Raw genomic sequence first — 112,798 nt, forward strand, 5'->3', positions numbered from 1 at the left:
GGCACTGCCGCTCACGGTCAGGCCGCCATCGGCATTGGCCACGACATTCACGCTCGGTGCCTCCGGAGCCGTGGTGTCGCTGTAGTTCTCGGTCACCGAGGCGCCGGTGTTGCCGGCTTCGTCGGTGGCGTTGACGCTGACTTCGCCGGTGGGTTGGTTCTCCGGCGAGGTGATGCTGAAGCTGCCGTCTTCACCCACGACAACGGAACCGGTGCTGCCATCGGGATAGGTGACGGTGACGGTGCTGCCCGGCTCGGCGGTGCCGCCGACAGTCAGGCTGCCGTCTTCGTTGGTAACGATCGGGCCCAGCACCGGTGCGTCAGGCGCGGTGCTGTCGGTGAAGGTATCGGTGGATGCGGGGCCGGTATTGCCGTCCAGGTCGGTGGCCGCCGCGCTGACGTCACCATTGGGTTGCGGACGAGCGGAAGTCACCGAGAAGGCCCCAGCCGCGTCAGCGACCGTGGTGCCCGTGGAGCCGTCCGGGAAAGTCACCGTGACGGTGCAGCCAGGCTCGGCAGTGCCGCAAACGGTGACAGAGCCATCGTCCAGCGTAACCAGCGGATCGAGCAGCGGCGCGTCCGGCGGGGTGCTATCGACGTATGCCAGGCTGCCGGGCTCACCGGTATTGCCATAGACGTCGGTGGCGGTGGCACTGACTTCGCCACTGGCCTGCGGCACATGGGTGGTGATGCTGTACTGGCCGTTGCCGTCCGCCATGACATTGCCCACCGAGCCATCCGGGAAGGTAACGGTGACGATGCTGCCGACCTCGGCACTGCCACTGATGGTGAGGCCGCCGTCGGCATTTTCCGTGACGCCGATACTCGGTGCCGCGGGCGGCGTGACATCGACGTAAGGCAACTGGGTGCCCGGGCTGGTGTTGCCGGCCTCATCGGTAGCACTGGCGGTCAGGCTGCCCGAGGGCTGGTCGGGCGGCGATGTCAGGCTGTAGCCGCCATCCTCGCCGACGACGACGCTGCCGGTGCTGCCATCGGGATAGGTGACGGTCACGGTGCTGCCGGGCTCGGCGCTGCCGCTCACGGTCACACTGCCGTCGGCATTGGTGATCACTTCAGTGCTGGGGGCGCTCGGCGCCGTGGTGTCGGTGTAGTTGACGTGGGCGTCGCTGCTGTTGCCCTTGCCATCCTCGACGTGGATATCCACGCCACCACTGGTCTGCGGCGCGGAAGTGGAAGCCTGGTAGTGTCCGTCGGCATCGGCTACCACCGTGGTGCTGGAGCCATCCGGGAAGGTTACGGTTACGCTCGCACCGGGACTGGTGGAGCCACTGACAACCAGACCACCGGCCTCGCCTGCCTGCAGGTCTGCAGTGGGAGCCTTGAGCCCGCTGCCACCGTGATGGCCACCACCGCCGCCACCACTGGACGCAGCAACGCCGCCGGCAACCAGCGCCAGACCGCCCAATACCCAAGGCAGCGCACCCTGGTCGCCGCCCTCGGTCACCAGCAGCGACTCGACCGAGTCGACCTCGCTGTAGCTGGCGAAGGCGGAGCCCTCTTGATTGACCTCGGCGACCCAGTAGTGGCCGTCACCGCTGTCGAGCAGCAGATCGCTGTTCGGCTGACCGGGAGCCCCGAAGAACCCGTGGATAACGATGGTTTCGCCATCCAGGGTCTTGATCACCAGGGCGTTACCCTCGCGGGTCATGCTGACGACCTGCTCCTTGCTCAAGGCCAGCTTCACGACCGAAGGCGCGCGGAGAGTCAGGTCAGCCTGATTGACCTGAGTGGTCGCGTGGGTAGCCTTGTCGATTACAACGATTGTTTTAGCCATGATGGGCCTCGGAACTCGGCAGTCGTGGGAATGCCAGCGGTGGCTCCGCGGCCATTCCCGGTCACAAGGGCGCCCGCAAGCCGACAGGCTTGCAGGCCTTCTTCAACCACGGGGCTCGGTGACGCATCGCAGCGACCGGCAAGCGAAAGCCGGCGGGGGAAGGAAAGCGATTGATTATTGGAATTGGACGTCGAGGAACCGAAGGTGCTGCCGGCCAGCCTGCAGGGCGGCGTCACGGAGCAACCCGTGGATACTGGTCGAAGTATCCGTAGCAGCGATCTTCGCTGACATCAGATGATTCCTAATCCCTAGGCACCCGGCGTAGCCTCCGCAAAGGTGCTGGGCGATACCTGCGTCGGGCATTGCACCCGACCATCGAGGACATTCAGGAGGATGACCTGCGAACTTTAAGTCGCCCCGTGCCGGCACTAGCGCCCTTCCTCGCCAACGGCTCGACTCCCACTGCCAGAAAAGAAAAACCCCGCTCGGGGCGGGGTTTCTGACGGGCGCAGGTCAGTCCTTGCGCTGCGGCGACAGCAGCTCGATCTTGTAGCCGTCCGGGTCTTCGACGAAGGCCAGAATGCTGGAGCCATGCTTCATCGGACCCGGCTCGCGGGTGATCTTGCCGCCGCGCGAGCGGATATCCTCGCAGGCCTTGTAGACATCAGCCACTTCCAGGGCGATGTGGCCATAGCCGGTGCCCAGCTCATACTTGTCCACGCCCCAGTTATAGGTCAGCTCGATGACGCTGTTGTCGTCCTCGTTACCGTAGCCGACGAAGGCCAGGGTGAACTGGCCGTCCGGGTAATCCTTGCGGCGCAGCAGGGTCATGCCCAGGACTTCGGTATAGAAGGCGATGGATTTATCCATGTCGCCGACGCGCAGCATGGTGTGCAGCAGTCTCATCGGTTCTTTCCTCATCAGGTGCCCGGAGTGCGGGCTCATAAACACAAACCCCGGCTCGTGGCCGGGGTCTGCTTGTCACGGGAGACGCCAGCTTATCAGAACAGCTTGCGGCCCTTGTTCGCGGCAATACGCATGCGCAGCGCGTTGAGCTTGATGAAGCCCGCGGCATCGGCCTGGTTGTAGGCGCCGCCGTCTTCCTCGAAGGTCGCGATGTTGGCATCGAACAGCGAGTCGTCGGACTTGCGGCCAACCACGATGACGTTGCCCTTGTACAGCTTCAGGCGCACGACGCCGTTCACATGTTCCTGGGAGGCATCGATCATCTGCTGGAGCATCTCGCGCTCCGGGCTCCACCAGTAGCCGGTGTAGATCAGCTTGGCGTAGCGCGGCATCAGCTCGTCCTTCAGGTGAGCGACTTCGCGGTCCAGGGTGATCGACTCGATGGCACGGTGCGCCTTGAGCATGATGGTGCCGCCGGGGGTCTCGTAGCAGCCGCGGGACTTCATGCCGACGTAGCGGTTCTCGACGATGTCGAGACGGCCGATGCCGTTGGCGCCGCCGATGCGGTTCAGCTCGGTGAGTACCTGCGCCGGGCTCATGTCCTTGCCGTCGATGGCAACGATGTCGCCCTTGCGGTAGGTCAGCTCGATGTAGGTAGCGGTGTCGGGGGCCTTCTCCGGGGAGACGGTCCACTTCCACATGTCCTCTTCGTGCTCGGTCCAGGTGTCTTCCAGCACGCCGCCTTCATAGGAGATGTGCAGCAGGTTGGCATCCATGGAGTAAGGCGATTTCTTCTTGCCGTGGCGCTCGATCGGGATGTTGTGGGTTTCGGCGTAGTCCATCAGCTTCTCGCGGGACAGCAGGTCCCACTCGCGCCAGGGAGCGATGACCTTGACGCCCGGCTTCAGCGCGTAGGCGCCCAGCTCGAAGCGAACCTGGTCGTTGCCCTTGCCGGTGGCGCCATGGGAGATGGCGTCAGCGCCGGTGGCGTTGGCGATCTCGATCAGGCGCTTGGCGATCAGCGGACGAGCGATGGACGTACCCAGCAGGTACTCGCCTTCGTAGACGGTGTTGGCACGGAACATCGGGTAGACGAAGTCGCGGACGAACTCTTCTCGCAGGTCCTCGATGAAGATCTCTTTCACGCCCATCTGCTTGGCCTTGGCGCGGGCCGGCTCGACCTCCTCGCCCTGCCCCAGGTCAGCGGTAAAGGTCACTACTTCGCAGTTATAGGTATCCTGCAGCCACTTCAGAATCACGGAGGTGTCCAGGCCACCGGAATACGCCAGGACTACCTTCTTCACGTCCGCCATGCCACTCAACTCCACGGGGGTTGTCACGAAAGGGACCGATTCTACTGCCCGCCCAGGATAATTTACAGAGGGGCGACAGCTTTTGACGACAAAGCGACAAATACTATCGTCGGTGCGACCCGCCGCCGCAGGTTCAACCCTTGGGTGCGGCGGGGGACGTGGCGGCGTTCGCGGCCGGCGTCGAGGGCGCGCCTTGGGTCGGGGCATTGGCAGCCGGCGCGGGCGTGGAGGGAGCGGATGCGGCAGGCGCCACGGGCGCCTCGGCGGGTGCGCCCGGAGCGTCTTCGGTTACCGCTTCGCGGGACAGATTGACCGTCACCCGGCGGTTCTTCGCGCGGTTGGCAGCGGAATTGTTCTTAACCAATGGATAGCGCTCGCCGTAGAAACGCACGGTGATCTGCGACTCGGCTACGCCGTTGGCCTTGAGGTAGTCCATCACCGCGATGGCGCGACGGCGCGACGCCTCGCGATTGGCCAGGCGGTTGCCGCTGTTGTCGGAATGCCCGTCCAGTTCGATGCGATTCACCGTCGGGTCAGCCTTCATATACTGCAGGATGATGTCCAGCTTGGCGCGCCCCAGCGGGTCGACCTCGGTGCCACCGTCCGGGAAGCCCACCTGGCTCTGGCGCACCTGGTCGAAATTGACCGGGAGCATCTTCGTCGAACATTCCTGGAACTGCGCATAGCCATCGGCGAAACGCGCGGGCAGCAAGCGCACCAGCAGATTCTCACCCGTACGGGTGCGATGACGGACTTCCGGGGTACGCCCTTCGAGCAATCCGCCGAGCAGGCGTCCGGCCTGTTGCTGGGTGCTGTTGAAGGGCACCTCCCCCGAACCCACGCTCACCGAGCCCAGGTTCAGGTCGCCCTGCCCTGGCCGCCACGGCGGCGCGGCGGCCAGCAGCGTTGCCGAGCCCGTGCCGAGCCAGCCCTGCTGGGATTTGAGGCGGAAGGTCGGTTGCTCCCCAGCGCGCCAGACGAATTCGCCCACGCCGAAGCCCCCCACGCTCTGCGACAACCGGCACTCGAACTGATCGCCCGCCACCGTCCACTGGGCGCTTTCCAGGCGCGGCTGGAACGTCAGCCCCCAGGCCGGCAGGCTGGCGCAAAGTGTGAGCAGGAGAAGGGAGGGCTGGCGCACGGTGGCATCCACACAGGCAAATGGGCGTCCCAGATTCTATCGGTCAGCCTCGGCAAAACTTGATAGCGAGTGCCGGCGGCGGCCTTTTCCGGTAGCATTTCACCCTCTTCCCGCTGCAACCGCACCCCTGGAATCCGCATGTCCGACCGCCTGACACTCCTGCGCCCCGACGACTGGCACATCCACCTGCGCGACGGCGCCGCACTCGCGCAAACCGTCGGCGATGCCGCCCGCACCTTCGGCCGCGCCATCATCATGCCGAACCTGGTCCCGCCGGTACGCAACGCCGCCGAAGCCGACGCCTACCGCCAGCGCATTCTGGCCGCCCGCCCGGCCGGCAGCCGCTTCGAGCCGCTGATGGTGCTCTACCTCACCGACCGCACCAGCGCCGAGGAAGTCCGCGCCGCCAAGGCCTCGGGCTTCGTACACGCCGCCAAGCTCTATCCGGCCGGCGCCACCACCAACTCCGATTCCGGTGTGACCAGCGTCGACAACATCTTCCATGTCCTCGAAGCCATGGCCGAAGTCGGCCTGCCGCTGCTGGTACACGGTGAAGTGACCCGCGCGGACGTCGACGTATTCGACCGCGAGAAACGCTTCATCGACGAACACCTGACCCGCGTGGTCGAGCGCTTCCCGACTCTCAAGGTAGTCTTCGAGCACATCACCACCGGCGATGCCGCCGCCTTCGTCATGGCCGCCCCGGCCAACGTCGGCGCCACCATCACCGCGCACCACCTGCTGTACAACCGCAACCACATGCTGGTTGGCGGCATCCGCCCGCACTTCTATTGCCTGCCGATCCTCAAGCGCAACACCCACCAGGAAGCCCTGCTGGATGCGGCCACCAGTGGCAGCCCGAAGTTCTTCCTCGGCACCGACTCGGCCCCCCACGCGCGCCACGCCAAGGAAGCCGCCTGTGGTTGCGCCGGCTGCTACACCGCCTACGCCGCCATCGAGCTGTACGCGGAAGCCTTCGAGCAACGCAATGCGCTGGACAAGCTGGAGGGCTTCGCCAGCCTGCACGGCCCGGACTTCTACGGCCTGCCGCGCAACAGCGACCGCATCACCCTGGTGCGTGAAGAATGGGAAGCGCCGGCGGCCCTGCCGTTCGGCGACTTCGATGTAGTCCCGCTGCGTGCCGGCGAGAAACTGCGCTGGCGCCTGCTGGAGACCGTGGCATGAGTGACGAGAACGAAATCTTCGAAGAAGAACTCGACGGTTCTTTCCCACCAGGTCCGCGCCACCCGATGGCACGTCGCTTCCGCGGCTACCTGCCGGTCGTGGTGGACGTCGAGACCGGCGGCTTCAACGCCGCCACCGACGCCCTGCTGGAAATCGCCGCCGTCACCATCGGCATGGACGAAAGCGGCTACCTGTTCCCCGAGCACACCTACTTCTTCCGTGTGGAGCCCTTCGAAGGCGCCAACATCGAGCAGGCCGCGCTGGAGTTCACCGGCATCAAGCTGGACCACCCGCTGCGCATGGCCGTGCCGGAAGAACAGGCTCTGACCGAGATCTTCCGTGGCATCCGCAAGTCGCTGAAATCCAACGGCTGCAAGCGGGCGATCCTGGTCGGCCACAACAGCAGCTTCGACCTGGGCTTCCTCAACGCAGCGGTGAACCGCAGCGGCGTGAAGCGCAACCCATTCCATCCCTTCTCCAGCTTCGACACTGCGACCCTCGCAGGCCTCGCCTACGGCCAGACCGTCCTGGCGAAAGCCTGCCAGACCGCCGGCATCGAGTTCGACAACCGCGAAGCGCACTCGGCGCGCTACGACACCGAGAAGACCGCCGAGCTGTTCTGCGGCATCGTCAACCGCTGGAAGGAGTTCGGTGGCTGGATGGAAGACGATCACTGATCGGCTTCAACGCTCCATGAAAAAGCCCCGCACTGGCGGGGCTTTTTCATGGAGCCTGCATCAGCACCCCGCCTTACCTGCAGGAGCGAGCTTGCTCTCGCGAACCCCAGCGCCTTCGGATGCCTGACAGGCGGGATTGGCGCCATAGCTGCCCCTGTTCGCGAGCAAGCTCGCTCCTGCAAAAAACATATCGCTCCCGGTGCCTATGCGCGCAGCCCGCAATCCACGCGGGTTAGACGCTAAGTCATTGAACCCAATGACCATTTGTCAGACATCCCGGATGCGTACTCGAGAACTTTTGACAATCATTCTCATTATTATTAGTATCGCTTCCAACAACCCCACAGCGACTGTAGTGCAACCATGTACGTCTGCCTCTGCCAAGGTGTCACCGATACTCAGATCCGCGATGCGATCTACGATGGTGCTTGCAACTATCGCGAGGTGCGCGAGTGCACCGGCGTCGGCACCCAATGCGGAAAGTGCGCGTGCCTGGCCAAACAGGTCGTTCGCGATACGCTCGGCGAACTTCAAAGCGTCCAGAGCATGAACTACAACCTGGCCTACGCGGCGAGCTGAAAGATACCGCTGATCCGTTCAGCAGGAATTCCGAAGAAACCGGGCACTGGCCCGGTTTTTTTATGTCTGAAATTCAGGGATTTAGCGCCGGGATGCGGAATGAAAACATTCGCATTCATATTCCTTTTTATAACAAATTCAAGCACTTATGTTTGACATATGGTTATAAGGGGGCGAGAATTTCAATCTCTCCCACTCCACACGGCAGGACCCCGGCATGAAAGGCGACAAGAAAGTCATCCAGCATCTGAACAAGATCCTCGGCAACGAGCTGATCGCCATCAACCAGTACTTCCTGCACTCGCGCATGTGGAACGACTGGGGCCTGAAGCGCCTCGGCGCGCACGAGTACCACGAGTCCATCGATGAGATGAAGCACGCCGACAAGCTCATCGAACGCATCCTGTTCCTCGAAGGCCTGCCCAACCTGCAGGACCTGGGCAAGCTGCTGATCGGCGAGAACACCCAGGAAATGCTGCAGTGCGACCTGAACCTGGAGCTCAAGGCCACCAAGGACCTGCGCGACGCCATCGTGCATTGCGAAAGCGTGCATGACTACGTCAGCCGCGACCTGCTCAAGGACATCCTCGAGTCCGAGGAAGAGCACATCGACTACCTGGAAACCCAGCTCGGCCTGATCCAGAAAGTCGGTCTGGAAAACTACCTGCAGTCGCACATGCACGAAGACGACTGATCAGGAACAAGGCACCGGCGCGGTTGTGGACGCCGGTGCCCTTCCCTTCTAGCCGTTCGCCTTCGGCGGACGCCGCACCAGCCCGGCCTTGAATACCAGGCCAGCGCACAGCCCGATCACCACCAGCAGCGACAGGCGCAGCCCCACGTGCTCGGCGAGGAAGCCGATCAACGGCGGGCCCAGCAACAAGCCGCCATAGCCGAACGACGCCACTGCGGCCACGCCGCGCGAAGGCTCGACCCCCGGCCGGTTGCCTGCCGCGCCGATCAGGATCGGCACCACCACCGACAACCCCGCGCCCACGAGGGCGAAACCGGCAATCGCGCCGGAAATCCACGGGCTGAACAGCGCCAGCAGCATCCCCGCGATGGCCAGTAGCGCCAGGTTGCGTACCAGCGCCTCGTCGGCGAAGCGCACGCGCAGGCGGTCACCGAACAGACGCCCCAGCACCATGGTCGCGGAGAACGCCGCGAAGCCCAGTGCTGCCACTCGCTCCGACGCTCCCATGACCTGGTGCAGCAACAGGGCGCCCCAGTCGGCGACCGCGCCTTCGGAAACGAACGCGCACAGCGTCAGCACCCCAAGACCTATCAGTGCCGGTGGCGGCAGGCGCCAGCCACGTTGGGCTGGCGCCTCCTCCTCCGTGGGCTCCGGGCGCCCTTCGAACAGATGACGGGCGAAGAACGGCAGGATCGCCACCGCGATGACTGCCAGCAGGGTGAAGTGCCAGACAGGCGCCATGCCGGCAAAGATCGCCGCGCCGATGGCGCCGGTGAGTCCGCCCAGGCTGTACATGCCATGCAGGCTGGAGATGCACGGCCGGCCGAGGCGCCGCTCCACTTCCACCGCCTGGGTGTTCATGGCCACGTCCATGGTGGCGAAGGTCAGGCCAACCAGCAGCAGCCCCGCTGCCAGGTACCAGACGTTAGGCGCCAGCCCGAGCAATGGGAAGCAAGCCATCAGCGCCAACCCGGAAACCACCGTGATCGCCCGGCTGCCATAACGCCGTACCAATGCCCCGGCGAAAACGAATGCCAGCAGCGCGCCCACTCCGGCGCCCAGCAACGCCTGGCCCAGTTGCTGCTCGTCCACGCCGGTCATGTTCTTCAGCGCCGGCACCCGGCCCATCAGGCTGCCATGCACCATGCCGCCCATGGCGAAGCAATAGCCACACGCCCAGCGTGCGGCGTTGGCCCGTGATTGTTCACTCATCCTTTATCTCTTCCCAAAAACAAAGCCCCGCCAAGGCGGGGCTTTGTGCGACAGCACGAAAGACTCAGGCGTTGGCCTTGCCTACGGCGTCCTTGATCAGCGGTTGCAGCTCACCCTTTTCGAACATCTCGGCCAGGATGTCGCTGCCACCGACCAGCTCGCCACCGACCCACAGTTGCGGGAAGGTCGGCCAGTTGGCGTACTTGGGCAGGTTGGCGCGGATTTCCGGATTCTGCAGGATGTCGACGTAGGCGAACTTCTCGCCACAAGCCATCAGGACCTGGGCGGCGCGGGACGAGAAACCGCACTGCGGAGCATTCGGCGAACCCTTCATGTACAGCAGGACAGGGTTGTTGGCGATCTGCTCTTTGATGGTATCGATGATATCCATGAACTTCCTCGGCTGAACTATCAGATACTGATCCGGCAGCCGCCTCCTCGGATGGCGATGGCCGGCACGGTACCGCGCATTGTACTGCAAAGCCGAGCGCTACGCTCGGCTTTGCAGATGCCTTGCGACAGCCTGTCAGGCCGCCTCGACCTCCACTGGCACACCGTTCAGCGCGGTGTTTCCGGAGAGCGCATCCAGATGTCGCTCGTCGGTGAGGTCATTGGCACTGGCGCCGCCCTGCTCGCGAGCAATCGACAGCTGCACGCCCGGCCGTGCGTGCCCCCAGCCGTGGGGCAGGCTGACGACCCCGGCCATGACTTCGTCGCTGGCCGCCACCTCGATCTCGATACTGCCGACCCGCGAGCGCACACGTACCTTCTGCCCGTCCACCAGCCCGCGCGAGGCGAGGTCCTGCGGGTGCATGAGCAGTTGGTGCCGCGGCTTGCCCTTCACCAGGCGGTGATAGTTGTGCATCCAGGAGTTGTTGCTGCGCACATGGCGGCGACCGATCAGCAGCAGCTGGTCAATGGCCGGCGACTGGGTATCGGCGAAGCGACGCAGGTCATTGAGGAAGATTTCCGGCGCCGCCTCGATGCTGCGGCTGGCCGTCTTCAGCCGCGGCGCCAGGTTCGGCTGCAACGGCCCCAGGTCCAGCCCATGGGGGTGTTCGCGCAGCCGCGCCAGGTTGAGCTTGTGCTCGCTGGCATCGCCATAAGGGCCGAAGCGCAGGCCCATCTCGATCATCTGTTCCGGCGCCATAGTCGGTTTCAGCTCGGTGCCGCTGCGTGCCGCATAAGCCTTGGCCAGACCGACGAAGATTTCCCAGTCGTGCAATGCGCCCTCGGGTTTCGGCAGGATCGCCTCGTTGAAGCGGGTGACATTGCGCACCGCGAAGACATTGAAGGTGGTGTCGTAATGATCGTGCTCCAGTGGCGCGGTGGGCGGCAGGATCAGGTCGGCGTAGCGCGTGGTTTCGTTGATATAGAGGTCCACGCTGAGCATGAACTCCAGGCCGTCCAGCGCCTGTTCCAGGCGTCGGCCATTGGGCGTGGACAGCACCGGGTTGCCCGCCACTGTCACCAGCGCACGCACCTGCCCTTCGCCTTCGGTGAGCATCTCTTCGGCCAGCGCTGCCACCGGCAATTCGCCGCCATATTCCGGCAGGCCGGACACACGGCTCTGCCAGCGGTTGAACGCGCCACCCGCCGTGGTCGCCACCAGGTCCACCGCCGGCGTGGTGCACAGGGTCCCGCCGACGCGGTCGAGGTTGCCGGTGACCAGGTTGATCAATTGCACCAACCACTGACAGAGGCTTCCGAAAACCTGGGTGGAAACGCCCATACGCCCGTAGCAGACGGCCTTGTCGGCGGCGGCGAAATCCCGCGCCAACTGGCGGATGGCGTCGGCCGGCACGCCGCAGCGAACGGCCATGGATTCGACCTTGAAGGGCGCCAGCGCCTCACGCACCGCGCCCAGGCCGTTGACCGGCAACGAGGATTCGCGGGTCAGACCTTCGCTGAGCAGCGTGTCGAGGATGCCCAGCAACAGCGCGGCATCTTCGCCGGGGCGCACGAACAGGTGCTGGTCCGCAATCGCCGCCGTCTCGGTGCGACGCGGGTCGACCACCACCAGCTTGCCGCCGCGCGCCTTCACGGCCTTCAGACGTTTCTCCACGTCCGGCACGGTCATGATGCTGCCGTTGGACGCCAGCGGGTTGCCGCCCAGGATCAGCATGAAGTCGGTGTGGTCGATGTCCGGAATCGGGATCAGCAGGCCATGGCCGAACATCTGCTGGCTGACCAGATGATGCGGCAGTTGGTCCACCGAGGTCGCCGAGTAGCGGTTGCGGGTCTTCAACTGGCCGAGGAAATAGTTGCTGTGGGTCATCAACCCGTAGTTGTGCACGCTCGGATTGCCCTGGTACACCGCCACGGCGTTGCTACCGTGGCGCTCGCGGATTTCCGCCAGGCGCGTGGCCACCAGCTCGAAGGCCTCGTCCCAGCCGATCGGCTGCCACTCGTTGCCGACACGGCGCACCGGCTGGCGCAGGCGGTCCGGGTCGTTCTGGATATCCTGCAGCGCCACCGCCTTGGGGCAGATGTGGCCACGGCTGAAGCTGTCCTGGGCGTCACCCTTGATGGACAGAATGCGCTCGTCCTCGGTCTCGATGGTCAGGCCGCAGATGGCCTCGCACAGATGGCACGCACGGTGGTGGAGGGTCTTGCTCATGGCTCGCCTCGTTATTGTTGTCGCCGGCGCTCATGGAGCCGGTCGCGGGGTCGCAAGCACTATGAATCCAGTCCCGGCGAAGCACCACCAGCTTCCGTCGGGTGAATTGCGCGGCATCAGGAACGACCATGGTCAAGCCCCGCCCGACGGGCCTTCCGGGTGAAACTTGCGTAGATCCGTCATTTCCTTATAGGATCGCGCCTTCCCCCATTTTCCGCTCCATGCGGTCCCGCCGCAGGTTCAGCCCGTTTTTTCTCACGAAAGCCGGTCGGTACCTCGGCCTGATTCTGAGAATAAGTAGTAGGTACGAACCATGAGCGCACGTCACTTCCTCTCGATGCTGGATTACACGACCGACGAACTGCTCGGTCTGATCCGCCGTGCCACCGAGCTGAAGGACCTGCGCGACCGAGGTGTGCTCTACGAACCGCTGAAGAACCGCGTGCTGGGCATGATCTTCGAGAAGGCCTCGACCCGGACGCGAATCTCCTTCGAAGCCGGGATGATCCAGCTCGGCGGCCAGGCCATCTTCCTCTCCCCGCGCGATACCCAGCTGGGCCGTGGCGAGCCGATCGCCGACGCCGCGCGGGTGATGTCGCGGATGGTCGATGCCGTGATGATCCGCACCTTCGCCCACAGCAACCTGATCGAGTTCGCCGAGAACTCCCGCGTGCCGGTGATCAACGGCCTGTCGGACGACCTGCATCCGTGCCAGTTGCTGGCCGACATGCAGACCTTCCATGAGCACCGCGGCAGCATCGCCGGCAAGACCGTGGCCTGGATCGGCGACGGCAACAACATGTGCAACAGCTACATCGAGGCGGCGATCCGCTTCGACTTCCAACTGAATGTGGCCTGCCCGGAAGGCTACGAGCCCAACGCTGCTCTGATGGAGCAGGCCGGCGAGCGCGTGAAGATCTTCCGTGACCCGCGCGAAGCGGTCGCCGGCGCACATCTGGTGAGCACCGACGTCTGGGCTTCCATGGGCCAGGAGGACGAAGCAACCGCGCGCCTGCGCCTGTTCCAGCCATATCAGGTAACACGTGCGCTGCTCGATGGCGCGGCGGCGGATGTACTATTCATGCACTGCCTGCCGGCCCACCGTGGCGAAGAGATCAGCGAAGACCTGCTGGACGACGCGCGCTCCGTGGCCTGGGACCAGGCGGAAAACCGTCTCCACGCCCAGAAAGCCCTGCTCGAACTGCTGGTCGAGCACGCGCATTACGCCTGAGCCCTCCTGTTTCGAGCCCGATGACCAAACCGCTGCTGCTCACCCTCGACGACCTTTCCTGTGGCTATGAACAGCAGCGTGTGGTGCAAGGCGTCAGACTGCACCTGAACGCCGGCGACATCGGCTGCCTGCTCGGCCCCTCGGGCTGCGGCAAGACCACCACCCTGCGCGCCATCGCCGGTTTCGAGCCGGTGCAGGGCGGGCGTATCGAACTGGGCGGCGAAGTGATTTCCCGCCCCGGCTTCACCCTGTCGCCGGAGAAGCGCCGGATCGGCATGGTATTCCAGGACTACGCGCTGTTCCCGCACCTGTCGGTGGCGGATAACGTCGCCTTCGGCATCCGCAAGCACCCCGAGCGCGAGCGCATCGTCGGTGAGCTGCTGGAGCTGGTGAAGCTCGACGGCCTCGGCCAGCGTTTCCCCCATGAGCTTTCCGGCGGCCAACAACAGCGCGTGGCCCTGGCCCGTGCACTGGCCCCGCAGCCGCAACTGCTGCTGCTCGACGAACCCTTCTCCAATCTCGACGTGGAGCTGCGCCGCCAGCTCAGCCATGAGGTGCGCGACATCCTCAAGGCGCGTGGCACCAGTGCGATTCTGGTCACCCACGACCAGGAAGAAGCCTTCGCCGTCAGCGATCATGTCGGTGTGTTCCGCAACGGCCTGCTGGAGCAGTGGGATACGCCATTCAATCTCTACCACGAGCCGCAGACGCCCTTCGTCGCCAGCTTCGTCGGCCAGGGCTATTTCATTCGTGGACAGATGTGCGGGACCGATGCGGTGCAGACCGAGCTGGGCCTGCTGCGCGGCAACCGCGCCTACTGCCTGCCCGACGGCTGCGCGGTGGATGTATTGCTGCGCCCGGATGACCTGGTGCCGGCCGCCGATGGCGCGCTGAAGGCGCGCATCGTCGGCAAGTCGTTCCTCGGTGCGGCTACCCTGTATCGCCTGCAATTGCCCACCGGCACCCAGCTGGAATCGCTGTTCCCCAGCCATGCCGACCACCAGCCGGGCGATGAAGTGGGCATCGGCGTCGCCGCCGAGCATCTGGTGCTGTTCCCGGCGCAGGGCAGCGTGGCGCTCTAGGCGAGCGCCTTCTCCAGTTCAGGCAACAACTCGAACAGGTCGCCCTGCAAGCCATAGTCGGCGATCTCGAAGATCGGCGCGTCCGGATCGAGATTGATCGCCGCGATGACCTTGGCGTCCTTCATGCCCGCCACGTGCTGCACGGCCCCTGAGATCCCCACGGCGAGATAAAGCTCCGGCGCGACGATGCGCCCGGACTGGCCAATCTGCAATTCCGCCGGGGCAAAGCCGGCATCTACCGCTGCCAGTGACGCACCCACGGCGCCGTGCAGCCGGTCCGCCAGCGGATAGAGCGCGGCGAAGCCTTCTTCGGTTTGCAGCCCACGCCCGCCGGCGACTATGACCTTCGCCGACTCCAGCGCAGGGCGCTCGAAGTCCGGGTGTTCCTCGCCCTGCCACTGCGACAGACCGAGATCGCCCGCACCGCCGATACGCTCCAGTTCGGCATTGCCGCCGGCCAGTGCCAGCGGATCGAAAGCGGTTGGGCGAATGCCCAGCACGATCGATGGCCCCTCGCAGCGCACCGTGGCGATGGCATTGCCGGCGTAGATCGGGCGCTGGAAGGTCTGTTCGTCGATGACGGCGATGACGTCGGAGACCGCGTCCACATCCAGCAAGGCTGCGATGCGCGGCAGGCAATCGCGGCCCACGGCGGTGGCCGGCGCGAGGATGTGGCGGTAACGCGGAGCCAGTTGCACCACCAGTGCCGAGAGGTTTTCCGCCAGCAGGTGGTCGTAGGCGGGATCGCCTGCCAGCAGGACGCGATCAACGCCCTCGACACCACAAGCCTGCGTCGCCAGTTCCTCGAGGCCACTGCCCGCAAGCAGCAGATGAACTTCGCCGCCGATCTGCCGGGCGGCGGCCAGAGCGTTCAGGGTAGCGGGCGCCAGGACGGCGGAGTCGTCGGTAACGTGATAGTCAGCGATGAGCAGAAGGGCCATGGGCCTGCCTCCAGGTCGGTGAGCCGCGCCGAACGGGCGCGGTTTCCAGTGAAGGCCAGCCTACGCCGGGGAGCGCAAAGCCCCCCGGTCACAGATCAAACAACCAGCAGACGACCGCTGGCGACCAGACGTGCGTAGCCGGCGATGCTGACGCGCTCGCCTTCCAGGCGGCACCACAGCTCGCCGCCGCGTGCGGAGGCCTGGAAGGCGCGCATCTGCAGCTTGTTCAGGCGACGCGACCAGTAGGGGATTAGCACGCAGTGGGCGGCGCCGGTCACCGGGTCCTCGTTGAGGCCGATGGCCGGGGCGAAGAAGCGCGAAACGAAGTCATAGCCGTCGCTGCGCGCGGTGACGATCACACCCAGGTACGGCAGGCGCGCGAGAGCAGCGAAATCGGGCTGGCAGTCGCGCACCGCCTGTTCCGACTCCAGCAGCACCAGCAGGTGGTTGGCGGTGTTCAGTGCGTCCACCACGTCGACGCCCAGCGCATTCTGCAACTCCACCGTAGAGCCGGATTCGCTCGGCGGCTGCGCCGGGAAGTTCAGTGCCAGCCGGCCTTCCTCACGAGTCACACGCAGCGGACCGGACAGGGAGTTCAGCTCCAGCACTTCGCCCGGCTCGTCGAACACTTCGAACAGCACGTGGGCGCTGGCCAGGGTGGCGTGGCCGCACAGCGGCACCTCGGCGGTCGGGGTGAACCAGCGGATGCGCCAGCCGGCCGGCTCCCTCACCAGGAAGGCGGTCTCAGACAGGTTGTGCTCGGCGGCGATCTGCTGCATCAGTTCGTCGCTCAACCAGGCATCGAGGCGGTACACCATGGCCGGGTTGCCGGCGAACGGGCGATCAGTGAAAGCGTCTACCTGGTGAAAATCGAGCAGCATGGCAGTCTCCTGAAAAGTGATGTCCGAGCATGACAGAAGCCGATGAACGACGAACCGTACAGAAGCGAGCAGACAGTCGTTCGCTCAACCCCGACCGATGGGGGCGAAGGCCGCCGATGTCAGCCCGGCCAGCGTCTCGGCGCTCAACTCCACTTCCAGCCCACGGCGGCCGGCGCTGACGTGGATGGTGGGGAACCCCCGGGCGGATTCGTCGATGAAGGTGCGCAAGCGTTTCTTCTGCCCCAGAGGGCTGATGCCGCCGACCAGGTAGCCGGTGGCGCGTTGCGCGGCGTTCGGGTCGGCCATGTCGGCCTTCTTCACGCCCGCCGCATGGGCCAGCGCCTTGAGATCCAACGTGCCCACCACGGGCACCACCGCCACCAGCAACTCGCCCTTCTCGCTGGCCGCCAGCAGGGTCTTGAACACCCGCGCAGGGTCGAGGTTGAGTTTCTCGGCGGCCTCCAGGCCATAGGATGGCGCCTTCGGGTCGTGCTCATAGCTCAGCACGTGGTGTTCGGCGCGGTTCTTCTTCAGCAGGTCGATGGCGGGGGTCATGATCGGCGGGCTTCTCGCAAGCGGCTTTCCAGCGCATAACAGTAAGCCAAGGCGTGCTGCACTGCACGGTGTTCGCTTCACCGGCGCGGACGAATCCCGTATGGTCTGCGCCATTCACCTTCCGGCCCGCGTGGCCGGGACTGCCGAACGGAATCCGCACAAGGCCGCCGCCATGACGAACCTTACGAACAAGAAATACGTCGTCGCCCTCGACCAGGGCACCACCAGCTCGCGCGCCATCATCTTCGACCATGACGCCAACGTGGTCAGCGTGGCCCAGCGCGAGTTCGCGCAGATCTACCCGCAGCCGGGCTGGGTCGAGCACGACCCGATGGAAATCTGGGCGACCCAGAGCTCGACCCTGGTCGAGGCGCTCGCCCAGGCCAACATCAGCGTTGCCGAGGTGGCGGCCATCGGCATCACCAACCAGCGCGAAACCACCCTGGTGTGGGACAAGGCCAGCGGCCGGCCGATCCACAATGCCATCGTCTGGCAATGCCGGCGCAGCGCGGCCATCTGCGAGCAGCTCAAGCGCGATGGCCTGGAACAGCACATCCGCGATACCACGGGGCTGGTCATCGACCCCTACTTCTCCGGCACCAAGCTCAAGTGGATCCTCGACAACGTCGAAGGCGCCCGGGAACGTGCGCAGCGCGGCGAGTTGCTGTTCGGCACCATCGACAGCTGGCTGATCTGGAAGCTCACCGAAGGCGAGGTGCACGTCACCGACTACACCAATGCCTCGCGCACCCTGATGTTCGATATCCACACGCTTGACTGGGACGAGCGCCTGCTCGCCGCGCTGGATGTGCCGCGCGCCATGCTGCCGCAGGTACGCGCATCTTCCGAAGTCTACGGCCACGCCAAGGTCGGCGGCCTCGGGGTGCACCGCACGCCCATCGCCGGGATCGCCGGCGACCAGCAGGCCGCACTGTTCGGCCAGATGTGCGTGGAACCGGGTCAGGCGAAGAACACCTACGGCACCGGCTGCTTCCTGTTGATGAACACCGGCGACAAGGCGGTGAAGTCCACCCACGGCCTGCTCACCACCATCGCCTGCGGCCCGCGTGGCGAAGTCGCCTATGCGCTGGAGGGCGCAGTGTTCAACGGCGGCTCTACCGTGCAGTGGCTGCGCGACGAACTGAAGGTGATCAACGATGCCCACGACTCCGAGTACTTCGCCACCAAGGTGAAGGACAGCAACGGCGTCTACCTGGTCCCCGCCTTCACCGGCCTCGGCGCGCCCTACTGGGACCCGTATGCCCGCGGCGCCCTGTTCGGCCTGACCCGCGGAGTGAAGGCCGATCACCTGATCCGCGCCACCCTGGAATCCATCGCCTACCAGACCCGCGACGTGCTCGACGCCATGCAGCAGGACGCCGGCGAACCGCTGCGCGCGCTGCGCGTGGACGGTGGCGCGGTAGCCAACAACTTCCTCATGCAGTTCCAGGCCGACATCCTCGGCACTCCGGTGGAGCGCCCACAGATGCGCGAGACCACCGCCCTCGGCGCCGCCGTGCTGGCGGGCCTGGCCTGTGGCTTCTGGGGCGACCTCGCAGAGCTGAAGAGCAAGGCAGTGATCGAGCGGGTATTCCAGCCGGCCTGCGACGAAGCCGAGCGCGCGCGGCTATACAAGGGCTGGCAAAAAGCCGTCGAACGCACCCGTGGCTGGGCAGCGGAAGACTGATTGCTCTGCTGTAGGACCGAGGGGGACGCCCAGTCCTTGTTCGCGAACCGCTTGATTCCACAGAACCCGGCGGGGTCCGTGAGCAATAACGATGGCGTCCCCCTCGCTCCTACAAGTCCATGACAGCGTCGGCTCAGTGCGGCATCCTTGCCCTCCCGGCCCGTCCGCACGAGCGAACCGCATGAACCTGCCACCCCGCCAGCAGAACATCCTCGACCTGGTCCGCGAACGCGGCTACCTGAGCATCGAAGAGCTCGCCCAGCAGTTCGCCGTCACGCCGCAGACCATCCGCCGCGACATCAACCAACTGGCCGAGCAGAACCTGCTGCGCCGCTACCACGGTGGCGCGGCCTGGGATTCGAGCATCGAGAACACCGCCTACAACACCCGCGCCGACCAGATGCGCGACGAGAAGCAGCGCATCGCCGATGTCATCGCCGCGCACATCCCGGACAACGCCTCGCTGTTCATCAACATCGGCACCACCACCGAAGCCATCGCCCGTGCCCTGCTCGGCCACCGGAACCTGAAGGTCATCAGCAACAACCTGCACGTCGCCAGCATCCTCGCCGGCAAGGACGATTTCGAAGTACTGATCGCCGGCGGCACGGTGCGCAGCGACGGCGGTGTGGTCGGGCAGGCGGCAGTGGATTTCATCGAGCAATTTCGCGTCGACTTCGCCGTGGTGGGCATCAGCGGCATCGACGAAGACGGTAGCCTGCTGGACTTCGACTACCAGGAAGTGCGCGTCTCCCGCGCCATCATCGATAACGCGCGGCAGGTATTCCTCGCCGCCGACTCCAGCAAGTTCGGCCGCAACGCCATGGTGCGCCTGGGCCCGATCTCCCTGGTCAACCGGGTCTTCACCGACAGCCCGCCACCCGCCGCCGTAGCGCGCCTGATGAGCCAGCACAAGGTTCAGCTCGAGCTGGTCTGAGACTTCCCAGTCATTTCACTTTCGAACATTCAGACGAATACCTGCGCGAATTCGCGCCAAAGGCTGGTCATTTTTCGTTCACTGAACTAGGATATTTTCGAAAACGAACATAAAAGATTCACTTTCAACACCAGGCGGCCCCATGAATTCCACCCGCTCGCGCCACGCGCCCCTTGCCGAAGTCTATGACCTGGCCGTCGTCGGCGGCGGCATCAATGGCGCGGGGATCGCGGCGGACGCCGCCGGGCGCGGGATGTCGGTGTTCCTTTGCGAACAGCACGACCTCGCCGCCCACACCTCCTCCGCCAGCAGCAAGCTGATCCACGGCGGCCTGCGCTACCTGGAACACCACGAATTCCGCCTGGTCCGCGAAGCCCTCGCCGAGCGAGAGGTACTGCTGGCCAAGGCTCCGCACATCGTCCATCCGCTGCGCTTCGTGCTACCGCACCGCCCGCACCTGCGCCCGGCCTGGATGATCCGTGCCGGCCTGTTCCTCTACGACCACCTGGGCAAGCGCGAGAAGCTGCCGGCATCCCGTGGCGTACGCTTCGGCATCGACAGCCCGCTCAAGGCCGAGATCACCCGCGGATTCGAATATTCCGACTGCTCGGTGGACGACGCCCGACTGGTGGTACTCAACGCCATGGCCGCACGCGAGAACGGCGCGCATATCCACCCGCACACCCGCTGCGTCAGCGCGCGGCGCAGCAAGGGTTTGTGGCACCTGCACCTGGAACGCCGCGACGGCAGCCTCTACTCGATCCGCGCCCGCGCGCTGGTCAACGCCGCCGGCCCCTGGGTCGACCGCTTCCTGCGCGAGGAACTGCGCCAGAAACCGCCCTACGGCATCCGTCTGATCCAGGGCAGCCACCTGATCGTGCCGCGCCTTTACGACGGCGAGCACGCGTACATCCTGCAGAACGAGGATCGGCGCATCGTCTTCGCGATTCCCTACCTGCGCCAGTTCACCCTGATCGGCACCACCGACCGCGAATACCAGGGCGACCCGGCGCAGATCAGCATCAGCGAAGCCGAGACCGACTACCTGCTCAATGTGGTCAACGCGCATTTCAAGCGCCAGTTGAGCCGACAGGACATCCTGCGCAGCTTCTCCGGCGTGCGCCCGTTGTGCGACGACGAGTCCGACGATCCGTCCGCGGTCACCCGCGACTACACCCTGGCGCTGGACAACACCCCTGGCGAAGCGCCGCTGCTGTCGGTCTTCGGCGGCAAGCTGACTACTTACCGCAAGCTCGCCGAGGCCGCACTGGAGCAGTTGGCGCCGCACTTCGCCGGCGTGATGAAAGCGAGCTGGACCGCCAGTTCCCCGCTGCCCGGCGGCGAAGCCATGACCACCGTGGAAGACCTGGCCATCCAGCTCATGGAGCGCCTGCGCCAGCTCGACCCGGCCCTCGCCCGGCGCTGGGCCAGCACCTATGGCAGCCGCATCTGGAAGCTGCTCGACGGCGCGCACAACCTCAGCGAACTGGGCGAACACCTGGGCGCCGGGCTCTATGCGCGCGAAGTGGAATACCTGGTCCGCGAGGAATGGGCCCGCGACGCCGACGACATCCTCTGGCGCCGCACCAAGCTCGGGCTGTTTCTCAATGCTCAACAGCAACACCAACTGCAGCGCTATCTGACACCCGAAAGCCCTGCTCTGCCGAGTGCGTCTATTGCATAAGACGACGCCAACGATCACCCGTTAACTACAACGTTTTCGGACGCAACTGATATTTCCCCCACCTGAATCGCCGTAGCCTCCTGCCTTTTCCAGGGATAGCCCCAACAATCAGGAGGTTACATGTCGACCCGACACCGTCTCGCTATCGTTATTGCTTCAATCATGGCCGACCAGGCGTGCGCCGAGAGCCTTTCCGTCATCGGCAATCCGTTGCAGTTGGCAGATACCTATACCAATTCGATCGACCTGGTTGGCGAGGCTCACACCACCGAGCCGCTGCTCACCGCCTGGATATCTGCCACCGGCACCTTTCAGGGCGGTCTGAACAATCACGCCACAGTGACGGTGAGCGGCCCGACCGCCGGGACCATCAGTGGCAATGGCGCGCTCTACCTCCAGTCACGAAACAGCTCACCAGCCAGCATCCAGGGCGACTTCGTCCAGGCGGGATCGCTACAAGCCAGCAACATCGCCGATGCCACCGTCTATGTGGGGAAGGCCAACATCAGCGGCAAGTTCAGCAACCAGGGTACGATCAGCCAGAGCAACACGTTGGGCGCCCTCTCCCCCACCCTCGACAACTACAACCTGCTGATCGATCAGTCGACACTGGGAGGCGGCTTCGAAAACAGCGGAGTCATTCACTCCCAAGGGGATGATTTCCAGAACCTGGTCATCGAGAACAGCAAGCTCTACTCCTTCAGCAACAGCGGCACCATCAGCGCAGATGGCGCCCGCAGCGTCGCAATGCTGTTCGGCCAAGGCAACAAGCTCCTCAACACGGCAGACGATGTCCTCTACAACAGGGGCACCATCAGCGCCAAAGGCCAAGGCTCGATTGCCCTGAAAGTGGAATCAGGATTGGGGGTCGAGAACGCCGGCCTGATTCAGGCGGACGGTACTGCTGTCGATCTTTCCCAGACCAGCGTCTACTACACACAGGAGGATGGTCTGACCGCGGGAGGGCAGATCGCCCTGTTAGGCAACTTCTCGCCGGACTCAACAGCCAGCAGCGGCACTCTTGCGAGTTTCGATGGCGGTGCAGTGAAAGGCGATATCCGTAACATGTGGGTCACCGAGGTGGATGGCAACGTGGCCATGGACTCCGCGCTGATCCAGACCCGCTACCTCGAACTGGGCGGCGGCCGCCTGACACTGCTACGGCCCCACACCGTGCTGGAAGGCAACCTGGAGCTGATCGGCAGCGAAATGGAGCTGACGCTGAGCCGCGCCACCGAGCAGAACCGGCCGATTCTGAAGGTTACCGGCGAGGCGGAGGTGGATCCGGGCAGCAGAATTCTGCTCACACCCAAACCCAACGACTTCAGCACCCAGGGCGACCAGCGATATCAATTGATCAGCGCCAGCCGCTGGTACCAGTTGGGCCAGGAATCGGTAGAGGTTCCCATCTCCGCCAGTGAGCTGTCAGTCGCCAGTACTTCCGCGCTACTGACGGTCAATAGCCATGAGTTCGAAGGCAACACCCTGGTCGCCAACCTGCGAGCCATCACCGGCGAAGAGGCCGGCCAGATAGTCGCCGAGGAGGGCGCCAGCGTGGATGCGCAGACTGCCATTGGCGAGCTCTCCGGTCAGATAGACAAACTTCTGCCCACCGACCCAATCTTCGAGCAGATTGCAAACGCGGACGCCGGGCAGATCGCCAAGTTTGCCGAGTCACTCTATCCCGAGGTGAATGGAGGGGCCAATGCAGCGGCCATCTCCCAGCAGCGGCAAATGGAAAACGCCGTCCGCCAGCGTGGTATGGCATTGCGTCAACTCCCCGACAACCTTGATAAGGGTGGAGTCTGGGTTCAGGGGCTTGACGGCCACGGCAGCCAGGGCAGGCGCCAGGACATCACTGGCTTCGATATGAACGCGAGCGGCATTGCCGCAGGGGCGGACGCCGTCCTGGCCCCTGGCCTGATTGCCGGACTGGCATATGGCTACATGGACGGGAACGTCAAGAGCCACAACGGCAACAAGACCGACATCGACGGCAACGCACTAACACTCTATGGCAGCTACCAGCAGGGCGGGTACTTCGTCGACGCCAACCTCTCCTATGGCTGGAGCGAAAACCACAGCAAGCGTTACATCGCCGATACCCGCGCCAAGGGTAATTATCACGGAAAACTGGCCGGAATGAGCCTTCTGGCCGGGTATGATTTTGCCTTGGCCCACGGGCTAGTTCTTGAGCCGCGAGTGGGAGCGCGCTACAGCAATGTCCGACTGGACAACTACGACGAGAGTGGCTCCAGCGCGGCGCTTCACGTCAATAGCCAACGCTACGAGCGCGGCGAACTCGGCGCCGGCTTGCGAGTAGCTGGCGCGCTGCCTGCTGGGAAGGGCCAATTGGTACCGGAGGCGTCGCTCATGGCCTGGCACGACCTGATTGGTGACCGCACGTCCACCACCAGTAGCTTCCTGATCGGCGGAGGCGACTTCGAAACCACAGGTGTACGCCTGTCTCGCGATAGCTATGAAGCTGCCCTGGGGCTCGACTATCGCCTGGGTGCGGTGAGCCTGGGAGGTGGCTATCGCTACGAAGGCAGCAAAGACTTCAACGGCCGTAACCTGGAGGCGCGCCTGCGATATGACTTCTGAGGTCCGTTGACTTCCCAGCCACAGAACGAGATATCCACGCTGCCCCATGAGGCATACTACGCGACGCCACCGCCCCGGTGGCGTCGCCGCATAGAGAAAGACGTGGACCTGATCCTCAAGGCAGCCCTCGGCGCCGGCGTGGTGCTGATCCTCGCCGCGCTGTCGAAGACGCGCAATTACTACATCGCCGGCCTGGTGCCGCTGTTCCCCACCTTCGCCCTGATCGCCCACTACATCGTCGGCAAGAGCCGTTCGCTGGACGACCTGAAGACCACCGTCCTGTTCGGCATGTGGTCGATCATTCCCTACTTCGTCTACCTGGCCGCGCTCTACCTGATGGTGGATCGCATGCGCCTGGAGCTGTCGCTGGCGATGGCCGCGCTGGCCTGGCTGGTAGCAGCTTCGCTGCTGGTGTTCGTCTGGGTGCGCCTGCACTGAGTCAGGCGCGCGCCGCCAGCTGCGCTTCCAGTTCGCTGATTCGCGCCTGCAGGCGATCACGCTCGGCGCGTTCGGCACGGATGTCCTCGAACACGCTGATCAGGTGATCGGGCACCCCGTCCTGTGCGCGACGCTGCAGCGAGGTGCGCACGCGCACCCAGACATAGTCTCCGTCGCGGCGGCGCAAGCGTTTCTCGACCACGTAGCGATCGAAATGACCGGCCAGCAATTGACGCAGGAGCTCCAGGTTGGTCGCCAGGTCGTCGGGGTGGGTAATATCCTGGAAGGTGATGGCGTACAGCTCCTCGGGGCGATAACCGAGCAACTCGCAAAGGCTGCCATTCACCCGCTGCCAGCTGCCGTCCAGCCCAATGTAGGCCAGTGCGCCCCAGGTCAGCTCGAAGATCGCCCGGAAACGCTCCTCGCTGTTGCGCAGTCGTTCCTCGGTGGCCATGCGCTCGGTGTTGTCCATGCTGATGCCGACCATCTTCAGTGGTCGGCCGACGGCATCGTTGACCACCGTGGCGCGCGAGGCGATCCAGCGCAGGCTGCCGTCGGGCTGGAGAATGCGGAAATCGCACTCGCAGCCCTTGCCCTCGGCAGCAGCACGCTCATACATCGCCTGCATGGTGGCCACGTCCTCCGCCGGGAGGTGGCTCCAGAACGTCTGGTTGGAGCTGACATGCCAGCCGTAGACCGCTTCGACGTTCGGCGAATAGGTCACTTCGTCGCTGATCAGGTTCCATTCCCAGGTGACGATCCGCGCGCCCTCCTGGGCCAGCTTCATCCGCGTCTCGCTCTCCATGATCTCGGCGGTGTAGCGACGGCGCAGGTCGGTCATCGGCAGCTCGATCGGCTCGGCATCCTGCACGCTGCGCAGGGCTTCCTCGCCGTAGCGCAGCCAGAGCCAATTGACCTTGAGAAAGTCCGCCAGCCGACGCAGGTTGTCGTAGTCGATCTCGCCGCCCTTGGTCCACTTGTGCACCGCCGTGCGCGAAATACCCAGGGCCGAACCCACTGCCTGCAACGTCAGCTTGTGGTGTTCGAGCAGTTCCTTGAGACGGAAGGCGAAGCTGTTTTCCATCATGGGTAGCGCGGTTTCCTGGAGGTAATCGAGGACCGCAGTATACACAGCTGTAAACCGGTGGATGACAGCACTGGACGTGCAGGAACGAGCTTGCTCGCGAACACACCCCGCCGCGCAGTGGGTTCGCGAGCAAGCTCGCTCCTGGATCAAGGCCAGGAAGCTACAGGTCGATCACCAACCGCTCCCCGCGAGCGCGGGAGACGCAGAGCATCAGGGTCTGTTGCGACGCCTTTTCCTCGTCCGACAGGTACTGGTCGAAATGCTCCACCTCGCCTTCGAGGATGCGCGTCTCGCAGGTTCCGCAGACACCCTCGCGGCACAGGCAGTCCACCTGGGCGGCCTTGACGTTCTCGATGGCCTGGATGATGGTCATGCCCTCCTCCACCCGCAGTTCACGGCCGGAGCGGCCCAGTACCAGGGTGAAGGCGCCACCGCTGGCGGGAGCGGCCGCAAACTGTTCGAAGTGCACGCGCGCGTCAGCGATTCCAGCCTTCCTCGCGCCATCGATGACGGCATCGATCAGTGGCTTGGGCCCGCAGACATAGACATGGTCGTTCGCCGCCAGGGAGGCGAACAAAGCGGCCAGGTCGAGTCGGCGATCCTCGCTGTCCACATAGAAACGCACATTTCCGGCATGCGGACCGTCTGCCAGTTCGCCCTGGAAGGCGCCATGCTCCTGGCTGCGGAAGGCGTAATGCAACTCGTACGGGACAGCGCCGCCTTCCAGTTCATGCAACTGGGAAAGGAATGGCGTGATGCCGATACCACCCGCGATCAATACGTGACGCCCGGCCTTGGGATCGAGGGCGAAAAGGTTGTTCGGGGTGGAGATCGTCAACTGGGTGCCGACTTCGACCTGCTGGTGCATGAAGGCCGACCCACCCTTGGATTGCTCTTCCCGTCGAACGCCGATCTGGTAGTGACTGAGGTCGCGCGGATCGCTCATCAGCGAATAGGCGTTGCTCAGGCCGTCGGCCATCTTCACGATCACGTGGCTGCCGCCGCTGAAGGCCGGCATTGGCTGGCCGTCGGCTCGCGCCAGGGTGAAGCGCTTGATCTGCGGGGTTGCCTGCTCCACGGCAGTCACGCGCACGCTGAACATCTCGTAGGTATTGGCCATGGTTCACCTCAACTGACCGGGTGGCCGCGCCACCCGCCTCTCTTCCGGCTCCCCGAGCGGCGGAGGAAGAGAGCTGTTTTCTTGGGAATGCCGCCCCGCTGTCTGCGGGGCGGGTGCCCTGCGCCAACTTCGTCGATGCAAGGCCTCACGCAAGTGCCGCCCACAGGCGGCGCACCGGATCAGTCCAGGTGCGACACGGCGATCAGGTTGTGGAAGTGGGCGATGCCGTGCTCGCTGATACCCGTGCGCTGCTTATCCACCATGATCCGGCCCTGGCCGCGGTAGCCGCGGGACTTCAGGCCCTTCTGCACGCTTTCCACCAGACGCAGGTCTTCCGGCCGGAACACTTCGCGGTACCAGTCGATGAGCTTCTGCTGCTCCTCGGTGATGTCCTTGTTGAGGAAGTAGATGTCGTAGTGCTGCAGCGTGGTTTCGGCGTCGACCGGGAACTCGTAGATCACGGTCATGAAGTTGGCGCCCGGCGGCACGTTGAACATGGTGCACGGCCAGGCCCAGAAGCCGGAGAAGGACGGATCGCTCACCGACTCGTCGACCTTGAAGGACTGCTCCGAAGACTTGGCGACACCGTACTGCAGGGTCCAGTTGCCGTGCAGGGTGTGGACGTACTGGCCGACGTCCACCGAGTCGGCAAAGCTCGGGTGGGCCGGGCCGCAGTGGTAGCACTCCATGTAGTTGTCGACGATGGATTTCCAGTTCGCCGGGGTCTGGCTGACGAAGCGCGCGGCCAAGTGCAGATCGTCGATCACGGCGCAGGCAGCGCGCATCTTGGCTTGCAGGCCGGGCAGTTGGTCTTCCACGCTGCCGGCGTTCGGGTCCATATTGATGAAAATGAAGCCGGCGTATTCCTCGACGCGCAGTTGCACCAGGCTGTAGTCGCCCTTGTCGAAGGCCTCGACCTGGTCGCAGTTGCGAACGTGGGTCAGCTCGCCGTCGAGCTTGAAAGTCCAGGCGTGGTACGGGCACGCGATGACGTTCTTGGCAATGCCGCCAGTGCCTTCGAGCAATTGGTGACCACGGTGCGGGCAGACGTTGTAGAAGGCGCGCAGCACATCGTCGCGGCCGCGCACGACGATGATGCTCTCGCCGATCACCTCGCGGACGATATAGGCATTCTTCTCGGCCACTTCACTGCGATGGCCCAGGCAGATCCAGCTGTGGGCGAAGATCTTTTCCTTCTCATGCTCGAATACGGCATCGCTGGTGTAGAAGTTCGCCGGAATGGTGTAGGCGCGCTCGTGGTCGCTGCAAAAATCGGCGGGCAGGCGTTCGAAGTCGGTCATCGGATATCTCCAGGCTTTCATCGACTCGCGCAGGGCGCGGTCCATTTGTTTTTGGTTTACTGCAACCCGTTGGTTAACAGCGCAGGCAAAAAAAAGCCTGCGGGTGGCGTCGCCCGGGCTGGCGACGCCACGCAGGAAATCACTGGGCCAGGGCCACTTCCCGTACGGGTTCGGCGATAATCGGGGGCTCGACTACGGCCTCGCCTGCCAGCGCCATCGCTGCGGCCTCCTCCTCGATGCGGTAGGCCGGCATCGAGCCATAGTCCGCCAGCATCCACTTGAAGAAGCCATAGACCTTGACCAGCAGGATCAGGGTGAACGGAATCGCGGTGAGCACCACGGCGGTCTTCATCGTCGACAGCGAGGCCTTGGCGAACAGCATGGCCAGCGGCACCAGGGTCAGGGTGACGGCCCAGAACAGGCGGTGGGTCGGCGTCGGATCATCGCCTTCCTGCAGGTTGCGGGTGCTTGTGGCGGCCACGGCGTAAGCCGCGGCATCCATGTGCGAGGCGCAGAACACGGCCATGATGAACAGGTACACGGCGAGGAACAGCTTGCCCCACGGCAGCGCCAGCAGCAGCGCCTCTACGGCGCTTTCGCCCCCCTGCTCGGTGAGGATCTTCGGCACATCGACGGCACCGGTGATGAACTGGTGCATGCTGTAACTTTCCAGCGCACCGAAGAAGAACCAGCAACCGAAGCTGCCGCCCAGCAGCAGGGCGAATACCACTTCGCGCATCTGCCGGCCGCGCGATACGCGGGTCACGAACATGGCCACGCCAGGGGCGTAGGACACCCACCAGAGCCAGTAGAACACCGTCCAGTTGCGAGTGAAGGCGCCATCGCCGGCCGGGTCGGTGAACAGGCTCATGTGCACGTAGTTCTGGATCATCAGGCCGATGCCGTTGGCGGTGTTATTGATGGTGAACTGGGTCGGACCGACCAGCAGCACCACCGCGGCAAACACCAGCGCGCCGTAGCAGACGATCTTGCTCAGTTTCTGCAGGCCGCCATCGATGCCGATGTAGGAGCTCAGGGAGAACAGCACGGCGATCACACCGATCACCAGTACCTGTACGGTGAAGGTATCCGGCGTGCCCACCAGCCCGGACAGGCCACGGGTCAGGGTCGAGGCGGTCAGCGCCAGGGACACGGTGAGTGCGCCCATCATGGTCAGCAGGAAGATCAGGTCCACCAGGCGCCCCACCGGACCGGTGGCCTTGAAGCCGGTGACGGCCTCGACGATGGAAGCCAGGTTCAGGCCGCTCTTCTTGCGCACGTGGAAGTGGTAGGCCATAGCCAGGGATGCCAGGGCGTAGATCGACCAGGCGCTGATGCCCCAGTGGAAGAAGGAGTAGCCGACGCTGTACTCCAGCGCCTCACGGGATTGCGGAACGATGTTCAGGCCGGGGGTCTGGTAGTAGTAGGCCCACTCCATCACGCCCCAGTAGAGCGTGGAGGAACCCATGCCAGCGCAGATGAACATGAATACCCAGGTGGCCGTGGAATATTCCGGTTTGCCGCTACCGAAGCGGATGTGGCCGTACTTGCTGCAGGCGATGTAGAGCACGGCCAGGGAGCTGCCGAAGATCAGCAGCTGCACGGCGGTGCCGAAGGTGCGGGTAGCAACCTCGAACAGCTGATTCGCGGCTTGCTCGGCCTGGGCCGGAAACGCAGCGAGCCCGATCACGGTCAGGAGCACCGCGACCAGGCTCATGGATATCAGGAATACATCGACCTTCTGGGTCTTGCGGGGCATCAAGGGGGACATCAGGCGTCTCCTGGGACGTTTTTTGTTGTTGTTGCGCATCCGCCGCAGGCTGCGGATGAAGCATCGTCGGACCAGTTGACTCAAACGCGAATAAACCACTGGTTAACAACGATCTAATGGTTAACAGTCTGCGATGAATCGCCGCAGGGTGCAAGAGCTACCCATCGACTCATGCTGCCCTGCCACGACGCCCGTAACCGCTCAGCTACGGGCTTTTCATGGGCAATCCCCGCAGATGTAGGATTTATCTGCTAACGATCTCAGCAATTGCCGCACCCACCGTCTGGGTCGACAACTGCCCGCCCATGTCTCGTGTCACCGATCCATGGGCGATGACCTGTTCGATGGCCGCGAGAATATCGTCGTGGGCCGCGCGGTAGCGCGCATCGCCCTGGCCCACGAAGTCCAGCATCAGCGCCCCGGACCAGATCATGGCGATGGGGTTGGCGATGTTCTGGCCGAAGATGTCCGGCGCCGAACCGTGCACGGGCTCGAACAGCGAGGGGAATCTGCGCTCGGGGTTGAGGTTGGCCGAGGGTGCGATGCCGATGGTGCCGGCACAGGCCGGGCCGAGGTCGGAGAGGATGTCGCCGAACAGGTTGGAGGCCACTACCACGTCGAAGCGCTCGGGCTGCAGGACAAAACGGGCGCAGAGGATATCGATGTGCTGCTTGTCCCAGGCGATCTCCGGATAGCCGGCGGCCATCGCCGCGGTGCGCTCGTCCCAATAGGGCATGCTCACCGCCATGCCGTTGGACTTGGTGGCCGAGGTCAGGCGCTTGCGTTCGCGGGTCTGCGCCAGGTCGAAGGCGTATTTCAGGATGCGGTCGACGCCGCGACGGGTGAACACCGATTCCTGCAGCACGAACTCGTTCTCGGTGCCTTCGAACATGCGCCCGCCCAGGGACGAATACTCACCCTCGGTGTTCTCGCGGATCACCACGAAGTCGATGTCGCCGGGCTTCTTCCCGGCCAGCGGGCAAGGCACGCCGGGGAACAGGCGCACCGGACGGATGTTCACGTACTGGTCGAAGTCGCGGCGGAACTTCAGCAGCGAGCCCCACAGGGAGATATGGTCCGGTACCTTGTCCGGCCAGCCGACGGCGCCGAAGAACAGCGCGTCGAAATCCTTCAGCTGTTCGAACCAGTCGTCCGGCATCATCTTGCCGTGCTCCAGGTAGTAGTCGCAGCTGGCCCAGTCGAAGTGCTCGAACTCCAGCATCAGTCCGTGCTTGCGCGCAGCGGCCTGGACTACGCGCAGACCTTCGGGAAGGACTTCCTGGCCGATGCCGTCTCCGGGAATGGCGGCGATTCTGTATGTCTTGCTCATGGGGCACCCTCGCTGGTGTGAAGTTGGAAGCAGTGCCAGCCATGCTATAAGTGGCAAAAACAAACATAATCCTTGCCACCGTAGATTCTTGAAACACGAACTGTGAACAATCTGCCGAACCTGGAAGATCTCCGTGTCTTCGTCCACGTGGCACGCCGCTCCAGCTTTGCCGGCGCCGCCAGCGAGCTGGGCATGTCCGCCGCCTTCGTCAGCAAGCGTATCCGCCTGCTGGAGGAGGGCCTCGGCGTGCGCCTGCTGCACCGCACCACGCGGCGGGTCTCGGTGAGCGAAGATGGTGAGCGCATCTATCAATGGGCGCTGCGCATCCTCGATGCCGTGCAGCGCATGGGCGATGACGTCAGCGCCCTGCACCGCGAGCCCAGCGGCCAGCTGCGCATCGCCAGCAGCCTGGGGCTGGGCCGGCGCTTCGTCGCTCCCGCGCTTTCGGAACTCGCCGCGCGCCACCCGCAACTGGATATCCGCCTGGATGTGCAGGATCGCCTGGTGGACCTGATCGACGAAGGTTTCGACCTGGACGTGCGGGTCGGCAACGAGATCGATCCGAACCTCATCGGCCGCCCGCTGGCGCGCAACCGCAGGGTACTCTGTGCGGCACCGGATTATCTGGAGCGCCGCGGCACCCCGCGCACCCTTGCCGAACTGGCCGGGCACGATTGCCTGGTGATCAAGGAGCGCGACCATCCCTTCGGCGTCTGGCACCTGCAGGGGCCGGAAGGCGAGGAAAGCGTGAAGGTCACCGGGCCGCTGTCGTCCAACCACGGCGAGGTGGTGCACCAGTGGTGCATCGACGGGCGCGGCATCCTGCTGCGCTCCTGGTGGGACGTGCACGACAGCCTGGAGGATGGCCGACTGGTGCAGGTGCTGCCTGAATACCAGCAGCCGGCGGACATCTGGGCCGTTTATGCCGCCCCACTGGCCAGTTCGGCCAAGGTGCGGGTGGCGGTGGAGTTCCTGCGGCAGTATTTCGCCGAGCGCTACAGCTTGCCCGCCCCCTGAAACTCACAGCGAGCGTGGGAGCGGTTTCCGGCCGCGATGTGCAAACGGCCGGCTCAGCGTGGTCGGAAATCGATCGCGGACAAAGTCCGCTCCCACGAAAGCCTCAGAGCTGGGCGACGTGCCCGCCACCCTGGTGCTCGCGCAGGTAAGGCAGCACTGCGCCGAGCAAGGGTTCCTTGAAGTCTTCCTGGAAACGGTGCGCCATCCCCGGAATCAGCTTCAGCACCGAGCCGCGAATGTGCGCGGCCACATGCACGCCGTGCATCACCGGCAGCAGCGGATCGGCCGTACCGTGGACCACCAGGGTCGGCACGTTCAGCCGGTTGAGCAGTTCCACACGGCTGGGTTCGGCGAGGATCGCCAGCATCTGCCGTTGCACACCTTCGGGGTTGAAGGCGCGATCGTAGGAGCGCGTCGCCTGCTGCAGCAATTGCTGGCGGTCGTCGTGAACCTGCGGACTGCCGAGGGCGGCCAGCAGGTCGGCCTGCTGTTCGATGGCCTGTTCGCGGCTGGCGGCCTCGCGCCGGGCGAGCAGGCGCACCAGCGACTCGCTGGGCGCCGGCAGGCCTTCGGCGCCGGAGCTGGTCATCACCAGGGTGAGGCTGATCACGCGATCCGGCGCGAGGTCGGCGACATGCTGCGCGATCATCCCGCCCATGCTCGCGCCCAGCACATGGGCGCGTTCGACGTGCAGGGCGTCCAGCAGGTGCAGTGCATCGCCGGCCATGTCGGTCAGGCTGTAGGGCGCACTCACGGGCAAGCCGAGGCGATAGCGAATCACTTCGTAGGTCAGGTTGCCGCTGGGCGTGGGAACACGCCAGGAAGACAGGCCGACATCGCGGTTGTCGTAGCGGATAACCCGGAAGCCCTGCTGGCAGAGCGCCTCGACCACTTCATCCGGCCAATGGATCAGCTGCCCACCCAGGCCCATGACCAGCAGCAGCGTCGGATCCTGCGGACGCCCGATGCTCTGGTAGGCCAGGCGCACGTCACCCAGGTCGACCAGTTCGGTCGGCACCCGCGCATCGCAACGATCGGCGGCAATAGAAAGGGAGGGCAAGCCGCAGAAAAGTGCGACTGCCAGTAGAAAAGCACGCATGAATGAAAATCCGGAACGCAAAACCCCAGTTGATAGCGATTCTGATGAATTTCCGTCGCTCGCTCTGCCACAGGTCCGTGACAGTTTGATGAAAGGCGCTGAGCGGTCGCCGACGGCGCTTCCCATGATGCGGATCAAGGGAGGCCGCCCCCAACAGTCGCGAAGATAGAAGCCCCCGCTCGGAAGCTCTGCCATGGCCTACCCCATCCTGCTGGTGCTGCACCTGTTCGCCGCGATCCTGTTCGTCGGCACGGTGTTCTTCGAAGTGCTGATCCTGGAGAGCATCCACGCCCATGTGCCGGCGCGGGCGATGAAAATGGTCGAGGGCGCGCTCGGCCCCCGCCTGCGCCGGGTGATGCCCTGGGTCATCCTGACCCTGTTCGGCAGCGGCCTGGGCATGCTGCACCTGCGTTACGCGCCGCTGCTGGCCGAGCCGCTGGCATCGCCCTTCGCCACCCTGCTCAGCCTTAAGCTACTGCTGGCCCTCAGTGTCCTGGGCCACTTCATCTTCGCCATGTATTCATTCCGTGTCGGGCGCATGACCGGCCAGCGTTCCCGGCTCATCCACTACAGCGTGTTCGCCCTCGTGGTGCTGATCGTCCTGCTGGCCAAGGGCATGTTCTATCTGAGCTGGTGAATTCGGCCTGAAGGGGCAGGCCGGCGAACCCTGCTGGTGAAGCGCCAGCAGCCGGCTTATCATGAGGGCAGCTCAATTGATCCGCCTTTTCATCAAGATTTCCTCATACTGAGGCGAGGCCGCGCCATGCTTGAACTCCGTCACCTGAAAACCCTGCATGCCCTGCGCGAAGCCGACAGCCTGGTGGAGGCCGCCGAGCGCCTGCACCTCACGCAATCCGCCCTGTCCCACCAGTTCAAGGAACTGGAGGAACGCCTGGGCCTGTCGCTGTTCATCCGCAAGACCAAACCAGTGCGCTTCACCAGTGCCGGCCTGCGCCTGCTGCAACTGGCCGACGCCGTGCTGCCGCAGCTGCGCGGCGCCGAACGCGACCTGGCGCGCCTGGCGGGCGGAACCGCCGGCCGCCTGCACATGGCCATCGAGTGCCACAGCTGCTTCCAGTGGCTGATGCCGACCATCGACCAGTTCCGCGACGCCTGGCCGGAAGTGGAGCTGGACCTCGCCTCCGGCTTCTCCTTCGCCCCGCTGCCGGCATTGGCCCGTGGCGACCTGGACCTGGTGGTGACCTCCGACCCGGTGGACATCGCCGGCATCACCTACGTGCCGCTGTTCACCTACGAAGCGCTGCTGGCGGTGGACAACCACCACGCGCTGGCCGGCAAGTCCTTCATCGTTCCGGAAGACCTGGCCAACCTGACGCTGATCACCTACCCCATCGAGCGCGATCGCCTGGACATCTTCACCCGCTTCCTCGAACCGGCCGACGTCGAGCCAGCGCAGGTCCGCACCTCCGAGCTGACGGTGATGATGATGCAACTGGTGGCCTCCGGCCGTGGCGTCTGCAGCCTGCCCAACTGGGCGCTGCACGAGTACAGCTCGCGGGGCTACGTGACCGCCAAGCGCCTGGGGGAAAAAGGCCTGTATTGCACCCTGTTCGCCGCCATCCGCGCCGACATGCTGGACGCACCCTTCATGCGCGATTTCCTGCTGACCGCGAAGGACACTTCCTTCGCTACCCTCGAAGGCGTCAGCGCCGCCAAGGGCTGAGCACGGCCGAAACGCGCGCATAAAAAAGGCCCTCCTTGCGGAGGGCCTTGGGGACATGAATCAAGGAGCGGCTTGTAATAGCTTTAGTTGCCGACGCCACGCGATGGGGTGCGCGGCGTTGGGGTGATCATTGATCAATCGAGGAGGCGAGAAAATATTCCGACACGAGAAAAGGAATACTCCCACCTCACTTGAGACCAACTCCTCAAATCGCGCATCACCTTTCCAGCGCGCGCGATTTCCATCCAGCGCTCACGACGGCTTCGCTTCCGCCGCCCTGGCATGCTCCTCCGCCCACTGTACATCCCGCTCCCAAACCCGCTTGAAGGCCGGGCGCGAGGTCACCAGTTCCACGTAACGCTCGAACACCGGCAGCTTGGGCACGACGCCGAAGCCAATGGTCCAGCGCAGGGCCGCGCCCCACAGCACATCGGCAGCGGTCATGCGGTTGCCCAGCAGGTAAGGGCCGGTTTCCAGCTGTTCGGCGAGGGCGCGCATCACGCTGTCGTAGTCGCCGTAAGGGCTCATGGCCTGTGGTGCGGCATCGCGCTTGAGGGCACGGTCGACGATGGCCGGCTCGAAGCTGGAGCCATAGAACACCAGCCAGCGCAGGTAGGGGCCGCGCAGCGGATCGTCGAGGGCAGGAGCGAGGTTCGCGCGGGGGAATAGGTCGGCGAGGTAGATGAAGATGGCACCCTGCTCGGTGACCAGCGACTCGCCGATGCGGATCGCCGGCACCTTGCCCAGCGGATTGATCGCCAGGTACGCCGGTTTGCGCTGCTCGCCGGCCTTCATGTTGATCAGTTCGAGGTCGTACTCGGCGCCCAGCTCCTCCAGCAGCACCAGGGTGCCGCTGGAGCGTGTCTGGGGCGAATGGTAGAGAGTGAGGCGGGGCATGGCGGGATCTCCTCGGTCATCACGGCTCGGAGTCCCCAGCATAGCCCCGCGCGGGCCTCACGCCTCCTCGAAATGCATCTCCGGCGGTTGCTGGCGGAAGCCGCCGGTGATCACCGCGAGGTAGATCACGCCGAGCACCAGCCAGGTGGCGCCGAGCCAGATCGCCAGGTGATCGAGGCTGACCATCAGCCACAGGTCGGCGAGCAGGCCGATCAGCGGGAACAGCAGGAACAGCACCAGCTCGCGCAGGCCGCGGCGTTCGGCATTCAGGTAGTAATGGAAGATCACCGAGAGGTTCACCAGGCTGAAGGCCAGGAAGGCGCCGAAGTTGATGAACGAGGTGGACGTGGTGACGTCCATGTGCAGCGCCAGCAGGGCCACCACGCCGCACAGCACGATGCTGTTCACCGGGGTTTCGAAGCGCTTGCTGATGCGCCCGAAGAACGGCCGCGGCAGCACGCCGTCGCGGCCCATGGCGAACAGCAGGCGCGAGGCGCTGGCCTGGGCCGACAGGCCGGAGGTGAACTGGCCGACGATCAGGCCGATCAGGAAGAAGCTGACGAACAGGTCGCCACCGATGTTGCGGGCAATTTCATAGGCGGCGGAATCGGCGTTCTGGAACTCCACCGACGGGTGCGCCAGCTGTACGAAATAGCTGGCGGCGATGAAGATGCCGCCGCCGATCAGGGTGATCAGCAGGATGGCGCGTGGAATGGTCTTGCGCGGTTCGTGGGTTTCTTCGGTCAGGGTACTGACCGCGTCAAAGCCCAGGAACGAATAACAGGCGATGGCAGCGCCACCCATGATCAGCGGCAGCTGGGTGCCTTCCTTGAGGAAGGGTTCCAGGGTCCACAGCGGACGGCTGACGTCGCCCATCACGTAGTGGATGGCCAGGCCAACGAAAGCGATCAGCACGAGGAACTGCACCAGCATCAACACGCCGTTGATGTTCTTCGCCAGGCGCAGGCCGACCACGTTGATCGCGGTGGTTACGCCGATGAAGGCCAGTACCCACAAGGCTTGCGGCACGGCCGGGAAGGCGGAATGCAGATAGGCCGCGCCGATCAGCCAGATGGCCATGGGCAGGAACAGGTAGTCCAGCAGCACCGCCCAGCCGGCCAGGAAGCCCAGTTTCGGGCTGATCGACTTGCGCACGTAGGTGTATGCCGAGCCGGCAACCGGGAAGGCGGCGGCCATGCGCCCGTAGCTGAGCGCGGTAAAGAGCATGGCGACAGAAGCGACGAGGTAGGCCGAAGGCACTACGCCGCGGGTGACGTCGGCAAGGATGCCGAAGGTGCCAAGGACGATGATCGGGGTCATGTAGGCGATGCCGAACAGCACCACCGAACCCAGCGACAGGGTTCGTTTGAGTCGAGCCATTACTGCTTACTCCGCGTTGTGTTTGTTATGGCAGTACTTAAGTTGCCGACCTGCACTCACCCGCAGGCCTCGCGGGTGCTCGCGGCGCCCGTCGTTCTTGATGATTCGCTTGATCGGCGCAGCCCTGCGCCCCGGTACCCCGACAGCGGTGCCGGAAGAAAAACTCAGGCGGGAATGATCAGCTCGCGCAGACCGCCGTCGTGCTCGCGCAGCTCGCCGGGCAGCACGAAGCGCCGCTCGGCCAGGTAGCTGTAGTCGCGGCGCGACTGCGCCAGGCGTTCGAAGTCCAGCTCGACGATCTGCCGGCACTCTTCGCGGCCGGCCTCGACTATCAGCTGGCCGTACGGGTCGACCACGGCGCTGCCGCCGGCGAAAACCAGGCCGTCATCACCTTCGCCGACGCGGTTGACCATCACGGCGTAGGCCTGGTTTTCCATGGCGCGGCCCATGATCGCGGTGCGGTGGGTCGGGCCGTACGGGTCCATGTTGCCGTTGGTCACGATGATCAGCTCAGCGCCCAGTTGGCCCAGCGCGCGGGCGGATTCGGGGAATTCGATGTCGAAGCAGATCACGATGCCGACGCGGATGCCGTTCCACAGGCAGGTGGCGTAGCGGTCGCCGGGGGTGAAGATGCCGCGATCCGACGCCCACAGGTGCGTCTTGCGGTACTTCATGGCGATGCCTTCGGGGGTGATCAGCAACGTGGTGTTGTAGAAGCGGCCATCGTCAGCGGCTTCGGCGAAGCCCACGGCGATGGAGATGTTCTTCTCCTGCGCGGCGCGTTGCACGGCCTGCACGCTGGGGCCGTCCACCGGTTCGGCGATGGCGGCGATGTTCTGCGCGGTGGGGAAGCCGGTCAGCTGGGTCTCGGGGAACACCACCAGTCGGGTGTCGTCGGCGCAGGCGTGGATGGCCTCCAGGGTGCGGGCCAGGTTCCAGGCCACATCGCCATCACGACCGGCGAGTTGGACGAGTTCTACTTTCATGGGGCTTCCTCAGATTCTTGTCTTTGCGGTGACCGGACGCTGTCGGTCAAAATGCGCACCGCGCCGGTTCAAGGCATCCACCGAGTATGCCGGGCGTGCCATCACCGGGTAATTACGCCCGCGTGGTAACCCATCGGGGGTAGAGTCATGAGCCTTTCCCTTCAGGATATCGCCTGGCACCGCTCGGTCGGGCAGCTGATCGAAGCGCTGGACAAGCCGAACTTCTGGACCTCGCTGGTGCGCCTGCTGGGCCAGTATGTGCCCTTCGACAGCTGGGTCGTGCTGCTTTTCAGCAATGGCAGGCCCCAGGTGTTCGCCGAATGCCCAGGCGAGGACGGCGGCCCCGATCCGCTGTTCCAGGACTACCTCAAGGGCCTCTACCTGCTCGACCCCTTCTACATCGCCAGCCGCGAGGCGCCCGGAAGCGCGCTGCTGCGCCTGGACGACGTGGCGCCGGAGATGTTCGAGCAGACCGATTACTACCAGCGCTACTTCAGCCTCAACGTGGTGGCCGATGAAGTGCAGATCAACGTGCAACTCGACGGCGAGCGCACCCTCTGCTGTTCGGTGGGCAGCAAGGGCCGCTTCACTCCGGAACAGATCGCCCTGCTAGCCCTGGTACACCCCTGGGTCGCCGGCCTGATGCGCCAACGCATGGCCTTCGAACGCGAAGTCCAGGAAGCACCCCCGCCGCCACGCTGGCAGAACCGCCTGGAATCCACCGCCCAACAGATGGAAACACCGCTCACCGCGCGCGAGCTGGAAGTGGGCCGGTTGATGCTCAGCGGCTGCTCCAGCAAGGAGATCGCCCGCAAGCTGGCGATCTCCGCCGAGACGGTGAAGGTCCACCGCAAGCACATGTACGCCAAGCTGGGGATCAAGTCGCAGTCCGAGCTGTTCTCGCTGTTCCTGCAGGCGCAGGGCTAGAGCCCCGAAGTAGCAACCGCCTCTGCAGGAGTCTGCAGCCGTCGAGCGGTCGGTGAGCATTCAAGGCCACACGGGTCCATGCTGGAAGACAGGAGGAACCCCCATGACCCTCAGCGTCTTCGACATGTTCAAGCCCGGAGTCGGGCCGTCCAGCTCGCACACCGTGGGACCGATGCGCGCCACCCGCGAGTTCGTCGATCGCCTGCGCGCCGAAGGCCTGCTGGCCCCAACCAAGGCCATCGAGGTGCACCTCTACGGCTCCCTCAGCGCCACCGGCAAGGGCCACGCCACCGACCGCGCCTGCCTGATCGGCCTGCTCGGCATCGACCCGGCGGAAGCCGACCCCGCTGCCCTCGCCCCTCAGGTGGACGACATCCTGCTGCGTCATCGCTTGCGTCTTGGCGGCCTGCACGAAATCGACTTCGATCCAGCGCGGCAACTGGTCTTCCACGACGACAGCCTGCCCGCCCATCCCAATGGTCTGCACCTGCGCGCCCTGGACGAAAACGGCGAACTGCTGGCCGAACGCATCTGCTACTCGGTCGGCGGCGGCTTCGTGGTGGATGCGGCGGACTTCAATACCGACCGCGCACTGCCGGACAACCCGATGCCCTACCCCTTCCACAGCGCCGAGGAACTGCTGCGCCTGTGCCATGAGCACGGTTTCCGACGCATCAGCGACCTGATGTGGGCCAATGAACGCGCGCTACGCAGCGACGAGGAAATCCGCGCCGGCCTTGCGCATATCTGGGAGGAAATGCAGAGCTGTGTGAACCGTGGTCTGGAAACCGAAGGCACACTGCCCGGCGGCCTCAAGGTGCGCCGCCGCGCGCCCATGCTCTATCGCCGGCTGAACGAAGCGGACAGCGGCAATCTGATCGCCACCACCCTGGGTGCCCTGGACTGGGTGGACCTTTGGGCGCTGGCGGTGAACGAGGAGAATGCCGCCGGCGGTCGCGTCGTGACCGCCCCCACCAATGGCGCGGCCGGCATAGTCCCGGCGGTGCTGCACTACTACGCGCGCTACGACCCCGACGCCAACGCCGAAGGCATCGAGCGCTACCTGCTCACCGCCGCCGCCATCGGCATCCTGTGCAAACTCAACGCTTCGATTTCCGGCGCTGAAGTCGGTTGCCAGGGTGAAGTGGGTTCGGCCTGCGCCATGGCCGCTGGCGGTCTCGCGGAAGTCCTCGGCGGCAGCCTGGAGCAGGTGGAAAACGCCGCCGAGATCGGCCTGGAGCACAACCTCGGGCTGACCTGCGATCCGGTCGCCGGGCTGGTCCAGGTGCCCTGCATCGAGCGCAATGCCATGGCCTCGCTCAAAGCCATCAACGCCGCCCAACTCGCCCTGCGAGGCGACGGCCAGCACCTGGTCAGCCTCGACAAGGCCATCGACACCTTGCGCGATACCGGGCGCGACATGATGGACAAGTACAAGGAAACCTCGAAGGGCGGGCTGGCGGTGAATGTGATCGCCTGTTAGTTCGGCGGATGCGCCTCACGAGCGGGCTCGCTCCTGCCGGCCTGACGCCGGCGCGCGCAAGAGCGAGCTTGCTCGCGAACAGCCCAGGGGCAAACGCCATCGTTCTTGCACCGCCCGAAACAAGCTTTCTCAGCGCCGGAGAAAATCGTTAGCTAGCTTTCTTTTTTCCCCGCTTCGGGCTACCGTCGGTGCCCGCCAGAACTAGAAAGACCTCCGAAAGCCCGTGTCATTGACCTTTGCCCAGGCACGTTCGCGCGATGCCTGCCATGCTCTGTGGCGGCCCTTTCGGCCAACCTGACCGTGATCAAAGCCTGACGACTGGAGATTCCATGAACCTGTCGCTCCTAAGCCGCTATGCCTTTTTTGCCGCCTGCGTCCTGTTCACCGTGCTCAGCCTGCCCTTCCTCGGGCATGACTGGGTCTGGCCCTTCACCCTGACCACCCTCGCCCTGAGCGTGCTCGGAGTCTTCGACCTGCTGCAGGAACGCCACGCGGTGCGCCGCAACTACCCGATCCTGGGCAACATCCGCTACCTGGTGGAAGCCATCCGCCCGGAAATCCGCCAGTACCTGCTCGAAGGCGACCAGGAGGCCCTGCCTTTCTCCCGCGCCCAACGCGCCCTGGTGTACTCGCGGGCGAAGAACGAGACCGCCGACAAACCCTTCGGCACCCTGATCGACGTCTACCAATCCGGCTTCGAGTTCATCGCCCATTCCATCCGCCCGGCGCCGGTGGCCGACCCCTGCACCTTCCGCGTCACCGTCGGTGGCCCGGCGTGCAAGCAGCCCTACTCCATCTCGGTATTCAACATCTCGGCGATGAGCTTCGGTTCGCTCAGCGCCAACGCCATCCGCGCGCTGAACAAGGGCGCCAAGCTCGGCGGCTTCATCCATGACACCGGCGAGGGCAGCATCAGCCCCTACCACCGCGAATACGGCGGTGACCTGACCTGGGAACTGGGCAGCGGCTACTTCGGCTGCCGCAACGACGACGGCACCTTCAGCCCCGAGCGCTTCGCCAAGCAGGCGGTCGACCCGCAGGTGAAGATGATCGAGATCAAGCTCAGCCAGGGCGCCAAGCCTGGCCACGGCGGCATCCTGCCCAAGCACAAGGTCACCGAGGAAATCGCCGCCACCCGCGGCGTGCCCATGGGCAAGGATTGCATCTCGCCGTCCTCGCACAGCGCCTTCAGCACGCCCAAGGGGCTGCTCGATTTCATCGTCCAGCTGCGCGAACTCTCCGGCGGCAAGCCGGTAGGCTTCAAGCTGTGCATCGGCCACCCGTGGGAATTCATGGGCATCGCCAAGGCCATGCATGAGACCGGCATCCTCCCCGACTTCATCGTCGTCGACGGCAAGGAAGGCGGCACCGGCGCTGCGCCCCTGGAGTTCACCGACCACATGGGCCTGCCGATGCGCGAGGGCCTGCTGTTCGTACACAACACGCTGGTCGGCCTGGACCTGCGCGACAAGATCCGCATCGGCGCCAGCGGCAAGATCGTCAGCGCCTTCGACATCGCCAGCGTGCTGGCCATGGGCGCCGACTGGGCCAACTCGGCGCGCGGCTTCATGTTCGCCATTGGCTGCATCCAGAGCCAGAGCTGCCACACCAACAAGTGCCCCACCGGCGTCGCCACCCAGGACCCGTTGCGCCAGCGCGCCCTGGTGGTGCCGGACAAGGCCGAGCGCGTCTACAGCTTCCACCGCAACACGCTCAAGGGCCTGGCCGAGATGATCGCCGCCGCCGGCATCCGCCACCCCTCGGAGCTGGAAGCGCGGCATCTGGTACGCCGCGTCTCGGCCACCGAAATCCGCCTGTTCTCGCACCTGCATTACTTCCTGAAGCCGGGTGAACTGCTCTCCGGCAACATCGAGGGCGAGTTCTACGAGCGCATCTGGCGCATGGCGCGTAGCGACAGTTTCGACGCCATGCCTGGCTGATCCTGGCGGATAGTCGTGCAGCCGGCGGATCGACGGCTGCACGAATCTTCCAGACATTGCCTCATCGCGCGCTATGCTGGCCGACCGGGCAAGCGGTACGGAGGCGGCCCATGCACAAAGACAACTGGATCGACCTGCTGCAGGATGCCGACACCGGCATCCAGAGCCTGCGCGCGCACTTCAAGGGCCACGCCTACGACCCGCACTGGCACGACAGTTACCTGATCGGCTTCACCGAATCGGGCGTGCAGCAGTTCCGCAGCCGCAACCAGCGCTACGTCAGCACTACCGGCAAGGTGTTCTTCCTCGAGCCCGGCGATATCCATGACGGCGACGCGCCCACCGAGGGCGGCTTTACCTATCGCACCCTGTACCTCGACGCCCCCTGGCTTGAGCGCGAGATCGCCACGCTGTTCGAGGAGGCACCGGGCAATTGCCAATTGGCCGTGCCCGAGTTGCTGATCGACGACCCGCAGCTTGCCCGGCACATCGACAACGCCTTCCAGGCCGTGCATGGCCATGACCTGAAGATCGTCCGCCAGAGCGCCATCGACGATCTGCTCGATGGCATGACCCGTCACCTGCACTGGCGCCAGCGCGGCACCAGGCAGGCGCATCTGCCGCTGGTGGCACAGCGCGCGCGGGACTTCCTGCACGCCAACCTGACCACCGACATCGGCCTCGACGACCTGGCCCAGGCCAGCGGCTGCGACCGCTTCCGCCTGACCCGCGCGTTCAAGCAGGCCTTCGGCCTGCCGCCCCATGCCTACCTGATACAACTGCGTCTGGCACGAGCCCGACAGTTGCTCGGCCGCGGCCTGGCCCCGGCGGACATCGCCGCCGACCTCGGCTTCGCCGACCAGAGCCACCTCGGCCGCTGGTTCCGCCGCGCCTATGGTGTGACGCCCGCGTACTACCGCAAGCGCTGCTCAAAGCTTCCAGACTGAGCCCGCCCCGCTGGCGATGATGAACTCCCACCGATTCACTGGAGTTCCCGCCATGCACCTCGCCCAGTTCAGCCAGTGGTTGCCCTTCCTGCTCTTCGCTTTCGTCGCCTCCATCACGCCCGGTCCCACCAACCTACTGGTGTTCAGCAACAGCGCGCGCTTCGGCTGGAGTGCGGCGTTACCGATCATGCTTGGCGGCTGCGGCGCCGCAGCGGCGCTGGTGCTGGCGGTGGGCAGCGGGCTGGGCGAAGTACTGGCCAGCCTGCCACGGGTGCAACAGGCGATGAGCGAAGTCGGCGTGCTCTGGCTGAGCTGGCTGGCCTGGCAGATCTTCCGCAGCCCGCCGGCAGACCTGAAGCGCGATACCGACGCCGCGCGCCTGGGAGCGGTAGGCGCTGCCGCGCTGCAGCTGGTCAACCCCAAGACCTGGATGATGGCGCTGGCGGTGATCAGCGTATACGCCGGCTACGGCGCCGATCGATTGGACCGCGTGCAACTGCTGTCGCTGCTGTTCTTCCTCGTGTCGATTCCCTGCATGGCGGTCTGGGCCGGCCTGGGTATCGGCAGCCAGCGCCTGCTCTCGCCCCGGCAGATGCAGCGGCTCAACCAGTTGATGGCGATCCTGCTGCTGGTCTCGGCCTGGGCCGGGGTATTGCTGTAACAACCTAGAGAATGCCGTCGCGCCGCAGGTACTCGCGCAGGTGCTCGATGAATGCGTGGATCTTGCGCGTCGCCCGGCGGTTGCTCGGGTAGACCGCGAGAATCTGCGCGCCGAAGGTGTCGGGTTCGAAGAAGTAGTCATCCAGCACCGTCACCAGCCGCCCGCTGCGCAGATATTCCAGCACGCTCCAGCGCGGGCACGGCAACAGGCCGTGTCCGGCAAGGCAAGCGGTCAGCAAGGTGGCCTGGTTGTCGCTGCTCAACCGGCCATTGCGCGGCGTGGAAAAGCGCATGCCGTCCACGTCGAACCACCAGCGGTCGTCCAGCGCCGGGTGGCGGTAGACCAGGCAATCGTGGTCAATGATTTCGCTCGGATGGCTGGGTGCACCGCGCCGCTCAAGGTAAGCGGGGCTGGCGCACATCGCCAGGCGGCTTTCGGCCAGCGGCTGGGCTATCAGCCCTGGCAGGTCGCTGTTGCCCATGCGCAGGGCGAGGTCGTAGCGGCCGTCGAGCAGATCGACATAACTATCGCAGAGGTCCACCTGCAAGCGCACGTCCGGGTGCAGGTCGAGGAATTCGGCACAGGCCCGGTCGAGGAACACCGGGCCGACGATCAGCGGCCCTGTGATGCGCAGCACGCCCCGCAGGCTGTGCTGCAACTGGGCGATCTCCTCGGTGGTTTCGCGCATCCGCGCCAGCACCTCGCGAGCACCATCCAGGTAGAGCTGGCCAGCCTCGGTGAGTGACATGCTGCGCGTGGTGCGCTCGAACAGCCGCGCGCCGACATCGATTTCCAGCTGGCCGACCGCCTTGGTCACCGCCGATGGGGTCTTACCCAGTTGCTCGGCGGCACGGCTGAAACTGCCGGTCTCGGCACTGGCGACGAACATTGCCAAGCTGCTGAATCTGTCCATCGTCATTCGTGCCAATCCTTCACAAGTGTTATGCCCGTTAGCGACTTCCGCGGCACACGCCACGCCATTAGCCTGCGCTGCAAACCAACAATAATCCATCGAAAAGCAGAGGAAAGTCATGCACGGCATGCTCAAGGGAGCGCTGGCGCTCGCCATCGCACTCGGTACTTTTGAAGCACAGGCACAGAACGCGGACCTGATCCTGTACAACGCCAAGGTCTTCACCGCCGAACCTGGCCAGCCGCTGCAGCAAGCCATCGCAGTCGCCGGCGGCAAGGTACTGCAGGTGGGCTCCAACGAGGACATCCGCAAGCTCGCCGGCAGTGGCAGCAAGCAGGTCGACCTGGGCGGCAAAGTGTTGATGCCCGGATTCATCGACAGCCACTCGCACTCCATCTTCGGCGGCCTGGAGCTGATCTCCGCCAGCCTGCAGGATGAGCAGATGGACCTCGATGCCTTCGAGAAACGCCTCAAGCAGGACCGCGACAGCGGCAAGGCCAAGGTGCACGACACCGTGGTGATGAACGGCATGAACTCCACCTACTGGTCCCAGGCCGACGGCCTGGCCAAGCGCTTCAACCAGGGCGAGTGGAAGGACACCCCGGTGGTGCTGATCGGCAGCGACCACCACACCGCCTGGGCCAACGCCGCCATGCTCAAGCGCGCCGGGCTGGATGCCAAGCGCGTGCGCGGCCTGAGCCCGCTGGAGCAGCAGAACGTCGCCCACGACAAGGACTTCAACCCCAGCGGCTTCCTGGTCGACTCCGGTTTCGACCTGGTGGCCGCCGCCATGCCGGTGCCCGACGCCGCCACCATGGACCGCGCCGGCATGGCCGCGGTGAAGTACAACAACAGCCTGGGCATCACGGCCTGGATGGACCCGGCCGCCAACGGCACGCCCGGCGAGGCGCTGTTCGCCATCAAGCCCACCGAGAAGACCGTCGGCGTGCTGCCGGTCTATCGCGACCTGGCCCGCGACGGCCAGCTCACCGCCCACGTTGCCGCACTGCAGGTGGTGAACCCGAGAAGTACGCCGGCCGATCTGGACGTGATCGAGAAGGTCCGCCAGCAGTTCCAGGGCATCCCCAACCTGACGCTGCCGGGCATCAAGGTCTTCGCCGATGGCGTGATCGAGTTCCCGGCGCAGTCCGCCGCGCTGCTGGAGGACTACAAGAACAGCCACAAGCCGGGCGAACTGCTGATCGATCCGAAGCACTTCGGCGAACTGGTCAGCGCTGCCGACGCACGCGGCTGGCTGGTGCACATCCACGCCATCGGCGACCGCGCGGTGCGCGAATCGCTGAACGGATTCGCCCAGGCGCGCAAGGACCGGCAGAGCGGCGTGACCCACTCGATCACCCACCTGCAACTGGTCAACCCCAAGGACTTCCCGCGCTTCAAGGAGCTCGGCGTCATTGCCTCGATGCAGCTCGACTGGGCCGCCGCCGAGCCCTACACCGTGGAGCTGGTGAAGCCCTACATCGCCGATGAGACCTACCGCTACATGTATCCGGCCAAGTCCCTTCTGGACAATGGCGCCACCATCGCCGGCGCCAGCGACTGGCCGGTCTCCACGCCGGACCCGCTGAAAGCCATCTACCAGGCCGTGACCCGCAAGGGCGAGGAAGGCGTACTCAACGCCGCCGAGCGCGTGGACCGCCAGACCATGTTCTACGCCTACACCCGCAATGCCGCGCAGACGATCGGCCTGAGCGACAAGATCGGCACCCTGGCGGCCGGCAAGCAGGCCGACATGGTGGTGCTCGACCGTGACGTGTTCACCGTTCCGGACCAGCAACTGGACGAAGCCCGCGTGCTGCACACCCTGTTCGAAGGCCGCGAAGTCTACCGCGCCGACGATCAACCGGCTCTCTGAGCCGGGCTCCTGCGCCGGGGTCTGAACAGCCCCGGCGCCTTGCCCGCCAGCCCTGCCCTCCCTTCACGCTACCCGGCATAGCCGGGAAGGCGGGTGCTGCGCGGGATTTTTCATCTGCCCACAGACAATCACAACAAAGGGACTTCCCGCATGAATCGCCCCCATTGGCTGGCCGGCGCGCTGCTCGCCTGCGCGCCGCTCACCTCCGCCCTGGCCGTCGAGCTGGGCCACGACTTCAACCTGCAGATCGACACCGCGCTGGTCAGCGACTACCGCACCCGTGGCATCTCGCAGACCCAGGGCGACCCGGCCCTGCAGGTCGGCGCCACCCTGCAGCATGCCTCCGGCGCCTACCTGGGCGTATGGAGCTCCAACGTCGATTTCGGCGGTGGCCTGAAGACCCGTCAGGAAATCGACTACTACGGCGGCTGGTACTGGCAGGCCGACGAAGACATCGCCCTGGACCTGGGCTATATCAAATACGCCTACCCCAAGGAAAGCCAGTTCAACCAGAGCGATACCTACGCCATCCTCCACGCCTACGGCATCGAGGTCGGCGCCTACTACGGCAACGATTACCCGACCTACTTCGGCGAGGACCAGGCCAACCTCTACACCTACCTGGCCTACAACGCCGAGCTGCCGGAGGAGTTCAAGCTGCGCGTGCGCTACGGCCGCAACGACGCCAAGGACCCGCTCTATCTTTCCGGCGACGGCAGTACCCGCGACACCTACCACGAGTGGGAAGCCAAGTTGAGCCATGAATGGGTGGGCTTCGACTGGGCGGTGAGCTACATCGACACCGACCTGTCGCAGAACGAATGCCGGACCCAGTTCGGCTTCGGCGACGCCTGCACCGCAACGGTAGTGGCCAGCGTTTCCCGAAGCTTCTAACGCAGCGGTGGCGGACGGGGCGGCGTGGCGTCCCGTTCGCCCAGCAGGGCGATGGCGCACAAGGCCAGCGCGGCGACGTTGGTAGAGACCGGATTGAAGGCGCCCAGCAGCAGTTCCGGGGCGAACAGCGCCACATCCACCAGCAGGCCCAGCAGCGCAGCCGCCGCCAGCCATAGCGGCCAGCGGCTGCGGCGCAGCAGCAGGATGGCCAGGGCCAGGACGATCTCGGCGGCGCCCGCGACCTCGGCAATACGCTGGGTGGAGAGCAGCCAGCCGTGGGCCTCGATCATCCGCACTTCGTCCGGGCTGAGGAACAGCAGCTTGGGCACCAGGCCGTGGTAGAGGAACACCAGGCCCAGCGCCAGGCGCGCGATGGCCGCGCTAGTCATTGCCGAGGAATCGCCCGCGGTACTGCGGCGAGGGCACCAGGCACTGCTCTTCGCGGCCAAACAGGCGATAGCGGTTGAGGGCGATACGGTCGTAGCACCAGTCGCGCAGTGGCCGTGGAATCAGCCAGAGCACCCGCAACCAGTTCCACGGCGCCGGCAGTTGGCCGATCACCCGCAGGAAGGCGTCGCTGCGCTCGAAGCCTTCGCGTCCCTCGACGTAGAGCATGGTGTCGAAGTACTCGGTGGGCAGGCCGAACCAGTCGAGGATCGCCTGCCCCTCCGCGGACTGCACGCTGCACAGCTTTACCCGGCGCTCGCGGTCGTGCTGGAGGAGGAAGCGGCTCCAGCCGTTGCACAGGCGGCAGGTACCGTCGAACAGCACCACTTTATCGTCGGGCTGCATGTTGGGAGGCAGAGCCATGGGGTCGTCTCCAGATCCCTGATGCCTCAACTGTGCCCTCCGCGTGTGACAAGTCCTGCTCTTCATCGCTCATCCATTGGCGAGGGAGTACAAACGGTATTCGACCCAGCCCGGCCCCAGCCGGCCCTCACCCACCGCCAACTGGTGGTTGAGCCAGCGGTAGCGGTCGTCGCCGACCTCGAAACGCGGCTGGATCATGAAATAGGTGTCGCCGAACTCGGTACTGTCGCCCCGCGAGACTGCGTGGATGATCTTCGGGTTGGCCACCAGCAGTCCGTTGTGCTGCATCAGGATACGCGCGCCGTCGTCGGTGCGCAGCACCAGGCGCACTTCCAGGTGCCAGCCGCCGTCGCCATCCACCAGGATCCAGTCGCCGCCACCGGGCAGCACTTCGCCGCTCAGGCGCTGGCCCTTGAAAGTGCCGCCGCCGGCCGCAGAGATCAGCCGCTGGCCCTGGGGCACGCGGCCGATTTCCAGCGGCACGCTGGCCTTCACGTTCATCTCCATCAACGGCTCGAGCTTCATCGCAGCGCTCCTGCGCAAGGTCGTCGTAGACGCATCAGTAAAGCAGCCGCAAGCCCGCGCGGCCATCCGCCTAAGACGGCGTGGCGAAGCGATAGCGCAGCAGGCGCCCCATGCGGCGCATCGCCGGAATGGCCAGGGTGATCTCGTAGAGCAGGCGCATGCCCAGGGGCAGCCGGGCGATCTGCTCGCGGTCGTAGGCGGCGATGGCATCGACGAACTGCAGGGCCGGGACCTGCTGCTCCAGCTCCCGGGGCTCGTCGATCCCCCAGTGCAGCACGGCGCCGGTACGGCGGATCATCGGGTTCCACTGCAGCAGGCGAATGCCCAGGCGGCTGTAGCCATCGAGTACCAGTTCGCCCTGATGGAAGTGCGCTACCAGGGCGCGCAGCAGCCAGGGAACCTTGTCCGCCTCCACGTAGGGCAGCGCGCCTTCGGAAAGCATCAGCACCGGCCGCCCTGTCGGAATCACGCGCCACCAGTCCGGTGTGGTCAGCGCGCTGGCCAGCAGGTGGCAGTTCCCCCGCGCGGGGTACAGGCGCTCGCGCAGCTCGATCACTTCCGGGAAGTCCACCTCGAACCATTGCACGGTGGACGGCGGGTCGATGCGGAAGATCCGACTGTCCAGCCCGCACCCCAGCTGCAGCACCACGCAGGCCGGATGCCGCGCCAGGAAGTCGCGTACCCAGTCGTCGAACAGCTTGGCCCGCAGGGCAATCCCCACCTGCTCCGCGCGGCCGATGCGCAGGCGGGCGAAGTCATAGTCGATCTGCTCCACGGCGCGGCGCGAGAAGTGGTCGCGCAGCAGGCTGTCGGGCAGCTCGCTCTCCTTCGCCTTGGCGTAGAGGGTGATCAGCAAAGTTTCCGGCGTACCGCGCAGGCCGATGCGTTCCACGTCACTCGTGCAGGTAGTAGAGCTTGTTGACGATCTGCCAGCCGTTGCCGACCTGCAGCAGCGACAGGTAGTCGGTGAAGTGCATGCCCATGAACTCGTCGGTGACCTTGGCCACTGCGCTATCACCGGTGATGTCCAGGGACTTCAGCTCCCACGCCGGCGGCGCACCTTCGGCAGGCGGCGATTCGGCCTTGATGGCGCCGATGAACTCGTCCAGCGAGGCCCACTCCAACGCGCCGTGGTAGTTGCCGATGATCTTGCAGGAAGGATGGAAGGCCTGGCGCAGCCGGGCCTCGTCACCGAAAGTCATGCCCTCGACGTAATCGGTCAGTACCCGATTGATGGCGGCGCCGTCCGCCGTGTAGTTGCTCATCGCTGTTGCCCTCCCAGGCCATCTTGGCCATGGAGGAAGGCTAGCACCCTGCCCCGGCCGCGCCCTGGGGGGCGACGATCGGGGCCGGTGCGTGGTGCGGAGTCAGACCACCGCGAGGTGCTGCTTGCGGTTCGGCGGCGGGAAGGCGGCGTCGAGGGCGTCGAGGTCTTCGGGCGTCAGCCGCAATTGCAGCGCGGCGGCATTGTCGCGCACGTGCAGCGGCTCGACCGCCTTGGGAATGGCGATCACTCCCGGCTGCTGGATCAGCCAGGCCAGGGCGACGCGGGCCGGGGTGGCGTCGTGGCGGCCGGCGATATCCGCCAGTACCCGATCGCGCAGCAGGCGACCGCCCTGGCCAACCGGGCAGTAAGCCATCAGCGGCATGCGTTCTTCCTGGCACCAGGGCAGCAGGTCCCACTCGATACCGCGCTCCTCCAGGCTGAACTGCACCTGGTTGGTGGCGCAGGCCGGTTCGTTCAGCTCCTGCATATCGTCGAGGTCGAAATTGGAGACGCCCCAGCGCTTGATCTTGCCCGCCTCGCGCAACCGCTCGAAGGCATCCACGGTTTCATCCAGCGGGTACTGGCCGCGCCAGTGCAACAGGTAGAGGTCCAGGCAATCGGTACCCAGGCGCCGCAGGCTGCGTTCGCAGGCCTCGGGGATGCCACGCCGGCTGGCGTTGTGCGGGTAGACCTTGCTGACCAGGAAGACCTGCTCGCGCAGCCCGGCAATAGCCTCGCCAACCACCTCCTCCGAACCGCCCTCGGCGTACATCTCGGCGGTGTCGATCAGGGTCAGGCCCCGCTCGATACCTTCGCGCAGGGCGGCGACCTCGCGCTTGCGCTGGAAGCTGTCCTCGCCCATGCGCCAGGTACCCTGGCCGATGGCGGGTACGGCGGTGCCGTCGGCGAATACCACAGTGTTCATCTCGTGCTCCTTCTGACTGTTCGTTACGGGACACGGGGCCGGCCGCCCGAAACCGGGCGACGGGCACTCAGGGTAGCGCAGAAGCAGCTGGCGGGGCGTGGATCAGCGATTGGTCTGCAGGTTGCGCCGGGCGGCGTGGCGCTCGATGGCCAGGTCGATCAGGCGGCTGACCAGCTCGCTGTAGGTCATCCCGGCGGCCTGCCAGAGCTTGGGATACATGCTGATGCGGGTGAAACCGGGCAGCGAGTTGAGCTCGTTGACCAGCACCTCGCCACTGTCGGTGAGGAACACGTCGACCCGTGCCAGCCCGGAGCATTCCAGGGCGATAAAGGCGTCTACCGCGAGCTGGCGGATACGCTCGCCGGCCTCGGCCGGAATATCCGCCGGCACCACGACCTTGGCCGCATCCTCGTCGATGTACTTGCTGTCGTAGGAGTAGAAGCCGCTGCCGACGACGATCTCGCCGCAGCCGCTGGCGATCGGCTGATCGTTGCCCAGCACCGCGCACTCGATCTCGCGGCCCTTGACGGCGGCCTCGACCAGCACCTTGTCATCGAAGGCCAGCGCCAGGCGCACGGCTTCGTCGTACGCGGCCTCGTCCTCGACCTTGCTGACGCCCACCGACGAGCCCATGTTCGCCGGCTTGATGAACAGCGGCAGGCCGAGCTTGCGCTGCGCCTCGGCAAATGGCGTGCGGGCGGCATTTGCGCGGGTCAGCGTGAGGAACGGCGTGATGGCGATGCCGGCGTCGCGCAGCAGGCGCTTGCTCACGTCCTTGTCCATGCAGATGGCCGAGCCCAGCACGTCGGAGCCGACGAAGGGAATATCGGCCATGCGCAGCAGGCCCTGCAGGCAGCCGTCCTCGCCCTGGGTGCCGTGAACGATGGGGAAGATCACGTCGACGTGATCGAGCAGTTGGCGGCTGCCGGTTTCCACCAGTTGCCGCTCGGCCTTGCCCGGCACCACGGCCAGCTCGCGATTGGAACGGTTCAGCGCAATGAGGGCCGGGTTTTCCTGGTTGAGCAGGTAGTCGGAGGCATCGTTGAGGTGCCAGCGGCCTTCCTTGTCGATACCGATCAGCACCGGTTCGAAGCGCTCGCGGTCCAGCGCGTCGACGATGTTCTTCGCCGATTGCAGCGACACCTCGTGCTCCGCCGAACGCCCACCGAAAATCACTCCAACGCGCAACTTGCCCATGACAACCTCCCAAGGATCGATGGGCGCTTTCTAACACGGGCTCCCGCGCTTGGGTAGGAACAGTGAGCGGCGAACAGACAGGACGCTTGCGCTCAAAACCGGCGCAGCGCCTGCGCCAGTTCGCGAGCCGCCTGGCCGCTGTGCACGCCAGGGAACAGATGAGTGAACGGCAAGGCCACGAAGCGCCCTTCGCGCACGGCGCGCAGTCGCGACAGCACCGGGTCGGCACGCAGCGTTTTCTTTTTCTGCTCGGCCGTGGACCACAGCGCATCGGCCATCAGGATCACATCCGGATCGCGTGCCAGCAGTTGTTCGGTGTTGGCGGTGAAGCTGCCCAGGTCGACATCCTCGAACAGGTTGTGCGCACCGGCGGCATGCAGCAGCTGTGTAATGACTCCGCGCCGGCCCTGGCTCTCCAGTCCGTTGCTGGCGCTGTCGAGATAGAAGACGTCCAGCGGCTTGTGGTGGGCAAAGAGGCGGCGGGCTTCGGCCAGCTCGGCGCGTTGCTGGCGAATCAGTTCCTGCGCCCGCTCCTGCTCGCCAAGAATTTCGCCCAAGGTCGTCAGGTCCGTCTCGACACCGACGAACAGATCATCCGTCCACACCCCGCACCCAGCATCCAACAGGTAGCTCCCGACACCCTGGCCGGCCAGTTCTGCGCGGGACAGGTTGCCCAACCGGAAGGCCGAGGCGAAGCCGGCCACCACCAGGTCCGGCTTCAGCGCGTAGACCGCTTCCGCCGCCGGGTACTGGCGCGCCAGCAGCGGCACGCCGCGATAGCGGCCGCCACTCAGGTTGAGGTCGTCATCGATGTAGGCCACGCCGATCAATCGCGACCCGGCGCCCAGCGCCAGCAGCAGGTCGGCAGCGTGCTGGTTGAGGGCGAGGATGCGTTGCGGAGGGTGATCGATGTGCCAGTCCTGCGCGCAGTTGCGGTAGTCCTGGGCAGTGGCCGTCGCCATGCCCTGCAGCAACGCCACCCCGAGCGCCAATGCCAATGTGTAGGAGCGAGCTTGCTCGCGAACCAAACCGGGCACCGATGGCATCAAGCGCTTCGCGAGCAAGCTCGCCCCCACAAAGAGCCATGCCGGCCTCATGCTTCGTCATCCACGCGCAAATCCGCCACCGGCACGCCATCGCGCAGGTGCTCGGTCACCACCCGACAAACCTGCTCATCACTGCGCAAGCCGTACCAGACGCGCTCGGGGTAGACCGTCAGCACCGGCCCGCGATTGCAGGGGAACTGGCAACCGGTGCGGGTCAGCAAGGCGCCCTTGGCGTTCTCGTAGAGGTCGTGGCGAATCAGTTCGCGACGCAGGGTCTTCCACAACGGCAACGCGCCCCGGCGCACGCAGCGCGGCCCCGCGCAGAGGAACAGGTGATGACGATGCGGCGGCGGCGCGGACCAGTCGGGCTGCGACGGCACCGCACCGACACCCCGGCATTCCAGCTGCTGCGCCGGATCGTCGATCGCCGCCAGCACCGCACCGACGTCGAGCCCACGCCGGCCCAGCGCCGATGCCGTGATGCTCGGCACCGGCGCCTGCGAAAACTCATCCGCCAGTACCGCCAGTTCGGCGCGCAGCCAGTCGAGGTAGGCGCCGTCGGTGGCGGGCTCCAGGTCGACCAGCAACAACGACGCGGCATCGGCAAGCTGCGCGCGCGCTCGGGCCCAGAGCAGGTCGAAGCCCTCGCTGGTGTCGATGCTCTCGACACCCGCCAGACGCGCCGACACCTCGCGGTGCAGGCGCTCGCCCTGGGCGCCGGCCAGCGGGCCGACCAGCAGGATGGCCCTCATCAGAAGCTGAAGGTGTAGCGCAGCTCGGCGGTGCGCGGCCGGCCGAGGTTGTCCACCTGGCGGATGCCGTTGCTGGTGCGGCCGGTGGCGTAGTCGCGGTCCAGCAGGTTCTCCAGCAGCAGGCTCAGACGATGCGCGCGGGCCGCGTCGAGGTAGCGATAGGCATCGCCGTCGAACACGGTGTAGTGGCCGTAGTCGTCGTCCTGGGCGCTGACGATGGAGCCCACGTAGCGTGTGGCGAGGCCAGCGCCCCAGAGGTTGTCGTCATAGCCGGCACGCACGCGGGCGAAGAAGTGCGGGATGTTGTTCACCGTCACGCCCTTGCGGCTGTCCACCAGGTTGCGCGTGGCGTCGGCGGAGAGCTGCCAATGGCGGCCGAACTGCCACTGGCCGTTGGCTTCCACGCCGCGCACTTCGATCTCGCCGTTGCCGTTCACCCACTGATCGCCCGCGAGGGTGATCAGGTCGGTGATCTCGCGGCGGAACAGGGTGACGCTGCCGCTCCACGGCTGGTCGAACAGCTCGCCGGTGTAATCCAGGCCCAGTTCGGCGTTGCGACTGCGCTCGGGCTTGAGGTCACGGTTGCCGACTTCGTCGCCCGGCTCATTGACGAACAGTTGCTCGGCGGTGGGCAACTTGAAGGCCGTGCCGAACTGGCCGCGCAGCTTGAGTTGCTGGGTTAGGTCATAGAGCGAGGTCAGCATCCACACCGTGGCGCCTTCGCCGCCGGAGATTTCCTCGCGGCGCACGCCCAGGCTCGGGTGCCAGTCGGGCAGCGCGTCGATGCGCGGGCGCAGCTGGGCGTACAGCGCATGGGACTCGGCCTTGTCGTTGTCGATGATCAGCACATCGTCCTGGCCCTTGTACCACTGGTTGTCGCTCCCGAAGACCAGCTCGTGACCGCCACCGAACCTGGCCTTGCCTTCGAGCTGCGCCCCCCAGTCGGTAAAGCCCCAGTAGTCATTGTGATTGAGCACCTGGGTGCCGCCGCCCTGCAGGTTGTAGACGCGGTCGTAGCGGGTATCCCAGTCGTTGATGTGGGTCTTGGCGAACCAGCTGAAGTCGTCGTTGACGCTCTGCTGGAAGGTCGCCGTGGCGATCTGTTGCACGCGGTTGTTGCTGGTGTGATGGTTCGATGTCGGTCGGGCGAAGTCCAGCTCGGCGTCGGCGTACTGGTAGAACAGCTCCAGCCGCGAGGCATCGCCGATGGCCTGGATGGCCTTGGCGCCGAACACGTTGACGTCGTAGGAGCGGCGCTTGTCGCTGACGGTGTCGGTCATGTCGCGGTCGCGGTACGGCTGGTAGCCGTCGGAGCGGTTGTGGCTGACGTAGGCCATCAGGCCGAGGTCGCCCAGGCCGTTCTGCACGACTTTCTCCGCGCGGGCATCGCCGCTGCGGCCCTTGAACGTATCCAGGCCCAGGTTGACCTCGCCGGACGCCTCGCGCGAACGCGCGCTGCGGGTGACGATATTGATCACCCCGGACACCGCCTGGGTGCCGAACAGCAGGCCCTGGCCGCCCTTGAGCACCTCGATGCGCTCCACCGCAGTGGTCGGCAGGGTATCGATGTAGATGCCGCCGTAGAGGCGATTGTTCAGGCGCACGCCGTCCAGCAGGATCAGCGTGTCGTCGTTGCGCCCGCCCAGCAGCGAGTAGGTGCCGTAGTCGAACGGGCCGTTCTTCGGTGCGACGAACAGGCCGGGCACGTACATCTGCAGCACGCGGGTGATGTCGGCGCTGGGGCCGGCGCGCTCGATCTGCTCGCGGTCGATGACCTCCAGCTTGCTGCCGTAGCGCGCCATGTCGGCCACCGTGGTGGACTCCACGGAAGGCGCACTGACGATTTCATCGGCCAGGTCGAGGGGCGCTGCCACAAGCTGCGAACTCAGGGCGCAGAGGGAGAGAACGGGAGTCCAGCGCAGGGCGCGCCGGGAGATGGAAGCAGGAGAATGCAAGGTGATCGCCTCGAAATCGGGATTTCGCAGGCGGCGCAGCGACACCCGGAACGAGCGCGCCCCGGGAACCGGCTCACGCCCGCCCACCGCGGGTTTGCCAAACAGGTTCCAGGCCGGTCTCCGGGCTTGCGAGGGTCCTGGGGCATCCGCCTTCCCATGCTTGCGCACAGTGGCTTAGTGGATGCTCCGCTCGCTTACCGTTGCGGGGGCAGCGCCGGACTGATCGCACGAAGGCGACGCACCGGCTTCCCGTTTCACCCCACGCACGGCGGCGGGGGGCACCTGAAACGGGGCGCATATCAACACTTGCGATGGGAAAGCGTCAAGCTCGGGGCTTGCGCAGGATGTTGCAGGGCGAAGTCAGTGCCAGGGATCGTAGGTGCCGAAGCTCCAGATATGCCCTTCCGGATCACGGCAGGTGAAGCCCTGGCCGCCGTAGTCTTCGTCCTTGATGTCGATGACGATCTGCGCGCCGCCATCCACCGCTGCGCGGTACAGCGCTTCGGCGTCCTTCACCACCACGTAGATGCTCTGGGTACAGCCGCCGATCTCGTCGGGCTGGCGCATCAGGCGGCCGTACTCGTTGTCGTGCAACGAGCCGAGCATCACCAGGCCGCTGCCGTCGGCCAGTGCCAGCTGCGCGTGGGCGATTCCGCCGTGGTCATCGGCAACGACCAGTTGCCGCTGGAAGCCGAAGGTGGCGCACAGCCAGTCGATGGCCTGGGGGGCATCGCGGTAGCGCAGGCAGGGAATGACGCTGGGGCGGACGACGGAGGCGGGCTGGGACATGGCGATCTCCGGGGCAGGACGGGCGCAATGCTCTGAGCATAGTCGCCCGTTTTTCGCTCTTCAGCGCTGCGCGGCGACCAGCAGCAACATCGGCCGCTCGCGTTCTTCGGCCAGTGCCGGATTGGCCTGCACCTGCCCGGCGCTCGGGCCCCAGTCCTCGACGTGGCGCAACGTCAGCCCCGCGCCGATGACCGCATTCAGGATGCTGCCCAGGGTGCGGTGCTGCTTGATCACTCCCTTGGCGAGCCAGTCGGTGCGGCGCTCGCCTTCGTCCTGGTAGTGATCCACCGGCCAGCAGCGGCGGCCATCGCCATCGACGACCCAGCCCGGCTTGAGCGAGGCCATGTAGATCGGGTGTTCGATGGAGAACACCAGGCTGCCGCCGGGGCGCAGCGCATCGTGTACGTTGCGGAAGAAATGCGGCAGGTCTGCGAGGTAATGCAGGGTCAGCGAGCTGTAGGCGAGGTCGAAGGCCGCGGTGGGCAGTTCGAGTTGGTCGAGGTCGGCATGGAAGTAGCTCACCTGCGCGGCCTCGGTGTTCGCCCGTGCGTGGTCGAGCATTTTCTGCGACACGTCCAGCCCGCTCACCGTGCGCGCGCCCTGCTCCGCGGCGTAACGGCTGAACCAGCCATAACCGCAACCGAGGTCGACCACGTCCAAGCCTTCCAGCGGCGGCAACAGCGAGCGCAGCGAGGCCCACTCCGGCGCGCCGTCCAGGCCGTGCTGCGAACGTGGCAGCTGGGCGTAGCCCGCGAAGAATTCGGGATTGTCGTAGATGTTCTGCGCCATGGATCGGCACTCCTTTCTGACGGACCAAGGATCGATTGTCTGCGCCAGGGACGGGGCCGGCAACCCGATGAGGTCAATGCAGGGGCGATCGAAGCGCAATTTCCTGCAAGACCCGCGTCTTGGCTGGCCGTAGCTTCAAGGGATCGAACCAAGGGAGGAACCACCGTGACCCAACGCCAACCGATCAACCTGCAGGAAAAGCTCGGCCGCATCAGCGAAACCTGGCAACCGCGGGTGATCGCCGAGATGAACGACTACCAGTTCAAGGTGGTGAAGCTGCACGGCGACTTCGTCTGGCACAGCCACGCAGACACCGACGAAACCTTCATCGTGCTCGACGGCGAACTGCGCATCGACTTCCGCGACGGCCCGCTGACCCTGCGCGCCGGTGAGCTTTACGTGGTACCGCGCGGCGTGGAGCACAAGCCGTATGCCGAGCGGGAAGTGCAGGTGATGCTGATCGAACCGCGCGGCGTGCTGAATACCGGGGATCAGGGCGGCGAGCGGACGGCGGAGAATGATCGGTGGATTTGATCAGCTCTTGACGGGCACTTCCGCCGCTTTTGCCCCAAAGCGCTTGCGGTAATCACTCGGCGCCATCCCGGTGATCTTGCGGAAGGTGCTGCGGAACGAGCCCGGATCGAGGTAGCCGACCGTATAGGCGATGTGGTCCACCGTGCCGTTGGTGAACTCCAGCAGCTCCCGCGCCTTGCCCACGCGCAGGTGCTGGCAGTACTCGGTGGGCTTGAGCCCGGTGGCGGCGCGGAAGCGGCGCAGGAAGGTGCGCTCCTCCAGCCCGGCCTGGGCGGCCATGGCGGCGAGGCTGACGTCCACCGCGCCATTACCCTGCAGCCAGTGCTGGACCTTGAGGATCGCGGCGTCGCCATGCCCCAGCAGCGGCGCGAAGTTGCTGCCGCACTGCTGGGCGCTGTCGCTGTGCTCCACCACCATGAAGCGTGCGGTGCGGCTGGCGATGCTCGGGCCGAGCAGGCGGTCGACGATGCGCAGGCCGAGCTCCGACCAGGCCATCAGGCCGGCGGAGGTGATCAGGTCACCATCGTCGACCATGGGCTTGTGCGCCTCCAGGCGTACGCGCGGGAAACGCTTGGCAAAGGCTTCGGCACCGCTCCAGTGAGCGGTGGCGCTGCGGCCGTCGAGCAGCCCGGCTTCGGCTACCAGCAGCCCGCCGATGCAAACCGAGCCGACGATGGCGCCCTCGCCATGGCGCGCAGCAAGCCAGTCGGTGAGGTTGCGCAGCGGCGCGACGTCGGGCAGGCCGAACAGTGACGGCGGCACCAGCACCGCGACCAGGCGGCTGTCAGCGCCGGGATGCGTATCGAAGACACGATGCGGTTCGCTGCCGGCCTCCCCGCACCAATGGCTGACGCGCAGTGCCGGCAGCTGAGCGCCGGCCTCGTCGCCGGCGATGCGCTCCGCCACCGCGAAGAGATCGGTCAACCCGTGCAGCGCCGCCGTCTGCACGCCGGGATAGAGCAGCAACCCGATCTCGACGACGCTCCGTTCCACAGCCATTGTCAGTTTTCCCCTGATTATTGTCGTTCCACCTGATCCCCGCTCGGCGAGCGGCGAACCATACTGGTCCCACTTCCTCACCACTCAAAAGGAATTCGGAAATGGCCAAGCAAGCGCTCATCCTAGTGGATATCCAGAACGACTACTTCCCCTCCGGCAAGTGGCCGCTGGTCGGCATCGAGCCGGCCGCCGACCAGGCCGCCAAGGTACTCGCCGCCTTCCGCGAGCGCGGTGACCTGGTGGTGCACGTACGCCACGAGTTCGAAAGCGCCGACGCCCCGTTCTTCGCTCCCGGCAGTGACGGCGCGAAAATCCACGCCAAGGTCGCCAACCTGCCCGGCGAGCCGGTGGTCCTGAAGCACTTCGTCAACTCGTTCCGCGACACCGACCTCAAGGCCATCCTCGACCAGCACGGCGTCGACTCCGTGGTCGTTGTCGGTCACATGAGCCACATGTGCGTGGACGGCGTGGTGCGTGCCGCCGCCGATTTCGGCTACACGGTAACCGTGCTGCACGACGCCTGCGCCACGCTGGACCTGGAGTTCAACGGCGTGAAGGTGCCGGCCGCCCAGGTCCATGCCGCCTACATGGCCTCGTTTGCCTTCGCCTACGCCGAAGTGCTGTCCGTCGCCGAGTATCTGAACCGCTGATTTACAGGGCTCGGCAAAAGGGCCTCCATGGAGGCCCTTTTTTCATTTCGCAACACGCCGCAATACGGCCGATGCACTGCCGAAGCAAGACGTGAGAAGTTGCCCAACATTCAGCTGGCTTTCCGCTATTATCGACGCTCGATCGCCTGCCGATAAGGACATCCCATGAGCGTTTCCTCGATCATTACCCTCGCCATCATCGCTGGCGTGATCTTTCTGCTGATCAGTGTGTTCAACCGTCTGGTGGCGCTGCGCAACCGCTACCAGAACGCCTTCGCGCAGATCGAGGTGCAACTCAAGCGCCGCTACGACCTGATCCCCAACCTGGTGGAAACCGCCAAGGCCTACCTCAAGCACGAGCGCGAAACCCTCGAAGCTGTGATCGCTGCGCGCAACGCTGCCGTGGCCGGCCTGAAGGCCGCGTCCGAGCAACCGGGCGACGCCGGCCGCATGGCGCAACTGGCCGCCGCCGAGAATGCCCTGGGTGGCGCGATGGGTCGCCTGAACGTGACCCTGGAAGCCTACCCGGACCTCAAGGCCTCGCAGAACCTGCAGCAGGTCAGCGAGGAACTGTCCAGCACCGAGAACAAGGTCGCCTTCGCCCGCCAGGCGTACAACGACTCGGTGATGGAGTACAACACCTACCGCCAGTCCTTCCCCGCCAATGTCCTGGCCGCCACCTACGGCCACAGCAAGGACGCCAGCCTGCTCGAGTTCGAGGACAGCAAGGCAATCCAGGCCGCGCCGAAAGTCGCCTTCTAAAATCTCGGCGCAGGACGCGCGATGAACTTCTTCGAACACCAGGACCGCGCCCGCAAGCAGACCGGGCGCCTGGTCCTGCTGCTGACTATCGCCGTGGTGTGCCTGGTGACCATCACCAGCCTGGCGCTGGGCTGGCTCTGGCGTCACCTCGGCGAGCCTGCTCTGCACCTGACCTCGCGCGCCTCCCTGCCCGATCCGGAGCTGTACCTGTCGGTGGCCGCCGTGATCGTCGGCGTGGTCGTCCTCGGCGCGCTGTACAAGCAGGTGCAGTTGAGTGCGGGCGGCAAGGTCGTGGCCGAGAGCCTCGGCGGCCGCCTGCTCAACCTCAGCGCCAGCAATGCTGACGAGCGTCGGTTGCTGAACGTGGTCGAGGAAATGGCCCTGGCCTCCGGCTCGCCGGTGCCGCCGGTGTATGTGCTGGAAGACGGCTCGATCAACGCCTTCGCCGCCGGCCTGACACCCCGCGACGCGGTGATCGGCATTACCCGCGGCGCCATCGAGCAGCTCGACCGCAATGAACTGCAGGGCGTGATCGCCCACGAGTTCAGCCACATCCACCACGGCGACATGCTGCTCAACACCCGGCTGACCGCCCTGCTCCACGGCATGCTCCTGCTTGGCCTGATCGGCGGCATGCTGCTGCGCGGCTGGAGCGAGACCAGCACTGGCGTGCGCATCAGCAGCCGGAACAGCAGCAACGACAAGAACGGCGGCGGCAGCGTGGTGCTGCTGGTGATCGGCGCCGGCGTGGTGCTTTACGTACTCGGCTATGTCGGCACCTTCTTCGGGCAGTTGATCAAGGCCTCGGTCAGCCGCCAGCGCGAGTTCCTGGCCGATGCTTCGGCCGTGCAGTTCACCCGTGATCCCTCGACTATCGCCGGTGCGCTCAAGAAGATCGGTGGCAACCCGCTGGGCGCCCTGCTCAGCGCCCCGCGCGCGGCAGAATTCAGCCATATGTACTTCGGCGATGGCGTGGGCAGCAGCTGGTTCGACACCCACCCGCCGCTGAAGGACCGTATTCGCCGCGTCGATCCGGGCTGGGACGGAAACTACCCGAAATTCGAACCACGCCTGGACGTGGCGCTGATGAACAAGCAAGCCTGGACCTCCGCCGTCACCGGCCAGCCGTACCAGCCCAGCGCCGTGGACGTGGCAGTGGCCGCCGTCGGCGCACCCACCATCGCGCACCTGCAGGAAGCCCGCAGCACCCTGCAACGCCTGGACGAGCGCCTGCAGCGCGCCGCCCATGACAGCGAAGGCGCCGAAGCGCTGGTCTACGGCCTGCTGCTGGATAGCGACCCCGGCCTGCGGGCGCGCCAGCTGGAAGCGATCAAGCAACGCCTGAACCTCAGCCTGGCGCTGCAACTGGACCTGCTGGAGGAGTCGCTGCTTCGACTCGATCCGGGCCAGCGCCTGCCCCTGCTCGACCTGGCCATGCCGGCGCTCAAGCAACTGGACGCCAAGGCCTTCCTCGCCCTGCGCGAGAACATGGCGCTACTGATCAAGCTGGACGGCAAGGTCAAGCTGCTGGAATGGACGCTTCTGCGCATCATCGAGCGCAACCTGCGGCCGGGCAGCGGCAAGATCGGCAACGTGGCACTGGCGGACCTGTCCGAAGCCTGCGCAACGCTGCTGGCCTTCCTCGCCCGCGTTGGCGAAACCAGCGACCTGCAGACCGAGCAGGCGTTCGCCGATGCCTGGAGCGGCCTGCCCTTCGCCCCCCGGCCGCTGCCGGGCGCCGCCAGCCTGCGCGAGCTGGAGACCGCACTGAAGCAGCTGGAACAACTGCGCCCGCTGCAGAAGCCGCAACTGCTCAAGGCGCTGGCGCGCTGCATCGAGCACGACGGGCGCATCACCGCTGGCGAAGCGGAGCTGATGCGCGCGGTGGCGGATATCCTGGATTGCCCGATGCCACCGTTGCTGGCGACCTGAAGCGCCCTCAATCCAATCTGTAGGAACGAGCTTGCTCGCGAAACCGATTCCGCAGCGAAGTCCGTTCGCGAGCAAGCTCGCTCCTACAAAAGCCCCATGCTCTGGCTTTAAAGGATTTCCAGAGAAACATCCGCACGCTCCGGAATGCCCCTTTCAGGAGGCCTCGTTGAAGCGGAGTTTCAGGGGTTGAGCGACATGGATGTCGCGAGAGCCACGATGGGCCAGGGATGGCCCGTCGTGGCGTGCCCCTGAAACTTCGCTTCAACGAGGGAATTTTTCGCCCCAAGCGAAAAACCGGATGGAGGGGCAAGCCTTCTTGGTTACTTCTTCGGCGTTTGGAAGAAGTAACTCGCCCGAGGGGGCGAAACAGAATCTCTCGGCGCACACCAAAGCGGCGCAATAACACCCAATCCCAACTAAGTAATCACCCGTATGTCCCGCACAGGAGTGCCGTCCTAGGATGGCCAAAACCATACCTGGACAGACAACTCAATGCCCCACATCGCCATCGACTACACCGCCAACCTCACCAACGACCTGCTGCCTCTGGAACTGCCTGAAAAACTCCATGAAGCCGCAAAAGGCCTGGGCGTGTTCCCCAGCAACGGCCTGCGCACCTTCGCCCGCGCCATCGACCAGTTCCACGTTGGCGCCAACACCCGGGACGAAGCCTTCATCAACATCCAGATCCGCATCGCCCCTGGCCGCCCCGAGGAGTTGCGCCAGCGCATCGTCGACACCCTGTTCGCCACCGCCGAACAGACCCTCGCCGAACTCATCGAAAAACGCCCCATCGGCCTGCAACTGGAAATCACCGAACTCGATCGCAGCCTGACGCGCATGGCCGGCAGCCTGCCCACGGCGTAATCACCCAGCAAAAGAAAAGGGCCTCCGAAGAGGCCCTTTTTTCAATCGTTCAACCGCACATCAGGCGCGACTGGCGACGCTGCCCTGCTCCTTGGGAGCAAGGTTGAGCGCAAAGTACAGCACCGTCAGCAGCACCAGGAAGGCCGGGCCGATATACAGCGCGATGCGCGTATCTTCGAAGAACGCCATCAGCACCACTACCAGCACCAGGAAGGCCATGGCCAGGTACGAGCTGATCGGGTACAGCCACATCCTGAACTGCAGCTTGCCGGCTTCGGCAGCGCTCAGCCCGCGGCGGAATTTCAACTGCGCCAGCAGGATCATCGCCCAGGTCCAGATGGCACCGAAGGTGGCGATGGAGGTCACCCAGGTGAACACCTTCTCGGGCACCAGATAGTTCAGCAGCACGCCCAGCAGCAGCGCGAAGATCGACAGCAGCAGCGCATTGCGCGGCACGCCGCCGCTGGAGGTCCTGGCGAACACAGCCGGGGCCTGGCCATGCTGGGCGAGGCTGTAGAGCATGCGGCCGGTGCTGAAGATGCCACCGTTGCAGGACGACAGCGCGGCAGTGATCACCACGAAGTTGATGATGCCGGCGGCGGTCTTGATGCCCATGCGCTCGAAGGTCATGACGAAGGGGCTGCCCTGGGTGCCGATCTCGTTCCACGGGTAGATCGACATGATCACGAACAGCGCGCCCACGTAGAACAGCAGGATGCGCCAGAACACCGAGTTGATCGCGCCCGGGATGGTCTTCTGCGGGTTCTTCGCTTCGCCGGCGGTGAGGCCGATCATCTCCACGCCCAGATAGGCGAACATCACCATCTGCAGCGACATCAGCACGCCGGTGATGCCGTGGGGCATGAAGCCGCCGTTGCTCCAGAGGTTGGAGATGCCGGTGGCGATACCGCCGTTGCCCAGGCCGAAGAAGATCATGCCGGCGCCGGCCAGGATCATGGCGACGATGGTGACGATCTTGATCAGGGCGAACCAGAACTCGAACTCACCGAAGGCGCGCACGGCGATGAGGTTGATGGTGCCCATGCTCGCCAGCGCGGCCAGCGCCCAGATCCAGCGCGGCACGTCGGGGAACCAGATGCCCATGTAGATGGCCACCGCGGTGATCTCCGCGACGCAGGTCACCAGCCAGAGGAACCAGTAGTTCCAGCCGGTCAGGTAACCGGCCAGCGGGCCGAGGTAGTCCTGGGCGTAGCGGGCGAACGAGCCGGCCACGGGATTGTGCACGGCCATCTCGCCGAGGGCGCGCATGATCACGAGGATGGCGAGACCGCCAATGATGTAGGAAAGCATGATGGCCGGGCCGGCCATCTGGATGGCCTTGGCGGAGCCGAGGAACAGACCGACGCCGATGCAGGCGCCCAGGGCCATGAGACGGATGTGCCGCTCGTTGAGATCCCTTTGGAGATCGTGGGACGACATGGTGATGCAACCTCATTTTGTTCTTGGGAAATATCAGCCGAGGACTCTAAGTGCAGTCGGGATGCGGAACCGCCGAAAAGGCTTCGCCACCGCGCCGGGCGGCACGGAGGGAGAAGTGTCTGGCAGTTCCAGGACGGCACACCGGAAGAGGCTGCCCGCTCTTGTGAAGCGGACGTGGGCATTGCGGGAGGACCACGGCTGAGGTCGCGGGCGAGTGTTACACAAGTAGGAGGGAATCGTCTGCACCACCAAGGTGCAATGTGACCAAAGGGATAGCGGCGTATCGCCACATCTTCCCGCGCCACCAGGGCCGGTGTAGAGCGGTTCAGCCACCCAGCGGCTGAAACTCCAGCAGCAGCGAGCAGGGCTTGCCGGTGTCCGGATGACGAGGCTCGCGCAGTTGCCGCAGGCGCCAGCCGCTGGCGGCCAGCAGCGCCAGCCAGGACTCCAGGGTGCGGAAGAACCAGGGCATCGGTGCGCTGAACTCACCGCCGAAGGCAGCGAAGTCTTCCAGGCGCCAGCCGTCCACATAGGGCGCGTCACCGCAGGCGGCCCACGGATGCACGGTCTGGATCAGCAGCCGCCCGCCGGGATTGAGCCGCTCGCGAAGTACGCCGAGCAATGGCGCGAGGTACTCGTCGAGCAAGGCGAAATTGCACACCAGGGCGTCGAACTGGCCGAGTGAATCTCCGGCTTCGATGAGTCCCACGTAATCCATCACTTCATAGCGCCCACCGCCCGCCATCTGCGCGGCTTCAATGAGCGGTGCGGAAGCATCCACGCCGACACACTCGCTGCCCTTCTCGGCCAGCGCACGACACAACCAGCCTTCGCCGCAACCGATATCCAGCACACGGCGTGCCGGACCTTCGGCAATCGCGGCGAGGATCGCCGCGTCGGTGACCAGCCGCCGGCTCTCGATGCGCTGCTCGCGCACCGCGCGGGTCCAGGCATCGGCGTTGGCCTGCCAGCTCTGGCGGATTCGGGCGTCGTGGTCGGTCATGGCGATATCCGTGAGTGGGGAGAGGCGATCGCGGATCAATCCGCTCCTGTGCCGGTGACGGGCTACGGCGTCCTCAACGACTTGGGCACCGCCAGCCCCCTGGGCGGCGGCGTCTGCGGCAACGCCTTGCGGCACCCGGCATCACTGAACGGTCCGCCGATCTTCTGCCAGCCACTGCCCGGTGATGTCTGCTGGCAGGTATAGGCGCCATCGAGCTTGCTCTGCCATTTATAGAAGGGCATCGGCGCGGCGGCGAGGTTCAACGAAACGCCCAGCAGCGCGATCAGGGGCAAAAAGTACGAACGCATCGGCGGCCATTCCTGTCCAAATAATCACATTCCACCTGCTGGCCGTCGGCAAATCAATCCGGCGAGCCACGAACGGCACCTGGCGGCGCGCAGATTTTTCGCCGCCAACTACGCTGGAACTTAGGAAAGCCGCAGGTTAGGGGCTTTCGCGGCGCCGGGAGGGGCGTCGGCCATCACGTGGGCGGAGTTCGCTACCTGGGCTGTCGTACAAGCATGGGCGGGGCGTGAATATGGGCAACTCGAAGCATTCCGGTACGCAAGTGGCAGGCCAACCGGGAAGTCCGGGGCCCGGCCTTTCCCCACAGAAAGTGCATCACCACCGCTTCCTTCTTCTCTTCCTGTTTCTCCTGCCTTTGCTTGCCGCCATGGGTGCGGCGCTGCTGTATGAGGCGCGTACCTCCAAGCTGCAGGCGCGCGAGCTGGCACGCTACGCCACCGGCCTGACCTGGCGCCTGGAACAGGGCAGCACCGACGCTGTGGTTTATCCACAAGGCGGCCCCTTCGATCGGCGCCTGGGCTATCAGCAGTTGCCGACCTTCCTGGGCCGCCTGCACGAGCGCAACTTCGTCACCCTGAGCCAGGCGCGCTTCTCCGATCCGCTGATGCAGTACACCGGCCACGGGATGTTCCCGCCCTACCCGGAGAAGGCCCAGGCCGGCGTCGATATCGCCGACTGTCGCGGCCTGCCGATCTACAACTTCCGCTACCCGCAGCGGCTCTACGCCAACTTCGAGAGCATCTCCCCGGCCATCGTCAACAGCCTGCTGTACATCGAGAACCGCGACCTGCTCGATCCCGACCGCCCCTACCTGAACCCCGCCATCGACTGGAGCCGCTTCACCCAGGCCTCCGTGGCGCAGGTGGGCAAGCTGGTCGGGCTGGGCAACCACGCCCCCGGCGGCAGCACCCTGGCCACGCAGATCGAGAAATACCGCCATTCCGAGGATGGCCGCACCAACTCCATCACCGACAAGCTGCGGCAGATGGCTTCGGCCAGCGTGCGCACCTACCAGAACGGCGCGGAGAACATGGCCGCACGGCGCAACGTCGCCCTCACCTACCTCAACTCCGTACCGCTCTCGGCGCAGCCGGGTTACGGCGAAGTGAGCGGCCTGCCCGATGGCCTGTGGATCTGGTACGGCGCCGACTACCAGCAGGTCAACAAGCTGCTCAACGCCCCGCCCGGCTCCGGTGCGGAGCTTGCCGCGCAGGGCAAGGCGCTGCGCCAGGTCGTTTCGCTGATGATTGCCCACCGCCGGCCTTCCTGGTACCTCGCCCGTGGCCGCGACCAGTTGGCCGTGCTGACCGACAGCTACCTGCGCCTGCTCGCGCAGAACAACGTGATCGCCCCGGAACTTCGCGACGCGGCGCTCAAGCAGAAGCTGGTATTCCGCGATCCGCGCAGCGAGCCCAGCTTCACCCCGCTGGAAAACAACAAGGGCATCGGCCTTGCGCGCACCCGCCTGGCCGGCATGCTCGACGTGCCGCTGTATGACCTCGATCGCTTCGACATGAGCTTCACCACGACCCTGCAGCATGAACTGCAGGAGCAGGTCACCGGCTACCTGCGGCACCTGTCCGACCCGGACTTCGCCGAGCAGATCGGCCTGTTCGGCGAGCACCTGCTGTCCAAGGACAAGACCAGGGACGTGCGCTACAGCTTCACCCTGTTCGAGCGCACCCCCAGCGGCAACCGCGTGCGCGTGCAGACCGACAGCACCGAGCAGCCCTTCGACATCAACGAAGGTAGCAAGCTGGAGCTGGGCTCGACCGCCAAGCTGCGCGTGCTCGCCACCTACCTGGAAACCATCGCCGACCTGCACCAGCAGTACGCGCCGATGACGGTCGCCGAGCTGAAGAAGGTGGACATCGAACCGCTGGACATCCTCAGTCGCTGGTCCATCGATTACCTGATCGCCGCCAAGGACCGCAACCTGCCGGACATGCTCGCCGCCGCACTGCAGCGCAAGTACTCCGCCAGCCCCTATGAAAGCTTCTTCACCGGCGGCGGCGTGCACACCTTCAGCAACTTCCGCAAGGAGGACAACGGTCGCATTCCGACCCTGCAGGACGCGCTGCGCGAATCCATCAACCTGCCCTTCGTGCGCCTGCTGCGCGATCTGGTGCGCCACGACATCTACGCCAACGAAGGCAGCAAGGTTGCGGTGCTGGCCGACGACAAGGACCCGCGTCGGCAGGACTACCTGGACCGCTTCGTCGACAAGGAAAGCCAGGTCTACCTGCTGCGCTTCTGGCAGAAATACAAGGGCAAGGACAACGACGACCGCCTGAATACCTTTCTCGATGGCCTGCGCGCCTGGCCGGTGCGGCTGGCGGCGATCCATCGCTACCTGCAACCACAGGCCGATCTGCCGACCTTCACCGCCTTCCTGCAGGACCGCCTGAAGCAGGGCAAATACGCTGGCGACAAGCTCACCGACAAGCGCATCGAGGACCTCTACACCCGCTATGGACCGGGCGCCTTCGACCTCAATGACCAGGGCTACGTCGCCCGCGTGCACCCGCTGGAACTGTGGCTGCTGGGCTACCTGCAACGCCAGCCGGCGGCGACCTTCGCCGATGCCGTGGCCGCCAGCGGCGCCGAGCGCAAGCAGGTCTACGGCTGGCTGTTCAAGTCGCGGCACAAGTACGCCCGCGACAAGCGCATCCGCATCATGCTGGAGGTGGAAGCCTTCCTCGACCTGCATGAACAGTGGAAGCGCCTGGGCTACCCGTTCGACCACCTGGTGCCATCGCTGGCCACCGCGCTGGGCAGCTCCGGGGACCGCCCCGCCGCGCTGGCGGAGCTGATGGGGATCATCCTCAACGATGGTGTGCGCCAGCCGACCCTGCGCATCGATAGCCTGCACTTCGCCGCCGCCACGCCCTATGAGGTCACCCTCGGCCCGGAATCCAACAATGGCCGCCAGGTGATGCGTTCGGAGGTCGCCCAGGCTCTGCGCACTGCGCTGTCGCAGGTGGTGGACGCGGGTACCGCACGGCGCTTGTCAGGCACCTTCAAGCTGGCCAATGGCAACGCACTGGTGATGGGCGGCAAGACCGGCACCGGCGACAACCGCATCGAGAGCGTGACCCGCAGCGGCTGGGTGAAGAGTTCCAAGGCGATGAACCGCACGGCGACCTTCGTCTTCTACATCGGCCCACGCCACTTCGGCACGCTGACCGCCTACGTGGCCGGCAGCGAGTCGGACAACTTCAAGTTCACCTCGGCACTGCCGGTACAGGTGCTCAAGGGCATGGCGCCGATGTTGTCGAGCTACCTGGAGCCCGGGATCAGCACCGGCTGCCAGGAGCGCCTGGATAACCTGCGGGTGAGCTGGCGGTAAACCTGTAGGAGCAACTGTCTTCTCTGGATCGTCCGTCGCTGCGTCTTCCCCCTCACCCCAACCCTCTCCCTCAGGGAGAGGGGGCAGTCCGAGCCGACTGACGTGAAGGTTTGATCCTGCACCGAACGGTCCCCTCTCCCCTTGGGAGAGGGCTAGGGTGAGGGATGGCCCAAGCGCAGAGGTATCTCGTAGGAGCGGACTCCGTCCGCGATCGCCTCCAGTGCGCTGCGGACCCATCGCGGACGAAGACCGCTCCTACGAAAGTCCGACCTCACTTGCCCTGGACGCTCTTCACGTACAACGCCTCGACCTGCTCCCGCGCCCATGGGGTGCGACGCAGGAAGGTCAGGCTGGACTTGATGCTCGGGTCGTTCTTGAAGCAGCGCACGTCGATGCGCTTGGCCAACCCGTCCCAGCCGTACTGCGCCACCAGTTGGTTGAGGATGGCTTCCAGGGTCACGCCATGCAGCGGGTTCTTCGGTTTGTCGTTCATGCTCGGTGCCGTCGGGGAGAATGCGCGGCACCTTACCATCAAGCATCAGCCACCGGCGATCAGGCCCGCAGCCCGGCCACGCCGGCGATGATCAGGGCGACCGACGCCAGCTTGGTCAGCGTCAGCGCCTCGCCCAGCAGGAGGAAGCCGAAGAACACCGTGCCCAGGGTACCGATGGCGGTCCAGATCGGGTAGGCGATGCTCACCGGCAACTGGCGCATCGCCAGGGTGAGGAAGAAGATCCCGCCGATCACCGCGAACACCGTCACCACGGTCGGCAGCGGCCGGGTGAAGCCCTCGGCGTACTTCATCGACACCGCGAACATCACCTCGAACACCGCCGCCACCATCAGCATCGCCCAGGCCATCACGCACGCGCCCACTCGCTCTCGGCGAGGTCGGCCAGGGTTTGTTCAGCCTGTTGATAGGCAGCGCGGAAGGCCTCGGGATTGCCCTCCTCGCCCTCGGCGGCGATCACCTGTACGTCCTCGATACCAAGGAACCCCAGCGCCACACGCAGCCACGCGTCGGCATGGTTCATCCACTCCAGCTCACCGCCCGGCCCCATGCCGGCGCCACCGCGGCTGGTGATGATCAGCGCCTTGCGGCCCTTGAGCAGCGGCTCGTATTCGGCCTCGCCATCCTTGATGTGCAGGTCGAAGGTGCGGCCGATACGGACGATCTGGTCGACCCAGGCTTTCAGGCCGCTGGGCACGCTGAAGTTGTACATGGGCGTGGAAATCACCAGCAGTTCGTGGGCAAGCAGCTCGTCCACCAGCTCATCGCTCAACGTCAGCTCCGCCTGAAGTTCGGCCGGACGATGCTCGCCCTGCGGATGGAAGGCCGCGGCGATGAAGCCTTCGCTGACGTGGGGCAGATTGGCTCGGCCCACTTCGCGGTGAGTAATGTCCGCGGACGGCAGGGCAGCGAGGAAGCCCTCGGCCAGGCGACGGGAATGGGAACGCTCGGCACGCGGACTGGCGTGAATGGCAAGAATACGGCTCATCTGTGACTCCTTCGGTTCGACTTGTTCCAGGTGATTCATCCGTTACACTGGATTGCCACCCTGCTTGCCATCCACGGTATTTTCCGGCGGCTCCCCGGACAACTGAGGGAAACTGCACCCAGATGAGTTCAACTCATCCATGGAGATTTCGATGTTCGCCAACCTGCCCCTGCCCGCCCTGCGTACCTTCGAATCCGCTGCGCGCCAGCTGAGTTTCAAGGGCGCCGCCGAGGAACTGGCGGTGACGCCCACGGCGGTATCCCACCAGGTCCGCGCGCTGGAGGAATGGCTGGGCCTGCCGCTGTTCGAGCGCCTGCCACGCCAGGTGCGCCTGACCGAGGCCGGCGAGCGGTTGTTCCGCAGCCTGCACGGCGCGCTGCTGGAGGTCTCGCAGTCAGTGGACAGCCTGCGTCCGCAGCGCAACGCCAGCAGCCTGACGATCTCCACCACCCCCGCGTTCGCGGCGCTCTGGCTGGTGCCGCGCCTGGGGCGCTTCTATGCGCGCCATCCGCACATCCGCCTGCGCCTGGACAGCCAGTGCGAACTGCTCGACCTGCAACAGGACGCCAGCGTCGATCTCGCGATCCGCTACGGTTTCGGCGAGTACCCGCGCATGCACAGCCAGTTCCTCTTGGCCGAACGCTTCGCCGTGTATGGCGCGCCGGCACTGGTGGCGACCGCCGACGTGGACGTGCCGGAGATGATCAGCGTGCGCTGGTACAACTCCGAGCTCTACGAGCGCGGCTGGAAGGCCTGGTGCGCGGCAGCCGGTGAAGAATGCCTGCTGACCCAGGCGGTACAGCGCGAGTACGAGGAGGAGTTCTACGCCCTGCAGGCGGCCATCGCCGGCCAGGGGCTGGTGCTGGCCAGTTCGCTGCTGGTCTCGGAGAGCGTGGAGAAGGGGCTGCTGGTGCCCTATCGCCCGGAGATCAACGTCCCTGGTGCCAACTACACCGCGCTCTGCGTGCCCGGCCGCGAGCGCCATCCACCAGTGCGCGCGTTCCTCGACTGGCTGGCCGAGGAAGTGGCGCAGGCGGCCGATCCGCTGATCGACAACGCCGCCTGAGCCTGCCGCTGCGCCCGCGCAAGCGTCCCTTTGCCGTGCGCGGGCCGGGATGCGTGGTTAGAATTGCACTCCGCCGCAACAACAATTCTTCTTTGCCAGGGACGCGCTACAAGCGTGATCCCAAGGCACGGCCTGAGCCCCCTCTCACCTCAGGATTCCCATGACAACCGCGCAAGACCCCCGTACCGGCAGCTGGCTGAACGTCATCGCCCTGGCCATCGCCGCCTTCATCTTCAACACCACCGAGTTCGTCCCCGTGGGCCTGCTCAGCGATATCGGGCGCAGTTTCGACATGCGTCCGGAACAGACCGGCCTGATGCTCACGCTCTACGCCTGGGTGGTGTCGCTGGCCTCGCTGCCGCTGATGCAGCTGACCCGCAACATGGAACGCCGCCGCCTGCTGGTGGTGATCTTCTGCCTGTTCATCGTCAGCCATGTGCTCTCCGGCTTTGCCTGGAACTTCACGGTGCTGATGATCAGCCGTTTCGGCATCGCCTTCGCCCACGCGGTGTTCTGGTCGATCACCGCCTCGCTCGCGGTGCGCGTGGCACCACCGGGCCAGCAGGCGAAGGCCCTCGGCCTGCTGGCCAGCGGGACCATCCTGGCGATGGTGCTGGGCATTCCGCTGGGCCGCGTGCTGGGTGAAGCGATGGGCTGGCGCACCACCTTCCTGGCGATTGCCGGCGTCTCGGTGGTCGTGGTGCTCTGGCTGGCCCGCGCGCTGCCGCTGCTGCCCAGCCAGAACTCCGGGTCGCTGCGCAGCCTGCCGCTGCTGCTGCGCCGCCCGGCGCTGGTGTCGATGTATGTGCTCACCGTGCTGGTGATCACCGCGCAGTTCACCGCCTACAGCTACATCGAACCCTTCGCGCGGGAGATCGCCGCACTGGACAGCCAGAAGACCACGCTGCTCCTGCTGCTGTTCGGCGGCGCCGGGATGTTCGGTTCGATCCTCTTCAGCCGCTACAGCGAGCGCTTCCCGCGCGCCTTTCCGTGCATGGCCATCGCCGTGCTCGGCAGCTCGCTCCTGCTGCTGATGCCGCTTTCCCATTCGCCCACGGCACTGCTGGGCCTGAGCCTGTTCTGGGGCGCGGCGATCCTCTGCTTCGGCCTGGCGCTGCAGGCCAAGGTCCTGCAACTGGCCCACGACGCCACCGACGTGGCCATGGCGATGTTCTCCGGCCTGTACAACGTCGGTATCGGCGGCGGCGCGCTGCTGGGCAGCCGCGTCGCGGTGGGCATGGGGCTGGAGTGGATCGGCTATGTCGGCGGTGCGCTGGCGGTGGTCGGCCTGCTGCTCTGCCTGTTCGCCTGCTGGCGCTATGCGGCGGCGATGAGTGGCAACACCTCGCTCTGATCGCCCCACGCCGGATTTGCCAACCAGCGTAGGAGCGGACTCCGTCCGCGATAGGTTCCGGGAGCATCGCGGACAAAGTCCACTCCTACGCACAGGTCAGCACGGAGCCATGACCTGTAGGAGCGAGCTTGCTCGCGAACCTGCCCGACACCCACGGCATCAAGGGGGTTCGCGAGCAAGCTCGCTCCTACAGAAAAGCCAATCCTGACGCCACAAAAAAGGCCGCGCCCCTTGCGGGAGCGCGGCCTTTTTCATTCAGCTCAGGATCAGCGGCTGGTCACGGCAGCACCGGCCGGCTGAGTCGCCTCGGCGTATTCCGCCTCGGCTTCCTCGAAGCGCTGGATCATCGCCTTCGACGGTGCCGAGCCGATCAGGCTGAACACCACGATGGAGAGGCTGGAGAGAATGAAGCCAGGAATGATCTCGTACAGGCCGAGCCAGCCGAACTGCTTCCAGACGATCACGGTGACCGCACCGACGATGATGCCGGCCAGCGCGCCGTTGCGGGTCATGCCCTTCCAGAGCACGGAGAACAGCACCAGCGGACCGAAGGCGGCACCGAAGCCGGCCCAGGCGTAGGACACCAGGCCCAGGACGCGGTTTTCCGGGTTGGCAGCCAGTGCGATGGACACCAGCGCCACCAGCAGCACCATGGCGCGACCGACCCAGACCAGCTCGAGCTGGCTGGCGTTCTTGCGCAGGAAGGCCTTGTAGAAGTCTTCGGTCAGCGCCGAGGAGCACACCAGCAGTTGGCAGCTCAGGGTGCTCATTACCGCGGCGAGGATGGCGGACAGCAGCACGCCGGCGATCCACGGGTTGAACAGGATCTTGGCCAGTTCGATGAACACACGCTCGTGGTTTTCACCCACCGCGCCAGCCTGCTCCGGGTGCGCCTGGAAGTAGGCGATGCCGAAGAAGCCCACGGCGACGGCGCCACCCAGGCAGAGGATCATCCAGGTCATGGAGATGCGGCGGGCAGCCGGGATCGACTTCACCGAATCAGCCGCCATGAAGCGCGCCAGGATATGCGGCTGGCCGAAGTAGCCCAGGCCCCAGGCCATCAGCGACAGCACGCCGACGAAGGAAGCGCCCTTGAACATGTCGAAGTTGGCGGCGTCCTTGAGCTCGATGGCAGCGAAGGTCGGTTCCACGCCACCGGTGGCGAACAGCACGATCACCGGGGTGAGGATCAGCGCGAAGATCATCAGCGAGGCCTGCACGGTGTCGGTCCAGCTCACCGCCAGGAAGCCACCGACGAAGGTGTAGGCGATGGTCGCGGCGGCACCGGCCCACAGGGCGGTCTCGTAGGACATGCCGAAGGTGCTTTCGAACAGGCGGGCGCCGGCGACGATGCCGGAGGCGCAGTAGATGGTGAAGAACACCAGGATCACCAGCGCCGAGATCACCCGCAGGATGCGGCTGTTGTCCTCGAAGCGGGTGCTGAAGTAATCCGGCAGGGTCAGCGCGTTGCCGTTGTGCTCGGTGTGCACGCGCAGGCGCCCGGCGACGAACAGCCAGTTCAGGTAGGCGCCGCAGATCAGGCCGATGGCGATCCAGCTTTCCGAGATGCCCGACAGGTAGATGGCACCGGGCAGGCCCATCAGCAGCCAGCCGCTCATGTCCGAAGCACCGGCCGACAGCGCGGTGACGAAACTGCCGAGGCTGCGGCCACCGAGGATGTAGTCGGAGAAGTTGTTGGTCGAACGATAGGCGGCCAAGCCGATCAGAACCATGGCCGCGATGTAGATCACGAAGGTGATCAGTGTTGGCGTGTTGACGCTCATGGGGGCTCCCCTACAGCTTGTTTTTATCCAGGTTCGCGGGGTATCGCGAACCCTTGACTGGCAGCCGGCGTGGTTGACGCCGACCGGTTAGCGCTTGCTCACAGGCAAACCGGGTTGCGCGTGATGCCAAACAGGCACCGAACCTCTACGCGTCCCGACGCAGGCACGCCCTCATCCTTGCTGGCGTCATCCTGCAGCCGCCGTCTCACCACGGCGACTTCCGCCCCGCTTTCGCCGGTAGGCGAGGTGCGGGGCGTTTTCCGGGCGTTGCCCGGTCATCCCTCAGGCGCCGGAGTCGGCGTCCTGCTCCCGTCGAGTTATCTCCAGCCGCACAATACGGGGCTGGCGACGAAGCTCATCGGCAGTGACTGAAATTGAGCACACGCACGCATGAAAAAGCGGCAGGGAGTGGCCGGCGCGCGAGGGCGCGGATTGTACAGAAAGCAGGCGATGCGGTTGCACCGGTCCGACCGGTGACGGCGCGAGGCCACGGGCAGGCGCTGCAGGCCGGGCCGTGAAGGAAGTGGCGCGGCCAGGTGCAGGCGCGCGACAGGCAAAGACAGAACCGGTGATGGGCATGGCGCCCCTCCCGCGTATCGAGCTGGCTGTTGTTCTTGGTCTGACCGGGTTGCACCTTGGAACACCAGCAACGCGGTGGGCGGACTCTATGGGTTGCACCCAAAGGAATTCTTGCTGAAAGCTCTGGAGTTCTTGCAAAAGACTCCGGCGCCCGAAGGGCAATACCTGTCCATTCGATCAGCAATTCACGGTGCGCAGGCCCGCAATTCAGCAGCGGCGCAGGTTGCCGGGGGTCAAACCCAGGTAACGACGCATCGCGGTGGTCAATGCGCTCTGGCTGGAGAACCCACATTCCCCGGCTACGCCGACCAATGGCAGCTCGGTTTCCCGCAGCAGGCGCGCGGCGCGGTCGAGGCGCTGGCGCAGCAGGTACTGGTGCGGCGTGAGGCCGACACGGTCCTTGAACTGCGCATGGAAATGGCTCGGACTCAGGCAGGCGACCTGCGCCAGCTCCGCCACGGTAATGCGCCGGGAAAGGTGCTCGGCGATATAGCCGTCCAGCCGCTCCAGGTCCAGCGGCCCGTTGCGCGGCGCACGGTCTTCGCCGAACAGCCGCAGGTGCAATGCTCGCAGCAACACGCCGCCCAGGGCACGGGCGAGCAGCGGGTCATCGCCGTAGCGGGCGATTTCCGCCCCGGCGTAGCTGAGCAGGTTCTGGAAGTCCGCATCCAGCGTCGGGTAGCGCGGCATTTCGAACAGCCTCGCCAGCAATTCGCGGTCCTGCTCGCCGGTACCTGCCTCGGTCAGATCGACGATCAGCATCCGGTTGTCGCCCAGCCCGGCGAACTGGTGCCCGACATCTCCTGGCACCAGGCATGCGCGCATACGGCAGACCTCGCCGGCGGTACCGCCTATCTCGAACTCCGCACGGCCGCTCAGGGACATCACCAACTGGTGATGGTCATGGGCGTGCTGGTCAGCCTGGTCGGGCAACGTGGCGAGACGGGTATCGAACATGGCGCGATCTGATCAAATTTTGAGCATGGTACGAAAATTCCATCGACCTGCCCAGCCAGCAGGTGCAACCCGGCGCAACTCGGCACCGGACTCCGCACGAAATCATCTAAACAGGAAAGTCTTGCTAACCGATGAATATGTTATGTTATAACAAATAACACTTCCCCATTTTCCTCTTCCCGCCGCCTGGCACATCCCTGACCACGAGGGAGGGGTTCGCTTTGCCAGAAGAAAAACCAGGAGTTCGTCATGTCCCCATCCCTTCCCCGTCCACGCTGGCGTTTCGCACCGCTGGGCATCGCCCTCTGCGCCGGTGCGCCTTCGCTGGCCGATGCCGCCCCCACCGAACTGGAGCCGCAGGTGATTACCGCCAACCCGCTGGGCGATTCCTCCCCCGCGGCGCCCAGCAGCGTGCTGCAGGGCGACGAACTGACCCTGCGCCAGAAAGGCAGCCTGGGCGAAACGCTCAATGGCACGCCGGGCATGTCCTCCACCTGGTTCGGCCCCGGCGCCAGCCGCCCGGTGATCCGCGGCATGGACGGCGACCGCATCCGCATCCTGCGCAATGGCGTCGGCGCGCTGGACGCCTCGTCGCTGTCCTACGACCACGCCGTGCCGGAAGACCCCAACGTGGTCGAGCGCATCGAGGTCGTGCGCGGCCCGGCCGCCCTGCTCTACGGCGGCAACGCCATCGGCGGCGTGGTCAACAGTTTCGACAACCGCATTCCCAGCGAAGCGGTGGACGGCATCCACGGCCAGGGCGAGCTGCGCTACGGCGGCTCGGACACCACCCGCAGCGCTGCCGGCGCGCTCGAAGCCGGCGACGGCAACTTCGCCCTGCACCTCGACGCCGGCTCCCGCGAGTTCAACGACTTGCGTATCCCCGGCTACGCCCACTCGGCGCGCCAACGCCAAGTGGACGGCGACGACTCGAAGCACCGCGTCAACAATAGCGACGGCCGCCAGGACAGCGGCGCCATCGGTGGCAGCTACCACTGGGATCACGGCTATGCGGGCCTGTCCTACAGCGGCTACGACAGCAACTACGGCTCGCCCGCCGAGGACGACGTACGCCTGAAGATGCAACAGGATCGTTACGCCTTCGCCTCGGAAATCCGCGACCTCGACGGCCCCTTCAGCTCGGTGAAGCTGGACGCGGCCTACACCGAGTACCAGCACAAGGAAATCGAAGACGGCGAGACTGGCACCACCTTCAAGAACGACGGCTACGAGGCGCGTATCGAAGCCCGGCATAAACCGATCGGACCAGTGGAAGGCATCGTCGGCGCGCAGGTCGCCAACAGCCGCTTCTCCGCGCTGGGCGAAGAGGCCTTCGTGCCGCATACCGAGACCGACAGTGCAGCGCTGTTCTTCCTGGAGAACTGGCAGGCCACCGAGCGCCTGGCGCTGAACCTGGGCGGTCGCGCCGAGCACACGCGCATCGACCCCAATGCCAAGGACAACGAGCGTTTCGCCGAAAACGACGGTTCACGCAGCTTCACTGCCGGCAGCCTGTCAAGCGGCGCGGTGTACAAGCTGACGCCGATCTGGTCGCTGGCCGCCACCCTCGCCTACACCGAACGCGCACCGACCTTCTACGAGCTCTACGCCAACGGCGCTCACGCGGCGACCGGCACCTATGAAGTGGGCGACGCGGACGCGAGCAAGGAAAAAGCCGTTTCCACCGACCTCGCCCTGCGCTTCGACAGCGGCGGGCACAAGGGCAGCGTCGGCGTGTTCTACAGCCGCTTCTCCAACTACATCGGCCTGCTGGCCAGCGGTCGCTACCGCGACGAGGAAGGTGCGGTGGTGGATGCCGGTGACGACGAAGCGCTGCCCGAATATCTCTACAGCGGCGTGAAGGCCGACTTCTACGGCGTCGAGGCGCAGGACCGCATCCACCTGCTGGACAGCCCCTACGGCCGCTTCGATCTGGAACTGTCCGGCGACTACACCCGCGCCAAGAACAAGGACACCGGCGAAGCGCTGCCGCGCATCGCCCCGCTGCGCCTGAACAGCGCACTGCTGTGGGAATTGCAGCAGTGGCAGGCGCGGGTCGACGTGGAATACGCCGCCGACCAGAACCGCGTGCCGGAGAACGAGCTGCGCACCGACGGCTATACCACCCTCGGCGCCAGCCTCGGCTACCGCTTCGACCTGGGCGACAGCCGCTGGCTGGCCTTCGTCAAGGGCGAGAACCTGACCAACCAGACCGTGCGCTACGCCAGCTCCATCCTGCGCGACAGCGTGCCGGCTGGCGGGCGTGGCATCCAGGCGGGGGTAAAAGTGGCGTTCTAAAGGCTAAGGCCGACGCCCGGCGAAATCCCGGGCGAACTGCGCGGCGATCCGCCCGGACCGCGACCCGCGATGGGTCGCCCAGCGGATCGCCGCCTGTTCCCACTCCTCCTGCGCAACGCCGCCCAGGCCGTGGTATTCCAGCCAGCGCGCGACCGCCTCCAGGTACTGCTCCTGGCTGAAGGCATAGAAAGATATCCACAGGCCGAATCGCTCGGAGAGCGAGATTTTCTCCTCCACCGCCTCGCCCGGGTGCAACTCGCCGCTCTCGCTGCGCTGGAAGGCCAGGTTGTCCTCGGCACGCTCGGCGAGCAGATGGCGGCGGTTGGAGGTCGCGTAGATCAGCACGTTGCCGGACTGCCCGGACACCGAGCCGTCGAGCACGGTCTTCAGGCCCTTGTAGCCGGTCTCGCCATCCTCGAAGGAGAGGTCATCGCAGAACAGGATGAAGCGCTCCTGGCGATGGCGCAGCAGGTCGATGATCTGCGGCAGGTCGGCCAGGTGTTCCTTGTCCACCTCGATCAGGCGCAGGCCTTCGGCATGAAAGGCGTGCAGGCAGGCCTTCACCAGCGAACTCTTGCCGGTGCCGCGCGCGCCGGTCAGCAGCACATTGTTGGCCGGGCGACCGGAGACGAACTGGCGGGTGTTCTGCTCGATCAGCGCCTTCTGCCGGTCGACATTGCGCAAGTCGTCAAAGGCGATCAGCGCCGGCTCGATCACCGGCGTCAGGCGCGGCCGGCCCTGGCGGTATTCCCAGAGATGGGCGATAGCGCCCTCTTCCAGCGCCAGCTCGGCGCGCGCCGGCAGGGATTGTTCGAGCAGACTGGCGATACGAGCCAGTTGCTCGGCGATTACGGACAGGTCGGTCATGGCGGGATCATCGAAGCAGATGGGGACTGTTCATCAGCCTAACGATGGAGGAAAGTGGTCGTCTAACGACAAACAGGCATCCAGATGCTTAAAAAGGACATTCCACCTCAAGCCGTGGAAAACCACGGCGACGAACGGGCCGCCAGTCCGGTGGCCGCTGTCGCCCTGGATTTCCCCGACGGCCATCAGGTGCCCGCGCACAGCCATCACCGCGCGCAGCTGCTCTACGCCGTGCGCGGCGTGCTGGTAGTGGGTAGCGCCAGCGGTCAGTGGGTAGTGCCGGATAACCGTGGCCTGTGGATACCCGCCGGCGTGGAGCACTGGACGCGCATGGTCGGCGACGTGCGGGTACGCACGCTCTACGTGGAGCCGGGCAGCGCCCCGCACCTGCCGCCGGATTGCTGCGTGCTGGCGGTCTCGCCGTTGCTGCGCGAACTGATCCTGGCGGCGCTGTCGATCAGTGGCGAGGTGCTCCCCGACTCCCGTGACGGTCGCATCCTCGGCCTGATGCTGGACGAGCTGCGTGAAGACCCCATGCTGCCCTTGCACCTGCCACTGCCCGCGCATCCGCGGCTGCGCGCGCTCTGCCAGGCCATCCAGGCGCAGCCCGGCGACAACGCCAGCCTTGCCGACTGGGCGGCCCGGATGAGCGTCGACAGCAAGACGGTACAACGCTGGTTCTTCGCCGAAACCGGGCTGACCTTCGGCCAATGGCGGCAGCAGGCACGCCTGCTGACTGCGCTGGAGCGGCTGGCGCAGGGCGAGAGCGTGCTCAGGGTGGCACTGGAAGTGGGCTACAGCACACCCAGCGCTTTCAGCGCGATGTTCAGCCGCCAGTTCGGCCGCCCGCCCAGCGACTTCCTGCGGTCGCGCCGCTAATCCGCTCCTAAGCTCCGCTCTCACACAATGGGTTGTAACACCTTCGGATACATCCATCGAAGCAATGGGATTGAAACCCTGGGTCGGTTTCCCCATCTAGACTGTCATGTTCAATCAGTCAGGTGCCTCATGAGCGACCACGACGAGATTCACGATATTCACAGCGCCGAAGAGGTCAGCAACACCGGGCTGGTGTTGCCGGGGCAGAACCTGCCGACCACGGTGTACGTCATCCCGATCCACAACCGCCCGTTCTTCCCGGCGCAGGTGCTGCCGGTGATCGTCAACGAGGAGCCGTGGGCGGAGACGCTGGAACTGGTCGCCAAGACCGAGCACCACAGCCTGGCGCTGTTCTTCATGGAGAACCCGCCCGACGACCCGCGCCACTTCGATCCGGACAGCCTCCCCGAGCACGGCACGCTGGTGCGCGTGCACCATGCGAGCCGCGAAGGCGGCAAGCTGCAGTTCGTCGCCCAGGGCCTGTCGCGCGTGCGCATCCGCGGCTGGATCAAGCGCCACCGGCCGCCCTTCCTGGTGGAGGTGGAGTATCCGCACACTCCCAGTGACCCCAGCGATGAGGTGAAGGCCTACGGCATGGCCTTGATCAATGCGATCAAGGAACTGCTGCCGCTCAACCCGTTGTACAGCGAAGAGCTGAAGAATTATCTCAACCGCTTCAACCCCAACGACCCGTCGCCGCTGACCGACTTCGCTGCTGCGCTGACCACGGCGCCGGGGTCCGAACTGCAAGGCGTGCTGGACACCGTGCCCATGCTCAAGCGCATGGAGAAGGTCCTGCCGCTGCTGCGCAAGGAAGTGGAAGTCGCGCGCTTGCAGAAGGAGCTGTCCGCCGAGGTCAACCGCAAGATCGGCGAGCGCCAGCGCGAGTTCTTCCTGCAGGAACAGCTGAAGATCATCCAGCAGGAACTGGGCATCACCAAGGACGACAAGAGCGCCGACTCCGACGAATTCCGCGCGCGCCTGGAAGGCAAGACCCTGCCCGAGCAGGCGAAGAAGCGCATCGACGAGGAACTGAACAAGCTGTCGATCCTGGAAACCGGTTCGCCGGAATATGCTGTCACGCGCAATTACCTCGACTGGGCGACCTCGGTGCCATGGGGCCTGATGGGTGTCGACAAGCTCGACCTCAAGCACGCGCGCAAGGTGCTGGACCGGCACCATTCGGGGCTGGAAGACGTGAAGGACCGAATCCTCGAGTTCCTCGCGGTGGGCACCTTCAAGGGCGAGATCGCCGGTTCCATCGTGCTATTGGTGGGCCCGCCCGGCGTGGGCAAGACCAGCATCGGCAAGTCCATCGCCGAGAGCCTGGGGCGGCCGTTCTATCGCTTCAGCGTCGGCGGCATGCGCGACGAGGCCGAGATCAAGGGCCACCGCCGCACCTACATCGGCGCCCTGCCCGGCAAGCTGGTGCAGGCGCTCAAGGACGTCGAGGTGATGAACCCGGTGATCATGCTCGACGAGATCGACAAGCTCGGCAGCAGCTACCAGGGCGACCCCGCCTCGGCGCTGCTGGAGACGCTCGATCCGGAGCAGAACGTGGAGTTCCTCGACCACTACCTGGACCTGCGCCTGGACCTGTCCAAGGTGCTTTTCGTCTGCACCGCCAACACCCTGGACTCCATCCCCGGCCCGCTGCTGGACCGCATGGAAGTCATCCGCCTGTCCGGCTACATCGCCGAGGAGAAGCTGGCCATCGCCAAGCGCCACCTGTGGCCCAAGCAGCTGGAAAAGGCCGGCGTGCCGAAGAATCGCCTGTCGATCAACGACGCTGCCCTGCGTGCCGTGATCGAGGGTTACGCCCGCGAGGCCGGCGTGCGCCAGCTGGAGAAAGTGCTCGGCAAGCTGGTGCGCAAGTCGGTGATGAAGCTGCTGGAAGACCCGGATTCGGTGGTGAAGATCGGCGCCAAGGACCTGGAGGAATACCTCGGCACGCCAGTGTTCCGCACCGAGCAGGTGCTCTCCGGCGTCGGCGTGATCACCGGCCTGGCCTGGACCAGCATGGGCGGCGCGACCCTGCCGATCGAAGCGACGCGTATTCATACGCTGAACCGCGGCTTCAAGCTCACCGGCCAACTGGGTGACGTGATGAAGGAATCGGCGGAAATCGCCTACAGCTACATCAGTTCGAACCTGAAGAAGTACGGCGGCGAGTCGACCTTCTTCGACCAGGCCTTCGTCCACGTGCACGTGCCGGAAGGCGCCACGCCCAAGGACGGGCCCAGCGCCGGCGTCACCATGGCCAGCGCCCTGCTGTCCCTGGCGCGCAACCAGGCGCCGAAGAAAGGCGTAGCGATGACCGGCGAGCTGACCCTCACCGGCCAGGTGCTGCCGATTGGCGGTGTCCGCGAGAAGGTCATCGCGGCACGCCGGCAGAAGATCTTTGAGCTGATCCTGCCCGAACCCAACCGCGGGGATTTCGAGGAACTGCCGGAGTATCTGAAGGAAGGGCTGACGGTGCATTTCGCCAAGCGCTATGGGGACGTGGCGAAGGTGTTGTTCCCGGGCTGAGGTTCTATCGCTGATCGGCATAGTCCGCTCCTGCACGGGCTTCGACCTGTAGGAGCGAGGGGGACGCCCAGTTCTTGCTCGCGAACCCGGCGCCGCTGCGATGCGGTTCGCGAGCAAGCTCGCTCCTACACGAGAGCATGCCCTGCCCGCTGGCTTTGGCTTTGGCTTGAGTGGACTTCCAGAGAAACCACCACACACTCCGAACTGCCCCTTTCAGGAGGCTCGTTGAAGCGCAGTTTCAGGGGTTGAGCGACATGGATGTCGCGAGAGCCACGATGGGCCGGGGATGGCCCGTCGTGGCGGGCCCCTGAAACTTCGGTTCAACGAGGGTATTTTTCGCCCCAAGCGAAAAACCGGATGGAGGGGCAAGACCTTTTGGTTCCTTTTGGGGCGTTTGCCAAAAGGGACTCGCCCGAGGGGGCGAAACAAAATCTTGCAGCGCACACCGAGGCGACGCTGAAACACATCCCCACAAGGCGAACACAGTCCGCTTGAAACACCGATTGCGTTATCCTGCGGCCCAACCTGTCCCCTCCCAGGAGCCGTCATGCCGTCGTACCGCACATTGCTGCCCCTCTCCCTGGTCCTGCTCGCCGGCTGCGCCGGACAGACCAAACCCGTGGTCACCCTGGAAGACGCCAGTGACTGCAAGCCACTGAAACTGCACACCGGCCAGGAACTCGTGCTGATCCTGCCGAGCAACCCCACCACCGGCTTCCGCTGGGAACTGCGCAATGCCGCCAACGGCCTGCTGCGCGCCCTCGGCCCCGAGGTCTACAGCAACCCCGAAGACGCCGGCCTGGTCGGCAGCGCCGGCGAATCCACCTGGCGCTTTCGCGTGACCGCCGCCGGCGAGGACAAGCTGGAACTGGCATACCGCCGCCCGTGGGAAGCCGAAGTCGCCCCCGCACAGACCTTCGTCTGCCCTATCGCGGTAAAGTAATGCTGCCGACACCCGGCGCCAAAAGCCGCTCGCGCTGACGCCTTCGGCCTGTAGGCCAGGCACCGCGCTGCGGCACAGTGGGCGCTCATTTCCTCGGGAGGGAACCCCATGCGCTGGGCACTCTTGGCACTGATCGGCGGTGCCGCCTACCTGTTCGCCGTGACCTTCGACCTGCCCGCCCTGCGCATGCTGTGCAAACCGCTGCCGGTCCTCGCCATGCTCTTCTGGATTCTCGGTACACCTGCAGACGGCTATCGCCGCTGGGTTACCGTCGGCCTGGTGCTGTCGATGCTCGGCGACATCCTGCTGGAATGGCCGATCAACGCCTTCGTGCCTGGCCTGGCCGCCTTCCTGCTTGCGCATCTCGCCTACCTGGCCGCCTACCTGGGCGACACCCGCCGCCTAGCCCCGCTAGGCCTGCTGATCGCAGGTGGCGTGGGCGGCGCCCTGTTCGCCCTGCTCTACAGCCGCGGACTCGGCCCACTGCTGTTGCCGATCGCGCTGTATAGCCTGACCATCAGTGCCATGCTCTGGCGCGCCATCGCTCGTCTCGGCGTGCCGTCGATTGCCGGTGCCAGCCGGGTGTTCGCCGCCCTGGGCGCGCTGCTGTTCGTCAGCTCCGACTCGATGATCGGCATCAACCGCTTCGTCGCTGCCTTCGACGGTTCGTCCTACGCCATCATGCTCACTTACTGGCTCGGCCAACTTGGCATCGCCGCGTCGGTCACATCCCGTCATTTCGCTCTGCCATACTCGGAAGGACAAACCGCTTCCCGGGCCTGACATGCTGCGAATCGCTTCACCGCTGCTACTCCTCTGCTCGGCGCTGGCCAGCGCCGAACCCCTGCGCCTGGCCGGTGACGACTGGTGTCCCTACCTCTGCCCGGACGACCCGGACAAGCCCGGCTACCTGCTCGAAGCCCTCGGCCAGGTCCTGCCGCAGCCGCCGTTGTTCGAACCCCTGCCCTGGCCGCGCGCCCTGCAGATGGCCCGCGAGGGGCTGGTGGATGGCGTGGTCGGCGCCTATAGCGAAGAGTCAGAAGAACTGCTGATCGGCGAGGAGCCCATCGGTTGGGTGACCATGCGCTTCTACGTGCGCAACGACAACCCCTGGACCTGGCAAGGTCCGACCTCGCTGGGCAACCAGTCCATCGGTCTGGCCCAGGGCTACTCCTACGGCCGGGAGCTGGATGCCTGGCGCGACGAACACCTTTCCAACCATGAGCAGGTTCAGGTGCTCAGCGGCGAGAAAGTCCTCGAACGCAATATCCAGAAGCTGCTGCTGGGACGCATCACGGTGCTGCTCGAAGACAGCCAGATCGTCGAGCATTACCTGCATCGCCACGGCCTGTCGCAGAGCATTCAAGCCGCCGGTGAACTCGCCGATAAACGTCCCATGTACGTCGCCTTGAATCCGCGCCTGGATGGCGTGCAGGATCGCCTGGCCGACCTCGACGAAGGCCTGCGTGAACTGCGTCGCACTGACCAGTGGAAACCCCTGATGCAGGGTTATGGCATCGCCGTTGACTAGTCCCACGAAGGCATGAGAAAAGTCCGGCAGAGCCCTCTGTCATCGGCTATAGATCAATTATAAGAGACTGGGAAAAAGGGGAGCTCCATGCGTGCAGTAGTTCGCTCGATGTTGTTGCTGGGAGCCTGCCTGACTCTCTCGGCCTGTGGCAGCCTGCTGCCCAGCGAACGCGCGGAAGTGCAGTCACCATTCCTGGATTATCAGGATGCACAGAGCCGCTACAACCAGGTCGATCCTGGCAAGACCACCAAGTCGCAGCTCTATGCGCTGGGCTTCGATCCGCTGTCCCAGGGCAACGCCAAGATGCTCTCGTTCATCGACGTGCGCCTGCTCTTCGTGCAACCCAACATCCCCATCGACTACCTGCCTGACGGCCTCGTCACCTGCCTGCAGGCCAAGGACCGCTGCATCGGCTACGCCTTCGACTTCAACAAGACCGACAGCCAGCGCGTCGGCAGTTTCTGGGCCGACATCTTCAACTTCCGCAAGCGCCGCCAGGTGCAGGGCTGGTCGTTCCGCCCGGTGTTCGTGCTGATCGACGACGTGGTCGTGCACAAGACCAGCAATGGCGAGCCGAACATCCGCCGCATGGAAGACAAGAAGAACCCGCTCGGCCCGCTGCAGGGTGCCGGCGAATACTTCTCCGACCAGCTCAAGTGACCCTTATCGGCTGACGCTTGGGCGCACTTCGCGCCTCGGCTACAATGCGCGCCCCGGCAAACCGGGCGCGCCGCGCCCCGTCGCCAGTCCAGCGTAACGAGGCCCATCCAGCGTGAGCGAATCCGATCGCATCTTCGCCCAGCCGCAAGCCCAGGTTCCCGACTTCACCTTCAACGAAGACGTGGTGCGCGTCTTCCCGGACATGATCAAACGATCGGTGCCGGGCTACCCCACCATCGTCGAGAACATCGGCGTGCTCGGCGCGCGCTTCGCCACCCCGAACAGCGTGCTCTACGATCTCGGCTGCTCGCTGGGTGCCGTGACCCAGGCGTTGCGCCGCCACGTGAAGACCGACGGCTGCCGCGTCATCGGCGTCGACAATTCCGCGCCGATGATCGAACGCTGCGGCGAATACCTGCGCGCCCAGGACGCCATGCACCAGGAACTGCTGCCGGTCGAACTGATCGAGGCGGACATCCTCAAACTGGACCTCGAGCCCTGCTCGCTGATCGCGCTGAACTTCACCCTGCAGTTCATCGCCCCCGAACAACGCCTGGAGCTGCTCACCCGCCTGCATGGCGCACTGCTGCCCGGCGGCGCGCTGATCCTCTCGGAGAAGCTGCGCTTCGCCGACGAGCAGGAGCACGAGCTGCTCACCGACCTGCACATCGACTTCAAGCGCGCCAATGGCTACAGCGAACTGGAAATCGCCCAGAAGCGCACCGCCATCGAGAACGTCATGCGCCCCGACACCCTGGAAACCCACCGTGAGCGCCTGCTGGCCGCCGGTTTCTCCAAGGTCGTGCCCTGGTTCCAATGCCTCAACTTCGCATCCCTGATTGCCCTGCCATGATCGAACGCTTCGACCTCGACCGCCTCGGCCTTGAACTGGCCGGCACACCGCTGGAATCCTGGGCGGCCACGCTGCCCGCGCAACTGGCCGCCAAGGTCGACGACGGCCATGGCGACCTGGAACGCTGGCTGGCGGCGGTGGATCGTCTGCCCGAGCTGCAGCCCGCCGCCATCGAACTGCGCGAGCGCTTCAATCTGGAAGGCGCCTGCGACGAGGCCACCCGCAACCAGCTCAAGCTCGCCCTGCAAGGGCTGATCCCATGGCGCAAGGGACCGTTCCACCTGTTCGGCGTGCACATCGATACCGAATGGCGCTCGGACTGGAAATGGGAGCGTGTCTCGCCGCACCTCGACCTGACCGGCAAGCGCGTACTGGATGTCGGCTGCGGCAACGGTTACTACCAGTGGCGCATGCTCGGCGCGGGCGCGCGCAGCGTGGTGGGCGTCGATCCGAACTGGCTGTTCTTCTGCCAGTTCCTCGCCATGAAGCGTTACCTGCCAGACCTACCGACGTGGCACCTGCCCTTCGCCCTGGAAGACCTGCCCGAAAAGCTGGAAGGCTTCGATACCGTGTTCTCCATGGGCGTGCTCTACCATCGCCGCTCGCCCATCGACCACCTGCTCGCGCTCAAGGATTGCCTGCGCAAGGGGGGCGAACTGGTGCTGGAGACCCTGGTGGTGGAAGGCGACGTGAACACCGTGCTGGTGCCCGAGGACCGCTACGCGCAGATGCGCAACGTGTGGTTCCTGCCGTCGGTGCCGGCGTTGGAGCTGTGGCTGCGCCGCGCGGGCTTCACTGACGTGCGCAGCGTGGACATCAGCCGCACCTCGGTGGACGAACAGCGGGCGACCGAGTGGATGCGCTACCAGTCGCTACCGGATTTCCTCGATCCGGAAGATCACGGCCGCACCATCGAAGGCCTGCCGGCGCCGCTGCGCGCCACGCTGGTGGCACGCAAGCCCTAAATCTCGACAGGTTCGCGAGCAAGCTCGATCCTACGAAGAGCAGTGCTCCTTGTAGGACCGAAGGAGGCGACTAGCCCTTGCTCGCGAACCACCCCAATCAGCGATTGGCCGCCGCCACGATCAGCGCCTTCATCTCGGCAACTGCCTGCTTGAAGCCCACGAACAGCGCGTGAGCGACGATGGCGTGGCCGATGTTCAGTTCGTTGATCCCGGCAATCGCCGCCACCGGCTCGGCGTTGTGGTAATGCAGGCCGTGGCCGGCGTTGACGATCAGCCCATGGGACAGGCCGAATTCCACGCCATCGCGAATGCGCGCCAGTTCATGGGCCGCTTCGGCCGGGTTGTGCGCGTCGGCGTAACGACCGGTGTGCAGTTCGACGGCCGGCGCACCGATGCGTGCCGAGGCCTCGATCTGAAGCGGGTCCGGGTCGATGAACAGCGACACTTCGCAACCAGCGGCCGCGAGGCGCTGCACCGCTTCGCGGATGCGCGCTTCCTGGCCGGCGACGTCCAGGCCGCCCTCGGTGGTCAGTTCCTGGCGGGTTTCCGGGACCAGGCATACATGGGCCGGACGGATGATCTCGGCGAACTTCATCATCTCCTCGGTGACGCCCATCTCGAAGTTCATGCGCGTCTGCAGCACTTCGGCGAGCACGCGCACATCGCGGTCCTGGATGTGCCGGCGATCTTCGCGCAGGTGCACGGTGATGCCGTCGGCGCCGGCTTCCTCGGCGTCCAGCGCGGCTTTCACCGGGTCGGGATAACGGGTGCCGCGGGCCTGGCGCAGGGTGGCGACGTGGTCGATGTTCACGCCGAGCAGGATACGGTTGGCTTCAGTCACGGGAGTTGTCCTTGCGATTCATGAAGAGCTCGCGGCTGACCAGCGGTCGGCCGCCAAGATGGGGTGCCAGCGCCTGGCGCATCAGGCGCTTGGCCGCCGCCAGGGCGCCCGGCGCGCTCCAGTCGGCTTCGGCCATGGCCAGCAGGTCGGCGCCGTGGAACAGGCCCGGCTGCAGGCTGCCGACCGGCTCGAGGCCCGAGTCGGGCAACAGGCGATAGAGACCGTCCGGCGCAACGCTCTGGCCGACGATATCGGTGTCCAGGGAAAAACCATAGCCCAGGTCGTCCAGCAGCCGCCATTCGAAGGAGCGCAGCAGCGGCTCCAGCGGATTGCCGGCGGCCAGCAGCGGCAGGGTCGCGAGGTAGTGATCGAACAATGCGGGATGCGGATCCTCCGCCGGCAGCAGGCGGATCATCAGCTCGTTCAGGTACAGGCCGCTGAACAGCGCCTCGCCACTGAGCAGGTTGGGGATGCCGTTGGGTTCCAGGCGCACGACGTTCTTCAGCTCACTGCGTCCGCGGAACTCGACCTCCAGCGGCACGAACGGCCGCGCCAGCGCACCGGCCCTGCCCCGCGCGCCGCGCAGCACAGCACGCAGACGCCCCAGCGGGGTGAAGAAATCCACCAGCGCGCTGGTTTCCCTGTAGGGACGGCTGTGCAGGACGAAGGCGGCTTGGGCAGTGGAAGCGAGGCTCATGGCGCTACGCCTGGAGTGGAAGTCGGGAGGTGAACGCCCTCAGGCGCCCGAAGGGTGCGCCCCGCAAAAGGTCGCGGGGCGCCGAGGGTCAGAGGTCGCCGTAGCCCAGCGAACGCAGTGCGCGCTCGTCGTCGGACCAGCCGCCTTTCACCTTCACCCAGAGATTGAGCATGACCTTGGAATCGAACAGCACTTCCATGTCCTTGCGCGCGTTCTGGCCGATGCTTTTGATGCGCTCGCCCTTCTCGCCGATGATGATCTTCTTCTGGCCGTCACGCTCGACCAGGATCAGCGCATGGATGTGCAGGATCGGACCGTCCTGCTTGAATTCCTCGATCTCCACGGTGACCTGGTACGGCAGCTCGGCGCCCAGCTGGCGCATGATCTTCTCGCGCACCAGCTCGGCAGCGAGGAAACGGCTGCTGCGGTCGGTGATCTGGTCTTCCGGGAAGAAGTGCTCGCTCTCCGGCAGGCGCTCGGCCACCAGGGATTCCAGCACATCGAGATTCTGCCCGTGCTGGGCGGAGATCGGCACGACTTCGGCATTGGGCAGCTGTTCGGCCAGCCACTTCAGGTGCGGCAGCAACTCGCCCTTGTCTTCCATGCGGTCGACCTTGTTCACCGCCAGCAGGACCGGGCAACTCACGTATTTGACCTTGTCGTAGACCATCTGGTCTTCGTCGGTCCAGCGATTGCGATCGACGACGAAGATCACCACGTCGACGTCCTTCAGCGCGGCGCTGGCCGAACGGTTCATGTAGCGGTTGAGGGCCTTGTCGTTGTCCTTGTGCAGGCCGGGGGTGTCGACATACACCGCCTGCACGTCACCCTCGGTCTTGATACCCAACAGGGTGTGGCGGGTGGTCTGCGGCTTGCGCGAGGTGATCGCCAGCTTCTGCCCGAGGATATGGTTGAGCAGGGTCGACTTGCCGACGTTGGGGCGGCCGACGATGGCCACATAGCCGCAACGAACGACTCCTGCTTCATCGTGCTCGGATGGGTCGTGCTGGTCTTGCTCGTGCTCACTCATGGCCATTCTCCACGCCCAGGGCTGCCAGCGCGGCGGCGGCGGCCACCTGCTCGGCGATACGGCGGCTGCCGCCGTGCCCGTGGGTCTTGTCATTCAGCAGGGCCACCTCGCACTCGACGAAGAAGGTGCGGCAGTGCGGCTCGCCCTGGATATCCACCACGTCGTAGCGCGGCAGTTCGCACCCGCGGGACTGCAGGAACTCCTGCAGGCGGGTCTTGGGGTCCTTGTTGGTATCCACCGGGGTCAGCTCACGCAACTGCGGGCCGAGCCAGGCCATGATCCGCTCACGGGCAGAATCCATGCCGGTGTCCAGATAGATGGCGCCGATCAGCGCCTCCATGGCGTCAGCCAGAATCGACTCACGGCGATACCCGCCGCTCTTCAGCTCGCCCGAGCCCAGTCGCAGGTAATCCCCGATTTCGAAACCGCGGGCCAGCAGGGCCAGGGTCTCGCCTTTCACCAGGCGCGCACGCAAGCGCGACAGCTGGCCTTCACGGGCCTGGGGGAAATGGGTGAACAGGGCTTCGCCAATGACGAAGTTGAGGATGGCGTCACCGAGGAACTCCAGGCGCTCGTTATTGCGCCCGGCGAAACTGCGATGGGTCAGCGCCAGGACCATCAGGTCCTGGTCGCGGAAGGTGTAGCCAAGCTTGCGCTCAAGTCGATCCAGGCTGTTGTTGCTCACGGCACTCGTACACGGAATTCTTTGTCAAATTTGACCACCAGGTCAATGTTCTGCACCAGTGGCTCGCGTTTTTCATACTTCAGGTGGGCAAGGAACTCATTGTTCTCTTGCTTGATATCCAGCGCTTCATCCAGCTTTAGGTCGCGGATGCCGTTAAGCATCAGCGCCCTTTCCATATAAGCGTAGAAGGAATGCACATCACTGACTTCAGCGCTCTTGTCGGTCTCAACGGCTTTGATCGCTTTTTCTACGGCGTAGTAGTCCAGGTAATGCGGAATGACCTTGAACGCGGCGCTGGCAATGAATGCCACGAAGGCAAGCACTACCAGCCAACTCAGCAACGACATCCCCTTCTGCGAACGTGCGTACGTCATATCGACCTCATGTCGGTATCTTTCTTATTTGCCCGCCAACCGCAGCGGGTCCAAGTGAAGCGGGGCTGCCTCGCTCCCCGCGTGCAGCCCCGCCTTTTTTAGCATCGCTCCAACCTTGCCGGCCCGAAGCGTCTCACAAGTTTAGTGAATCACGCCGACTCGCGAGAAATTCGGCAGATTGCGCATCTTCGGATCCGGCCAGCTCATCCAGACTGCGAACGCCTTGCCGACGATATTGCGATCCGGAACCATGCCCAACAGGTCCTTCGGAATCTTCGGATCGTTCCAGTAGCGGCTGTCGTTGGAGTTGTCGCGGTTGTCGCCCATCATGAAGTAGTGCTCGGCCGGCACCTTCCACTGCTTGCCGGGCTCGATGCGGAAGCGGGTCATTTCCTTGCGGATCATGTGCTCCACGGCGCCCAGCTTCTCTCGGTACAGGGTCACACTGCCCAGCGTGCCCGGCTCCTCGCCCACCAGGGACTCGGCCACCAGTTGGTCGTTGATGTACAGGCGCTTGTCGCTGGTGTAGCGAATGGTGTCGCCCGGCACGCCAATGACACGCTTGATGTAGTTGATGTTCGGATCGCTGGGGTAGCGGAAGACCATGACATCGCCGCGCTGCGGGTCACCCACCGGGATCACCTTGGTATCCAGTACCGGAAGGCGGATGCCATAGGCGAACTTGTTCACCAGGATGAAATCGCCCACTTCCAGGGTCGGCTTCATCGAACCCGACGGAATCTGGAACGGTTCCACCAGGAACGAACGCAGCACCAGCACGATGAACAGCACCGGGAAGAACGACTTGCCGTATTCGACCAGCACCGGTTCCTTGTTCAGCTTCTCCAGCACCGCCGGATCGGCTTCGCTGACGGAGCCTTCATAGGCGGAAATGGCCGCCCGGCGACGCGGTGCGAACAGCACCAGGTCCACCAGGGCAAGAACGCCGCACACTGCGACGGCAATCACCAGCAACAGCGGGAAATTCAGGGTCATAGGGTTCAACTGTCCACTTTGAGCACAGCGAGGAAGGCTTCCTGCGGAATCTCCACGCTACCGACCTGCTTCATCCTTTTCTTACCGGCCTTCTGCTTTTCCAGCAGCTTGCGCTTACGACTCACGTCACCACCGTAGCATTTGGCCAGCACGTTCTTCCTGAGCGCCTTGACCGTCGAGCGGGCGATGATCTGCCCGCCGATGGCCGCCTGGATCGCGACGTCGAACATCTGCCGCGGAATCAATTCCTTCATCTTCTCCACCAGCTGACGGCCCTTGTACGGGGCATTGTCGCGGTGGACGATCAGGGCAAGGGCGTCGACCTTCTCGCCGTTGATCAGTACATCGAGACGAACCAGGTTGGCCGGCTCGAAGCGATCGAAGCTGTAGTCCAGCGAAGCATAGCCACGGCTGGTGGACTTCAGGCGGTCGAAGAAGTCCAGCACCACTTCGTTCATCGGCAGGTCATAGATCACCTGGACCTGGCCGCTGAGGAAGTGCATGTCACGCTGGACACCGCGCTTCTCGATGCACAGGGTAATGACGTTGCCCAGGTGCTCCTGAGGCACAAGAATCGTCGCGCGGCAAATCGGCTCACGCATCTCGTCGATGGAGGAAAGATCGGGCAGCTTGGATGGGTTGTCGACATAGAGGATGTCGCCATTCTTCTGCACGATCTCGAAGATCACGGTCGGCGCGGTGGTGATCAGGTCCAGGTCGTATTCGCGCTCCAGGCGCTCCTGGATGATCTCCATGTGCAGCATGCCGAGGAAGCCGATGCGGAAGCCGAAGCCCAGGGCCTCGGAGCTTTCCGGCTCGTACTGCAGGGCGGCATCGTTCAGGGTCAGCTTCTGCAACGCTTCGCGGAAGTCCTCGAAGTCATCGGAGCTGACCGGGAACAGGCCGGCGTAGACCTGCGGCTTGATGCGCTTGAAGCCTGGCAGCACGTCCACATCGGGTGTGTTGTTCAGAGTCAGGGTGTCGCCCACCGGGGCACCGAGGATGTCCTTGATGCCGGCGATGATGAAGCCTACTTCACCAGCCTTGAGGTCCGGGGTCTCGGTGTGCTTGGGGGTGAACACGCCGACGCTGTCCACCTGGTGGACCTTGCCGGTGGACTTCACCAGGATCTTGTCGCCCTTCTTGACGCAGCCGTGCTTCACGCGCACCAGCGAGACCACGCCCAGGTAATTGTCGAACCAGGAGTCGATGATCAGTGCCTGTAGCGGCGCATCAATCTCGCCTTCGGGCGCAGGAATGGCAGTGACCAGGCGCTCCAGCACATCTTCCACGCCCATGCCGCTCTTGGCCGAACAGGCCACGGCGTCGGTGGCGTCGATGCCGATGATGCTTTCGATCTCGTCCTTCACGCGGTCCGGGTCAGCCTGCGGCAGGTCCATCTTGTTCAGCACGGGCATGACTTCCAGCCCCTGCTCGATGGCGGTGTAGCAGTTGGCGACCGACTGCGCTTCCACGCCCTGGCCTGCGTCCACCACCAGCAGCGCGCCTTCGCAGGCGGCCAGCGAGCGGCTGACTTCGTAAGTGAAGTCGACGTGGCCGGGGGTATCGATGAAGTTCAGCTGGTAGGTCTTGCCATCCTTCGCCTTGTAGTGAAGGGTGACGCTGTGCGCTTTGATGGTGATGCCGCGCTCACGCTCCAGGTCCATGGAGTCCAGCACCTGGGCCTCCATCTCGCGGTCGGACAGGCCGCCGCACATCTGTATGAAGCGGTCTGCCAGCGTCGACTTGCCATGGTCGATGTGGGCGATGATGGAGAAATTGCGGATATGACTAAGGTCACTCACGGCTGAACACACTCGGAAGGCTGAAGGCGGCGGTCCGCCGAAAAATAGCCGGGAAGTTTACCTGAATACAGCCAGGGGCGTCACGCCGAGCCGGACGGTCAGGCATGAAAAAGGGCGGTCGAAACCGCCCTTTTCTGGTGCGCCGGCCTTACTCGGTCAGCTTGAACGTGATGAAGCTCGCACGCCCCTGGCGCAGCACGCGCATGGAAATCGAACGATCCTTCGGCAACGCCTTGGCGATTTCGCTGAAGGTTTTCGAGGAATCCACTGCGCGGTTGTTCAGGTGTGTGATGACATCTCCCGGACGCAGGCCGATCATGGCCGCCGGACCGCCCTGCACTTCCTTGATGACCACGCCGCCCTTGATATCCAGGGACTTGCGCTGCTCAGAGGTCAGTTCCGCCACGGTCACGCCCATGCGGTTGCTGCTGCGCTCGGCACCTTTGCCTTCGACGGCGGCGATTGCGTCGTCATCCTCGGGCAAGCTGCCAATGGTCAGACTCAGGGTCTGGCGCTTGTTGTCACGAATGACCTCCAGGGACGCCTTGTCGCCCGGCTTCATGTTGCCCACCAGGTGCGGCAGGTCGGCGGACTCATTGATGGTCTGGCCATTCAGGCTCAGGATCACGTCACCCACCTGCAGGCCGCCCTTGGCTGCCGGACCATCTTCCACCAGCTGCGCGACCAGCGCGCCGGCCGGCTTGTCGAGGCCGAAGGACTCGGCCAGATCCTTGTTCACTTCCTGGATCACCACACCCAGCCAGCCGCGATTGACCTTGCCGCCAGCCTTGAGCTGATCGGCGACGTTCAGCGCCACATCGATAGGGATCGCGAACGAAAGCCCCATGAAGCCACCGGAGCGAGTGAAAATCTGCGAGTTGATGCCTACCACTTCACCCTGCAGGTTCAGCAGCGGGCCACCGGAGTTACCCGGGTTGATCGCCACGTCGGTCTGGATGAACGGCACATAGTTCTCGTTCGGCAGGCTGCGGCCCTTGGCACTGACGATGCCGGCCGTCACCGAGTGATCGAAGCCGAACGGCGAGCCGATGGCCAGCACCCACTCGCCGACCTTCAGCTTGTCGGAATCGCCCAGCTTGAGCGTCGGCAGGCCCTTGGCGTCGATCTTCAGCACGGCCACGTCGCTGCGCGGATCGGCACCGACCAGCTTGGCCTTGTGCTCGCTGCGATCGGACAGGCGCACGAGAATCTCGTCGGCGTCGGCGACCACATGGTTGTTGGTCAGGATGTAGCCATCATCGGAAATGATGAAGCCCGAACCCAGGGACTGAGCCTCGCGCTGCTGGCCACGGGGAGCCTGCCCCTGACCGCCCTGGCCACGAGGAATGCTGCGCTCGAAGAATTCGCGCAGGCCCGGCGGCAGGCCGTCGAGGTCCGGAATGCCCATCTGTGCGCTGGAGCGATCAGGAAGCTTCTGGGTGGTACTGATGTTGACCACCGCCGGCGAGGCTTTCTCGACCAGCGGCGTAAAATCCGGTAGTTCAGCTCGCGCGGTAACCGACAGGCTAAGGGCCAGCAAGGCGACCAGCGCAGCCATGCTGCGTTTCAGGGTTTGCATTGACTACAGCTCCCGTGATGTTGATTGGGAAGATCACTAAATTGGGCCGGGCGGCCCACCGACCAGCGCACGCAGCACAACCGGTTGCATCGCCGGATCATCCGTATGGCGTCGCGTGTAGTGACGCACCAGCAGCCAGGCCAGCAGGAAACCCGCCAGCCCGGCGACGATGATGAGAGGCTCCCCCAGATCGAGGCCCGCCGCCAGGAGCGCCAGCGTGAACAGCCCGATCAGAGGAGACAGATAGAAAAGCAGGGCACTCTTGAGCAGCAGGCCTTCATCCATACCCAGCACGACTTCGTCGCCGGGCGCCAGCGCCAATGAAGACATGACCCGCATTGCGCCGCGCCGACGCACAACACCCAACTGACGCAAGAAGCCCTGGCCGCAACCGGCACTGACCGAGCACCCCGAGCAGGTGGAGTGGCGCAGCGTTTCGACCTGGACGGACCTAGAATCGACCGCAATCACCCTCCCCCGCTCTTGGATCACTGTGGCTGGGCTCCAGTTGGCCGCATGGACAACGCCACGCGCTCGGCCGTGCCACTGGGGATTTCACCGACCACGGTCACCATGGTGCCGCCATCGTCACCGGCGTACCGCCTCGACACCACCGTGGTCGGACCCAGCTGGGTGCGGGCATCGTCGACCTTGGCGCCGTGCAGCGGTTCAAGAAACACCGAGAAGCGCGCCAGCCCATCGCCATAGGCGAGACACAGGACCTGGTCATTGGAGACCGGGCTGCGCTCCTGCAGCGTACTATTCAGGGTAAAGCCCGGCGGCACCCATTCCGAATGCCAGGTGGTCTTCACTTCAGCGACCTTGGTTTCCTTCACCGGCTTGCAGGCCGCGCTCGGCTGGAGCGCTCCGTCGTCCGGCGCCTCCATGTCGATACGGGTGAACTGCAGGCGCTCGATGATCTGGCCCTTGTCGTTGAGCAGCAGGGACTTGAGCGGCAGCCCTGTTTCCTTGTCCAGGTGCAACTCGAACCCGTAGCGATGCTGATCTCGCGGGATGACCGCCAGCACCACCGCCGGGCGGTCGGCGATACGCGACTCGCCGGCGACGCGAACATCATAGTAAGCGGACAGATCCGTCGGATTGAGCTTGCGGGCCGGCCACAGCTCGCCGGTCGACACCTGTCCGGACATGCCGCCACCTACACACCGGGTGGCACCATCGACACGCACCACTTCCTGGCGCGGCCCATCGACCTGGACAAGATGCTCGCGAACCGAGCCATCACTCTCCACCCGATGCCAGACATCGTGGGTGGTGAAGGCTCCACTGCGTTCGTAGATGAATGTACCCTGGAAGTTCTGTTGCTGATCAGCCTCGGAAAGGCGCTTGATCCAGTCCAACGCATCAGCGGCCTGGACTGGCAATGCCAGCAGACCGCCGAGGAAGAACAACAGTGCTGTCGTAGCGCGCATGTCGCTCCTTAAGGTCGCAAATCAGCGGCTTTCCAGGCTCGCGGCGCGTGCGTAGGGCAGGGCGCTGTCGGTGCCGCTGACGGCGGACTGCTGCGCATGCTGACGCAGGTAACCCGGAAGACGCTGCTCGTGCCAGGTGGTCTGCCCGCCCTGGGCATTGGTGATCACCTGCGGCGCCTCGTCCTGAGTGTAGCCTGCCAGTACCGCCGGGCCTTGCACTTGCGGCAGGGCAATCTGCGGAGTGGCGCCTTGCTGGGCAAGGCCGTTGGCAACACTGTCATCCTGGTGGTACATGCGCACACCGGCCAGCACAGCCAGGGTCACCGAGGCGGCGACTGCCAGGCGGCCGACATTGCGCCAGGGATTACGACTGCGCGGGGCCGGCACGGCCTCGTCGGCCAATGCGGCGGATACGGCAGCCGCAATATCCAGCTTGGGCATGGCCGGCTCGCGGTGCATCACCGCACGGGCCAGTTGGTAACGGGACCAGGTGGCCCGCAATTCGGCGTCCTCGCCGCAGGCTGCAAGCACACGCCGCAGCTCCAGCTCATCCGCTTCGTTATCCATAACAGCGGACAGCGATTCCTGCAGGGCTTCACGACTCATAGCGGTACCTCTCTTGGCTTCTGCCGCTGTATCAGACTTCATCATGCAACAAAGGCTGCAAAGCTTTGTCGATCGCTTCCCGCGCACGGAAGATCCGTGAGCGGACGGTTCCCACCGGACACTGCATCACGGTGGCGATATCTTCGTAACTCAGGCCTTCGAACTCGCGCAGGGTCAACGCCGTGCGCAGATCATCGGGCAACTGCTGGATGGTGCGATGGACCGTTTCCTCGATCTCATCCCGCAGCATGGCTCTTTCCGGCGACTCGATGTCCTTCAGGGCATGATCGCCATCGAAGAACTCCGCGTCCTCTGCCGTGACATCGCTGTCCGGCGGCCGCCGACCGCGCGCAACCAGATGGTTCTTCGCGGTGTTGATGGCGATACGGTACAGCCAGGTATAAAAGGCACTGTCACCGCGGAAGTTACCCAAGGCGCGATACGCCTTGATGAATGCTTCCTGCGCGACGTCCTGGGCTTCCTGGGCGTCGTGCACGAATCGCACGATCAGCCCCAGAATCTTGTGCTGGTACTTCAGCACCAGCAGGTCGAATGCCCGTTTATCTCCGCGCTGTACCCGTTCAACCAGTTGCTGATCCGTTTCCTGGGTTAGCATGAATGCTCCTCTGAAAACCTGGAGGAGCTTCGAGCACCCTGGTGAATCGTCCTGCCAAGATAGACTCGGGTCTTTTGCAAAAGTTCTCCCCTCCAAGCATACGCCGCACAGTTTTTTCACATTGGCGGCAACCGGACCCCGACATGCGTCCGGAGCCCGTCAAATTCAACTGTACCGGGCGGAACACCCGCTCCCCTTCCGCGCAATGTCAATCTGCGCGCAAAGCTGATTGGGTATTCCGCGTTCGAACCGGAACGCCTGAAAAAGTTCCGGTGAATTGCTGTGATCCTGCAATGACCTAGACGCCGCCTCTGACGTCCGCCAGGCTGGCTTCAGCGGTGAGGAATGCCTCCGGCCCTGCGACTGCCGCCCACCGCACGCGCATTCGGTGTCATCGGTTCGCCAGTATTGTGCCGTGGCCCCCTTCTATATACTAGGGCGCCATTTTGTGGAGCCGGGTATGAGTCAGCATTTCCAGCACGATGTCCTAGTGATCGGCAGCGGGGCCGCCGGCCTGACGCTGGCTTTGACGCTGCCCTCGCACCTGAAGATCGCCGTACTGAGCAAGGGCGAGCTTTCCCAGGGTTCCACCTTCTGGGCCCAGGGCGGCGTCGCTGCCGTGCTGGATGACACCGATACCGTGGAGTCCCATGTCGAGGACACCCTGGTCGCTGGCGCCGGCCTGTGCCGCGAAGACGCGGTAAAGTTCACTGTCGAGCATAGCCGCGAAGCCATCCAGTGGCTGATCGAGCAGGGCGTACCCTTCACCCGCGACCATGAGCCGGGGCGCGAGGATGGCGGCTTCGAATTTCACCTGACGCGAGAGGGCGGCCACAGCCACCGTCGCATTATCCATGCCGCCGACGCCACCGGTGCGGCGATCTTCAATACGCTGCTGGAGCAGGCGCGCCAGCGGCCGAATATCGAGCTGCTGTCGCAGCGGGTCGCCGTCGACCTGATCACCGAGCGAAAACTGGGGATGAACGGCCAGCGCTGCCTGGGGGCCTACGTGCTGGATCGCGCCACCGGCGAAGTCGACACCTTCAGCGCGCGCTTCACCGTCCTTGCCTCCGGCGGCGCCAGCAAGGTCTATCTCTATACCAGCAACCCGGACGGCAATTCCGGCGACGGCATCGCCATGGCCTGGCGCGCCGGCTGCCGGGTCGGCAACCTGGAGTTCAACCAGTTCCACCCGACCTGCCTGTACCACCCGCAGGCCAAGAGTTTCCTGATCACCGAGGCGTTGCGTGGCGAAGGCGCCCTGCTCCGCCTGCCCAACGGCGAACGCTTCATGCCGCGCTTCCATGCCCTGGGCGAACTCGCCCCGCGCGACGTGGTGGCCCGCGCCATCGACCATGAGATGAAGCGCCTGGGTATCGACTACGTCTATCTGGACATCAGCCACAAGCCGGCCGAGTTCATTCGCGAGCACTTCCCCACCGTCTACGAACGCTGCCTGGACTTCGGCATCGACATCACCCGCGAGCCCATCCCGGTCGTGCCTGCGGCGCACTACACCTGCGGCGGCGTACTGGTGGACGAGCATGGCCATACCGATGTGCCGAACCTCTACGCCATCGGCGAAACCACCTTTACCGGCCTGCACGGCGCCAACCGCATGGCCAGCAACTCGCTGCTGGAGTGCTTCGTCTACGCCCGTTCCGCCGCCGCCGACATCCTCGCCAAGCTGCCCAAGGAGCAGGCCCCGGTCGCGCTGCCCTGCTGGGACGCCAGCCAGGTGACCGACTCGGACGAAGACGTGATCATCGCGCACAACTGGGACGAACTGCGGCGCTTCATGTGGGACTACGTGGGCATCGTGCGCACCAACAAGCGCCTGGCCCGCGCCCAGCACCGTGTGCGCCTGCTGCTGGACGAGATCGACGAGTTCTACTCCAACTACAAGGTCAGCCGCGACCTGATCGAACTGCGCAACCTGGCCCAGGTGGCCGAGCTGATCATCCTCTCTGCCATGCAGCGCCGCGAGAGCCGCGGTCTGCACTACACGCTGGACTATCCGGACCTGCTGCCCGAGGCCCGCGACACTATCCTGGCGCCGTCCACCTATTGCGGCTGAACCTCAGCCGCACCCGCAGACGCCGGTGCAACTCCGGCGCCAGGGCATCGGCGGGGACGCAGACGCTGCGCGCCAGCCAATCGCCGGGGCGGCGGAAACGCAGGACGATCAACCTGGGCAGCGCCAGGCTGTCCGGCATCAGCTGCACCGACTGGAAGCCTTCCCGCTCGCTCCACAGCTGCCAGCCCTCGGCGTTGTGGCGCAGCGCACGCACCGAATCCGGCGCGCGCAATAGAATCTGCCGCGGCACAACCCAGCAGGCATGCAGCAGGCCGAGACTCAGGCCGAGCGTTTTCCAGTGAAGGGGAATGTCCGCGAGCAGCAGCGCCAGGACGGCACCGAACTGCGCGGAGAGATAGGCCGCCAGCAAACCGATGGACGGTTGCCAGCGGCACTCGAAGGGGTCACTTCGGCTGGACACGGTCCAGGATCATGCGAACGATGATGCGCAGATCGGCATCTTCCGGTTCGCCGCGCTGCATGAACCAGCCGAACATGTCCTGGTCCTCGCACTCCAGCAGCTTGCGGAAGCGCGCCTGATCATCGGCGGGCAGGCCCGGGTAGACTTCCTGGACAAAGGGCACCAGCAGGACGTCCAGTTCCAGCATGCCGCGGCGGCTGTGCCAGAAAAGGCGTTTGAGTTCGGTTTCGTCGGTCATCTGCGGGCACCTCGATTAACAGCGGGCGAATACGTGTTGTCGCTCGCGAAGTCGACGGACGGCGCGAGCCGAGCGGCATTATACGCATGCTCGACTCCCCCGGCACCCGCTGACAAGGCGGGGCCTGAGCTCTATCATGAGGCCCCTAACTTTCTTCCAGCGAATCGTGATGACCGACTCTGCTTTCTACACCGAACTCAATCACGAAGGGATTCTCGCCGTCCGTGGCGCGGACGGCGCCAAATTCCTCCAGGGCCAGCTGACCTGCAATCTCAATTACCTCAACGCCGAGTACTCCAGCCTCGGCGCCCGTTGTACGCCCAAGGGCCGGATGACCTCCAGTTTCCGCATCCTCGCCGAGGGCGAAGGCTTCCTGCTGGCCATGGCCAGGGACCTGCTGGACAGCCAGTTGGCGGACCTGAAGAAGTACGCCGTGTTCTCCAAGGCCACCCTCTCCGATGACAGCAGCCAGTGGGCGCGCTTCGGCCTGAGCGCTGCGGACGCCGTTCTGGCCGAACTGAAGCTGCAGCTCTCCGGTGAAGCCGACCAGGTAGCGCGGGCCGACGGCCTGATCGCCATCGGCCTCGGCCAGGGCCGCGTCGAACTCTGGGTGCCGGCCGAGCGTGCCGCTGCCATTGCCGAGCTGTTGCAGGCCCACCTGCCCCACGCCGAACTCAACGACTGGCTGCTCGGCCAGGTGCGTGCCGGCGTCGGCCAGGTGTTCGGCGCCACCCGCGAACTGTTCATCCCGCAGATGATCAACCTGCAGGCCGTGGGCGGCGTGAGCTTCAAGAAGGGCTGCTACACCGGCCAGGAAATCGTTGCGCGCATGCAGTACCTGGGCCGCCTCAAGCGCCGCCTGCACCGTCTGAAGCTCAACAGCGGCGAACTGCCGGAGCCGGGCCGCGAGCTGTTCTCGCCGGTGCACTCCACCAGCGTCGGCGAGGTGGTACTGGCCGCCCGCGCGGCCGATGGCGTGGAGCTGCTCGCCGTGCTGCAGGACGACGCCGCTGCCGACGGCAATGTGCGTCTGGGTGAAGACCAACCGCTGCACCTGCTGGATATGCCTTACGTTCTGGACAGCGACCGCGAGATCCAGCGCTGAATTCCGTGCCGGGCGGGGAGCCCGGCTTTCCCTGAAGGACACTTCATGAGCAAGCTTGCCGAAAAAGTACAACAGGAACTGCTACGGGCCATCGACAACGATGAGCTGGTGCTGCCGACGCTGCCCGAAGTCGCCCTGCGCGTGCGCGAAGCGGCCGAAGACCCGGACATCAGCATCCAGGATCTGGCCAAGGTGATCGGCAACGACGCCGCCCTGACCGCGCGCATCATCAAGGTGGTGAACAGCCCCCTGCTGCGCACCAACAAGGAAATCAACGATCTGCAGATGGCGATCAGCCGACTGGGGATCAACTACACCTGCAACCTGGCCACCGGCCTGGCCATGGAGCAGATGTTCCAGGCCACCTCCGACGTGGTAGACCGCAAGATGCGCGAGGTATGGACCAAGAGCACCGAGATCGCTGGCATCTGCCACGCCCTGTGCCGCCACTACACTCGCCTCGCGCCGGACCAGGCGACCCTCGCCGGCCTGGTGCACCAGATCGGCGTGCTGCCGATCCTCACCTACGCCGAGGAGCACAGCGAGCTGCTGGCCGACTCCATCAGCCTCAACCACGTGATCGAGCGCATCCACCCGATCATCGGCGACCGCATCCTCAAGGCCTGGGACTTCCCGGCGCCGATCGCCGCCGTGCCGGGCCAGCACCTGGACTTCAGCCGCGACTCGGCCAAGGTCGATTACGTCGACATCGTCCAGGTCGCCACCCTGCAAAGCTACCTCGGCAGCCAGCATCCCTACACCGAGCTGGACTGGGCAATCATCCCGGCGTTCGCCAAGCTGGGCCTGGACCCGAAGGCGGACGTGAAGGAAGACGAAGACCTCTCCGCCGCCATGGAAGCGGCCATGAGCATGTTGCAATAACGGCATTGAGCTTGGCAGGGCTGCTCCTGCCCAGCGCTGAAACCCGCCCTTGCCGGCGGGTTTCGTGTTTCTGGCTCAGGCGTTTTCCGCCGGGAAGGTCACCCGCACCAGCAGCCCGCCCAGCTCGCCCTGGCCCAACTCGATGCGGGCACGATGCGCGCTGCAGATCTCGCCGACGATGGCCAGGCCCAGGCCGGTGCCCTGCTGGCGGCGGCGGTAGAAGCGGCGGAAGACCTTGTCGTGCTCTTCCGGCGGGATGCCGGGGCCATCGTCCTCGACCTCCAGTTCTGCCGGCGAACGCACGCGGATGATCACGTTGCCATCTGCCGGAGCGTGAGCGATGGCGTTATCCACCAGATTGCTGAGCAGTTCGTTGAGCAGCGTCGGGTCGCCCTTCACCCAGGCCGGTTCATCCGCTTCCAGCGCCAGCGCCACGCCGCGTGAATAAGCCAGGGGCGCCAGCGCCAGGCCGAGTTCGCGGGCCAGTTGGCCCAGTTCGATGCGCTCTCCTGCTCCTTCGGCAATGGCGCGGGCACCACTTTCGACGCGAGCCAGCGACAGCAGCTGATTGGCCAGCCCGGTCACCCGGTCGGTGTTCTGCACGGCCTCGACCAGCGTCGTGCGCCATCGCTGCGGGTCTTCCTCGCGCAGGCCCAGCTCCAACCGCGCCTTGAGCGCGGCCAGTGGCGTACGCAGTTCGTGGGACGCCTCGGCGATGAACTGCGACTGCCGGTCGAACAGCCCGCGCAGACGCACGGTGAAGTGGTTGAGCGCCGCCACCAATGGGCGCAGTTCCTTCTGCACACGGACTTCCGGCAGCGGGCGCAGGTCGTCAGGCTGGCGTTCCTCCACCGCTTCGCGCAGGCGATCCAGGGGGCGAAGGCCGGCGCTCACCGCGTACCAGACCATCATCAGCGCGGCGATGGCCGACAGCGCCAGGTTGAGCAAGGTGTCGGCGAGCAGGTTGCGCGCCAGCCGCTCCCGCGCGCCCATGGTTTCGGCGACGCGGATTTCCGCCATGCCGTTGACCGTCGGCTGGCTCACCGGCTGCAACAGGCTGACCACCCGCACGCCCTGCCCTTCGTAGGTAGCGTCATAGAACTTGGCCAGCGCCGGGTAATCGTCGGTGCGCGGGGTGGTCGGCAGCGGTGCCGGCAGGTTCTCGTAGCCGGAGATCATTTTCCCCTGGGGGTCGATCACCTGGTAGAAGATCCGCCCGGCGCTGTCGTACTCGAAGCTGTCCAGCGCCACGTAGGGCACGTTGGCGCGCAGGGTGCCGTCGCTGGCGTAGAGGCCGTCGGCGATGTCCCGCGCGGACGCCAGCAGCGTTCGGTCATAGGCTATGTCGGCGGCGTGGCGGGCACGCCAGTACGTGGCCGCGCTGCCGATCAGCAGCAGCACCAGCAGCAGGCCGCCAAGGCGCCAGAGCAGCCGCCCACGCAGGCTTCCCGTGCCGGGAAAGCGCCAGCGCCGTTCAGCCATCCTGGGCTTCCAGCAGGTAGCCCAGGCCACGGAAGGTGACGATACGCACCGAGCTGCCCTCGAGCTTCTTGCGCAGGCGATGCACGTAGATCTCGATGGCATCGGCGCTGGCATCCTGGTCCAGGCCGAACACCTGCGCCGCCAGTTGTTCCTTGCTCATCACCCGCCCCGGTCGCGCGATCAGCGCCTCCAGCACGGCCTGCTCGCGGGAAGTGAGGTTCATCGCCTGCTCGGCGAGAGTGAAGCGCCGCGCGCCGAGGTCGTAGACCAGTTCGCCGCAGCGCTGCTGCTGTTCACCGCCGAGCACACTGCGGCGCAGCAGGGCCTTCACCCGCGCTTCCAGCTCGGTGAGTTCGAAGGGTTTGGCCAGGTAATCGTCGGCGCCCAGGTTCAGGCCGTGCACACGGTCACGCACCTCGCCACGGGCGGTAAGCATCAGCACGGGCAGCGTCTTGCCGCGCTCGCGCAGGCGCGCCAGCACCTGGAAACCGTCCAGCCGCGGCAGGCCGACATCGAGGATGGCCAGGGCGTAGTCCTCGCTGGCCAGGGCCAGGTCGGCGGCCACGCCGTCCTGCAGCAGGTCCACCGTCCAACCCGCGCCCTTGAGCGCCTGGGCGACGCTCTCGCCAAGCTGCGGATGGTCTTCAACCAAGAGGATTCGCACGTGGGACTACCCCTTCGGACTACAGGTTCGGGCCGGCAGTTTACCCATCCGCGAGCCGCTGTGAATGGGGGAAATTCGCTGAAATCACTGTGAAAGGAGACTGAAAGCCTGGCGAAAGCTTAGCCCGTTAGCATCGCCGACGAGCCGCCTCCCAACCCCGTTCTTTTCAGCGCCGACTGCCCAGGCGCAACGGCGGGAGCAGCGGACTCGGCGACGGCAAAGACCGTCAACAGAGCGGAAGGCGGCGTGGTGCCCTTTCGCGACAACAACAAGAACGGAGACCACAGATGCCCACCGCCCAGCCTTTGGCTGCACCGGCTTTTGCCAAGCCCAACTCCCGCTGCCTGACACCCGCCCTGCTGGCTTTCGCCGGGGTCGCGCCGCTGTGCGATGCCGCCGGCTTTGTCGAAGACAGCAGCGCCACGCTCAGCACCCAGAACATCTATTTCAACCGCGATTTTCGCGACGGCGCCGGCCAGTCCAAGCGCGAAGAATGGGCGCAGGGTTTCATCCTCGACTTCCAGTCCGGCTATACCCCCGGCACCATCGGCGTCGGCCTCGACGCCATGGGCATGCTCGGCCTGAAGCTCGACTCCTCGCCGGACCGCACCGGCACCGGCCTGCTGCCCACCCATGACAACGGCCGCACCGCCGACGAATACAGCAAGCTGGGCCTGACGGCCAAGTTCAAGGCATCCGAGACCGAGCTGAAGATCGGCAGCCTGATTCCCGACCTGCCCACCCTGCAGCCCAACGACAGCCGCCTGTTCCCGCAGACCTTCGAGGGCGGCCTGCTCAACTCCACCGACCTGCCGGGCCTGAACTTCACCGGCGGGCGTCTGGAGAAAGTGAAGGACCGCGACTCCACCGACTACACCGACCTTGCGCTGAACAACAAGAACCGCCGCTTCTCCGGCGGCAGCGCCGAAGGCAAGCACTACGACCTGGCCGGCGGCGACTACAAGTTCACCGACCACCTCACCGGCCGCTACCACTACGCGCAGCTGGACGAGGTCTACCGCCAGCACTTCGTCGGCCTGCTCGCCGCCTATCCGCTGGGCCCAGGCAAGTTCAGCGCGGATGTGCGCCTGGCCATCAGCGACGACCAGGGCGAGGCGCGCGGCGGCGAAATCGACAACCGCGCCTTCAACGGCATGCTCGGCTACGCCCTGGGCGCCAACAAGTTCAGCCTCGGCTGGCAGCAGATGAGCGGCGATAGCGCCTTCCCCTACATCGATGGCAGCAACCCCTATCTCGTCAACTTCGTCCAGGTCGGCGACTTCGCCGAGACCGACGAGCGCTCCTGGCAAGTGCGCCACGACTACGACTTCGCCGGCCTCGGCATCCCCGGCCTGACCCTGATGAATCGCTACATCAGCGGCGACAATGCCAAAATCAACGGCATGGACGGTCACGGCAAGGAATGGGAGCGCAACACCGACATCAAGTACGTGATCCAGAGCGGCCCGCTCAAGGACGTGGCAGTGCGCGTGCGCAACGCCACCTACCGTTCGAGCTTCGCGCGGGACGCCGACGAGACGCGTATCTACCTCAGCTACTCCCTGGCGATCTGGTAAACCGACAACAACAAGAGAGGCATCGCACCATGTCCACCGTCCTGCGCAACCTGACCCTGGCCGGCGCCACCCTGCTCGCGGCCAGCCAACTGATGGCCGAGCCCAAGCGCCCGGAATGCATCGCCCCGGCCTCTCCCGGCGGCGGCTTCGACCTCACCTGCAAGCTGGCGCAGAGCGCCCTGGTGGACGAGAAGCTGCTGACCAAGCCGATGCGTGTCACCTACATGCCCGGCGGTGTCGGCGCCGTGGCCTACAACGCGGTAGTCGCCCAGCGTCCGGCCGACGGCAACACCATCACCGCCTTCTCCAGCGGCTCGTTGCTGAACCTGGCCCAGGGCAAGTTCGGCCGTTTCGACGAGAACGCCGTGAAATGGCTGGCCGCCGTGGGCACCAGCTACGGCGCCATCGCGGTGCCCAGCGACTCGCCGTACCAGAACCTCGGCGACCTGGTCGCTGCGCTCAAGGCCGACCCGGGCAAGGTAGTGATCGGCTCCGGCGGCACCGTCGGCAGCCAGGACTGGATGCAGACCGCGCTGATCGCCAAGGCTGCCGGCATCGATCCGAAGCAGCTGCGTTACGTCGCCCTGGAGGGCGGCGGAGAGATCGCCACGGCGCTGCTGGGCGGGCATATTCAGGTGGGCAGCACGGACATCTCCGACTCCATGCCGCACATCCGCGCCGGCAAGATGCGCATCCTCGCGGTGTTCGCCGAGGAGCGCCTGAAGGATGAAGGCATGGCCGACATCCCCACCGCCAAGGAGCAGGGCTTCGACATCGTCTGGCCGGTGGTGCGCGGTTTCTACGTCGGGCCGAAGGTGAGCGATGAGGACTACCAGTTCTGGAAGGCCTCCTTCGACAAGCTGCTGGCTTCCGAAGACTTCGCCAAGCTGCGCGACCAGCGCGAGCTGTTCCCCTTCGCCATGACCGGCCCGGAGCTGGACGCCTACGTGAAGCAGCAGGTCGCCCAGTACAAGCAGCTGGCCCGCGAGTTCGGCCTCATCCAGTAACGCCCCGTGCGGCGCCGCCTTCAACGAAGGCGGCGCCAGGAGACTCCCCATGTCCCGTACCAGCCTCTTCCAGCGGCTGTTCGCCGGCGCCTGGCTGTTCGCCTGCGTCGCCTTCGCCCTGATCGCCTGGCAACTGCAGGCGCCCTTCTCCTACGAACCGGTCGGCCCGCGCGCCTATCCGCTGCTCTGCCTGGGCTTGATGGCTGCCGGCCTCGCCTGGCTGATCGTGCGGCCCACACCGATCAAGCGCGAGGACGACGAGCCCGCGCTGGAAGGCGCGCTGCTGGCCAAGGTGGTGCTCTGCGTCGCGCTGCTCGCGGTCTACGCCGGGCTGTTCGAGCCGCTGGGCTTCATCCCCGCCAGTGCCCTGGTCGGCACCTTCATCGCGCTGATCTACGGCGGCCGCCCGGTGGCCAGCGTGGTCACTGCCACGCTGCTCGCCATCGGCCTCTACGTGCTGTTCGACCGCACCCTGGACGTCCCGCTACCGCTGGGCATCCTCGATCCCCTGCTCTGAGGACTGAATCATGGATACGTTGAGCTACCTCGGCCAGGGCTTCGGTGTTGCCCTGACCCCCTACAACCTGATCACCGCGCTGATCGGCACCCTGATCGGCACCGTCGTCGGCCTGCTGCCGGGCCTGGGCCCGATCAACGGCGTGGCCCTGCTGATCCCGGTGGCCTTCGCCCTCGGCCTGCCGCCGGAGTCGGCGCTGATCCTGCTGGCCGCCGTGTACCTGGGTTGCGAATACGGCGGACGGATTTCCTCGATCCTGCTGAACATCCCCGGCGAAGCCTCCACCGTGATGACCACCCTCGACGGCTACCCCATGGCACGCAACGGCCTGGCCGGCGTGGCCCTGTCGCTGTCGGCCTGGAGCTCCTTCATTGGCGCCTTCATCGCCACCTGCGGCATGGTGCTGTTCGCCCCGCTGCTGGCGAAATGGGCGATCGCCTTCGGCCCGGCGGAATACTTCGTGCTGATGGTCTTCGCCATCGTCGCCCTGGGCGGGCTGGCCGGCGACCGGCCGCTGAAGACGCTGCTGGCAGCGCTGCTCGGGCTGTTCCTGTCCAGCGTCGGGATCGACGCCAACAGCGGCGTGTACCGCTTCACCTTCGACAATATCCACGTCTCCGACGGCATCCAGTTCGTGGTGCTGGTACTGGGTCTGTTCTCGGTCAGCGAAATCCTCCTGCTGCTGGAGAAGACCCACCACGGCCACAAGATGGTCGAGGCCAGCGGACGCATGCTGTTCAACGCGAAGGAAGCGGCCTCGGTGGCAGTGGTCAACCTGCGCTGCGGCCTGCTCGGCTTCATCATGGGCGTGCTACCCGGCGCCGGCGCAACCCTCGCCAGCGCCGTGGCCTACATGACCGAGAAGAAGATGGCGGGCGAGTCGGGCAAGTTCGGCAAGGGCGACCTGCGCGGCCTGGCCGCCCCGGAAACCGCCATCGGCGCCTCCGCCTGCGGCGCCCTGGTGCCGATGCTGACCCTCGGCGTCCCCGGCTCGGGCACCACGGCGGTGATGATCGGCGCGCTCAGCCTGTACAACATCACCCCCGGCCCGCTGCTGTTCCAGGAACAGCCGAACATCGTCTGGGGCCTGATCGCCTCGCTGTTCATCGCCAACGTCATGCTGATCATCCTCAACGTGCCGATGGTCCGGGTGTTCACCCGCATCCTCTCGGTGCCGAACTGGGCGCTGGTGCCGGGCATCGCGATCATCACCGCCATCGGCGTGTACGCCGTGCACGCCACCACCTTCGACCTGTTCCTGATGGTCGCCATCGGCATCCTCGGCTACATCCTGCGCAAGCTGGACTTCCCACTCTCACCGCTGCTGCTGGGCTTCATCCTCGGCGGGCTGATGGAGCAGAACCTGCGCCGCGCGCTGTCCATCTCCAACGGTGAACTGGGCATTCTCTGGTCCAGCCCCATCGCCATCGGTACCTGGGCACTGGTCGCGCTGATGCTCGGCCTGCCGCTGCTCCGCGCCTGGCGCAAACGCGCCCGCCGCTCCCGCGAGGCGCTGGCTGACGCCGCGTAAAAGCAACCACGCTCGCCGCGTCGAGACGCGCGGCGATTTTCAAGGCCCGCCGTCGTGCGGGCCTCTTTTTGGGTAAGCGATCAAACCGGCGGCAGCGACCAGTCGATGGGCGGAAGGCCGTGCTGTTCGAGGAACTTGTTGGTGCGGCTGAAGTGGCCGTTGCCAAGGAAACCACGGTAGGCCGACAGCGGGGATGGGTGCGCGGACTTGAGCACCAGATGCTTCTGCGCGTCGATCAGCTTCTGCTTGCTCTGGGCATGGGAGCCCCAGAGCAGGAATACCAGGTTCTCGCAGCGTTGGCTGACCACTTCTATCACCTTATCGGTGAACGGGCCCCAGCCCGACTGGGCGTGGGAGCCGGCACGAGCCTGCTCCACGGTCAGCGAAGTATTGAGCAGCAGCACGCCCTGCTCGGCCCAGTGCTGCAGACAACCATGATTGGGAATCGGAATGTTCAGATCGCGATGCAGCTCTTTATAGATGTTCTGCAGCGACGGCGGCGTCGGCACTCCCGGCTGCACCGAGAAGCACAGGCCATGGGCCTGGCCGGGGCCGTGGTACGGGTCCTGGCCGATGATCACCACCTTGATGCGCGCAAGCGGCGTGGTGTTCAGCGCGTTGAAGATCAGCGGGCCGGGCGGGAAGATCACCTTGCCGGCGGCCTTCTCCGCGCGGAGGAATTCGCCCAACTGCTTCATGTAGGGCTTCTCGAATTCCTCGTGGAGGGCTTCTTTCCAGCTGGGTTCCAGCTTGATCCGATCTTCGTTGGTCATGGTGCGTCTGCCTGGTGAAACGAACCGGCACGCTAAGCAAGCGCCCCGGCCAAGTCAAGGCGCCTTGCGCCGCACCGCCCACCCACCCGGCAAACGCGGCACACCGCTGCCCAGGCCGGCGAGCATCCACACCACCACGGCAAGGGTCAGACCCAGGTGAAACAGCTCACGGCGTGGCACACCGGCCAGTTCACCGCGGGTACCGATCAGCAGGCCGCTGCCGATGAACAGCAGCGCGCCGAGCAGGGCCAGCAGAGGTCGCCGCGAGCGCCCCGGCCAGGCGATGACCAGAAGTGCAACGAGGTTGGTCAGCAGCGTGGCCTGGGACGGCAGCATCACCAGCGCCATGCACGCCAGCAACACCAGCGCGCGCTGCAAGGGCGAACCGGAGAGCCGCCCCAGCGCGATCAGCGGCAAGCCGACCGCACCGGAGAGCACGCTCGCCAGATGATGGGGTTCGGCCAGCACCGTGGCGCCACCGTACTCCAGCGCCCCGAGAAACGCCGCAGCGCCCATCGACACGAAGCCCAACGCCCGCCAACCCTGTTGCTCGCGCAGGGCGAGCCAGGCGGCGATGCAGCAGGCCAGGGTCAGCAGCAGTTCGGCGATCACGGGCAGCATGGGGCATTCCTTTATTGTCGTCGCCGCAGACTAGCGAGCCTCGACTCGATCTGCACGGTGTCACACGCCATCCCGGTAGACGCCGCGCGTCAGGCTCAACCGGTATGCAGCGCCCGGTAGTGACTGGGCGCCATGCCTACCACGCTCTTGAACAGCCGCGAGAAGTAGTACGGATCGGCGTAGCCCAGCTGCTCGGCGACCTGGCGCACTTCCAGGTTGCCCTGGTCGAGCAGGCGGCAGGCGTGGGTCATCTTCAGCCGGATGAAATCCTGGATCGGCGCCTGGCCGGTCAGCGCGCGGTAGGTCTTGGCGAAGTGGAAGCGCGACAGGCGGAACTGCGCGGCCAGCTCGTCGAGGTTCAGCGCGTCGTGCAAATGCTCGCGCATCATCGCCTGCACTGCCTCCACGTCCAGCACCCGGCCGGACTTCAGCCGCGCTCGCGCCGGGCGCAGGGCCAGGGAAGTCAGCAGGCTCTGCAGCAGATGGGCGGCATGGATGAAGTGCGGCAGGCTCAGGCCCTGGCGGCGCAGGGCCAACAGTGCGTCGAACTCGCCCAGAAGGCGTGGCTGCACACCCACGCGCAGGCGCGGCGACTTGCCCAGCGGACGGAGGAAATCCTCCGCCAGCCGGCCTTCCAGGTGCACCCAGAAGATCGACCAGGGCCGCTGCGGATCGGCGCCATAGGCATGGGCACGGCCCTTGGGCAGCACCAGCAGGTCACCGCTGGAGACCTCGAATCGTCCATCTGCTGTTTCCAGCCAGCCTTGCCCGGCGCTGCAGTAGATCAGCAGGTGATCGTCCGGGCTGTCCCGCTCCATGCGGTGCCCCACGGCTGCCGGGTAGTAGCCCAGGGCCAGTGGATAGCAGGCCTGCCCCAGCGGATGGCGGTCCAGCGCGCGGCGCAGGCGTGGCGGAGTGATGAAGCGCACGCCCTGCTGTGGCAGCGGCCAGGTGGAAATGAGCGGGCGGGACACGGCTGGCCTCCGGAATCGGCAATGCCAAGATCGTCCATCCATTGCCCAAGATCGTCAATCCACAGCCGCGGGCGCAACCGCTATAACCGGAAGTCTCCAAGCGAAAAGAACGCGTGCCGCCACGCACGCCGC

General features: G+C 65.3%; 106 protein-coding genes and 1 riboswitch. Of the genes, 45 read left to right on the forward strand and 61 right to left on the reverse strand.

Annotated features, from left to right (window positions below; all coding sequences use genetic code 11):
* The 4 genes from PNI01S_RS24980 to PNI01S_RS24995 form a co-directional block, all read right to left on the reverse strand.
* Positions 1 to 1,794: Ig-like domain-containing protein (locus PNI01S_RS24980; protein WP_143514271.1), on the reverse strand; the 1,794-nt coding region annotated here is incomplete at its 3' end.
* Between the two features lie 513 nt (positions 1,795 to 2,307).
* Positions 2,308 to 2,700, reverse strand: a complete 393-nt coding sequence (gene gloA / locus PNI01S_RS24985; protein ID WP_024765405.1) for a lactoylglutathione lyase — start codon at positions 2,698 to 2,700, stop codon at positions 2,308 to 2,310.
* A gap of 95 nt (positions 2,701 to 2,795) precedes the next feature.
* Positions 2,796 to 4,013 (reverse strand): argininosuccinate synthase, encoded by a 1,218-nt coding sequence (locus tag PNI01S_RS24990; protein ID WP_024765404.1) that lies wholly within the window; start codon positions 4,011 to 4,013, stop codon positions 2,796 to 2,798.
* Positions 4,014 to 4,146: 133 nt separating this feature from the next.
* Complete coding sequence (locus PNI01S_RS24995; protein WP_024765403.1) at positions 4,147 to 5,154, reverse strand: flagellar protein MotY; 1,008 nt, start codon at positions 5,152 to 5,154, stop codon at positions 4,147 to 4,149.
* 138 nt (positions 5,155 to 5,292) lie between these two features.
* Between PNI01S_RS24995 and pyrC the strand changes: the two genes are divergently transcribed.
* From pyrC to bfrB, 4 genes are all read left to right on the forward strand, one after another.
* Positions 5,293 to 6,339: a dihydroorotase gene (gene pyrC, locus PNI01S_RS25000; RefSeq protein ID WP_084359622.1), complete on the forward strand. Its 1,047-nt coding sequence runs from the start codon at positions 5,293 to 5,295 to the stop codon at positions 6,337 to 6,339.
* Entirely contained in the window at positions 6,336 to 7,016 is a 681-nt protein-coding gene (gene rnt, locus PNI01S_RS25005; RefSeq protein ID WP_024765402.1) for a ribonuclease T, read from the forward strand. Before pyrC ends, rnt begins: the two co-directional genes overlap by 4 nt.
* A gap of 363 nt (positions 7,017 to 7,379) precedes the next feature.
* Positions 7,380 to 7,595 (forward strand): bacterioferritin-associated ferredoxin, encoded by a 216-nt coding sequence (locus tag PNI01S_RS25010; protein ID WP_084359623.1) that lies wholly within the window; start codon positions 7,380 to 7,382, stop codon positions 7,593 to 7,595.
* A 217-nt stretch (positions 7,596 to 7,812) separates the two neighbouring features.
* Complete coding sequence (gene bfrB, locus PNI01S_RS25015; RefSeq protein ID WP_024765400.1) at positions 7,813 to 8,289, forward strand: bacterioferritin BfrB; 477 nt, start codon at positions 7,813 to 7,815, stop codon at positions 8,287 to 8,289.
* 48 nt (positions 8,290 to 8,337) lie between these two features.
* On the opposite strand, the gene PNI01S_RS25020 is transcribed toward bfrB, so the two are convergent.
* The 3 genes from PNI01S_RS25020 to PNI01S_RS25030 all read right to left on the reverse strand — a co-directional run bounded on the left by PNI01S_RS25020 (position 8,338) and on the right by PNI01S_RS25030 (position 12,121).
* A complete protein-coding gene (locus PNI01S_RS25020) occupies positions 8,338 to 9,501 on the reverse strand; it encodes an MFS transporter (protein WP_024765399.1) in 1,164 nt (387 codons plus the stop codon).
* Between the two features lie 64 nt (positions 9,502 to 9,565).
* Positions 9,566 to 9,892: a Grx4 family monothiol glutaredoxin gene (gene grxD / locus PNI01S_RS25025; protein WP_024765398.1), complete on the reverse strand. Its 327-nt coding sequence runs from the start codon at positions 9,890 to 9,892 to the stop codon at positions 9,566 to 9,568.
* A 135-nt stretch (positions 9,893 to 10,027) separates the two neighbouring features.
* Complete coding sequence (locus PNI01S_RS25030) at positions 10,028 to 12,121, reverse strand: molybdopterin oxidoreductase family protein (RefSeq protein WP_084359624.1); 2,094 nt, start codon at positions 12,119 to 12,121, stop codon at positions 10,028 to 10,030.
* A gap of 313 nt (positions 12,122 to 12,434) precedes the next feature.
* Between PNI01S_RS25030 and argF the strand changes: the two genes are divergently transcribed.
* Positions 12,435 to 13,352 carry an ornithine carbamoyltransferase gene (argF, locus tag PNI01S_RS25035; protein WP_024765396.1) on the forward strand — a complete coding sequence of 306 codons (918 nt, stop codon included), beginning with the start codon at positions 12,435 to 12,437 and terminating at the stop codon, positions 13,350 to 13,352.
* 20 nt (positions 13,353 to 13,372) lie between these two features.
* Positions 13,373 to 14,434, forward strand: coding sequence for an ABC transporter ATP-binding protein (locus PNI01S_RS25040; protein WP_084359625.1), 1,062 nt, complete (start codon positions 13,373 to 13,375; stop codon positions 14,432 to 14,434).
* Here the strand turns inward: PNI01S_RS25040 and PNI01S_RS25045 are convergent.
* The 3 genes from PNI01S_RS25045 to ybaK all read right to left on the reverse strand — a co-directional run bounded on the left by PNI01S_RS25045 (position 14,431) and on the right by ybaK (position 16,811).
* Positions 14,431 to 15,375 (reverse strand): electron transfer flavoprotein subunit alpha/FixB family protein, encoded by a 945-nt coding sequence (locus tag PNI01S_RS25045; RefSeq protein WP_084359626.1) that lies wholly within the window; start codon positions 15,373 to 15,375, stop codon positions 14,431 to 14,433. The genes PNI01S_RS25040 and PNI01S_RS25045 overlap by 4 nt on opposite strands.
* 95 nt (positions 15,376 to 15,470) lie before the next feature.
* The gene (locus PNI01S_RS25050; RefSeq protein ID WP_024765393.1) at positions 15,471 to 16,256 is read right to left on the reverse strand and encodes a PhzF family phenazine biosynthesis protein; all 786 of its coding nucleotides are present in this window, start codon (positions 16,254 to 16,256) and stop codon (positions 15,471 to 15,473) included.
* An 84-nt stretch (positions 16,257 to 16,340) separates the two neighbouring features.
* Positions 16,341 to 16,811, reverse strand: coding sequence for a Cys-tRNA(Pro) deacylase (gene ybaK / locus PNI01S_RS25055; protein WP_024765392.1), 471 nt, complete (start codon positions 16,809 to 16,811; stop codon positions 16,341 to 16,343).
* Between the two features lie 172 nt (positions 16,812 to 16,983).
* On the opposite strand from ybaK, the gene glpK reads away from it, so the two are divergent.
* The 5 genes from glpK (at position 16,984) to PNI01S_RS25080 (ending at position 24,161) form a co-directional block, all read left to right on the forward strand.
* Positions 16,984 to 18,498 (forward strand): glycerol kinase GlpK, encoded by a 1,515-nt coding sequence (glpK, locus tag PNI01S_RS25060; protein ID WP_084359668.1) that lies wholly within the window; start codon positions 16,984 to 16,986, stop codon positions 18,496 to 18,498.
* A gap of 181 nt (positions 18,499 to 18,679) precedes the next feature.
* Positions 18,680 to 19,435, forward strand: coding sequence for a DeoR/GlpR family transcriptional regulator (locus tag PNI01S_RS25065; protein ID WP_084359627.1), 756 nt, complete (start codon positions 18,680 to 18,682; stop codon positions 19,433 to 19,435).
* Between the two features lie 142 nt (positions 19,436 to 19,577).
* Positions 19,578 to 21,119, forward strand: coding sequence for a glycerol-3-phosphate dehydrogenase (glpD, locus tag PNI01S_RS25070; RefSeq protein WP_024765389.1), 1,542 nt, complete (start codon positions 19,578 to 19,580; stop codon positions 21,117 to 21,119).
* Positions 21,120 to 21,239: 120 nt separating this feature from the next.
* A complete protein-coding gene (locus PNI01S_RS25075) occupies positions 21,240 to 23,723 on the forward strand; it encodes an autotransporter family protein (protein WP_084359628.1) in 2,484 nt (827 codons plus the stop codon).
* Between the two features lie 111 nt (positions 23,724 to 23,834).
* Entirely contained in the window at positions 23,835 to 24,161 is a 327-nt protein-coding gene (locus tag PNI01S_RS25080) for a GlpM family protein (protein ID WP_164488295.1), read from the forward strand.
* A gap of 1 nt (position 24,162) precedes the next feature.
* Here the strand turns inward: PNI01S_RS25080 and PNI01S_RS25085 are convergent, their stop codons facing one another.
* From PNI01S_RS25085 to PNI01S_RS25105, 5 genes are all read right to left on the reverse strand, one after another.
* Entirely contained in the window at positions 24,163 to 25,248 is a 1,086-nt protein-coding gene (locus PNI01S_RS25085) for a helix-turn-helix domain-containing protein (protein ID WP_024765386.1), read from the reverse strand.
* A 160-nt stretch (positions 25,249 to 25,408) separates the two neighbouring features.
* Positions 25,409 to 26,368 carry a PDR/VanB family oxidoreductase gene (locus tag PNI01S_RS25090; RefSeq protein WP_065083698.1) on the reverse strand — a complete coding sequence of 320 codons (960 nt, stop codon included), beginning with the start codon at positions 26,366 to 26,368 and terminating at the stop codon, positions 25,409 to 25,411.
* 179 nt (positions 26,369 to 26,547) lie between these two features.
* Entirely contained in the window at positions 26,548 to 27,669 is a 1,122-nt protein-coding gene (locus PNI01S_RS25095) for an aromatic ring-hydroxylating oxygenase subunit alpha (protein WP_024765384.1), read from the reverse strand.
* Positions 27,670 to 27,808: 139 nt separating this feature from the next.
* Positions 27,809 to 29,440: a BCCT family transporter gene (locus PNI01S_RS25100; protein WP_269215969.1), complete on the reverse strand. Its 1,632-nt coding sequence runs from the start codon at positions 29,438 to 29,440 to the stop codon at positions 27,809 to 27,811.
* 244 nt (positions 29,441 to 29,684) lie between these two features.
* Positions 29,685 to 30,770: a tartrate dehydrogenase gene (locus tag PNI01S_RS25105; protein WP_065083697.1), complete on the reverse strand. Its 1,086-nt coding sequence runs from the start codon at positions 30,768 to 30,770 to the stop codon at positions 29,685 to 29,687.
* Positions 30,771 to 30,872: 102 nt separating this feature from the next.
* On the opposite strand from PNI01S_RS25105, the gene PNI01S_RS25110 reads away from it, so the two are divergent.
* Positions 30,873 to 31,787 (forward strand): LysR substrate-binding domain-containing protein, encoded by a 915-nt coding sequence (locus tag PNI01S_RS25110; protein ID WP_084359629.1) that lies wholly within the window; start codon positions 30,873 to 30,875, stop codon positions 31,785 to 31,787.
* A 103-nt stretch (positions 31,788 to 31,890) separates the two neighbouring features.
* On the opposite strand, the gene PNI01S_RS25115 is transcribed toward PNI01S_RS25110, so the two are convergent.
* Positions 31,891 to 32,886 (reverse strand): alpha/beta fold hydrolase, encoded by a 996-nt coding sequence (locus tag PNI01S_RS25115; RefSeq protein WP_084359630.1) that lies wholly within the window; start codon positions 32,884 to 32,886, stop codon positions 31,891 to 31,893.
* Between the two features lie 193 nt (positions 32,887 to 33,079).
* Between PNI01S_RS25115 and PNI01S_RS25120 the strand changes: the two genes are divergently transcribed.
* Positions 33,080 to 33,523 (forward strand): CopD family copper resistance protein, encoded by a 444-nt coding sequence (locus tag PNI01S_RS25120; protein ID WP_084359631.1) that lies wholly within the window; start codon positions 33,080 to 33,082, stop codon positions 33,521 to 33,523.
* Between the two features lie 126 nt (positions 33,524 to 33,649).
* Positions 33,650 to 34,570: a transcriptional regulator MetR gene (metR, locus tag PNI01S_RS25125; protein WP_024765378.1), complete on the forward strand. Its 921-nt coding sequence runs from the start codon at positions 33,650 to 33,652 to the stop codon at positions 34,568 to 34,570.
* Between the two features lie 252 nt (positions 34,571 to 34,822).
* On the opposite strand, the gene PNI01S_RS25130 is transcribed toward metR, so the two are convergent.
* The 3 genes from PNI01S_RS25130 to PNI01S_RS25140 all read right to left on the reverse strand — a co-directional run bounded on the left by PNI01S_RS25130 (position 34,823) and on the right by PNI01S_RS25140 (position 37,833).
* The gene (locus PNI01S_RS25130; protein ID WP_024765377.1) at positions 34,823 to 35,467 is read right to left on the reverse strand and encodes a glutathione S-transferase family protein; all 645 of its coding nucleotides are present in this window, start codon (positions 35,465 to 35,467) and stop codon (positions 34,823 to 34,825) included.
* A gap of 57 nt (positions 35,468 to 35,524) precedes the next feature.
* Complete coding sequence (locus PNI01S_RS25135) at positions 35,525 to 36,847, reverse strand: APC family permease (RefSeq protein ID WP_024765376.1); 1,323 nt, start codon at positions 36,845 to 36,847, stop codon at positions 35,525 to 35,527.
* Positions 36,848 to 37,011: 164 nt separating this feature from the next.
* Positions 37,012 to 37,833 carry a carbon-nitrogen hydrolase family protein gene (locus PNI01S_RS25140; protein WP_084359632.1) on the reverse strand — a complete coding sequence of 274 codons (822 nt, stop codon included), beginning with the start codon at positions 37,831 to 37,833 and terminating at the stop codon, positions 37,012 to 37,014.
* A gap of 147 nt (positions 37,834 to 37,980) precedes the next feature.
* Between PNI01S_RS25140 and PNI01S_RS25145 the strand changes: the two genes are divergently transcribed.
* From PNI01S_RS25145 to PNI01S_RS25165, 5 genes are all read left to right on the forward strand, one after another.
* Entirely contained in the window at positions 37,981 to 38,760 is a 780-nt protein-coding gene (locus tag PNI01S_RS25145) for a helix-turn-helix transcriptional regulator (protein ID WP_084359633.1), read from the forward strand.
* A 103-nt stretch (positions 38,761 to 38,863) separates the two neighbouring features.
* Positions 38,864 to 40,243: an L-serine ammonia-lyase gene (locus PNI01S_RS25150; protein WP_084359634.1), complete on the forward strand. Its 1,380-nt coding sequence runs from the start codon at positions 38,864 to 38,866 to the stop codon at positions 40,241 to 40,243.
* A 329-nt stretch (positions 40,244 to 40,572) separates the two neighbouring features.
* Positions 40,573 to 42,183 carry an FMN-binding glutamate synthase family protein gene (locus PNI01S_RS25155; RefSeq protein ID WP_084359635.1) on the forward strand — a complete coding sequence of 537 codons (1,611 nt, stop codon included), beginning with the start codon at positions 40,573 to 40,575 and terminating at the stop codon, positions 42,181 to 42,183.
* Between the two features lie 110 nt (positions 42,184 to 42,293).
* The gene (locus tag PNI01S_RS25160; protein WP_024765372.1) at positions 42,294 to 43,130 is read left to right on the forward strand and encodes an AraC family transcriptional regulator; all 837 of its coding nucleotides are present in this window, start codon (positions 42,294 to 42,296) and stop codon (positions 43,128 to 43,130) included.
* A 52-nt stretch (positions 43,131 to 43,182) separates the two neighbouring features.
* Positions 43,183 to 43,791 carry a LysE family translocator gene (locus PNI01S_RS25165; RefSeq protein WP_084359636.1) on the forward strand — a complete coding sequence of 203 codons (609 nt, stop codon included), beginning with the start codon at positions 43,183 to 43,185 and terminating at the stop codon, positions 43,789 to 43,791.
* A 4-nt stretch (positions 43,792 to 43,795) separates the two neighbouring features.
* Here the strand turns inward: PNI01S_RS25165 and PNI01S_RS25170 are convergent, their stop codons facing one another.
* Positions 43,796 to 44,704, reverse strand: a complete 909-nt coding sequence (locus PNI01S_RS25170; protein ID WP_038803779.1) for a LysR substrate-binding domain-containing protein — start codon at positions 44,702 to 44,704, stop codon at positions 43,796 to 43,798.
* Between the two features lie 118 nt (positions 44,705 to 44,822).
* Between PNI01S_RS25170 and PNI01S_RS25175 the strand changes: the two genes are divergently transcribed.
* Positions 44,823 to 46,580: an amidohydrolase gene (locus PNI01S_RS25175; RefSeq protein ID WP_024765370.1), complete on the forward strand. Its 1,758-nt coding sequence runs from the start codon at positions 44,823 to 44,825 to the stop codon at positions 46,578 to 46,580.
* Between the two features lie 150 nt (positions 46,581 to 46,730).
* Positions 46,731 to 47,474 (forward strand): TorF family putative porin, encoded by a 744-nt coding sequence (locus PNI01S_RS25180; protein WP_084359637.1) that lies wholly within the window; start codon positions 46,731 to 46,733, stop codon positions 47,472 to 47,474.
* On the opposite strand, the gene PNI01S_RS25185 is transcribed toward PNI01S_RS25180, so the two are convergent.
* From PNI01S_RS25185 to PNI01S_RS25240, 12 genes are all read right to left on the reverse strand, one after another.
* Positions 47,471 to 47,863, reverse strand: coding sequence for a DoxX-like family protein (locus PNI01S_RS25185; RefSeq protein ID WP_084359638.1), 393 nt, complete (start codon positions 47,861 to 47,863; stop codon positions 47,471 to 47,473). The genes PNI01S_RS25180 and PNI01S_RS25185 overlap by 4 nt on opposite strands.
* The gene (locus PNI01S_RS25190; protein WP_024765367.1) at positions 47,856 to 48,284 is read right to left on the reverse strand and encodes a thiol-disulfide oxidoreductase DCC family protein; all 429 of its coding nucleotides are present in this window, start codon (positions 48,282 to 48,284) and stop codon (positions 47,856 to 47,858) included. Before PNI01S_RS25190 ends, PNI01S_RS25185 begins: the two co-directional genes overlap by 8 nt.
* A 69-nt stretch (positions 48,285 to 48,353) precedes the next feature.
* Positions 48,354 to 48,809 carry a DUF3237 domain-containing protein gene (locus tag PNI01S_RS25195; protein ID WP_024765366.1) on the reverse strand — a complete coding sequence of 152 codons (456 nt, stop codon included), beginning with the start codon at positions 48,807 to 48,809 and terminating at the stop codon, positions 48,354 to 48,356.
* 70 nt (positions 48,810 to 48,879) lie between these two features.
* Positions 48,880 to 49,701 carry a class I SAM-dependent methyltransferase gene (locus PNI01S_RS25200; protein WP_084359639.1) on the reverse strand — a complete coding sequence of 274 codons (822 nt, stop codon included), beginning with the start codon at positions 49,699 to 49,701 and terminating at the stop codon, positions 48,880 to 48,882.
* 1 nt (position 49,702) lies between these two features.
* Positions 49,703 to 50,074, reverse strand: a complete 372-nt coding sequence (locus tag PNI01S_RS25205) for a nuclear transport factor 2 family protein (RefSeq protein ID WP_037011283.1) — start codon at positions 50,072 to 50,074, stop codon at positions 49,703 to 49,705.
* A gap of 102 nt (positions 50,075 to 50,176) precedes the next feature.
* Positions 50,177 to 51,001, reverse strand: a complete 825-nt coding sequence (locus PNI01S_RS25210; RefSeq protein ID WP_024765364.1) for an aldo/keto reductase — start codon at positions 50,999 to 51,001, stop codon at positions 50,177 to 50,179.
* Between the two features lie 102 nt (positions 51,002 to 51,103).
* Positions 51,104 to 52,198, reverse strand: a complete 1,095-nt coding sequence (ddlA, locus tag PNI01S_RS25215; RefSeq protein ID WP_084359640.1) for a D-alanine--D-alanine ligase — start codon at positions 52,196 to 52,198, stop codon at positions 51,104 to 51,106.
* A gap of 92 nt (positions 52,199 to 52,290) precedes the next feature.
* Positions 52,291 to 53,160: an ABC transporter substrate-binding protein gene (locus PNI01S_RS25220; RefSeq protein ID WP_084359669.1), complete on the reverse strand. Its 870-nt coding sequence runs from the start codon at positions 53,158 to 53,160 to the stop codon at positions 52,291 to 52,293.
* Positions 53,161 to 53,291: 131 nt separating this feature from the next.
* Complete coding sequence (locus PNI01S_RS25225; protein ID WP_084359641.1) at positions 53,292 to 53,996, reverse strand: (2Fe-2S) ferredoxin domain-containing protein; 705 nt, start codon at positions 53,994 to 53,996, stop codon at positions 53,292 to 53,294.
* Complete coding sequence (locus PNI01S_RS25230) at positions 53,996 to 55,951, reverse strand: TonB-dependent receptor plug domain-containing protein (RefSeq protein WP_084359670.1); 1,956 nt, start codon at positions 55,949 to 55,951, stop codon at positions 53,996 to 53,998. Before PNI01S_RS25230 ends, PNI01S_RS25225 begins: the two co-directional genes overlap by 1 nt.
* 94 nt (positions 55,952 to 56,045) lie before the next feature.
* A riboswitch (cobalamin riboswitch) is annotated at positions 56,046 to 56,252 on the reverse strand.
* 59 nt (positions 56,253 to 56,311) lie between these two features.
* Positions 56,312 to 56,740, reverse strand: a complete 429-nt coding sequence (locus PNI01S_RS25235; RefSeq protein ID WP_024765359.1) for a VOC family protein — start codon at positions 56,738 to 56,740, stop codon at positions 56,312 to 56,314.
* Between the two features lie 60 nt (positions 56,741 to 56,800).
* Positions 56,801 to 57,529 carry a class I SAM-dependent methyltransferase gene (locus tag PNI01S_RS25240; RefSeq protein ID WP_084359642.1) on the reverse strand — a complete coding sequence of 243 codons (729 nt, stop codon included), beginning with the start codon at positions 57,527 to 57,529 and terminating at the stop codon, positions 56,801 to 56,803.
* A 165-nt stretch (positions 57,530 to 57,694) separates the two neighbouring features.
* Between PNI01S_RS25240 and PNI01S_RS25245 the strand changes: the two genes are divergently transcribed.
* On the forward strand, positions 57,695 to 58,063 hold the full coding sequence (locus PNI01S_RS25245; RefSeq protein ID WP_084359643.1) for a cupin domain-containing protein: 369 nt from the start codon (positions 57,695 to 57,697) through the stop codon (positions 58,061 to 58,063).
* Here PNI01S_RS25245 and PNI01S_RS25250 read toward each other — a convergent pair whose 3' ends face one another.
* Positions 58,064 to 59,062 (reverse strand): GlxA family transcriptional regulator, encoded by a 999-nt coding sequence (locus tag PNI01S_RS25250; RefSeq protein WP_084359644.1) that lies wholly within the window; start codon positions 59,060 to 59,062, stop codon positions 58,064 to 58,066.
* Positions 59,063 to 59,163: 101 nt separating this feature from the next.
* Here PNI01S_RS25250 and PNI01S_RS25255 point away from each other — a divergent pair, with 101 nt between their 5' ends.
* The 4 genes from PNI01S_RS25255 to PNI01S_RS25270 all read left to right on the forward strand — a co-directional run bounded on the left by PNI01S_RS25255 (position 59,164) and on the right by PNI01S_RS25270 (position 63,273).
* A complete protein-coding gene (locus PNI01S_RS25255) occupies positions 59,164 to 59,712 on the forward strand; it encodes a cysteine hydrolase family protein (protein WP_037011273.1) in 549 nt (182 codons plus the stop codon).
* Between the two features lie 165 nt (positions 59,713 to 59,877).
* Positions 59,878 to 60,474 (forward strand): LemA family protein, encoded by a 597-nt coding sequence (locus PNI01S_RS25260; RefSeq protein WP_024765354.1) that lies wholly within the window; start codon positions 59,878 to 59,880, stop codon positions 60,472 to 60,474.
* Positions 60,475 to 60,495: 21 nt separating this feature from the next.
* Positions 60,496 to 62,406, forward strand: a complete 1,911-nt coding sequence (locus PNI01S_RS25265) for a M48 family metallopeptidase (protein WP_084359645.1) — start codon at positions 60,496 to 60,498, stop codon at positions 62,404 to 62,406.
* Positions 62,407 to 62,898: 492 nt separating this feature from the next.
* Positions 62,899 to 63,273, forward strand: a complete 375-nt coding sequence (locus tag PNI01S_RS25270; RefSeq protein WP_024765563.1) for a 5-carboxymethyl-2-hydroxymuconate Delta-isomerase — start codon at positions 62,899 to 62,901, stop codon at positions 63,271 to 63,273.
* Between the two features lie 60 nt (positions 63,274 to 63,333).
* On the opposite strand, the gene PNI01S_RS25275 is transcribed toward PNI01S_RS25270, so the two are convergent.
* From PNI01S_RS25275 to PNI01S_RS25285, 3 genes are all read right to left on the reverse strand, one after another.
* Entirely contained in the window at positions 63,334 to 64,713 is a 1,380-nt protein-coding gene (locus PNI01S_RS25275) for an amino acid permease (RefSeq protein WP_051445677.1), read from the reverse strand.
* A 325-nt stretch (positions 64,714 to 65,038) separates the two neighbouring features.
* A complete protein-coding gene (locus tag PNI01S_RS25280; RefSeq protein ID WP_065084195.1) occupies positions 65,039 to 65,716 on the reverse strand; it encodes a class I SAM-dependent methyltransferase in 678 nt (225 codons plus the stop codon).
* A 62-nt stretch (positions 65,717 to 65,778) separates the two neighbouring features.
* Entirely contained in the window at positions 65,779 to 66,024 is a 246-nt protein-coding gene (locus tag PNI01S_RS25285; RefSeq protein WP_065084194.1) for a hypothetical protein, read from the reverse strand.
* Between the two features lie 230 nt (positions 66,025 to 66,254).
* On the opposite strand from PNI01S_RS25285, the gene PNI01S_RS25290 reads away from it, so the two are divergent.
* On the forward strand, positions 66,255 to 69,371 hold the full coding sequence (locus PNI01S_RS25290) for a transglycosylase domain-containing protein (protein ID WP_065084193.1): 3,117 nt from the start codon (positions 66,255 to 66,257) through the stop codon (positions 69,369 to 69,371).
* Between the two features lie 271 nt (positions 69,372 to 69,642).
* Here PNI01S_RS25290 and PNI01S_RS25295 read toward each other — a convergent pair whose 3' ends face one another.
* From PNI01S_RS25295 to PNI01S_RS25305, 3 genes are read right to left on the reverse strand one after another with little or no spacing between them, the layout of a single operon-like run.
* Entirely contained in the window at positions 69,643 to 69,864 is a 222-nt protein-coding gene (locus PNI01S_RS25295) for a VF530 family protein (RefSeq protein WP_024765559.1), read from the reverse strand.
* 59 nt (positions 69,865 to 69,923) lie between these two features.
* Entirely contained in the window at positions 69,924 to 70,232 is a 309-nt protein-coding gene (locus tag PNI01S_RS25300; RefSeq protein ID WP_084359646.1) for a DMT family transporter, read from the reverse strand.
* Positions 70,232 to 70,870: an FMN-dependent NADH-azoreductase gene (locus tag PNI01S_RS25305; protein WP_084359647.1), complete on the reverse strand. Its 639-nt coding sequence runs from the start codon at positions 70,868 to 70,870 to the stop codon at positions 70,232 to 70,234. Before PNI01S_RS25305 ends, PNI01S_RS25300 begins: the two co-directional genes overlap by 1 nt.
* Before the next feature lie 151 nt (positions 70,871 to 71,021).
* On the opposite strand from PNI01S_RS25305, the gene PNI01S_RS25310 reads away from it, so the two are divergent.
* Both PNI01S_RS25310 and PNI01S_RS25315 read left to right on the forward strand, forming a co-directional pair.
* Positions 71,022 to 71,936, forward strand: a complete 915-nt coding sequence (locus PNI01S_RS25310; RefSeq protein WP_024765556.1) for a LysR substrate-binding domain-containing protein — start codon at positions 71,022 to 71,024, stop codon at positions 71,934 to 71,936.
* Between the two features lie 160 nt (positions 71,937 to 72,096).
* The gene (locus PNI01S_RS25315; protein ID WP_084359648.1) at positions 72,097 to 73,290 is read left to right on the forward strand and encodes a sugar transporter; all 1,194 of its coding nucleotides are present in this window, start codon (positions 72,097 to 72,099) and stop codon (positions 73,288 to 73,290) included.
* A gap of 266 nt (positions 73,291 to 73,556) precedes the next feature.
* Here the strand turns inward: PNI01S_RS25315 and putP are convergent, their stop codons facing one another.
* Complete coding sequence (putP, locus tag PNI01S_RS25320) at positions 73,557 to 75,074, reverse strand: sodium/proline symporter PutP (protein WP_024765555.1); 1,518 nt, start codon at positions 75,072 to 75,074, stop codon at positions 73,557 to 73,559.
* A 786-nt stretch (positions 75,075 to 75,860) separates the two neighbouring features.
* Complete coding sequence (locus tag PNI01S_RS25325; RefSeq protein ID WP_037012213.1) at positions 75,861 to 76,610, reverse strand: AraC family transcriptional regulator; 750 nt, start codon at positions 76,608 to 76,610, stop codon at positions 75,861 to 75,863.
* A gap of 249 nt (positions 76,611 to 76,859) precedes the next feature.
* Between PNI01S_RS25325 and PNI01S_RS25330 the strand changes: the two genes are divergently transcribed.
* The gene (locus PNI01S_RS25330; RefSeq protein WP_084359649.1) at positions 76,860 to 78,908 is read left to right on the forward strand and encodes a TonB-dependent receptor; all 2,049 of its coding nucleotides are present in this window, start codon (positions 76,860 to 76,862) and stop codon (positions 78,906 to 78,908) included.
* A 3-nt stretch (positions 78,909 to 78,911) separates the two neighbouring features.
* Here PNI01S_RS25330 and PNI01S_RS25335 read toward each other — a convergent pair whose 3' ends face one another.
* The gene (locus tag PNI01S_RS25335) at positions 78,912 to 79,775 is read right to left on the reverse strand and encodes an ATP-binding protein (RefSeq protein ID WP_084359650.1); all 864 of its coding nucleotides are present in this window, start codon (positions 79,773 to 79,775) and stop codon (positions 78,912 to 78,914) included.
* 84 nt (positions 79,776 to 79,859) lie between these two features.
* Here PNI01S_RS25335 and PNI01S_RS25340 point away from each other — a divergent pair, with 84 nt between their 5' ends.
* The 8 genes from PNI01S_RS25340 (at position 79,860) to cmoB (ending at position 88,135) form a co-directional block, all read left to right on the forward strand.
* Positions 79,860 to 80,654, forward strand: coding sequence for an AraC family transcriptional regulator (locus PNI01S_RS25340; protein ID WP_024765552.1), 795 nt, complete (start codon positions 79,860 to 79,862; stop codon positions 80,652 to 80,654).
* A gap of 129 nt (positions 80,655 to 80,783) precedes the next feature.
* A complete protein-coding gene (gene lon, locus PNI01S_RS25345) occupies positions 80,784 to 83,183 on the forward strand; it encodes an endopeptidase La (RefSeq protein WP_084359651.1) in 2,400 nt (799 codons plus the stop codon).
* Positions 83,184 to 83,730: 547 nt separating this feature from the next.
* Positions 83,731 to 84,126, forward strand: coding sequence for a protease inhibitor I42 family protein (locus tag PNI01S_RS25350; RefSeq protein WP_024765550.1), 396 nt, complete (start codon positions 83,731 to 83,733; stop codon positions 84,124 to 84,126).
* 108 nt (positions 84,127 to 84,234) lie between these two features.
* A complete protein-coding gene (locus PNI01S_RS25355) occupies positions 84,235 to 84,909 on the forward strand; it encodes a lysoplasmalogenase (RefSeq protein WP_084359652.1) in 675 nt (224 codons plus the stop codon).
* Between the two features lies 1 nt (position 84,910).
* Positions 84,911 to 85,657, forward strand: coding sequence for a substrate-binding periplasmic protein (locus PNI01S_RS25360; RefSeq protein ID WP_084359653.1), 747 nt, complete (start codon positions 84,911 to 84,913; stop codon positions 85,655 to 85,657).
* A gap of 87 nt (positions 85,658 to 85,744) precedes the next feature.
* Entirely contained in the window at positions 85,745 to 86,317 is a 573-nt protein-coding gene (locus PNI01S_RS25365; RefSeq protein WP_026078837.1) for a hypothetical protein, read from the forward strand.
* 112 nt (positions 86,318 to 86,429) lie between these two features.
* Positions 86,430 to 87,170, forward strand: coding sequence for a carboxy-S-adenosyl-L-methionine synthase CmoA (gene cmoA / locus PNI01S_RS25370; RefSeq protein ID WP_024765547.1), 741 nt, complete (start codon positions 86,430 to 86,432; stop codon positions 87,168 to 87,170).
* Positions 87,167 to 88,135, forward strand: coding sequence for a tRNA 5-methoxyuridine(34)/uridine 5-oxyacetic acid(34) synthase CmoB (gene cmoB, locus PNI01S_RS25375; RefSeq protein WP_024765546.1), 969 nt, complete (start codon positions 87,167 to 87,169; stop codon positions 88,133 to 88,135). Before cmoA ends, cmoB begins: the two co-directional genes overlap by 4 nt.
* A gap of 97 nt (positions 88,136 to 88,232) precedes the next feature.
* Here cmoB and pdxJ read toward each other — a convergent pair whose 3' ends face one another.
* From pdxJ to rpoE, 12 genes are all read right to left on the reverse strand, one after another.
* Positions 88,233 to 88,976 (reverse strand): pyridoxine 5'-phosphate synthase, encoded by a 744-nt coding sequence (pdxJ, locus tag PNI01S_RS25380; RefSeq protein ID WP_024765545.1) that lies wholly within the window; start codon positions 88,974 to 88,976, stop codon positions 88,233 to 88,235.
* Positions 88,969 to 89,673, reverse strand: coding sequence for a DNA repair protein RecO (gene recO, locus PNI01S_RS25385; protein WP_084359654.1), 705 nt, complete (start codon positions 89,671 to 89,673; stop codon positions 88,969 to 88,971). Before recO ends, pdxJ begins: the two co-directional genes overlap by 8 nt.
* An 88-nt stretch (positions 89,674 to 89,761) precedes the next feature.
* Positions 89,762 to 90,703, reverse strand: coding sequence for a GTPase Era (era, locus tag PNI01S_RS25390; protein ID WP_024765543.1), 942 nt, complete (start codon positions 90,701 to 90,703; stop codon positions 89,762 to 89,764).
* Complete coding sequence (rnc, locus tag PNI01S_RS25395) at positions 90,696 to 91,388, reverse strand: ribonuclease III (RefSeq protein ID WP_024765542.1); 693 nt, start codon at positions 91,386 to 91,388, stop codon at positions 90,696 to 90,698. Before rnc ends, era begins: the two co-directional genes overlap by 8 nt.
* A complete protein-coding gene (locus tag PNI01S_RS25400; RefSeq protein WP_024765541.1) occupies positions 91,385 to 91,762 on the reverse strand; it encodes a DUF4845 domain-containing protein in 378 nt (125 codons plus the stop codon). The genes rnc and PNI01S_RS25400 overlap by 4 nt, the downstream gene beginning before the upstream one ends.
* Before the next feature lie 141 nt (positions 91,763 to 91,903).
* On the reverse strand, positions 91,904 to 92,758 hold the full coding sequence (lepB, locus tag PNI01S_RS25405; protein WP_024765540.1) for a signal peptidase I: 855 nt from the start codon (positions 92,756 to 92,758) through the stop codon (positions 91,904 to 91,906).
* A gap of 5 nt (positions 92,759 to 92,763) precedes the next feature.
* Complete coding sequence (gene lepA, locus PNI01S_RS25410) at positions 92,764 to 94,563, reverse strand: translation elongation factor 4 (protein WP_084359655.1); 1,800 nt, start codon at positions 94,561 to 94,563, stop codon at positions 92,764 to 92,766.
* A gap of 148 nt (positions 94,564 to 94,711) precedes the next feature.
* A complete protein-coding gene (locus tag PNI01S_RS25415; RefSeq protein ID WP_038803782.1) occupies positions 94,712 to 96,142 on the reverse strand; it encodes a DegQ family serine endoprotease in 1,431 nt (476 codons plus the stop codon).
* A gap of 36 nt (positions 96,143 to 96,178) precedes the next feature.
* Entirely contained in the window at positions 96,179 to 96,634 is a 456-nt protein-coding gene (locus PNI01S_RS25420) for a SoxR reducing system RseC family protein (protein WP_084359656.1), read from the reverse strand.
* Positions 96,631 to 97,575 (reverse strand): MucB/RseB C-terminal domain-containing protein, encoded by a 945-nt coding sequence (locus tag PNI01S_RS25425; protein WP_084359657.1) that lies wholly within the window; start codon positions 97,573 to 97,575, stop codon positions 96,631 to 96,633. Before PNI01S_RS25425 ends, PNI01S_RS25420 begins: the two co-directional genes overlap by 4 nt.
* A gap of 21 nt (positions 97,576 to 97,596) precedes the next feature.
* The gene (locus tag PNI01S_RS25430; RefSeq protein WP_024765536.1) at positions 97,597 to 98,181 is read right to left on the reverse strand and encodes a sigma-E factor negative regulatory protein; all 585 of its coding nucleotides are present in this window, start codon (positions 98,179 to 98,181) and stop codon (positions 97,597 to 97,599) included.
* 31 nt (positions 98,182 to 98,212) lie between these two features.
* Entirely contained in the window at positions 98,213 to 98,797 is a 585-nt protein-coding gene (gene rpoE / locus PNI01S_RS25435) for an RNA polymerase sigma factor RpoE/AlgU (protein WP_024765535.1), read from the reverse strand.
* A 460-nt stretch (positions 98,798 to 99,257) separates the two neighbouring features.
* On the opposite strand from rpoE, the gene nadB reads away from it, so the two are divergent.
* Positions 99,258 to 100,874, forward strand: a complete 1,617-nt coding sequence (nadB, locus tag PNI01S_RS25440; RefSeq protein ID WP_024765534.1) for an L-aspartate oxidase — start codon at positions 99,258 to 99,260, stop codon at positions 100,872 to 100,874.
* Here the strand turns inward: nadB and PNI01S_RS25445 are convergent.
* Together PNI01S_RS25445 and PNI01S_RS25450 are read right to left on the reverse strand one after the other, a co-directional pair.
* On the reverse strand, positions 100,843 to 101,295 hold the full coding sequence (locus tag PNI01S_RS25445; protein ID WP_084359658.1) for a protein YgfX: 453 nt from the start codon (positions 101,293 to 101,295) through the stop codon (positions 100,843 to 100,845). The genes nadB and PNI01S_RS25445 overlap by 32 nt on opposite strands.
* Positions 101,279 to 101,533 carry an FAD assembly factor SdhE gene (locus PNI01S_RS25450; protein ID WP_024765533.1) on the reverse strand — a complete coding sequence of 85 codons (255 nt, stop codon included), beginning with the start codon at positions 101,531 to 101,533 and terminating at the stop codon, positions 101,279 to 101,281. Before PNI01S_RS25450 ends, PNI01S_RS25445 begins: the two co-directional genes overlap by 17 nt.
* Before the next feature lie 169 nt (positions 101,534 to 101,702).
* Here PNI01S_RS25450 and ygfZ point away from each other — a divergent pair, with 169 nt between their 5' ends.
* Both ygfZ and PNI01S_RS25460 read left to right on the forward strand, forming a co-directional pair.
* Complete coding sequence (gene ygfZ, locus PNI01S_RS25455; protein WP_084359659.1) at positions 101,703 to 102,638, forward strand: CAF17-like 4Fe-4S cluster assembly/insertion protein YgfZ; 936 nt, start codon at positions 101,703 to 101,705, stop codon at positions 102,636 to 102,638.
* A 45-nt stretch (positions 102,639 to 102,683) separates the two neighbouring features.
* On the forward strand, positions 102,684 to 103,520 hold the full coding sequence (locus PNI01S_RS25460) for an HDOD domain-containing protein (protein WP_024765531.1): 837 nt from the start codon (positions 102,684 to 102,686) through the stop codon (positions 103,518 to 103,520).
* A gap of 75 nt (positions 103,521 to 103,595) precedes the next feature.
* Here the strand turns inward: PNI01S_RS25460 and tctE are convergent, their stop codons facing one another.
* Both tctE and tctD read right to left on the reverse strand, forming a co-directional pair.
* The gene (gene tctE, locus PNI01S_RS25465; protein ID WP_024765530.1) at positions 103,596 to 105,002 is read right to left on the reverse strand and encodes a sensor histidine kinase; all 1,407 of its coding nucleotides are present in this window, start codon (positions 105,000 to 105,002) and stop codon (positions 103,596 to 103,598) included.
* Positions 104,995 to 105,666 carry a response regulator gene (gene tctD / locus PNI01S_RS25470; RefSeq protein ID WP_024765529.1) on the reverse strand — a complete coding sequence of 224 codons (672 nt, stop codon included), beginning with the start codon at positions 105,664 to 105,666 and terminating at the stop codon, positions 104,995 to 104,997. The genes tctE and tctD overlap by 8 nt, the downstream gene beginning before the upstream one ends.
* Before the next feature lie 287 nt (positions 105,667 to 105,953).
* Between tctD and PNI01S_RS25475 the strand changes: the two genes are divergently transcribed.
* The 4 genes from PNI01S_RS25475 to PNI01S_RS25490 are packed head-to-tail and all read left to right on the forward strand — an operon-like array spanning position 105,954 to position 110,298.
* On the forward strand, positions 105,954 to 107,243 hold the full coding sequence (locus tag PNI01S_RS25475) for an OprD family porin (RefSeq protein ID WP_084359660.1): 1,290 nt from the start codon (positions 105,954 to 105,956) through the stop codon (positions 107,241 to 107,243).
* A 29-nt stretch (positions 107,244 to 107,272) separates the two neighbouring features.
* The gene (locus PNI01S_RS25480) at positions 107,273 to 108,250 is read left to right on the forward strand and encodes a Bug family tripartite tricarboxylate transporter substrate binding protein (protein ID WP_084359661.1); all 978 of its coding nucleotides are present in this window, start codon (positions 107,273 to 107,275) and stop codon (positions 108,248 to 108,250) included.
* A 49-nt stretch (positions 108,251 to 108,299) separates the two neighbouring features.
* Positions 108,300 to 108,767, forward strand: coding sequence for a tripartite tricarboxylate transporter TctB family protein (locus PNI01S_RS25485; protein ID WP_038803784.1), 468 nt, complete (start codon positions 108,300 to 108,302; stop codon positions 108,765 to 108,767).
* A gap of 10 nt (positions 108,768 to 108,777) precedes the next feature.
* Positions 108,778 to 110,298, forward strand: coding sequence for a tripartite tricarboxylate transporter permease (locus PNI01S_RS25490; protein WP_084359662.1), 1,521 nt, complete (start codon positions 108,778 to 108,780; stop codon positions 110,296 to 110,298).
* An 80-nt stretch (positions 110,299 to 110,378) separates the two neighbouring features.
* Here the strand turns inward: PNI01S_RS25490 and ung are convergent, their stop codons facing one another.
* The 3 genes from ung to PNI01S_RS25505 form a co-directional block, all read right to left on the reverse strand.
* Positions 110,379 to 111,071: a uracil-DNA glycosylase gene (gene ung, locus PNI01S_RS25495; RefSeq protein ID WP_024765525.1), complete on the reverse strand. Its 693-nt coding sequence runs from the start codon at positions 111,069 to 111,071 to the stop codon at positions 110,379 to 110,381.
* A 54-nt stretch (positions 111,072 to 111,125) separates the two neighbouring features.
* A complete protein-coding gene (locus tag PNI01S_RS25500; RefSeq protein ID WP_084359663.1) occupies positions 111,126 to 111,692 on the reverse strand; it encodes a hypothetical protein in 567 nt (188 codons plus the stop codon).
* Between the two features lie 95 nt (positions 111,693 to 111,787).
* Complete coding sequence (locus PNI01S_RS25505; protein WP_024765523.1) at positions 111,788 to 112,666, reverse strand: AraC family transcriptional regulator; 879 nt, start codon at positions 112,664 to 112,666, stop codon at positions 111,788 to 111,790.
* Positions 112,667 to 112,798 lie beyond the last annotated feature (132 nt).

Origin of the sequence: Pseudomonas nitroreducens NBRC 12694, assembly GCF_002091755.1 — a bacterium.
Classification (GTDB): Bacteria; Pseudomonadota; Gammaproteobacteria; order Pseudomonadales; family Pseudomonadaceae; genus Pseudomonas; species Pseudomonas nitroreducens.

Excerpts from the sequence above, each read along its gene's own strand:
- PNI01S_RS25090 (WP_065083698.1), bottom strand. The coding sequence starts at position 26,368 with ATGGCCAATACCTACGAGATGTTCAGCGTGCGCGTGACTGCCGTGGAG.
- PNI01S_RS25195 (WP_024765366.1), bottom strand. The coding sequence starts at position 48,809 with ATGAAGCTCGAGCCGTTGATGGAGATGAACGTGAAGGCCAGCGTGCCG.
- PNI01S_RS25155 (WP_084359635.1), top strand. The coding sequence starts at position 40,573 with ATGAACCTGTCGCTCCTAAGCCGCTATGCCTTTTTTGCCGCCTGCGTC.
- PNI01S_RS25250 (WP_084359644.1), bottom strand. The coding sequence starts at position 59,062 with ATGGCTGTGGAACGGAGCGTCGTCGAGATCGGGTTGCTGCTCTATCCC.
- PNI01S_RS25315 (WP_084359648.1), top strand. The coding sequence starts at position 72,097 with ATGACAACCGCGCAAGACCCCCGTACCGGCAGCTGGCTGAACGTCATC.
- PNI01S_RS25350 (WP_024765550.1), top strand. The coding sequence starts at position 83,731 with ATGCCGTCGTACCGCACATTGCTGCCCCTCTCCCTGGTCCTGCTCGCC.
- PNI01S_RS25360 (WP_084359653.1), top strand. The coding sequence starts at position 84,911 with ATGCTGCGAATCGCTTCACCGCTGCTACTCCTCTGCTCGGCGCTGGCC.
- PNI01S_RS25260 (WP_024765354.1), top strand. The coding sequence starts at position 59,878 with ATGAGCGTTTCCTCGATCATTACCCTCGCCATCATCGCTGGCGTGATC.
- gloA (WP_024765405.1), bottom strand. The coding sequence starts at position 2,700 with ATGAGACTGCTGCACACCATGCTGCGCGTCGGCGACATGGATAAATCC.
- PNI01S_RS25075 (WP_084359628.1), top strand. The coding sequence starts at position 21,240 with ATGTCGACCCGACACCGTCTCGCTATCGTTATTGCTTCAATCATGGCC.
- argF (WP_024765396.1), top strand. The coding sequence starts at position 12,435 with ATGAGCGCACGTCACTTCCTCTCGATGCTGGATTACACGACCGACGAA.
- PNI01S_RS25160 (WP_024765372.1), top strand. The coding sequence starts at position 42,294 with ATGCACAAAGACAACTGGATCGACCTGCTGCAGGATGCCGACACCGGC.
- PNI01S_RS25140 (WP_084359632.1), bottom strand. The coding sequence starts at position 37,833 with ATGAAAGTAGAACTCGTCCAACTCGCCGGTCGTGATGGCGATGTGGCC.
- grxD (WP_024765398.1), bottom strand. The coding sequence starts at position 9,892 with ATGGATATCATCGATACCATCAAAGAGCAGATCGCCAACAACCCTGTC.
- PNI01S_RS25275 (WP_051445677.1), bottom strand. The coding sequence starts at position 64,713 with ATGTCGTCCCACGATCTCCAAAGGGATCTCAACGAGCGGCACATCCGT.
- PNI01S_RS25085 (WP_024765386.1), bottom strand. The coding sequence starts at position 25,248 with ATGATGGAAAACAGCTTCGCCTTCCGTCTCAAGGAACTGCTCGAACAC.
- PNI01S_RS25400 (WP_024765541.1), bottom strand. The coding sequence starts at position 91,762 with ATGACGTACGCACGTTCGCAGAAGGGGATGTCGTTGCTGAGTTGGCTG.
- PNI01S_RS25280 (WP_065084195.1), bottom strand. The coding sequence starts at position 65,716 with ATGACCGACCACGACGCCCGAATCCGCCAGAGCTGGCAGGCCAACGCC.
- glpK (WP_084359668.1), top strand. The coding sequence starts at position 16,984 with ATGACGAACCTTACGAACAAGAAATACGTCGTCGCCCTCGACCAGGGC.
- PNI01S_RS24990 (WP_024765404.1), bottom strand. The coding sequence starts at position 4,013 with ATGGCGGACGTGAAGAAGGTAGTCCTGGCGTATTCCGGTGGCCTGGAC.
- PNI01S_RS25450 (WP_024765533.1), bottom strand. The coding sequence starts at position 101,533 with ATGACCGACGAAACCGAACTCAAACGCCTTTTCTGGCACAGCCGCCGC.
- PNI01S_RS25480 (WP_084359661.1), top strand. The coding sequence starts at position 107,273 with ATGTCCACCGTCCTGCGCAACCTGACCCTGGCCGGCGCCACCCTGCTC.
- PNI01S_RS25475 (WP_084359660.1), top strand. The coding sequence starts at position 105,954 with ATGCCCACCGCCCAGCCTTTGGCTGCACCGGCTTTTGCCAAGCCCAAC.
- PNI01S_RS25295 (WP_024765559.1), bottom strand. The coding sequence starts at position 69,864 with ATGAACGACAAACCGAAGAACCCGCTGCATGGCGTGACCCTGGAAGCC.
- PNI01S_RS25300 (WP_084359646.1), bottom strand. The coding sequence starts at position 70,232 with ATGGCCTGGGCGATGCTGATGGTGGCGGCGGTGTTCGAGGTGATGTTC.
- PNI01S_RS25175 (WP_024765370.1), top strand. The coding sequence starts at position 44,823 with ATGCACGGCATGCTCAAGGGAGCGCTGGCGCTCGCCATCGCACTCGGT.
- PNI01S_RS25240 (WP_084359642.1), bottom strand. The coding sequence starts at position 57,529 with ATGGCGCAGAACATCTACGACAATCCCGAATTCTTCGCGGGCTACGCC.
- PNI01S_RS25330 (WP_084359649.1), top strand. The coding sequence starts at position 76,860 with ATGTCCCCATCCCTTCCCCGTCCACGCTGGCGTTTCGCACCGCTGGGC.
- PNI01S_RS25310 (WP_024765556.1), top strand. The coding sequence starts at position 71,022 with ATGTTCGCCAACCTGCCCCTGCCCGCCCTGCGTACCTTCGAATCCGCT.
- glpD (WP_024765389.1), top strand. The coding sequence starts at position 19,578 with ATGAATTCCACCCGCTCGCGCCACGCGCCCCTTGCCGAAGTCTATGAC.
- PNI01S_RS25205 (WP_037011283.1), bottom strand. The coding sequence starts at position 50,074 with ATGAGCAACTACACGGCGGACGGCGCCGCCATCAATCGGGTACTGACC.
- ddlA (WP_084359640.1), bottom strand. The coding sequence starts at position 52,198 with ATGGGCAAGTTGCGCGTTGGAGTGATTTTCGGTGGGCGTTCGGCGGAG.
- PNI01S_RS25210 (WP_024765364.1), bottom strand. The coding sequence starts at position 51,001 with ATGAACACTGTGGTATTCGCCGACGGCACCGCCGTACCCGCCATCGGC.
- PNI01S_RS25120 (WP_084359631.1), top strand. The coding sequence starts at position 33,080 with ATGGCCTACCCCATCCTGCTGGTGCTGCACCTGTTCGCCGCGATCCTG.
- rnt (WP_024765402.1), top strand. The coding sequence starts at position 6,336 with ATGAGTGACGAGAACGAAATCTTCGAAGAAGAACTCGACGGTTCTTTC.
- PNI01S_RS25225 (WP_084359641.1), bottom strand. The coding sequence starts at position 53,996 with ATGAGGGCCATCCTGCTGGTCGGCCCGCTGGCCGGCGCCCAGGGCGAG.
- PNI01S_RS25115 (WP_084359630.1), bottom strand. The coding sequence starts at position 32,886 with ATGCGTGCTTTTCTACTGGCAGTCGCACTTTTCTGCGGCTTGCCCTCC.
- tctE (WP_024765530.1), bottom strand. The coding sequence starts at position 105,002 with ATGGCTGAACGGCGCTGGCGCTTTCCCGGCACGGGAAGCCTGCGTGGG.
- PNI01S_RS25185 (WP_084359638.1), bottom strand. The coding sequence starts at position 47,863 with ATGACTAGCGCGGCCATCGCGCGCCTGGCGCTGGGCCTGGTGTTCCTC.
- PNI01S_RS25335 (WP_084359650.1), bottom strand. The coding sequence starts at position 79,775 with ATGACCGACCTGTCCGTAATCGCCGAGCAACTGGCTCGTATCGCCAGT.
- PNI01S_RS25030 (WP_084359624.1), bottom strand. The coding sequence starts at position 12,121 with ATGAGCAAGACCCTCCACCACCGTGCGTGCCATCTGTGCGAGGCCATC.
- PNI01S_RS25045 (WP_084359626.1), bottom strand. The coding sequence starts at position 15,375 with ATGGCCCTTCTGCTCATCGCTGACTATCACGTTACCGACGACTCCGCC.
- PNI01S_RS25490 (WP_084359662.1), top strand. The coding sequence starts at position 108,778 with ATGGATACGTTGAGCTACCTCGGCCAGGGCTTCGGTGTTGCCCTGACC.
- ybaK (WP_024765392.1), bottom strand. The coding sequence starts at position 16,811 with ATGACCCCCGCCATCGACCTGCTGAAGAAGAACCGCGCCGAACACCAC.
- PNI01S_RS25100 (WP_269215969.1), bottom strand. The coding sequence starts at position 29,440 with ATGTCCCCCTTGATGCCCCGCAAGACCCAGAAGGTCGATGTATTCCTG.
- PNI01S_RS25165 (WP_084359636.1), top strand. The coding sequence starts at position 43,183 with ATGCACCTCGCCCAGTTCAGCCAGTGGTTGCCCTTCCTGCTCTTCGCT.
- PNI01S_RS25340 (WP_024765552.1), top strand. The coding sequence starts at position 79,860 with ATGCTTAAAAAGGACATTCCACCTCAAGCCGTGGAAAACCACGGCGAC.
- PNI01S_RS25105 (WP_065083697.1), bottom strand. The coding sequence starts at position 30,770 with ATGAGCAAGACATACAGAATCGCCGCCATTCCCGGAGACGGCATCGGC.
- PNI01S_RS25425 (WP_084359657.1), bottom strand. The coding sequence starts at position 97,575 with ATGCGCGCTACGACAGCACTGTTGTTCTTCCTCGGCGGTCTGCTGGCA.
- ygfZ (WP_084359659.1), top strand. The coding sequence starts at position 101,703 with ATGACCGACTCTGCTTTCTACACCGAACTCAATCACGAAGGGATTCTC.
- PNI01S_RS25285 (WP_065084194.1), bottom strand. The coding sequence starts at position 66,024 with ATGCGTTCGTACTTTTTGCCCCTGATCGCGCTGCTGGGCGTTTCGTTG.
- lon (WP_084359651.1), top strand. The coding sequence starts at position 80,784 with ATGAGCGACCACGACGAGATTCACGATATTCACAGCGCCGAAGAGGTC.
- PNI01S_RS25355 (WP_084359652.1), top strand. The coding sequence starts at position 84,235 with ATGCGCTGGGCACTCTTGGCACTGATCGGCGGTGCCGCCTACCTGTTC.
- PNI01S_RS25265 (WP_084359645.1), top strand. The coding sequence starts at position 60,496 with ATGAACTTCTTCGAACACCAGGACCGCGCCCGCAAGCAGACCGGGCGC.
- metR (WP_024765378.1), top strand. The coding sequence starts at position 33,650 with ATGCTTGAACTCCGTCACCTGAAAACCCTGCATGCCCTGCGCGAAGCC.
- PNI01S_RS25010 (WP_084359623.1), top strand. The coding sequence starts at position 7,380 with ATGTACGTCTGCCTCTGCCAAGGTGTCACCGATACTCAGATCCGCGAT.
- PNI01S_RS25415 (WP_038803782.1), bottom strand. The coding sequence starts at position 96,142 with ATGCAAACCCTGAAACGCAGCATGGCTGCGCTGGTCGCCTTGCTGGCC.
- nadB (WP_024765534.1), top strand. The coding sequence starts at position 99,258 with ATGAGTCAGCATTTCCAGCACGATGTCCTAGTGATCGGCAGCGGGGCC.
- PNI01S_RS25180 (WP_084359637.1), top strand. The coding sequence starts at position 46,731 with ATGAATCGCCCCCATTGGCTGGCCGGCGCGCTGCTCGCCTGCGCGCCG.
- PNI01S_RS25145 (WP_084359633.1), top strand. The coding sequence starts at position 37,981 with ATGAGCCTTTCCCTTCAGGATATCGCCTGGCACCGCTCGGTCGGGCAG.
- putP (WP_024765555.1), bottom strand. The coding sequence starts at position 75,074 with ATGAGCGTCAACACGCCAACACTGATCACCTTCGTGATCTACATCGCG.
- PNI01S_RS25430 (WP_024765536.1), bottom strand. The coding sequence starts at position 98,181 with ATGAGTCGTGAAGCCCTGCAGGAATCGCTGTCCGCTGTTATGGATAAC.
- rpoE (WP_024765535.1), bottom strand. The coding sequence starts at position 98,797 with ATGCTAACCCAGGAAACGGATCAGCAACTGGTTGAACGGGTACAGCGC.
- cmoB (WP_024765546.1), top strand. The coding sequence starts at position 87,167 with ATGATCGAACGCTTCGACCTCGACCGCCTCGGCCTTGAACTGGCCGGC.
- PNI01S_RS25290 (WP_065084193.1), top strand. The coding sequence starts at position 66,255 with ATGGGCAACTCGAAGCATTCCGGTACGCAAGTGGCAGGCCAACCGGGA.
- PNI01S_RS25305 (WP_084359647.1), bottom strand. The coding sequence starts at position 70,870 with ATGAGCCGTATTCTTGCCATTCACGCCAGTCCGCGTGCCGAGCGTTCC.
- PNI01S_RS25020 (WP_024765399.1), bottom strand. The coding sequence starts at position 9,501 with ATGAGTGAACAATCACGGGCCAACGCCGCACGCTGGGCGTGTGGCTAT.
- PNI01S_RS25500 (WP_084359663.1), bottom strand. The coding sequence starts at position 111,692 with ATGCTGCCCGTGATCGCCGAACTGCTGCTGACCCTGGCCTGCTGCATC.
- PNI01S_RS25220 (WP_084359669.1), bottom strand. The coding sequence starts at position 53,160 with ATGGCGACGGCCACTGCCCAGGACTACCGCAACTGCGCGCAGGACTGG.
- PNI01S_RS25255 (WP_037011273.1), top strand. The coding sequence starts at position 59,164 with ATGGCCAAGCAAGCGCTCATCCTAGTGGATATCCAGAACGACTACTTC.
- PNI01S_RS25130 (WP_024765377.1), bottom strand. The coding sequence starts at position 35,467 with ATGCCCCGCCTCACTCTCTACCATTCGCCCCAGACACGCTCCAGCGGC.
- PNI01S_RS25040 (WP_084359625.1), top strand. The coding sequence starts at position 13,373 with ATGACCAAACCGCTGCTGCTCACCCTCGACGACCTTTCCTGTGGCTAT.
- PNI01S_RS25150 (WP_084359634.1), top strand. The coding sequence starts at position 38,864 with ATGACCCTCAGCGTCTTCGACATGTTCAAGCCCGGAGTCGGGCCGTCC.
- PNI01S_RS25135 (WP_024765376.1), bottom strand. The coding sequence starts at position 36,847 with ATGGCTCGACTCAAACGAACCCTGTCGCTGGGTTCGGTGGTGCTGTTC.
- PNI01S_RS25485 (WP_038803784.1), top strand. The coding sequence starts at position 108,300 with ATGTCCCGTACCAGCCTCTTCCAGCGGCTGTTCGCCGGCGCCTGGCTG.
- PNI01S_RS25325 (WP_037012213.1), bottom strand. The coding sequence starts at position 76,610 with ATGTTCGATACCCGTCTCGCCACGTTGCCCGACCAGGCTGACCAGCAC.
- PNI01S_RS25190 (WP_024765367.1), bottom strand. The coding sequence starts at position 48,284 with ATGGCTCTGCCTCCCAACATGCAGCCCGACGATAAAGTGGTGCTGTTC.
- PNI01S_RS25050 (WP_024765393.1), bottom strand. The coding sequence starts at position 16,256 with ATGCTGCTCGATTTTCACCAGGTAGACGCTTTCACTGATCGCCCGTTC.
- PNI01S_RS25235 (WP_024765359.1), bottom strand. The coding sequence starts at position 56,740 with ATGTCCCAGCCCGCCTCCGTCGTCCGCCCCAGCGTCATTCCCTGCCTG.
- era (WP_024765543.1), bottom strand. The coding sequence starts at position 90,703 with ATGAGTGAGCACGAGCAAGACCAGCACGACCCATCCGAGCACGATGAA.
- PNI01S_RS25460 (WP_024765531.1), top strand. The coding sequence starts at position 102,684 with ATGAGCAAGCTTGCCGAAAAAGTACAACAGGAACTGCTACGGGCCATC.
- recO (WP_084359654.1), bottom strand. The coding sequence starts at position 89,673 with ATGAGCCTCGCTTCCACTGCCCAAGCCGCCTTCGTCCTGCACAGCCGT.
- bfrB (WP_024765400.1), top strand. The coding sequence starts at position 7,813 with ATGAAAGGCGACAAGAAAGTCATCCAGCATCTGAACAAGATCCTCGGC.
- PNI01S_RS25270 (WP_024765563.1), top strand. The coding sequence starts at position 62,899 with ATGCCCCACATCGCCATCGACTACACCGCCAACCTCACCAACGACCTG.
- PNI01S_RS25170 (WP_038803779.1), bottom strand. The coding sequence starts at position 44,704 with ATGGACAGATTCAGCAGCTTGGCAATGTTCGTCGCCAGTGCCGAGACC.
- PNI01S_RS25095 (WP_024765384.1), bottom strand. The coding sequence starts at position 27,669 with ATGACCGACTTCGAACGCCTGCCCGCCGATTTTTGCAGCGACCACGAG.
- PNI01S_RS25065 (WP_084359627.1), top strand. The coding sequence starts at position 18,680 with ATGAACCTGCCACCCCGCCAGCAGAACATCCTCGACCTGGTCCGCGAA.
- lepB (WP_024765540.1), bottom strand. The coding sequence starts at position 92,758 with ATGACCCTGAATTTCCCGCTGTTGCTGGTGATTGCCGTCGCAGTGTGC.
- PNI01S_RS25365 (WP_026078837.1), top strand. The coding sequence starts at position 85,745 with ATGCGTGCAGTAGTTCGCTCGATGTTGTTGCTGGGAGCCTGCCTGACT.
- pyrC (WP_084359622.1), top strand. The coding sequence starts at position 5,293 with ATGTCCGACCGCCTGACACTCCTGCGCCCCGACGACTGGCACATCCAC.
- ung (WP_024765525.1), bottom strand. The coding sequence starts at position 111,071 with ATGACCAACGAAGATCGGATCAAGCTGGAACCCAGCTGGAAAGAAGCC.